This window comes from Sphingobacterium populi, assembly GCF_001586775.1.
Taxonomy (GTDB): domain Bacteria; phylum Bacteroidota; class Bacteroidia; order Sphingobacteriales; family Sphingobacteriaceae; genus Sphingobacterium; species Sphingobacterium populi.
Genome location: NZ_LQXS01000002.1, coordinates 576,713 through 692,055, shown reverse-complemented (window position 1 = coordinate 692,055; position 115,343 = coordinate 576,713). Strand labels below are relative to the sequence as shown.

Below are 115,343 nucleotides of genomic sequence, written 5' to 3'. Positions count from 1 at the left end.
TATTCGCTTGATCTTTTGCTCAACTTCTGGTGATAACACCATCTCATATCTAAGTTGATCTCTAGCTACCTCTGTGGCTAGCGGAATATTATTTCTTTTGTCAGTAGGGATACTTATGTTGCTACCTAGAATATTTTTAAGTTCACCTTTAAATGACTGGTGAGAACTAATATTTTTATCGAGTATATTTTTAAGACGTTCAGCTAATTTGGAATGTCCCTTCTTACGTTCATCATCAATAATGAACTGGGCGACTTTGACAATATCATCCTTTGGTTCTCCATCTATGGAACGGAACAATCTGATCATCAAGTCCTGGTTCATATAATAATATTTTATTGAGTGATAATTATAACAATTCTTAAATATAAACAAGCTTTATATCAACGCCAAATATACCCATAAAACCTGAGTTTCCCATTTTGTCATTTTGTAAGTCAGAATACTGTGAAATTGTATAAAAAACTAAAATTTGCGTCCGTTTATAGCAGATTTTTTCAAGAAATACTTCCCGCTGGCGTGATGTTTTCAAGGCTTTCATGATGATAAGTTCATATTTTAATTAGCATCTTTTGTAGTCCGATACCAATAGGATCGTCTAGGCTAACAAGCATTTCAACAAGTTCCTTGGTCATCTTTAAGATAAGATTTGAGTCAATGATAATTAAGTTTTATGCTATTACTTCGATCCTATAATTAGGAAATGTTCAGAAAATAAAATATTTTTAGTCAAAATCTAACCAATCTCCAATGCAAAACGAATTAGAACAAAAAGCAAGTGTAAACTTAAATATTTATGTAATCCGCTTTAAGGAAAAAGGAACCTCAGACAAAGAATTACTAAAAGTGAATGATGTGTTGGGGAATATCAGCTTTGAAAAGAAGATGCAGGAAATGATTACGTTCTTTGATACACCTTACGTTTCCGGGAACAACGAGCGAATGCTTTATATCCATCAACTTGATCCAGACTACACCAATAACACTCTTAATGGCCTATTTCGAAGGGGCGTAAGTAGCGAAGAGCGATATATAGATGAACTTCAAACTAGTGGTAGGAGCAAAAAAGCTTCTCAGATCGCAACTATTAAAACCGATCAATATACATCAACTCATTTTTTTTCTCTCTATGTCAGCCAGAATCAGACTCTTCTGGCATACTCTTCGTTGCCCAGAGCTTCAAACAGTACGGTTTTAAAGAGCTTTTCGAAGAATCGTTTCGTAAATATTTGGAACAAAAGAATCCAGATATAAGATGTTTTATAACTCAGTTATCTGTCCCAGCATTATATGACAAGATAATAGATGAGTGTATTGTGAAAAGGCTGACATTTAAACGCCATGGGTTACCTGCTGACTACGAAGACTCTTTTCTCAATATGGAAAAAGGAGAGGAATTCGAAGTCAGCCTATCTGTACAAGCTAAGAAAAATGGCTTTTCCTTTTTCAAAAATACTCTCAAGAGCTTCAAAGAGAAAGATACCACCTTAATGGAAATCTTTCCATTAGAGAATTTTGAATATCAAGATTTAAGCGCGGAGGTATTTCTGGGTGGAAAAAAGCGAGTGCTCAATATGAAAAAGCCTACAGATCTCGGCACCTATTACGATATTACCGATGATGTTGAAATTGATATCCTGACAAAGCATCCAGTGTATGATAGTATAAAATCTCAGTCACAAAATATAACGAGGCAAGAAATACTTCCTAACATAACCCTATGAAACGGTTTTTAAGATCAGTTTTTAACAGAGTCAATATCAGGCCGATAATTTCAGAGCATGTAAACTCGTTCTATGACAACAATATTCTGGTAAACGAGCATAGGAAGGTCATACCATTTACGGACATTGTTCTTTTTTTAGGTATTCCTGGATTATTTTCCGGTATTCTGATAGGCATTTTCAACATAAGCTTTGATAAGGATATTATCAATATACTCATTACTTCCTTGTCAATATTTATTGGTCTACTATTAAGCTTACTTGTTCTGCTTTTTGATCTTGGAAGGAAAGAGAATGAACAACTGCATGCGTTGCCGTCAGATCCGGTGGCCCACATAGATAAAGCGAAGAAGAAAGTTGCCCTTATCAGGGAAGTATTTTCTCAAGTGATCTTCAGTGTAGTTTTGTCTGCGGGAGCGATTTTAAGTACCATGTCAACGCAGGTCATTAAGTTTGATTCTGATATAGTTTTGCCTGAGTCAAAAATCATAGATGGTATAACTTTCGCGTATTTCTATGCTTCTCATTTTCTTTCAATATTTTTAATCTGTGAATTCATCATCACCTTACTGATGATCCTTAAACGATTTAAAATTCTTTTTGATCTTGAATTTCCATCTAGCACTGAGAGATAAGTTGTTTGTTTTAAATATTAGAATCTCTCATGGCACAATATTAATAAATAGCCCTAAGATAATTTGCTAACAAAATTAATAAGGTTCTACTAGATACATTGATACTGAAGCCTTACCCTTTTTCAAACAGTGAATAAATATAAAAACGTTCTTTACGTTTTCAAAGATTCCTTCATATATAACCACGGACTTAATCCATTTAATGATTTGTGAGGGTAATTACTGTTGTAATCAATCTGCCATTCGTAAGAAATAGCATTGACTTCTGGCAGTGATCCAAACAAGTAAGCGTCCAACACATCCTCTCTAAACGTCCGGTTTAGTCTCTCAATATAAGCATTCTGTGAGGGCTTACCAAGTTGTATATATTGTAGCTCAATGTCATTCTCATTACAAAAATTAACAAAAACCTTAGACAGAAACTCTCGCCCATTATCGGTTCTGATACGCCTAGGCTTAGGCCTAGAAAAGATTAATTCTTTCAATTTCTGAACCAACCTAACACTCGGAAGCGAATAGAAAGCTTCATTTATCAGAGACTCTCTGTTATAATCATCCATCACATTTGGTACTCGAAAACTGCGGCCGTTAGAAAATGAATCACTCATTAAATCGATTGACCAAGTCCTTTTAATTCTTTTCGGAACTATTAGCTTATCATTAATTCTAGATGGAATTCGACTTTTCCGCTTACTACGCAGCTTAAGATTGATCTCTCTGTAGACTTTTAGAACCCGTTTTCTTTTCCACACCAAACCCTCAACTCTAATTTTTCCATAATAGGTTTCATTGCCTCTAGTTGGATAGTTGCCTGCTAGATCCATGAGTTTAGCAACCACTTGCTCATCATCTTTCGCGTGGTTATAATAGTACAAACTACGGCTCATGCAGACAATTTTACAAGCTCTATGGATACTGATCCCTTACTTAGTCACTACAGACCCCACCATCTCTTTAAGTTCGCAAAGCTTTAAAGCTTTTTTCAATATTATCTTTTAGAATTCGGTTATCAAGGCTTAAATCGGCAAACATACGTCTCAGTCGTGAATTTTCTTCCTGCAGTGCCTTTAGCTCTTTTAGGTGTTGCGCGTCCATACCTCCATACTTCTGCTTCCATTGATAAATGGTTGGTGCTGACAGGCCGTGCTCCCGACAGATATCTTTAGTGGCTTTACCGGATTCGTATTCTTTAAGAATATTGACAATCTGATGCTCTGAAAATTTGCTCTTTTTCATAGTTTTTAACAAACTAAACTTAATATTGCTATTTGGTTTGAAAAACACGTAATGCTACCTAGACTTCATAACATTCGAATATATTCTCATATGGTTACTTCTATTCAAATGGTTTAATTTAAAAAAATCTTTTCATTATTAACCGATCGTATAATCTACAAACTCAAATTATTTATAAATTCTAGAGTCCCACCGAAATACATTTTTATATTTCTCCCGCTAAAAAAGTTTCTATAACGATAGCCAGCTTTTCCATAATCAATTGCACCATTAAGCTTTAAGTAATTATCTTGTGCTGTTAGATAAACTTCAATATTAACATCTTTTCTTAGCATTCTAGACATTAATTGTTTAAACTCAAAATCTGCTTGGGGTAGCGAATAACCTACGAATACTATCTTTTCTGCTTCAGATAGTTCGATCCCTGCATTCTGCCAAACTAGCTTATTTTGAATATTATTTAAATTTTTAAGAAATGTAGGAGTGATTAAATTTGTGAATAGTTTATTTGTGTAACACTTATTTAGATTATAGTTTTTTTCGCAATGTCTACAATAATACTTTTTGAAAATATATGCCCCGTTAAATCTCTGATAAAGCTTTACGTATAGTCGCGAACATTTTGGACATTGTGACCAATTGAGAGAACCATGCAATTTTAGCAATTTCACATTATATCTCCCTTTACCGATAGCATATAAACCGGGCTTGACTTTATGATCTCTTTCATCTAAAGAGCTTATGTAGCAACAATAATCTAGTACTCCCGAAAACTTATGTCCCTTGGGGATAGGGTCTTTATTTATTGTTCTATGCAAGCTGTTATCTAGGATAATATCCCAGTTTGTAGTAATTATGCTAACTCTATCTTCACTTTCATTTAGGAGCCGCGATTTACATTGGTTAATTATAAACTGTGAGAATTTTTCTAAAAGTGCTTCTTTTCCAACAGCCTTATCGATTTCATTTTTTAAGGCTAGCATTACGAGGTTGTTGAGAGTATTTCTGAGGGTGAATAGCTTATAAATATCATAATCTTTAAAAGAGCAACCCTCTACAATTGATTTATCAATTGGGGTGTAAATGTCTTCTAATGGATAATGTATTTTTTCTTCTTCTGAAACTTTTAGCGAAGTTACAATGAATTTATCGAGTTCTTCGATCCACATATTTACTTTTCTTTTCTTTAGTTTAGAATAATTTGAGTGATTCTTGAGATCGTAAATCGCTTTTAAAAGGTTTGCTTGAGAAGGCGCGCCAAACTCCATTGAAAACCCTGCTCCGAGAATATAAACCGTTTTTCCCATTTTTTTATATTACACTAATAAGTGGTTAGATTCTTAGTTATTCTGGATATTTAATTAAATGCTATGAATTACTGTACACAGTCCAAGCAATTTATATTACTTTTCACTAAGCGATACTATTATTATTCATCTGTTTATAAATCTATTCTTGCCGTTTACTCTATTTTTTAGTAGCAGAAAATTGAATTTTATCACAACAAAATTAAAGTATTATAATCCTACTAATTTTTAATATGCTTTGTCGTTATTTGGTTAGTAACATGTACTAATATATAATATATTTCTTATTGTGATGAATTTACGTGAAGAATATATTAAGAAAAATGATTGGTTTGGAGTTTTCATTCCTATTTTTGTACAAAAGCATTTGCAGCAAAAAAACAAGGTGAGCTTTTCGGTGAGTCTCTTTTTAAAAAGTTTCTTCAATCATCATTAGACATCGATTTTGTACTCGAAATATGATCCCAGCGGGATCTGCAATATTTAAAACAATTAGGAGGAGGGATTCGGGACATATGTAAATGTAATGGCTGGACTTAAGAACTTTTAGCGGAAAGATGTAATATCCACATTAGGCAATTAAAAAGAATTGGGAGCGCGAAAAAAACATAGCATATCAATTTTGACAATGATCGCTCACAAACCGCGGTCACCCCTCCATGAATTATTGAAATTCTAAACAGTTTCTTTTAATAAATATACTCTTCAAGTGTTCTTTTGAAACAGTTTCGGATATGACCCCAATGTTTTGAAATGATTTGGCAAAGTTTAATCGAACGGTAAGATTAGCCGAACGCTCCGTTAATTCGGCTGTAGATATTTTCCGGATGCCATTCCAAATCCCGTCCCCACACCATGCGCTTGCCATTTATTCCTACGCGCTGAAATCCTTGTTGCTCCAAGTAGGCAATGGCCGAAGTGCTCTCTGAGGGAACCACTACTTTCTCTTTGAAAACATAGTGCAATTCCATAAGCGCGTGTCCAGCTTTTTCATTGACCGCGTAGACTGGCCCCTCTCCAAGAAATGGTAAGTGATAACCTTCTACGATATCATTATTCACGTAGACCATGGCCTGTTCAAGGAACGGCAATAGCAGATACTCTCTATCTTCTCCAGTAATTCGTTGATCTAAATCTAAAATCTGGTTTTTGTATTCCGGCGAGTAAGATAAAATGTCGTCGTTTAACTTGTCCACAGGAGTCAGAGTTTTACCTTGTGAAAACTCTATGTACTCGCTCACCGCACGAAATCCTGCTTTTCTATAGATTGGTTCACCCATTTCGGAAGCCATGAGCGCAATAGATGGAATGTTGGCTCGCTCGGCCATATTAATAAGCTCATCCACGATTCTGCTGCCAATACCCTCACCCTGATAATCTGGTTGTACGATCACGTGAGTGATCCAGGCAGACCCCCTCAACATCACTAAATTACCCAACCCTACGATCTTCGTATCGAAAGAAGCCTTAATAGGGTGTGTATAATCGTTGTTGATATGCTGAATAAAATTGTCAGATATGGCTTCCCAACCATCCGGCTGAAGTACAGAGACTTGACTCAGGTCTTGTAATGCAATGGGCTCTAATTGTATGCTCATAAAAAATCAAACTAATGCTGGTGTTTGTACCATGAGATTACTCGAACAACAATGGATGCGAAACATGGTTTTAAAAAATAGTATTGTGTTTTTAATTTCTGCAAAATAATGAGTCTTTTGACTAAATGTTATTAAGGTTTTTGTTTTTAAACCGTGAAATAACCTCAAGAATCTATCTATAAAAAAATGCCTATGGTTCTTAAATAACCAATCATTTAAAAGCTTCCATCAATCCAAAATGATCGCTGAGCAATATAGTCTATAGTTGGAGTAAATGAGGTCAAACGCTATGATATATCCAAACTCTTCCTCATGTAGTAACTAGTTATACTGTCTTCCACATCTATTATTTCAGTAGGCTTTCCTTCTGCAACTATTTTACCACCATCTGGACCTGCGCCAGGACCGATATCAATTATCCAGTCACTTTGAGCCAATACTTCCATATCGTGCTCGATAGAGATAACAGTATTTCCAGCATCTACTAATTTATTCAGTTGCAGCAGAAGTTTCTCCACGTCTGCAGGATGTAACCCAGTGGTTGGTTCGTCTAAGACATATAAAGTATCTCGTTTACCTACTCGTTGCAATTCTGTCGAGAGTTTTAGCCGCTGTGCTTCACCTCCTGAAAGTTCGGTAGCTGGTTGACCCAGCCTCAGGTATCCCAGCCCCACTTTTCTTATGGTATCCAGCGAGCTTGACAATGTTGATATATCCGAGAAAAAATTAAAGGCCTCATCTACCGTCATTGATAGCACTTGGGCTATATTTTTGCGATTGTACTTGATATCCAAAATCTCCTGTCTGTATCTTAATCCATTACATACTGGGCAGGGAGAATAGACACTGGGTAAAAATAGCATCTCGACCATCACTGACCCCTCTCCTTTACAATTCTCGCATCTGCCGCCTGGCACGTTAAATGAAAATTGAGCTGCCGGATACTTTTTCTGTTTTGCTACCGCAGTATTAGCGAACAAAGATCGTATATGATCGAACAGACCGGTATAGGTTGCTAAGTTAGATCTTGGCGTACGTCCAATCGGTTTTTGATCTACAATGATCAATCTGCTTACCTTTCCATCGATGACCTCTAATTGTCCAGATGCACTATCTGTAGGTTCGGTGTTCAATAAATCATCTGACTCTGCCTCTGAATCATCCTTTATCGAAGAAGTACCAAGAAAATCCGACACCAACTGGGTCAGTGCATGACTTACTAAGGTGCTCTTGCCTGACCCTGAAACTCCGGTCACACTAACGAACACTCCTAATGGAAATTGAGCATTTAGACCGGTGAGGTTATTTTTTTTGATGTTAGATAATTTTATCCAACCTCTTGGTGCCCTAGTTTCCTGTTTTAAAGCTGATTCACGATATAAATACTTCCCGGTTACCGATGCTTCTACATTTCTGATGCCATCTGGTAATCCGCTATAAACGATATTGCCGCCCTGTTCACCAGCTAAAGGTCCAACGTCGACAATCCACTGCGCATGACGTATAACATCCACCTCATGCTCTACAACAAACACGGAATTGCCTGCCGACTTCAACCGATCCAACGCTCGTAAGAGAGCTTGCGTATCGGATGGATGTAGTCCTGCAGAAGGTTCATCGAGTACATAAGTAACTCCAAATAAATTGGATCTAACCTGCGTGGCTAAGCGTATGCGCTGAAGCTCTCCTGCCGATAATGTGGGTGTACTTCGCTCTAAAGTCAAATGCCCTAGCCCAAGATCTATAATGATCTCCAGTCTGGATATGACATCCTCTGCAATTCTCCTCACCACGGTATCGTCATTCCTACTTGCGGGGTTGGAATCTTCAACCTTAGTATATTTTAAAAAAATCGCATTTAACTTTTTTATAGATAGTCTAGACATTTCTACAATATCAAGACCATCAAATGTTACCGATAAAGACTCGCTTTTGAGTTTTTTACCATTACACTTAGGACATTCCGTGTTCATCATGAACGCTTCTGCCCTCTTTTTCATAGCTGCACTTGGTGAATTTTTCAATGTGTGCAGCAAATGTCTTTTCACGCTGGTAAATGTGCCAACATAATTCGGCCTCAAATTCTTTGCGATAGCTTCTTTTACCTGAAAGCGATCCATATTTCTATACACTGGAGCTTCGGGCTGATCATCTGTATATAAAATCCATCGCCTAGTTTCTTCGGGCAATTCTTTCCACGGTACATCTACATCATAGCCTAGGCTTGTTAATATCTCTCTTTGATTTTTACCATTCCAACCATTTGGCCATGCGGCGATCGCCTTCTCTCGTATAGTAAGTGAGTCGTCGGGAACCATGAGCTTTTCAGATACATCGAATATCCTACCAATACCTTGACAGTAAGGGCAAGCTCCAGCAGGATTGTTAGATGAAAATCCATCGGCATAGATTATTTGCTGTCCTTCGGGATAATCTCCGCCTCTGGAGTACAATAGCCTTAGTAGACTCGATAAGGTAGTTAAGCTTCCCACAGACGATCTAATGTTTCCACCGCCGCGATTTTGCTGTAGCGCTATGGCTGGAGGCAATCCATCAATCTGTTCCACCTGCGGTACTGCCATTTGATTGATCAGTCTTCTAGCATAAGGCGATATGGACTCTAAATACCGTCTTTGCGCTTCTGCATATAAAGTTCCGAAGGCTAGCGAAGATTTTCCAGAGCCTGATACGCCCGTAAATACAACCATTACATTTCTTGGAATTCTTATATCTATGTTTTTTAAATTATGGGTACGTGCCCCTTTTACAATAACATACTTACCAGCATCCAGTGTTTCTTTCTTCATCGAATTAGATTTCATACTATCCAGTAATAGATAGCAAATTTTAAGATCCAACAGATCTTAAAGCAGAATTAATCAATTACGTGATTAACAATATGTCCCCAAAAACTGCTCCAACACTTTAATTCATGCTGTTTAAAAGACAAACCCACCTTACAAACAGACTTTTATAAAGATTCAGGTCTATGGACAATTAAAAAATTGTAAAGGCCTATTACTATGTTAAGCCTGCTAGTAGGATCTCGGTTTCGAAGGTTATTTTTCTATTAACAAAATGGTCGTTTTTTGCGACAAAAAGAATAGATTCATCAATAGTCGATATACCATATAATGTACTGTCTCAAAATGTTGTTTCACAATTCTATGCTTCATAAATTAGTATATCAAACGTTTTTATGAAAATAGTATCTCCTATCGTAAGTATCTGAATCAAAACTTAGACTTGCAAATCGACTCAGTCAAATATGCGCGCTTTTTTTTGTGCAATAGTCAAATAGGTTGGTTCATCTGTCCTTTTCAAATCTGTCTCAAAAAACGAATAATATCAATATCCCTCTTGTCAGCGTAAATATGAATAGATTTATGTAGTTTAGACTGACTAACAATTTGTGTACATCAGTTTGTTAACTTTATGCCAAATAATGATTCAATAAAAGTATTATCACTACTTTTTGTGACAATGATAATCTTTGTCCTTCCAAGTTATTGTCTTACAAACCCCACACTTGATGTTTGCCAGGTTGTCGGAACGGTATATGATAGGCCATATAGCACCGAGTTGATACTTATCAGATCAGGTGAAGACGAAAGGTTCCCGATACAAACTATTAAGATAGCTGATGGTTCCTTCTCCTTTGAAATGGAAGCGCAAGACATTGAATGGTATGAATTAGTGTTCTCAGACGAGTTCGAGAATGGAGCTGCAAAGCCTATCTCCTTTCTCGCAGAACCAGGTGTTTTGTTGATGGAGCTGTACCCTATGAATTTCCATCGCAAAAATAAGCTTAAAGGTACGCCCTCTAATGAGGAACTGGACAGATACAACCAGGTGGTCGATGAAAAATTTCCATTTTGGAAATTGGAAGATTCAATACGCGCAACAGAAATATTAATAGATAGTTTGCGTAAGAGTACCGAGGCAGATTCTCCGGATAATGAAAGGTTTTTACTAAATAGGATAGCATATTTAGACACTTTGGAGCAAGCCTATGAGGAGATGTATTCTTATTATTTAACCCACATGTATGAGGAGGTTCAGAGTAGGAATGATTTAATAGGATTACTCAAGCTTTCCAACCTCTTTAATCTTCTGAATGGCAAGCATAGATCAGGTATAAATATCGATTTTTCGAAGCTTAAATCACTATTTGATAAGCAATACATAGTTTTATCTAATAATTACTTGTATAAAAATATGGAAACGTCCTTAATTGCTGATGAGGAAATAGCGAAAGGAGAAATGTTTATAGATTTTGAAGCGGTAGATTTCGCGGGACGAGAGCATCTTCTTTCCCAATTCATAAACGGGAAGATAACTATTGTTCACTTCTGGGGTTCTTGGTGCCTACCTTGTAGAAAAAAAGGTATTGAGCTAATTACGCTGTATAATGATTTTCGCGAAAAGGGACTATCTGTTGTCGGCGTGGCAAGAGAACGTTCATTAAGGGATGCGATCGTCGCCGCGAATAGCGACGGATACCCTTGGAGTAACCTTGTCGAATTGAATGATAAGCATCGTATTTGGAGAAAGTACAAAATGCAAAATTCTGGAGGAGATATCTTTGTATTTGATGAGGAAGGAAAAATTATTACGTACTCTATATCTGTTGATAACTTACGAGACCTATTAACCAACTATTTTGAAAACATTTAATGTTAATTGGATTTCGAAATGGTAAATATCACAGTTCTGATGTTCAGCCTTTTTGCTATCTATTTCAAAAGATGAAAGTGAATTAGTGGCGTTGAGAAATAATTTATTCATAACGCTACTGTATCTGCAGATTAAATCTAATAAATTAGACCTCCTATACACGCCAGAAGAATTTTGTCTGTCTCACAAAACGAAGTAATTTAGATGTTTTTTATTTGTAACTTATAAATTGGTAATAAAACCAAATAGATAAACTTGAAGTGTTGTGATTTATTTAATACATACTAAAAGAGGTTTGGGTGTTGAAGTATGGGGAACACAGGATGATCTACACGATTTATATGGCACCATATCCCAGTATTTTAGTAATGATAAATTTTATGATAGAAAAGGCTTTGATTCCAGAGACAAGATTATCAGCAGTTTTTCTTATGAATTAAGAAAAGCATATCAAAAAAACCGATTAACAAGGGAAGCTGGGGATTACTCGTACGAGCAGGTTACACATTATGGTTTTCAGTGCTCATGGATACATTTTATTTTCGTCATACATGCTCTCCGATACAATATGCGATTTGCGGTATGCAGTAAATATGATCTAGCTCAAATACTTAAACTGGAGTATTGGCTAGAAAGGGCAATGAGAGAATACGATGCCTCAGGATCTACTAATCTAATACCATTCATATCAAGTAATTTATCAGACGAGTGCGAACATTTTTACATGTGCATGAGGTCTGCAAATGCGGAATATTTTATGTTAAAGCCTGGTAAATCTTCATTTCGAAAGATACCTGAATTGTTACGCATAGCAGTAGCAGGAACACCGGAATATGACTATTATAGGCAACAACTTATTAAAGATAAAAATACACACTTGTGCGATATTGATGACCTCGAATTGCAAGACGATCATATTAATTACGATATAAAATGGTAGGTATGTACTTCACATGCTATATCTGGGAATTATAATTTGTTTCACAAACCAAAAATTTGATTTTCCAAACTTTTTAGTGATATTTGGTTTGAGCTTTTAGCGTAAGCTTGCCACTTGTCTTAGCAAAGCTGTATCGGCAACGCCCTATTAGAATGATTCGTAACCCAATTTCTCGTTACGGAGAGCGGTAGACAAGTGACGTTTTTCTTTGGGAGTTTGGAGGAACGATGACTCATAAAACAAATGCTAGCATTGCGCGGCACATTAAGCGTAACGCTAAGAGAATTAAAAAGGAGAAGGGAATACCCTATCACCTAGCCTTAGATTTATCTTCAATGGAATCTGGCTATTCCAATTACAAAAACTTATTAAACAATTCTGCGACACTTCCTAAACCAAAAAAAATACACCTGAGAGAGTCGGTATATTACCAAATCCCTTAACATTGCCTTATAGTATGTTGGGAAGTCCATCTGGGTCAAAAAGACCGAACGCAAAAGCGCCTATAAAAGTTCATCAGCGATTGGGCGAATTGCTGAAAGAATTGTACAGCGCAATGGAGTATAATAAAAAAGGATTACGCGCCATTTCTACTGTTAAATTTACACTCGATAATTGGATACAGTTAGAATATACTAGCAGAGAAGAATTGACAGATGAAGTTTTCTTTCAAATTTACTACGGAGATACCAACCATCCATCTGACCCTTGGCCGACCGACCGAAAGAAAAGCCAATTGAAAAGATTAGTTAAAGATGTGCGGATACTAATTCGTGAGGCCTATCATAACTGCGCTCCCATTCAGGTTCTGAACAAGAAATTAGATGTAGCGATAAAGGCTATAGAAAATTGGCCTTTAAACAGACAAGTTAAAGGACTAATGGAAGTAAAGGGCCAGATATCTCGAGGAACGCTGATTTATCTTAAGAATTATAACAGAAAGCCGGCTGTTGTACTCTCTCACGACACCATAAACAACCTCATAAGGTGTTATGGAGACAGCGGCATTTCAACAGTAGAAAGAGAGGAAATAACAGTTGCGAGAAAGCAATCAAAAGCTAAAAAATTTTGCCCGATGCGGCTAACGCTGCCTTATGGAAAATGGCATTGTGAGCAAGGTATTGAGATCCTATTTAATAGGGATTATATTCCAATCTGGATGAAAGACGTAAATGGCAAAGTGCAGCAAGTTGATCCGAATATTAAAGTAATACATATTGACGAACAAGAATTTTATTTCAGTGATAAGTCTGCACCATGGGCCGGAGATAAATCTACAGAAATTAGGTGCACCAATATCCTAAACAGCTGGAATGTTTTGCAACGAAGTTCTATTTTAATGGAAGAATTAAGAGAATTTATTACCAATGGAAATACGAAGAATTTTAAATTTCTAAATCATTAAATATAAACTTATATTTAAAAGTTGGCGAGTGGCCAATATATTATCCGCAAACCAACTTTTATTTTTTCTTACAATCCGAAAATTCAGCAAACTTCTTTAATGCCAACTATTCTATTCCAATTTTTATATCATCATTAACGGCTGAATTTTAAACAACGCCCCTACAGATATAAAGTAGATAAAGGTTAGCATAAGTCCCATAGTCTGTCTCACAAAACGAACTAAGAACTAATTATATATCAGAAGGTAATTATTTGATCGATTGAATACTATTGCTGGTCTTATCTTTGAACGAGCTACAAAACTTACACCTGAACTCTTAGCCATTAACTGTTTAAATACTATTTCATTCCATTGTGACAGACAGCTGTCACAGCTTTGAAGACCTTTGTTTTAAATCTTAAAAGCAAAGAAAATGGAAAAAATCACTATTGATCCTTGGAAGTGGGGTGAGTACACAAATTCGGCTCAGGCAGTAGAAGTAAAAAACGTAACTGGAACACTATACTGTTCAGGACAAGTGGCTATAGACCATCAGGGCCAGCCAAGCTCTGAAGACATGCGGACCCAGCTCAAGCAAACCATTGCGAATTTGGAACACCTCATCACGCAAGCAGGTTATGAGATGAAAAACATCGTTCGGTTGAATGTATACACCACATCTATTAATGAGCTCTTTTCAACCAGTATGGATATCTATAGCGAATTTCTTAAAAAGTATGAAATAAAGCAGGCTACGACGCTGGTAGAAGTGAAAGCACTATTTTCTACATTGACTATAGAACTGGAAGCGACTGTTGTAAAATAATAAATTCAATAGGCAGGTATGATGAATATTTGCCTATTGAATCAGAAATGACCTTATAAGACAAACTAGATGTTCAATTATATAAACACTTTAAACTGGGGAAGCATTGCCCTTGCGTTTATCATTTACTTCGTATTAGGCGCTTTATGGTTTACCACGATCTTCAAGAAATCCTACGAGGAAGCTTTAGGCAAAGTAGGGCAGCTCCCTGATAGGCCCAAACCAATCTTTGTTGTTGGACCGGCTATTTGTACATTTATTATCACGTTCACGACGGCTATCCTAATTAATGTCTTAGACATATCTTCGCTGTTTAGCACGATTGAATTTGCGAGCATTGTCGGTATTGGTTATTTGGTGGCCAACACCGTCAATATTGCGATAAATCCAAACATACCTAATCCGTTACACTATAGCGTAATAACAGGGTCGTACCACTTATTAGGTATTTATATCATTAGCTTTGTGTTAGTATACATGCGATAATACACTGATATGGATCCCGGAACTGGATATACACCTTCCAACCGTGCGGAGTGGAGAGAATGGTTATTAGAAAACCATCTTTCCACTTCCTCAGTATGGGTAGTTTTTTACAAAAAAGAATCTGAAAAGCACAACCTTACTTGGCAGGAATCTGTTGATGAAGCCTTGTGTTTTGGCTGGATCGATGGCCGACGAAAGGCGATCGACGAAGAAAGGTATATGCAATTTTTTTGCAAACGTAAAGCCAATAGTGCTTGGTCTAAGATTAATAAAGAAAAAGTACGAATTTTAATAAACTGTAAAATGATGTTTCAGGCTGGTCTGGATGCTGTACAGCTAGCGAAACAAAATGGATCGTGGAATTCACTGGATGATGTAGAAGCACTAGTTATTCCATCTGATCTGGAAGCAGCTATCAACAGCGAAAAATGTATGTATACCTATTACAATAGTCTAAGTAACTCTGCAAAAAAAATAATATTGCTGCGTCTTCAGAAAGCTAAGACCTCTAAAACACGCGCAAAGCGAATAGCCGAAATCGTGCGGTCACTAGGCATCAATACCTTACCGCCAAAATTAGGAAGCTAAACAAGGTAATTATGGATACACTCAAACGTTTTGATCGCATCTTGCGATTATATTTTTTACTACAATCCAGGGCGTCTGTATCTATACAAGATCTACAGCAAATTTTTGGAACTAGTAAAAGAACCATATACCGAGACATTAAGTCTTTGGAACTTGCTGGTATTCCGATATTATCCAATAACGGTTCCTTTGGTATTTTAGAAGGCTACAGAATACACGCCTCTAGATTTACAGATGAGGAAATGCTTAGCCTTCTAGTGGCCGAAAAGATGATGAAGCAACATCAAACAAATTTTATTCGGCAACAGTTTGATTCGTTATTAGTTAAGGTGAAAAGTTCTTTTCAATATCAGCAGAAAGTAGCGTTTGACGAATTAGAAGATAAGCTACATATCATGCCTGATACCAAGGCTACTTCATATTTACCAACTATCATCAATACTATTCTGGAAAGTGTTTCAGAGCGAAGTATTCTACAGATTGATTATTTAAAAGTTGGCAATATGGCGAAGCAAACTCGTGAAATGGAACCAGTAGGCATATTCTTCGAGCGTGGTTTTTGGTATGTATTAGCATTCTGTCTCACACGTTTAGCGTATCGAAACTTCAGATTGGATAGAATTAAGCGGGTAAAAATTACCGATATACCCTTCACCCGTAAACACCAGTCAATACAGATTTTACGGTCTACATTGGCCGAAGTTCCTACTGTAGATATTGTTATTGAATCCGATAAAGAATTTTCCCATTTTTTATCATTCGAGAGAGACACATACGGTTTTTATAAAGAGGAAATAACATCTGACCATGCAAGGATGTATTTTAAATGTGCGGCGCATCCTACAGCATTTGTACGTTGGTTTCTGAGGTTTATAGACATTGCAGATATCTTGGAGCCAGAGGCTCTGAATGATGAGCTTAGAGAAATTGTGCGAAATGGGTTTAAAAAATTGACATCTAGTAGATAATATGGGAATTTAGTACAACTTATAATTATCTGCGTAGCTAACGGGCTTAGCCGGGAAAAAGAAGGTATAGATACTGTGGTTCGATAGCTTGAAAGCTATTAATAACATTTACAAAAAAAGCATTCGATAGGATAAATCTATCGAACGCTTTCTCTTTAACAAACCATTAATAGTTATTGGCATTAAATTTACCGTAATCTCACCAACAATTTGTAGCTATAAATTAGAAAATTATAACATGGCGTATTAGATATTTGTCGCGCAAAACGAAGCAAAATTCGATAGTAAAGGAAAGGTTGATGGATGAACATATTTTTATTACTTTAGTCAATGACTATGTCATGTGAAGTACCTAGGTGCAATCACTTCCACCAAACTACCAAATCTCAAAATGTCTGCTAAAACATCTATAGCGCTATTAATTTTTTCCTTCGTATTCAACATAGGGTTGGCCCAAAAGAAATCTGAAATCTACATTATTGGGAATATACACGATAGTGTTCCTAATTATAATCCTCAGATTCTGTTTGAAATTATCAATAAGATAAAACCCGACATCATCCTGCATGAAGTTGATAGCGAGGGGATGAATGCTTATGAGACATCTTCTGAAAATCTAAAGGGAAATGAGATTATAGCAAGTAATCGCTATGTAGACAAAAACCACAAACTTTACGATTCCCTTTCGATTTCGAAGGAAGGAATCACTATCGTAAGGAAAAAGGAATGGTGCCTACTGACAATCTCGCGGTACAATTGATAGACAGTTTGTTTAAGTCTCACATGCTGACAACAGATGAAGCGAGCATTTATGAATCATTCCAAAGTATAACTTCAGACTTGATAAGTATTGCATCGTTGTCTCCAGAGAATTTTAATAACACTCGAACGGACAGCATAGCAGAGAAAAGACAGCACTACCAATACCATGAACTGTTCAAGATAATAATAAACAGAAAGGAATTTGCTGAAAGACATGTTGTAAAACCAGACGGAACCAATATAAGTTACAGAGATGGATTCCTATTAATGTCAAAATTTTGGGATCTTCGGAATAAAACGATGGCTGATAATATATACAAAATCAGCAAGCAATACCCTGATAAAAGGATTGTAGTTCTTACTGGATTTCTACATCGTTACTACCTAATAAAAGAATTAAACAATTTGGATAATGTCAATTTGGACATCAGATCTTTTTACCAGTAAATTGTAGTTAGATTGAGCTTGCATATATTAACGCATGGATACAGCGTAGAGTATGTGTCATTACTTAGGCTCAAAAGTGATTTTGTCTCACAAAACGAACGTATAAAGTTCTAAGTGTATAGACTAAAAACGCCTGAAGTTGGGAACTTCAGGAGTTTTTACCAAACCAATTATTAACCTACCACAGTAGTTACAAAGTTGATGCTATTTATTTCCCCCACAATATTAGTGCTTGTGGCATTCTTAATCTGTTTCCAAGAACGACTGTATATTTGTAAGTATACCTAGAATGATTCTTAAATCGACGTAAGGTGACAGAAGTATCCCCGGAGGATACTTAAATGCGCCATTGCAAGGCATGAAGACATAAATGTGAGGCTCTGCCCTACTTCCGCTTGCTTAAATGACTCGTCCTGAAATAAGTTATCCGCTTTAAGATCATCGAATGGTAAGCTTCTTCTCTTCCTGATGTGTATACTGCTTAATTAACACATCGACGGCATCCATTGAGGCAGTTGCATCAAACTGAATCGTCACTATGCGGGATTCATTGGGCATCAATGTAAAATAATTATCAGATGCTATGATGGGCAAAATACGTGCTTTACTTTTTGCGTGCGCTAGTCGCAACCTGTTTCCAAATGCAGGCTTGTTGCTCTTATTCTGCACTTGAATCTGGAATGTCCGTTGATCATCAGACTGCTTTTTATCCAACAACTTCACATCTAGCGAGACGGCTGAAATATTTTGCAAGTCAGTGTAATTATCATCATTATTAGCATTTCGCCAGTAGAAGTTTTCTGCGATCAGATTTCCATCAACAGCATGAAGCTCCAGACGGATAAATTGCAAAGCGCTATTATGCTCGTCTGTTGAAAAAGGTATTTGAAAAGCTTCTACATTGTTACTCGCCAAAACATTGATGGACGCATTTTGACTGTATGCTTCGATGATGTGACCATGGAGATCATACACTTTTACACTGGCCAATGCTCCTTCCAAAGATTTAGCAGTCGTATTGATGACTTTGACACTGTTAGTAGATGAATTCCACTGAATATGCAAAGGTTCACAAGCCATTTTTGCACCCCAATATGCTCCTGTAGCATCATGATAATAATCATAGGTCTGCCAGACAAATGACGGATATGCAGATTGACTCATCCAAATCAAAAGACCACTCGCATCATGCCACATTTTGTCGTTCCAAGCCTCGTACATACCTTTCATTACCTCAATATTCAAGAATTGCGCCTTCGCACAAAACTCCTCTAGATTATCTGATGTACCGTATTGCGTATTTACAGCCGTCTTATAAGCGATAGGATTTGCGTTAGAAGCTTCCTTCCCGAAGTAGTGTTTATTCCAAACGTTGTCATCGTCATCCTTCAATTCCTCATCCGTAGGTAATGGCCACCAGCTTTTCTTCGGAATAAATTCCCGAACACTTTCGAAAGTCGGGAAGGTCGCTGTACCAATTTCTGTGCGTAAACCATAACCTCGATCCGATCCGTAAGGATAAGGCGGCTTATTCCAAGCTAGATTGCTACCCGAGTTTTCAAAATGATCTTTTGGCGATCGATTGCCCCACCAACCGCTACCCGAAAGGCCGTCTTGATTGGAACTGGATTTATACATGCGATCATTATGATCTTCGGAAGCGACAATTGTGCGCAAATAGGCATCTAACTCGGGTTTTGGACGCGTCTCATTGGCGCCACACCAAAGTGCGATGCTGGGATGGTTTCGTAGTCTACGAATTTTATCTAGTGCATTTCTTTTAAAATCTTCATAATCTACAATATCATTGTAAGCCACGTACAGCCAGAAATCATCCCACACCATAATGCCATACTGATCACAATAATCATAGAATACATCATCCGTCACACAACCTGTCCATAAACGAATCATGTTATAATTCATATCCTTATGGAGCTGTATTTTTTGCTCGTATTCCTCATCCGAACAGCGCAGCAGATATTCGCTCATACCCCAATTTCCACCTTTCAGAAAGATCTTCTGTCCATTAATATAGAAATTCATTACAGGCCATCCGGCCGCATTGGGCACAAATTGATAGCTGTATTCACGAATGCCAAATTTGATCGTTTTCTCATCCGATATTTGACCACCCTGTTCGCAGACCAACTCACAAGTGTATAAATTAGGCTCACCGTAACCATTGGGCCACCAAAGATTTGGTTTATGCACAATTAGTTCTTCAAAATCCTTACGCTCAAAATATATGACGGAAGAATTATTTGCCGGAACCTTGATCGATTTTGTGAAGCGGATATTGCCTGGTTGGATCGTCCCCGAAACCTTCACCTCTTGCTCCTGATCCGCATCATTGCTAATCTTACTAGATACCGATAGATAGGCAATATCATTTGATTCGAGCTGCGAACGAATGTGCGGATCTTCCATCCGCACATCGCGAACGATTCGCAGATAAGCTTTGCCCGTAATACCAGCCAAACGGCCAGGTACATAAGGCATCCAATCCCAACTCGCTGCAGACAGATAAGTCGGGCTGGCGGCAACACCGAATGAACCTTCGGCATTTCTTGTCTTTTTCTGATCGGCATCAGTTATCAACACCGCAATGGCATTTGAACCATTGAGATTTAACCATTCTGTCACGTCAAATTTTGAACGAATCATATGTCCGCTAACATCACGTGTGGATGAATCCGTGCCTGATAACTTGCGCCCGTTAAAATAGAAATCGGCATATCGATTCGTATTATCGAAGTGAAGCCATACTCGCTCGCCTGACTGCAATTTCTTTGGCGTGTTGAATGTGGTGCGATACCAAAATGGTCGATTAAAGAGCGCTTCGTCTACCTGATGAATATTGTTTCCTACATTCGGATCTGGCACAAGACCAGCCGCCACATAAGCGGAAAATACAACACCTGGCACAGGTGCCTCTACCGCCTGACTAAATTTATAATTCGGCTTTGATATTTCGAATCCCGAAGCTTTTTCATCAGCTTGCGGTTTGACTTCCCAAACGATATCTGGGTTTTCATCCGTGAGTAGCCATTCCAAAGATTGTGCAGATACGGCAATTAGATTACCTATCAATATGGTAAGCAATACAAGATGTTTTTTCATCTTAATAGTTTATGTTTTTAGTTGTTGCAGCTAGCAGATCTATTCCCATGATGGGAATAGATTTAATGACCACGATTGTTAAATTTTTCTTTTAATTGTCTTTTATGATAACTTCTTTCCATTGATCTGTACGGAAAGGCACAGCAGGAAATCCAGCCCGATTTTCCAAATTGGTTACGGCATCATTGGTAAATGCGTACCGCAAAGCAATGGGTTTAGTGACCATCTTGGAAGATACTTCCACACTATTTCCGATAATCTTCGCAGTAGCATTGTGGAAGACATGATCATCTCCAGCCAATTCAAAATAAGCTGGTACCGAGCCATCATTGGTTTTGAGTCCTGCACTAAGTCCTAAAACATCGTAATTGACGATGGCCTTGCCTTTGTCAAATTGTACAAAATTAGGTTGTGGTCCGCGATAAGCTTGATTGCGATAGCCGTAAAGACGATTGAGTGCAATATCCGCTAATCGCTCGCCCAATAATCTTTTCCGTTTAGGATGCAGATCGTTCGCATCACCGACATCCATGCTGACCACCATTTCTACATTATTTAAAGCGCATAACTTTTCTTGTGCTTCTCTAAAAAATGCATCTACGCGATTCGTCTTATCCCTTCCTTCATGTCCGTAAGGAGCAATTTGAATGAAGTAAAATGGTAATTCACCCTGCCTAAAAGACGTCCTCCATGCTCGTACTAAGGATTCCATCAATAGGCTAAAATTCTCCCGTTCTTCGTGATTGCTCTCGCCCTGATACCAACAAATTCCTTTGATCTCAAAATAGCGAAGCGGGTGTATCATCGCGTTGTATAATAAATAGGGACGCGTCACTTTTTCAAAAGAAAAGCCACCGTCGATCACTTCTTTAGATCGGGAACTCGATAAGTAAGGTTCCAAATACTGTTTATCGAGTACTGGATTGTTTGCTAACTCCGATTTGGGCACATACGCTTGCGCGGCAGAAGCACCGATTCCCGAAAAGATTACACCAATAGGATAACGTAGCGAGTCAGACAAGCGGCTTGCCAAATAAAACCCTGCTGCACTAAACTTTTTGGCGATCTCGGGTGTACAAATTTCCCACGAGCCACCAAGAGAATCCAAGAGGCTATCTGAAAAATTTAGCGATGCATTGAATAAGCGAATCTCAGGACGATCTGCCTTGGCAATACCTTGGGCTGCATCCAAATCTTCATGTAAAGAGAATTGCATATTGGACTGCCCAGAACACAACCACACATCACCAATGAGTAAAGAATCCAACAGAATATGTTCTCCCCCAGATTCAACACGCAGCCAATGTGCGGCAAAAGGATCACGCTGAACGCTTGGCACATCCAGTATCGCCATAAATGCTCCTTGATCATCTGCCTGCACATCAACCTGCGTTGCCAGCCAATCTACCTTCACCGAAACCTTGGCGCCTTTCTCAGCTTCTCCCCAGACACGCATGGGTCTATTCTGCTGTACAATCATTTTGGATTGTAGCATAGAAGATAACTTAAGTGATTTAGGCGACGCATATACATCTTTGAAGAACAGTAACAATATAAACGTTGCGAAATAGGCAAAATAGGTGTATTTCATAACATCAAGGTTTCATTTCGTGAATGGTGAATGGACTAGCTTCTTTATTACGCCCGCGGTTTGTATTTGGACGATTGCTCATTTTGTATTTCAGTGTACCGCCTTCCAGAATATCTTGGATATCGATATAGTTTTTGTCAAGCGACTTACCATTGATGGATGCCGATTCTATATAAACATTAGATGCACTATTGTTTTCTGCTTCAATGACGAATTTCTTTCCGTTTTCTAAGTGAATAGTCGCTTTCTCAAATACTGGGCTACCAATATTGTATTCGGTAGTACCTGGACATACGCTATACAAGCCTAAAGCACTCAACACGTACCAAGACGACATACCGCCTTGATCTTCATCGCCTGGGAAACCTTTTGGCGTAGCGTTGTACAGTTGAGACATGATTTTGCGTACACGTTCTTGCGTCTTCCAAGGTTGTCCAGCATAATTATAGGCATAAGCGACGTGTTGTACAGGTTGATTACCATGGGCATACTGCCCCATATTCGCCAATACCATTTCGGTCATCTCATGGATTTCAAAACCATAGCTTCCAACTTTAAAGTCAGAGTGCATCGTAAAGAACGTATCTAGCTTGGTAACAAACTTTTCGGCGCCGCCCATCATATTGCCTAAAGCACCTAGATCGTGAAATACCGACCATGTATATTGCCATGAATTACCTTCGGTGAATGGGCCACCCCACTCAATCGGATCAAAGTCTGGTCTCCAACTTCCGTCGGCCAAACGACCGCGCATAAAACCAACCTCGCTATCCCATACGTGTCGGTAATTGAACATTTGTCTTTTGAAAATTTCGGCGTAGTAATCGTTTCCGATTGCTTTTGCCAATTGATAACCACAAAAATCATTGTAGGCATACTCCAGCGTCTTAGCGGTGGTTTCGTGTACCTTGCCGCCATATGGCACATACCCTTTTGTGAAATAATCTTCCCATCCTTCGCGTCCGTTGGAACCGCCAAATGGACCTTTGTTAGTTGCTTCGTGCAGATAAGCCTCCAGTGCTTTCTCAGGATCGAATGAACGAACGCCTTTCACCCAAGCATCTGTGAGTAATGAAATCGCATGATTACCCAACATCACGCCAGACATAGCTGGGTTCGACCAAGTCGGCAGCCAACCAGATTGATCGTAGGCATCCAATAAAGATTGCATATAACGCCCTTGGTATTCTCGCTGGAGAATATTGTTTAGCGGAAATTGCGCGCGAAATGTATCCCAAAAGCCATTGTCGGTATACATATATCCATCATGAACCTTCTCGTCGTATGGACTAAAATAGATAGGTTTATTGTCCTTATTTATTTCATAAATCTTACGTGAGAAAAGATTGGCACGGAATAAACAAGAGTAGAAAGTTGCTTTTTCTTCTTCTGTACCGCCCTCGATTTCGATACGACCCAGCAAGGCATTCCATACTTCGGCACCTGCCTTCCTCGTTTGTTCTAGATTTTTGTGCGAGCCAAGTTCACGTGATAGATTAAGCTCAGCTTGTTCAAGATCGATATAGGAAGAGGCTACTTTAGCATTGACTATAGCACCTTTCTTGAAGGTGAGGTACGCACCTATTTGTTCTCCTTCTATAGTTTGTTGACTGCTGTTTGGCTTTGGGTTCGCTACACTCCAAGTACCAGAAGTCGTGAAATCTTGATCAAACTCGATGACAAAATGGCTCCACATTTTGTTGGGCATAAAATAACCATTCCTGACGCGACCGATGATACGTCGTTTTTCGGGTTGTACTTCAATTTGCGCACCTTTGGTATAGCCATCTAAAACTAGGTGAGATTCTGTTTTCTTTGGAAAAGAAAAACGCATGAACGCACCGCGCTCTGTCGGCGATATCTCCGTTTGTATCCCATTATCGAATTTCACGCGATAATAATTGGGCTTACCAACTTCATTATCATGGCTAAACGCACTTGCACGATCATCTTCCAGTACTTTGAGTTGTCCAACGACTGGCATCAAGGAGAATACTGCATAATCATTCATCCAAGGGCTACATTGATGTACTTGTTGAAATCCTCGTATGGTAGAATCGGTGTACTTGTACTTCCATCCATCGCCATTTTTTCCCGTTTGTGCAGAGAAGAAGTTTTGTGCAAACGGAAGTGCAATCGTTGGATAGGTATTACCGTAGGACAATTGCGGATTCGAATACGTCCCCTGCAATGTATTCACATAAGATAATGGATCCTTCTGCTGCGCTCGGATGTTTTGTCCGGCTAAGGATAGCAAGATTAAAATATAGAAATTGACTGTTTTTAGCATATTATTCATGTTTAAGAGATTAGTATTATAAGCCGATTTGTAAACCAAGATTAATTGCCCGCTGATTAAAATAAGCATCACCGCTCGTGTTGCTCGAAATCTCTGGATCTTGTTGATACTTATTGTAGTTAGTCCATGTCAATAGATTGTAGGCACTTAGATAAAGTCGCAAACTATTGACGCCAAGAGGCAACTTTCGACCCGAAAATTGATAGCCTAGATCCACGGTTTTGAGTCGGACGTATTGTGCATCGAGCAACCAAAAATCAGATCGATAAGCGCGGGCACTATTTACGGTCGTCGGGTTTTGAGTCAACCTTGGGAATTCGGCATTTTGCGCATTTCCAGGCGTATATCTTTGCTGATGTATGGGTTGGAATTGACTTTGAAACGGTTCTATACCTGTACCAATAACGTCAAAACTATAATCAAACGATCCTTGCACCAATACATTGACACTAAACCCTTTGTAATTGGCGCCTAAGGTCAATCCTAAAACGGTACTAGGCAGATTCGGTCGTCCAATTGGTGCTTGATCCCGATCATCAATAAAACCATCACCATTAAGATCGAGGTACTTAAGATCGCCCTCTTGGATGCCGCCTTGACCAGTCGGCGATAACCCATATAGTGGTATTGGCGGCCGAGAACCAACTGGAGCGATACCATCGGGCGTATAGATTTGAGCAATATCATCGCTGCTGTAAAATCCGTCAAATAGATAGCCGAAAGGCTGATCAATGGGCTGTCCAGTACGCGCCAACCAAGGAAATGCTGGCGAAGCCTCATCTTGAAATAACACCTTATTGCGAAATACTTGAAAAACAAGATCGCTGCTAATACCGACTTGTCCGATTTGACTTCTGTAACTTACAATACCGTCAAATCCACGATTCACTGTCCGAGCCACATTAGTCGGTGCAAAACCAACACCCAAAATTCCGGGAACGGATCCGCGACGAATCAATTGATCGAAACGTGTATTGTGGAAGTAATCAACAGTCAGATTTAGCTTCTGATTGAACAGATTCAACTCCAATCCGACATTTCTTTTCCATTCCTTTTCCCAAGTCACATTCATATTCCCAAGCTCACCTTCCCTGATCGTGCCTACACCAGCTCCACCAGTTCCAAAAACGTAGCCACCGCTATTTTCATAGATCTGGTTATACAGATACCTTCCGCCGCTGGTCACATCAGACCCTACCAGACCGAAAGATGCCCTAACCTTGAGCAGGTCAACTTTTGGAAACCACTCTTGAATAAAGGATTCTTTAGAGGCTACCCAGCCAATCCCTACCGCTGGAAACCATCCGTATCGCTGATCTTTGGCAAAGCGATCGGTACCATTGTAGGCTGTATTCACATCAAGTAAGTACTTCTCTTTGTAATTGTAACCTACTTTCAAGGATGTACCGCGAAAGTTTTCAGGAACATTGGCTTGCGCAGACACACTTTGTTGATTGACTAATAACAAAGAGCTTATGCGATGATCACCAAAATCGCGGTCATAGTTGATAAATCCTTGGATATTCAAGTTGCGATAATACTGATTGGTATTGCCAAATACACCATATGGTTCTAAGACGTAACGTCCACGAGGGTCCAATTGGTACGAATCATTCACACTGTTGTAATGATAAGATGGTGGCAATCCACCGCGCGTAATGCCGCGCGCATATTCTTCGATGCCACCATACGCAATACGCGCCGTTAATACCAATCCAGGGGTGATGAAATCCAATTGTTGACGTGCTTGCAACAAGGCATTGTAATCACTGCGCTTGGTACGGTTGTATCCACCATTGGCCAGACGGGCATTGAGTGTAGGCAGCGCATCTGGATTAAATTCAGAAAACGCATACGCATAACTGCCGTTGGGATTTATAAATGGTGCTGAAAATGGTGTAATCTTGCTAAAATCATATATTTCACCAACGGCGTTGAGCGAGTTGGGTTGATTAATATCTGCAAAACGCGTACTTAAGTCAAAGCGTAACTGGAGTGTTTTCGTTGCCCGAAGATCTAGATTTGACCGAAAATTGTAGCGACGAAAAAAGTAGTTGGTGTTAACTTCGTTATACGGGTCATCAAAATCTCGTACTAGACCGCCTTGCGTAAGTGCACCGCCAGAAATAAAGTAGCGCAACGATTCAGAGCCGCCAGATAAATCTAGATTCGCATTGGTCTGCGCTGCCACATTTTTGAATATCTCTTGATACCAATTCACATCGGGATGCCCATACGGATCGCTGCCGTCTTGAAAAAGCTGTAGCTGTCTTTCCGAAAATCGCTCTGGCAGTCCATCGTTGACAAAGGCCTCATTAATCAGCTTGGCTGATTCATAAGAATTGAGGAATTGAGGCGTACGGATGGGATTTTGAATTCCCGATTCCAACCTCAAATTGATTTGTGGCTTCCCGGTGCTACCACGGCGAGTGGTGACGATCAAAACACCATTCGCGCCTTTGATACCATATATGGCGGTGGTAGAGGCATCTTTCAAAATGGTGATATTCTCGATTTCGTTCACATTTATTTGTTGCAATTGGTCGTAAGAATATTCGATATCATCGACCAAAATTAAGGGTCTATTACCGCCACTATTCAAAGAGCTAACACCACGGATAAAAAAGTCAGAGGCATCTCTACCGGGCTGACCAGACCTTTGCTGCGAAACAAATCCAGGCATTCGCCCCATCAATGTATTTTGCACATTGGCGGTCGGCACATTTCGTATTTCGGCGCCCGATACAGAACTAACCGCACCTGTATTTGTGATCTTCTTGGTGGTGCCAAATCCGACCACGATGACCTCATCCAAACCTTGATTGGAAGGTTGTAGCGTGACATCAATGTAGTCTTCACGACCAAGCACCAATTCGTAATCGGCAAAACCTATTAATTTGACGATTACCGTATTGGATTGCCCTTGAAGGCTTAGCGTAAAGCGTCCGCGTTGGTCCGAAGAGGCCATATTATTTTCTACATTCTTTTCCCGTATTGTTGCACCGGGAAGCACACCTGTAAGATCCCGCACGGTTCCTCTAATTGTGCGGTTCTGTGCGAAGGCTAGCGACCAGCTGCACAGACAGGTGTATAAGATTATTATGATGATACTATTTTTCATTTTTCAACGGATAATTGGTAAAACACACTTCTCAATTCCACCCTGGATTTTGCTCCATGTTGTTGTTCTTTAAGACCTCACTGTCTGGAATCGGATACAGGTACATAGCGGTTGTAAAACGTGGTTGAAAAACCTCCTCCTGGCTGTACGTAAATTGTCCACCATTTTCTAAAATCTGCATACCATGCAGCGGAAGATTTAACTTGTTTTCTGCGATTTTCCATCGGCGTATATCCCAATAGCGATGTTCTTCAAAGGCCAATTCGATCCGCCGTTCATTTTGAATAAGCTCTCTCATCGTTGCTTTGTTGGCACTTGTTGGTAAGCCAAAGTTTCCATCATCGCCCGCATCAACACCAGCTCTTCTACGCAAATCTTTCAATTGTGCTAGCACTTCGGAAACTGGTCCTTGTGCCTCATTTAGCGCTTCGATGTAATTCAATACGACTTCGGTATATCTGAACAAGATATAATCTCGCTGGCTCTCACTGTACTGAGCAGCTTCTTCAAAATCGCCCATCAGCTTTTTCATATAATAACTTGTACGAGTTTGTAGATCACTGCCTCCGGGACGATTCTGCCCACCAAGGTAGGTTTGCAAATTGGTGCCTAACCAGCGAGCGCCATTGTACAGAATAGTCTCGTAGAATCGTGGATCTCTTCCTACATACGGATTATTCGGATCATAGGTAGTACTTTGATCTATCGGAACGCCATTGGCCATTGGAAATGCGTCGACTAATTCTTGTGTTGGACTAGTTTGCCCTTGCCCACCGATCTGGGTTCCAAAACCAAATGGTCCATTCGTGTTTTCGATATCACGATTATTGCTCCATTGTTTAAAAAATAAAATCTCTGAATTGTATTGTTCCGTAAACACTTTCCGCACATCATCCACCAAGGCATAGGTACCTAAGTCTATGACTTCTTTTGCAGCATCAGCAGCTCTTTGCCAGCGATTGTTGTCTAATGCGGTGTATCCTGTTACTGGATTAGCGCCATCGATGTTGCCGCCATTGAACAAAGGACTTGCAGCATACAATAGTACGCGTACTTTCAGCGCCATTGCTGCTCCCTTGGTTGCGCGATGGCTGTTCCTAGAAGGATTTGGGACAGGATAATACAAAAGGCTATCACGAATAGCATCCATTTCGCTCACGATGTAGTCGACGCAATCACTATAACTATTGCGAGGCAATTCTATCTGATCGTCCAAGCTACGGGCATCATTGCCCATGAGCGGAATACCGCCGTAGCGCTTCAATAATTCAAAGTAAGCTAGTGCCCGCAGAAAACGTGCTTCGGCTTTCCAAGTCCTTTTGACTGTAAGTCCAGTAGGTAGCGCTTCGAATTTGCTATCGTTTAGAGGAACTACATCAATGTTATTAATGAAGATGGTGGCAGACCTGATATTTTCATACAATTGACCCCAAACCATATCGCTTTCAATGCGATCAAATGCGGAATATTGCCCTTGCAGGAGACGTCCAGCTGGATTATCCTCAAGATTGGACGGAATGGCGTTGTCAGTCGCGGCCTCAAGCAAATTGCCACTGATACGATTCATCGATACATCCCGTGGAAACATATCTGCATATAGTCCATTGAGATAACGACCTGCATTGATGCCCAAGGAATCGAGAGGATCAAATACGTAATCTATCGTCACGTTTTCCAATGGTTCGGCCTCGTAATCCTTTTTACAGGAGGCTGTCCCTAGTATGGCCAATGCTATTCCCCCCAATAACATAGTATATTTTATTTTATTCATCATAAAGGCTTTCATACTTATAAGTCTAGGTTCAAACCAAAATTGATAACTCTCTGTATTGGATAAGATCCGATCGCAACCTCTGGATCTTGGCCATCGAATGCTGACCAAGTAGCTAGATTCATCGCATTGGCAAATACCGTCAATCCACTCAATCGCATTTTATTCATCCATTGCGGCGAGAAGCTATAAGCAACTTGCACGTTCTTCAACCGAACGTAATTGCCACTGCGAATCCAAAAGGAAGATTCTGCATAATTGTGCGAGTTGCCAATGGTAAGCCGTGGATAAGTGGCTGTCGCAGCAGTTTCAGGTGTCCACCGATCTAGAATAGCAGGATAGGCTTGTTCAAAGCCACCAAATCCTAAAAATCCACCATAGATCGCTCTGTCGTCGAGATATAGATCCCTATTTCCGACACCTTGTATCAGTGCGCTAAAGCTTAGTCCTTTGTAAGAAAAGCCTAGGTTTAGTCCATAATAGATCAAGGGCTTGGTGGTTGATATCGCGGTACGATCAAACTGGTTGATGATGCCATCGCCGTTGAGGTCACGATAGCGGATATCTCCTGGAGACACTTCGTATCCGATGGTGGAAGCCGCTTCTTCTGCTTCTTGTTGATTTTGAATAATGCCATCGGCTATGTATCCCATGCGCACTCCAAGTGGTAGGCCAGTCATTTGTTGCCAAGGAAAACGTTGACGTTGTTCATCAAAATAGGACAACTTGGTTTGCTCAATCGTTAGATTTGGTGCTATGAAATATTGGAAATCACCTTCTCCACCTCGGTATGCCAAATTAAATTCAGCTCCTTTCACTTCCGATCTACCGATATTCTCATAAGGATAGCTTATGCCGATCAACTCGATGCTTTTGCCACGAGACTGCAATAGATCATAATATTGGTCATAGTATACATCACCAGTAAAGTCGATTTTGCCACCGAATAAACTCATATCTACACCCACATTGAGCTTATAAGCACCTTCCCATGTACGGATATTAGGCAGAAATCCATTCTCCCAAAATCCGCGTAGCTCCGAACGCGATGTACCAGCAGAGTACGCACCACTACCGATGCCACCATTGCTAGCTGTGAATGTTGCGCGGTAATCGTAATATCCAGCATTATCTACCCCGTTTCCTGTTTTGCCAAATACCCCACGGAGTTTTAAATGATTGATCCATGATGTATTGTCCTTCATGAAATCTTCTTCACTAGCGACCCAACCTAGGCCGAAAGCATAGAAAAGTCCATATTGATAACCTGGGCGATACCGATTAAAACCACTGGCATTTAAGGCCGCATGTGCCAAATACTTTTCCTTGTAATCATAAACCAATTTGGTGGTAGCGTTGGTCGCGACAGCTGGTAGATCAAAGTTGTACAATGTTCTGCGTTGATCTGCCTGTACGGTCGCTACCAAATGATTATTGGACCAAGACTTATCGTAATCAAGGGCTAGCTGGGTAAACCAAAATCTGGCGTTGAAAACCGTGTTGAAATCATTGGTCTGCGCTGATGCTGTGGCCATGATATTATACACCGTATCTCCCGCTGGAGTGATCCCCATATTATACGTCGGTTCACTGCGTTGTCGCACTATTCCGGTGAGCGATTGCACCGCAATATTGGTCATAGCACGTGCTTTGAGTCCAGATAATAAACTATTTAGATCATAATTCAGATTGATATTGGCCATGATATCTTTCATATTATCTTGGCGATAACCGGAATGCGTGGCTAGCGCAACTACATTGGTTTGAAAGTAATTGGTAGAAGCCCAACTGGCATCCGCATTGCGCACAGGGTAAGCCCCATTTGGTGTTTTCTTGACGCTTTCTAACAAATTTTGAGTGCCAATACCAGGCTCGTTACCATCTTGGATCCGACCTGTCATCTGAAGTCCTAATTTAAATTTCGGCGTGATATTGATATTGACGTTGGTATTAATCACATACCGCTTCAAGGACGAGTTTGTATTATAAGCGACGTTGGGATCTTCTTTGAATAAACCTTGTTGATCTGTATAATTTAAAGCGATCGCGTATTGGCTAACCGAATTACCACCTTTAGCTGATAGATTGTACCGCATCATGGGTGCATTGGAGCGAAATACTTCATCGTACCAATTTACATTGGGATAACGATATGGATCATTACCAGCTCGGAATGCATTAAAATCATCTACCGAATACACTGGTTGATTACCGACATTGGTCATTGCTTCATTGAGCAAATAGGCAAACTGGTAAGGTTCCAAAGGTTTTGGCCAAGGTAATGGTTCTTGCAGGGCCAATTGCGCTCTAAAATTGATATTCGTTTTGCCCATTTCTGGTCTTTTAGTCGTGACCAATAGAATTCCTCTCGAACTCCGTTGTCCCAATTCGATGGTCGATAATGCATCTTTCAACAGGGTGATGGATTCTATATTATCTGGATCTATCGAAAATATATCCCGCTGTACACCATCCACGATCACGACTGGTATTTGTCTGCGAAGTGCTATGCTGTATTCCGTATTTTCGCTAGGCACGCCTTGGCCTACCATAGGCACGTTACCACCTATTCCACTTTCATAGTTACGTGCTGTACTTGTCTGTCTAAATCCGCTATTCTGTTTGGTATAAAAACCAGGTAATCTGCCTGTCATCGCAGGCAAGTAACTATTGGCAGGCGTGGTATTTAACTGCTCATTCAGCAGTGTTGCTCTTGCGCCCACAAAAGTTTTAAGCGGAATCTCTTTATAATACCCACTTAAGGTATCTGCCTGTTCCTGATTCGCTTGTGCCTTAGCATTTTCTATTTGGAACAAACATATAATATACAGAAGCATCCCTATGTAGGATACAACCTGTTTAATGTTTGATTTCTGTCTCATAGTTTTAGGTATTAGTCACATCGAAACGTATGTGTAAATGGCTCGTCTGGACTATTAGCATAACCAACTCTAATAGCACCAGATGCATCAGTAAAAAAGTAATTCAGACGAACAATGGATTCTCCCTCTGCTAGTGCAAAATGTTGCCGCGGCCAGAACGTAATGTCAAACCGACCACGAAGACCTTCTACAAGCGTTAAACGGTTGCTCTCTTTTTGCAGGCATACCTCTTTGAATGTACCGTCAGCCAATTCGGCTGTAGCACATAAGAATATATCGTCGCCAAGCGGACCAGGTATTATTTCGCGATCAAAAGTGAGTGTCAAAATATCGTTATCCGAAGAGCGAAACGGGGTCAAAAAGGTTTGTGGTGGATTACAAAAATCTATGATATCTCCCTCGCCATCTGTCACTTCAAAACAGCTGCTAAACATGGACTTATACAAAGCACCAGGGCCACCCAAAAAGTCATTAAGACCATCCTCGCTCGATCCTACAAAATACCCTACTTTGAAGCGCATATTTTGCGAACCACTGCGAATCGAGATTTTAGCATCAATCTCGACATTATCACCATTCACAATATTGTACTGCTCGCGTGTCCAAAAAACGACCCATTCCATATCATCAATTAGATTTGGACCGATGCCGAACTTATTCATCAATGCCCCAGACCAAGGCAGGTTATTTCCTGAATTGGGTGCGCGTACGCTGCTAGGAATTTGAACGAAATCACCATTTCCAAAATCGGATGTGTAGGTAATCGTCGTGTTTCCAGCGGCCTGCCAGCTTCGTGGTAGCAATACCCCAATTACAAAACGTACATTGTTTCTTTCTTGTGCCGAGTTGACACGAGCAGTTAAAGTTGCTTCGAATACCTCCCCAGCTTCAACACTAGACGCTTGGTCTACTGAATCCAAAAACACGCAACAAACGATTAGTGTACTACATAACGCAATGATTAACCACTTGCCCATTCTGTGGGTACGCAAGCAAATTTTTCTAACTATTTTCATATCGATCTAGTTTTTTGTTAATCCGCGATTAAGGTATAGGTATAGCTATTCGTGCTACAGCCTGTATGGAAGTTTAAAGACAACTGTCTTTTGCCCTGAACGATCGGATATTCGAATAATGAACTCGCGCTATAGCCAGTGGATGACTCGTCAAATTTGATTTCAAACGGATATTGTGGATCGTCCAAGGTATAGGAACCATTGGTGGATACAATGAAAGGAATTGGTTGAGATAATTGGTATGTCCCGTCCGATTTAAAATCGACACGAAAATCATTAAAATTGAATTTCTTGGTGATATCGGCTCCATTTCTTACCGCTTTGGTAATTCGCCATATTCCAGTGATCTCCTTCGGTGTTTCAGGAATAAGCTCCTCCTGGCTCTCACACGAAAAAAATAAGCATATCAACAGTAGCACCGATACTCTTACTAAGTTTAGGTAAATTATGGTTTTCATTTTTGTAGATTAATTGGTTAGATTAAATGAAATTAGTACCCCGGATTTTGTTCGAGCTCTGGTGATTTACCGACTTCCAATAACGGAATTGGCCAGTAATACATTTCAGGTCGAAAATTATGTTTATCTACTTCTACGATCTTGTACGTAGGTACATTCTGTCTTCTGGTGACTTGCATGCCATGCATTTGCATATTCTGCGTATCGCCCATCAGCCAACGACGTACATCCCAAAATCGATGCCCCTCAAAAGCCAATTCGACACGGCGCTCCCCATGTATGATCGCTCGCATCTCCTCTTGTGACAGTCCTCTTGGAATAGTGTACGGATTCAGTCCGGCTCTACTCCGAATGGCTTCTATGGCCTGATAGACGTTTTCGTTAGGTCCGCTATATTCATTTACAGCTTCTGCGTAAGACAACAAAACCTCTGCATAACGGAGCAATGGAAAGTTTCTCGTACCGCCATGAATGAAATTGGCGGCATGTTCTGGATTTAGCATCTTGTTGGTATAGTAACCTGTTGGCGTACCAGAATAAATAGCATCCTGACTAGAAGGTGAACCATCGGCATTCAGATAAATATTCACTGGCACAATCGCACCTTGATTGTTGGCTATTTCGGTTTGATCTTTTATGAAACTATAGGCGAGTCGAGGATCGCGACCAGCATAAGGATTTTGCGGATCGTAACCACTATTTGGATCATCGATTGGCAAACCATTGGCCATGCCAAATGCATCCACCGTTTCTTGATACGGAAATCCTCCTTTGGCAGCACCACGCGAAGGTGGTTGCCAAATTTCCTCAAGCTCCTTATTCGTAGGTTGCATCCGAGCAATAATGTATTCTGTATTTTCTCGCAGGGTGAAGATCGTGTAGAATGACCTTCCTGGCGAGCTGTTATCTGCCGTATATAGATTATAGGTAGACGATGCGATGATCCGCTCCGCCGCTTCTGCCGCTAATCGCCAACGCTCCAAATCTGCAGTAGAATATCCTAGCAATGGATTGACGTTCGATCGGTTGTACAATGGACTGGCGGCATAAAGCAATGCACGCATCTTGAGCGCATCGCAGGTCCCCCCGCCTGCACGCCCGTACTCGCCTCTAATCTGTCTGTATGGTAACTGGGTGCGAACAGCATCGCACTCACTCACAATGTAATTAATGCACTCTTCGAAACTCGCTCTCTCTGCTGGAATGTAATCTGTAAAAGTATAGATCGTATCACCCACAAGTGGCACACCGCCATAGTGTTTCACCAGAATGAAGTAATACCAAGCTCGCAGGAAACGGGCTTCAGCTATCATAATAGATTTCTGATAATCAGCAATCGGTGCTTTCGCAATATTGGCAAGCAATTGATTTACTTTACGAATATTCGCATAGGGAATTGTCCAAGCATCAGTAGCAATACTAGCAGCCGTGATTGTACCCGACGAAAATAGTACCGATGTGGTCACATTGATCGAGCGCTGCGGTCGCGACTCATCACTCGCAGCATCCAAACCTCCGTTTCCAAATCTATTGGGATGTTCAGAAAATCCAATTTCTCGATAAATATCATTGAGAAATTGAACGGTATACAAACTATCTGAAAACACCATATCCTTATCCAGATCGGATGTGACCGTTTGGTCTAAAAAACCTTGCTTGCTACACGAATAGAATATAAGCGTAGCCATGCTTACTAAAGTAAGCCATAAAATGGGTTTCATAATTGCAGTGTTTAATGGTTAACTTTTATTTTTATTAGCTTCTCATATTGGTATATTTCTCGTAACGTTATTCTATAGGCAGTACTATTCATATATATCTTTGGGCTTGTCGGACATCTGCAATACCAATTCGCCGCCAGCCAATAGATCATCATGCGTAATGGTCATTTGACGAAGCGGCTTTCCATTTAAAACAGCAGAGCTGATGTAGGTATTATCTGCATCATGATTCTTCGCGATGATTCGAAATTCACGCGTTGATCCATCAAGGCTACCGACTTGCATTTGGATTTTTTCGAATATGGGACTCGTGATTTCGTAAGTGCCATCCGCTGGTGCTATGGGATGCAAGCCACTAGCTGCCAATACGTACCACGCCGACATCTGGCCAACGTCTTCATTGCCAACCAACCCTTCCTCGACAGCATTTCGATAGGCCTGACGGCAGATTAATTTACTCCATTTTTGGGTTAGCGATGGTTTGCCCAATTTGTTGAACATAAACGGCACATGATGTACAGGCTCATTTGCATGATTATAATAATCGTTCCAGCTGAAATTAATGGGTGTTTGTTCGAAGAAATGATTTAGATCGTTAATCATACTATCCTTTCCACCCAATAGCGCAGCAAGTCCATTCACATCATGTGGTACAAACCAACCTTGCTGGTACGGGTTGCTCTCGATCGTGCCATACCAATGCGCCTCACGCCCATTCGTAGGCCAAGGAAGAAACGTCCCATTTTTATCTTTAGGTCGAAACCATTTCTTCTCCGGATCAAAAATAGTTTTGTATGCTTGTGCCCGTTGCAGACTTTGAGCCGCAGCATCGTGCTTACCCAATTGTTTTTCGAGCATAGCCAAACACCATTCACTGTAAGCATATTCTAACGTCAGTGAAATACCCAACTTACCAGGGCTAAACATTTGCTCACCATTTCCAAACGTATTGACGGAGCCTACGGCTAACTCATATGCCTTGTTTACATCATAATCTCGGATATTTTTGGCATAAGCTTCTGCCAAAACATTTACGGCTGGGTTTCCGATCATACAACCCGAATAGGCATTCATAATCTCCCAGCGTTCAAAATAGTTTAATTGCTTTTCGCCGGCTAGATCAATAAGCGAATGCAAAACATCATTGACCACACGCGGATTGATGATGGTTTGTAGAGGAAACTGGCTACGAAACACATCCCATCCGCTAAAAATAGTACGACGCGTATGCGATCCTTCAGCAGTGCGAATTTGTCCATTTCCAGTAGGATATCGCCCATCTACGTCTTGCAACGTTCTTGGATCGATCATGGTACGATACAAGGCCGTGTAAAAGATGGTCTTTTCTTCATCTGTGCCACCACTAACTTTCATTTTGTCGAGCGCTGTCGCCCACAATCCTCTTGCTCTTTGATGCACGGCATCCATATCCCAATCTGCTATCTCTGATTTAAGATTGTGCATGGCACCATTTTCATCTACGAAAGATATGCCCACTTTCATCAAGACTTGCTCGTCGGCCTGCGTATCAAAACTGGTATAAAAACCCAAATGCTTGCCTTGTGCTTGTGTACGACCAGGTTCTACGGTAGCATTAGCAATCCAATCTTGATAATAATTGGCTTGTACATTTTCTCGATTTCGTTTTGCCGTATCTGGAATATGAGCTTCCCACACGCCCACACCTGTCAGCGGTTTGCTAAATTCCGCATAGAAATAAACCGTGTAGTCAGACTGTCCTTCGCCATCGCCCCATCCGCCACCTTCGGGCGTGCATTTCATCCAGCCAGAAATATGATGCTCATCGAGCACTTGAATCTTCTGTTCGGTAGATGTGCCACCCACACGACGTGCTAGGTCGATTTGTATACGCGATTCCTGATGTTGCGGAAAAGTAAATCGCATCATACCGCTGTGCGGTGCTGCTGCCAGCTCTACCCCAATATTGTAGTCTGAAAGATGTACTTCGTACCAGCCTGCCGAGGCCTTTTCAGATTTTTTATCGTAACGACTGCGGTATCCAGCACGGCCATTTTCTTTGCCAGCTTGCGGCTGCAATGGTCCTGTGGTCGGCATGACTAGAAAGTTGCCCAAATCACCAAACCAGCCCACTCCGCTCATTTGCGTCATCGCAAAACCTTCTATTGTTTGATGTTCGTAACTATATCCCGAACCATTATCACCGCCGGTAATCGTATTGGGACTGAGCTGCACCATACCGAATGGTGTGGTCGCCCCCGGAATGGTCTTCCCAAGACCATGATAAATTCCGGCGGCGCCAACACTCGTGCTACTTCCGATGAAGGGATTGATATAATCTATTGGAGCATCTTGCTTACAAGATTTTCCGATCAATAGTATCCCAGCTAAAAAAATATATGTGATGGATTTCATGGATCGCTTCAGTGATTTATTGAATAGCCGTTAGTGTAACACGTATCTTTTTTGGACGGTTTAAGGTGTAAAGCTGCTTCCGGATTGCCGCCATATTTTTTTCCAAAACCTTTCTAGATGCTGGGTTTCGCACGGCTTTATAATCCTCCGTTTTAGACTTCAGCCAGACATTATCTTGATTGGCCATCACGGTGTCTAGTGCTTTTTGTGAGTCGTCTAGCAATAGTCCCTTCTCTTTAAGAAAATTGTAATTTACCCAGGTGTAATTCCGAAACTTGCGTTCTAGATCGCGGTATTCTCCCATGATGTGGATCAGCTGCTCCGCTTGTTTGTACTGTGAGGTATTGGTCAAGCTCGCCAAATTTATTCCTTCGGCTAGCTGCGCTGATGAAAATCGACCGATCAGGTTGTTATCCAAACGTAGTTCATAATCGCTAGCGCCATCTAAGCCCATTACTTTTATACTTTCTTGATTCATTTCTTCCATAAATGGAATGACTTCGAGCGCTTCTGCTTGCGTTTGCCAGTTTTGCCAAACCCTTGGCACAGTATCGATTGGGAATGGTAATGCAGCGGCTAGGTAATCGTAGGATACCGAGTTTGACGAAGCCTTTAGAGAAGAAACGCGCGCATTTTGTGTTTCTGTAATTTTAGACTGCTGCGCATCGATATGCACTACAGATACTGGTTTTCCAGCCATTCCCTGCGCTTTGAGAAATAGATATGCCATCGCAAAATGACCAGCGCTTCCAGGGTGGATTCTATCTGGACCAGTCAGTGTAAATTCTGGGTTTTTAGCTTGTTCTCGTACGGTAATGGTAGTCATTTGCCCCATTAGATCGACGAAATCCCATGTATTACGCTCCGCTGTTTCTTGTTGAAACGAAGCCATCGCTTCCATTGTGGCCGCTTTGCCTGGGAAATAATTGTCATTATTTTTTACGGTCTCATCGTACAATGAGGAACTCATGATGATCTTACGCAGACGAGGATGCTGCTTCAGCGTTGCTACTATCTTCTGAAAATAAGCAAGTGAGGTATCTACTGCGATTTTGCGTGTTTCTGCTGTTTTTGTCCGATCGCCATATTCGTAGTATTTACTATCATTCATACCAAACGTAACCACTAAAGCAGTTGGCTTCTTGCCAAGAATATCGACTGCAAGACGATCGTTTATATTTTTCGCGACATCACCACCAATCCCGCCATTGAGTACGGTGATCTCTTGATTGGGGAATCGTGTAATATAATATAGCCACAAATCATTGTGGTATAAGCCTGCTTCGGTAATACTATTTCCTGCAAATACAATGCGATCTCCTTTCTTGAAAGGCTTGATTGCTTGCGCAAAAGTATTTTGAGCAAAAAAAATGAGGAAAGCAATGAAAATTAATGGTTTCATAGATGATCTTATTTTAGTTTAATTCTGACATTTTGGAATCCAAACTTTGGAATATGGAGCGATATGCTAGATCGCTTCGAATCGATGGCAATGGGTTGAATAACCGTCTGATCCAGTTCTTCTAATACAACCTTTTCGATATCAAGCCATAGATGCGCTGTCAATGGCGTTGTAGTACCAGAGGAGTTGTAAACGCGCATAACCAAATCATAGTTGTCGATACGCAATGCGCTCAACACATAACCCGGTTGCTCAAATCGAATAAGTGGTTTTGGTAATCGTGTTTTATCATGTTTATCAAGAAATGAGTTATCTAATTTTACGTATAAAGGATTTTCACGACGGTCGTTTTCAGCCCACACATTTCCTTCATACCAATTTCCATCATGAGGATATACTTGATATTCCATGGTAGTTGGTCCGTCTACCGTATAATCCATGCCCCACAATCCCTTTCCGACATATTGCACCGTCAACCCAAGCGGATGATCCGCACCATGCGCATAGCTCGTGGTGTGATCGGTGAATAGTGCTAAGCCTTTTTTTGAATCACCATCGGTCACATCAACCCAATTCAGCACGATGTTATTTTTAATACTATCCCAGCTATCAAAAAAGGTATTCTCTAGGCGACTTTCGGTGACGTCAAAAGGCGCATCTTTCGCAATATTTTGATTTTTGAGATTAGTCGGAAAGAGTAATTGGAGTTTATATTTGTTGTTGTAAAAGGCTTTATCGCGATCGGCTAATTTCATCTCCTTGTTATCGTATTTGCCAATCGAGGGTTGGCCTGCCCAATCAATTTGTAAGCTTGCTTTGTAGCCCGGTAAATCTTTTGCAATTAGGATTTCTTGGGTAAATGTATGCTTATCTACCTTTCCCGTAATCCTGATTTTGCCTTGTAAGCTACCTAACTCAACAACCTCCACCTTAGCGCTATTTTCAGTACTTGATCTAAATTCGCCTTGATCATAAAAGAATCCTTTCAATTGATTCCATCCCCCGTCTGCACCTTCAGGAATGAGCTCGGTGCTGTTACTTTTAAAACTGGTAATTACACCTCCTCGCTGAAGATCAATCATAAATGCTTGATGCGGCATCACCACTCGGACTGTGGATCCAAGATGCTCAATTCGAGCGACCTTCTTTTGTGATTTACGACTAGGTTTCAAGCGAAAGCTAGCTTCGGAAAGTGCAGCAACACGCGCTTCAAATAGTAGTTTGGTGACTTTTGAGTTCGCTTCCCATTGCGTCAAAACGGGTTTACCATTTCGATCTACAACTACTTGATTCGTGTCGATAAGTTGTGTATTGGGGAATGTTATTTCGGCGATATCTGTGCGATCATAGGCTTGTAGATTCTGTACGATCAATGTTGATTTTGGATCGAAAGAAACATTTGAATTGGACTCGATCGCATCTGCTATAGCGTTGGTTTCGTTGGTCCATTGCGTTACTTTACCAGCCCAGGTCAAACTATCTACCCTATTGTAAGGCACGATCCAGCAATCGTGATGCTGTGCCAGCATGAGTGGTTGCCATGCTCGTCTAAAATCGTCTGTAGGATAGCTACGCCTTCCTTTCAAATGATCGAATGCGGCAGATTTCTCCGTATAAACCATGCGATTTTCTGCTTGACGCACTTGCTGCGCAATGCGCTGCAACACTTGTGCGCCCCATACCAAGCTGACTTGCAAATCTTCCTGACTGAATCGCCATTGCTCGCTGGACTTGCTTCCTGCTGCTTTGATGGTCTTAAAATAATTGCTCCAAGTGGTATATTCCGTAGGTTTATATTCACCATCATTCTTGCCTAACCACGGACCATTGTCCCATCCGGCATCCTGAAGACACATGCCCAAAGGATGACGAATGCCATCGTTCAGCGCAGCATGGATAAAATCATTTTTGTTAAAATATCCAGTAGTTTCCCAAGTAGAACCTTCTTTAAGCGTTTCGATACCATACCTTGGCACTGTCAAAATAGATGATCCATCTGGCCCAACCCAATCCAGCAATTCGCCACCATGAGCGAGAACATATCCACCCCAACATGTATTGGGACTTTTTAGCGAAGCGTATTGAAAGCCAAAAGAACGTAAAATGCCAGGCAAAGCACTCGTAAAACAAGGTTCTTCCGAGGAATAAGTCTCTAATGATAAATTAGGAAAATGCTTATCAAGCAATGCTATGCCATATTCGAACTGGCGAATAATACTTTCGCCTGATATGTTGTAGAGATAGGGCTGCCCGTACGTAGGGTTGACAAATTCGACCCGACTATTCTCGGATTGATCAGCAATCATTTTTTTAAGACGCTGATAACCTTTCGGATCTACTTCCCTAGCCCAATCCCATGTTTCTGGTTCGATTTCCAAATTGATCCTCCAATGTGGATGCTTTTCCAATTGGTCTGCCACGAAACTGGTATAGGCTTTCGGATAATGTCCCCACTTGCCACCGTGGTATCCATCGATAAAGTAAGCCGTCTGAGCGGAGGTTCGGACAAACGGTAGCATCATGACAAGGAAAATTAGTATATAGCGATACATATCCATGGATGTTATTGCAATTAGAATTTTAATATGATGTATAAGCGAAAGACCTTGTGGCCCTCATCTATAACTGGTTGTTACAAATGTAGAGAAGGATGTTTATCGATTCGCCTATTGGAATCGTCGAAGTAAGTTTTTTATTACACATTTTAATTACAACAATTTAATTATCAATACATTAAAAATGTTAATCATATTTGATTTGGTAAACTTTCTGAGGAAAATTTGAGCACTTCGATCATGCTATTTGGCTAAAGAGCACAAAATATTGTTTGCAAATCCGAATCATTAAAATGCTTTCCCTTATTATTTATCCTGCTTTTTACTTACCTTTCAACATAGACCTGTTGTAAACCATTTAATTGTTGTTCGTGAAACGAATATTGCTAACCAAGACACTTATTTTGCTATTCTTTTTGCCGTTTTTTGTTCGAGCAAAGGATCCAACTATAGATTCGCTGTTACGAGTTTTAGATCAATCTATTAAAGAACGTAATGTTTATACAAAGCGCAAAGAAGGTCAGATAGATAGCCTTAAAATATTGATTTCTAAAACCCTCCCCGCTCTAGAGCGTATACGATTGCAGGATAACCTTATATCCGCCTATCAATCCTTCAAATGTGATTCGGCATTGGTGTATATACAAAAGAATATTGAATTAGCTACTTCAATCAATAATCAGCACTCCTTGCTAGAAAGTAAATTGAAATCTGCCTTCGTATTAGCAATGTCGGGTCTATTCACACAAAGTCGTGATATATTAGATTCAATAACTTACAGCAGTCTGCCCACGCATTTAAAAATATTTTACTGTTGGAGCATTATACGCTATAATGAAAATCTGATCAAATACACGGCAAATGAAGAATACACTAAATTTTGTAAAGAAGAGAATTACCGCTATCGAGATACACTGATCCACCTACTCGGTGAGGGATCGGATATGTATAAGAAAGAAAAGTCTTTCCAATTATTGGCAAAAGGTGCATTTGCAGAGGCCGCAGAAATTCAATCGCAATTGTTTGCAAACGAGAAACCCAACACGCATGGCTATGCGATGTCTGCTATGGGACTTTCTATTGTATACGAGGAGCTCGGCAATAACCGACTCAAAGAATATTACCTCTTACTGGCAGCCATTACGGACGTAAAATTGGCTGTAAAAGAGAATGAAGCATTGCTTAAATTGGCTATTTATCTGCAAGAACACGGTGATACAGATCGTGCGTATACGTATATCAACGCCGCATTAGAAGACGCCAATTTTTTCAATTCTCGCTTTAGAAATGCTGTAATAGCTAGATCGCAACCACTAATACAGGCTACCTATCTTCATAAGATTGCACAACAGAGTAAAAATCTACGACAATTTGCGCTGGGTTTAAGCGTCTTGGTACTAGGGCTTATTCTCACCTTATACTTTTTGTACAAACAGATCATAAAAGTATCTGAAGCTCGGAAACACCTCAAAATCGTCAACGAGCAATTGAGGCTTGTCAATATTCATTTGGACGAAGCTAACCTAATTCGTGAGCGATACCTTGGTCATTATATCAATCAATGCGGTGTTTATCTGGATAAGCTAGATGAGTTTAGAAAAAGTGTGCAGCGGAAAATTAAGGCAGGACAAATTGAAGATTTGCAACGAATTAATATATCTAGTCGTGCACAACAGCGCGATGCGGAAGAATTGTATGCCAGCTTCGACAAGACCTTTTTCCAAATGTATCCTAATTTTCTAAAGGAATTTAACACCATGCTTCGTGAAGGCGAACAATATGATCTCGAAAAAAATCAGCTCAACACGGAGTTAAGAATCTTTGCGCTAATGCGACTCGGAATTTCGGACGTGAATCAAATTGCGCTGTTCTTGAAGTATTCTATCCAAACTATTTATAACTACAAAAGTAAAGTGAAGAATAAAGCATTGCCAAAGATCGAACATTTTGAAGATAAGGTGAAGCAAATAGGAGTTTTTAACAGAGCAAATATTTAAAGCAAAGTATCATAAATATTTAGCCACCATTCTGACATGCATGTGATTGATCATTATAAAAATTTTACAGGAAAGGAATATTTGGCTACTGGCTCAGTTGTACTGGAAAATCAAATAGCTACCAACCTAGTAATACTTTGAAAATATTCTATGTGACGTAGAAAAGGTTGTAGGTGGATTGTATTAGGTAAATTATGATAAAGTCAAATCTTATTAGATGCCGAATTAAAGGTGGATTCTTGTATCAATATTATAATCTATATCTAGAGAACTAATCAATTTAGACTGATAGCCGTATATGTGACATCAAATGATGCTTGTAAAGGTTGACTAGCCTAAGAGTCATCAATGTCACACCATTAACATTCTCAAACTACATCAACAACATTGCCTTCAGTACTCCTTACATTATCTGGTAGGCATCTTATACCATTCCAAACCACATCGTCTAAGATAGTATTTATAATATTATCAATTTATTCTATATTTACGCAGGATCTTAGAATTGAAAATCATTTTAATTAGGTGCATTTTTCGGTGCGTGGTTTTAATAGTAAACCATAAATTACTAGATATAAAAAAGTTGTAGTTAGGTTTAAAATCCCTCACTCTCCGTAATTAAGCACTACATAGCATACAATTCAAATTCAGAATTGCCACCTTTGAGCATACTTTCCAAACCTTTAGTCATCAATACTTGTATGTAGGCTTACAAAAAAGGTTCGTTTAAGAGGTTTTTGATCTTAAACCAACAGAATTGGTACTGGAGTTTATCACTAAATCTGATAGTGTTGAATGATATTTTTTTGCAAAAACACACCACAAATATTTTTTTTGACTCTTATCCCTCTACTTAAGCCAGTTTACTACACCTTCCCACCCGCTGATCAAGTAGATGATCAACATTATAGCTAAAATAAAAATTGCGATTGCAAGTTGTGCTTTTCTACTATCATTCCCGTTGTGATAGGAATCAATCGGTGATTTTATTACTATATTCTCTTTACCCGACTCGGGTTGTACTAACTTCTCTGGTTGTTCAACGATTTTATCAATTTTGCTATTTCCATTGTGTAGAATATTATCTGGAGGAGTAAAATTCGATAATTTTAAAGAGTTAGAGGCGTTTATAGTTTCCAAATATTGTTCTAATGCATATTCATCTGCATAAAATACCTCCCTTGCCTTACTACCTTCAAACGACCCAACTATTCCCGCACCTTCTAATTGATCCATTATTCTCCCAGCTCGGTTATATCCAAGTTTTAATTTGCGCTGTATCAACGAAGTTGAACCTTGCTGGTGCATCACGATTAATCTAGCTGATTCTTCAAAGAGCGGATCACGATCGTAAATATCAAAATCACTAAAGAAAATTGCTTCCTCGACATTTGTTATAGGCAATAGATAGGCATTAGGATAGCCTCTCTGGGAGCCTACGAAATCACAGACGTTCTGTATAACATCATAGTCTACGAAAGGCTGTTTAACCGTAAGAAGTCTATCTCCCTGTTCAAAAATTAGTTCACCAGGCGGATTTAACTTTTCTGCTCCTACCCGATCCAATATTTTTCGCGATTCATTTTGAGACATCAAACGCATCGCTAACCGAACACTAAAATTCGCTCTAAGTTGGGGAGTAATGCTTCGAGACATGATCTGACTTGTAGCGGCAATAAAATATATCCCAGTATACAAGTTCCTTTGCGTCAAACTAATCAATGAGCTTGTTACGTCTCCATCTAGGAATGTTTGCATGTCATCCATTATCAATACGATATTAGATAAAAATCGATGCCCATCGGCAGGATTAAGTTTTCTATGGATGAATAAGTTATTATAATCCTTAATCGTTTTTACGCCTGCCGTAGTAAATAAATCCAATCTCTGGTCACACTCAATTAATAGAGCATTTATAGTCTTAGCTACCTGACCACTCTCGGCTATAGCCGGTTCTGCACCGGGTAACTTAGACAAGAAGTGTCTTTCAATCTTAGCAATAGAATTATAATCAACGGATTTACTACGACAAATTATAAACTTCAATTCCGCTGGATGAAAAACATACAGCCAGCTGATTATCTGATTATATATGAACTGCGTTTTTCCAGATGCTATTGTCCCTGCTAGTAGTAAATTTGGATGATGGTAAAGATCTCGTACAATAATTGACGGCGCAGTTCCTAACAACAATGGCAGCTCAAAATTACGGTAACTAGTCTTGACATTAGAGAGCCATAGACGCTGTGATTCTGGCAACAATTCTAATGTTGGATGCCGATAAGATGACAAATCTAATTGTGGGTCATAAGTTCCATACTTTTCTACTAAGTCTTCGGAAGAATCATTGTTATTCATTAGTTAATAATTAATAAACATCTTTATTTACAACGTAGTAATAGCAAGTGTTTAGTATCTTGATTGCTATTTGGGTAAAAATATGTTCATACAACATATGGCAACTAGAATTTTTTCTAGCTGTTACTAATTGGTTATGATTACAATTACCGAGAGTAAATTACGACATTTTTATGCTATTCAAGAAAGTTTTGTGTGATCGACTAGCTCAGTCGATTACGATTGCAAAGAGGTACATATTCTTCATTATAATATGGATTAAATTCGTAGATTTATAAAATAGCATTTGCAGCTAAAAAACAAGGTGAGCTTTTCGGTGAGTCACTTTTCTAAAAAGGGCTTCATGGCATCTTAAATCGCGATTTTGCACTCAAAATATGATCCCAGCGGGATTATAGACTTTTATATCATATCGCCAAATTATACACCAGTATATACCAGGTTAAACATAGGCCTTAAACTAAATTAAGACCTATGTTTCATAGAGCACAAGCTATTTACGATTACCATTAGTTGTACTATAGATGAATATAAACCATCCTCCAAGCGCAACGGAATATCCGATCCAAGGATTTACCATACTTAGAGCGGCAAAAAGGCCAATAGTGGAGATAATCGAAGTTAAAACAAGTCTTAAAAACGTCTTCATAGTTTAGTAATTTGAAATAACACATTTTTATCTGTACAGGCTTTCATTTGTTTAGCTTCGACTTTTTTTAGTTCAGATATTACACGTCTTTGCACATCATCTACTATACTCCAATCCTTCGAAATGTAAATATCTGTCGTTTGGTTAGCGTTGTCTACATGGTTCAGAGCTAGCGCAACGTCGTCTTTACTCATCCTACATTTATTTCTGGCAATATTGGCAAACGAATGTCGGGCCCAGTACATCGTAACTTCAGGTAGACCTGTTATTTCTTTTAATTGTTCCATACCCTTACATAAAGCCCAGTTAAAGCCATCAATTCTAGAATAGCGATTGGTAATTTTACCAATATACTTGATCAATAAAGGCTTCGCTTCATCTACTAATTTTACACTTATAAAGGCATTGTCTTTTCGTTTACCTTTCGTTTTTGATCGATAGTAATCTACTCGACCATTAACAATGTTATCTGCACATAAGTTGTATATATCTACGGCATTCATTCCGCATAAGTAAAAAGAAAGCATATACATATCTTTGGCGAGTTCAGCCCTGCTCTCGCCTTTAGTAACACAATGTTTAATTTTTAAAACCTGGCCAATTGTGTGATTTCTTTTTTTTGTTAATGGTGCCGAACCAATTTTATACTTTTTGAAAGGATAATGTTTTATGCGATAGATTCCCAAATCTTCATTATTATAAAGATCTCGAGCAGCATTGAACAACGTACGCAGATCACGCATGTGATTATGTAGTCCACTATTTGAGAGACCTTTATTCTTTGTTACAACTGTGGTTCCATTCTGATTAAAACGAGTAATCATCCTTTCCGAGCGTAAGTACTTTTCATAGCTCGCAAGCATATTAGAATGCACCTCCTTTATCGAAATGGCTTCCCTTTTAAAATAATCAGTCAAGCTATTTCTAACGACTCTAAAGTTATTGGCTGATCCTACTCTACCACTCTGTTTTAGACTTTCAATATGAGAAGAACAAAACTTTAAAAAGTCGATATCCTCATTTTGATTTAGTAAGTAATCTCTCAATGCTTCTGCGGTAAAGAAATCTAACCGATCATCCAGTTCACTAATCAGCTTTCTATACTCTCTTAACTGGGATTCAACTTTATCGGCGACGAAGGGATCCTTGATTTTGAAGTCGCTCGTTAGTTGCTTTTTAACTAAAAAGTGCGAAGTATCTAAATACTTTCTAACTCTTTTGTGTTGTACACAGATTTTAACATTAAAAGTTCCATCTGCTTTTTTGTGGTGACCAAACACCTTGGCGCTAACTGTTGCCATAATTTTTACAATTGCCACGCAAACGCTGTAACACATTTGTAACACATTTACGTGAAGTTCAACAAAAAACTATGTAAATCACACCAATCGGAGAACTCCAATTAGCGCAGGGTACAAGCTCCTAAAGTACCCTGAGAAACAAAAAAAGCCGTTTTCCGTGCAGAAAAACGACTTTTTAGATTTGTGCGCCCACCTGGGCTCGAACCAGGGACCAAAAGATTATGAGTCTTCTACTCTAACCGACTGAGCTATAGGCGCGGTTATTTATATTGTCAGAAACGATGCATGAATAGCTGTTTTGACGATGCAATTATCGATATTTGTAGCGACAAATCAAAATCTACAGATGCAAAATATTAAAAATATCATACTCGATTACGGCAACGTGATTTTCTCAATCGATTTTATCTTAGCGCAACAAGCTTTTAGCCAACTAGGTGTACAAAATGTTGAGGAAGTATTTGCTCACAAACAGCAAAATGAAATTTTTGACCAGTTTGACAAAGGATTGATTAGTCCAGCACAATTTCGTGATGGCATCCGAACATTGGCCAATGCTCCTCACTTGTCGGATGAAGACATTGATCAAGCGTGGAATGCCTTACTCATTGGTGTTCCCGCAGGGAAGCATGAATTGCTACAGCAATTAAATAGCAAATACCGTCTATTCTTACTTAGCAACAACAACGAGATCCATTACGCCTACTGCATGCAGCACATACAAGATGTGTATGGTGTAGAAAGCAATGCAGTATTCTTCGAAAAAACATACTATTCACATCAGATGGGTATGCGGAAGCCAGACCGCGAAATATTTGATTACGTGCTGAACGATGCAAAGATCACTGCTGAAGAAACACTATTTATTGATGACAGTCCGCAACATTTGGCAACCGCCAAATTACTTGGCATACGCACCGCCCTATGCAGTGCTGAAGAGCCGTTAGAAAAAATCGTAGCTGACTGGCAGTTGTAGGCGTTGCTTATTTATTTTCAGAATAAAGCTTTCATATATCCATGAATTAAAGTACCTTTGCACACCAAGAATTCCACAACGAAAGGAGGTATATAAAAAGCTATGATTATTGTAAATGTAAAAGAAGGAGAATCGTTAGATAGAGCATTGAAACGTTTCAAGAAGAAATTCGAGAAAACTGGCGTTTTGAGAGAGTTACGTTCACGTCAGGCTTACGAGAAAAAATCTATTACTCGTCGTACCCAAGTGAAGAAAGCGATCTATAAAGAATCCTTACAGTTAGACAACGCGTAAGTAACGTATTCTTACTACATAAATAATAAGGCGACCTTTTGGGGTCGCCTTATTATTTATGTATAGGTGCTATTCCTAAAGCATACGCTCCATTTTATCAAAATCTTCTGCGATCGCATTATCGGAATGATACGTAGCCAAAGAAACCAAAACATTGACCAATAATGCCGCAAAAAATCCTGGAATAATCTCGTAAACTTCCTTATAATTATGCGGCATATAAACCCACAAAAGCACCACAATACCGCCCGTCAACATTCCACTTAGGGCTCCCCATCGCGTAGATTTGCGCCACAACAATGACAATAACACAACCGGACCAAATGCTGCTCCAAAACCTGCCCAAGCATTACCCACTAGATTCAAAATACTATCCTGCGGATTTAAGGAAAGTAAAATTGCAATAAGCGCGACCAACAGCACCGACATGCGACTCACAATCAGCATACGCGATGCAGAAGCTTTCTTATGGAGCAAGGCCTTATAGATATCCTCCGTCATCGAACTCGCCGTCACGAGCAGTTGCGACGAAATTGTACTCATCACTGCCGCTAAAATAGCCGACAACAGGAAACCGCCAATCAGCGGGTGAAACATGATGCGAGATAAATAAATAAAGATCGTCTCCGCCATCTCCTTCGATGCATCAAACTGCGACATCATCGCCACATCATTTTTAGTAAGGTAAGCAATCCCGAACAAACCGACTAACATGGCACCGCCAACGGTAAAGATCATCCAGCTAATACCAATGTTGCGTGCTTTCTTTAGCTGGCTCACTTTATCAATCGCCATAAAGCGAACCAAAATATGCGGTTGGCCAAAATAACCAAAACCCCAAGCCAATAACGACACGATGCCGACCGTAGTCGTCCCTTTAAAAAGATCCAGATAATCCGGATTTTTCTGCCGAATGATGGAAAACGTCTCTCCCAGCCCACCGAGTTCAATGATCATGACAACGGGCAGAATAACCAACGCCAACACCATAATCGCGCCTTGCACAAAATCTGTTAAACTGACTGCCAAAAAACCGCCTAAGAAAGTATAGGCAACCACCACGGCGCTAGTAACCATCAGACCTGTCGTATAATCCATATTGAATGCGGACTCAAACAAGCGCCCGCCAGATACCATTCCTGCAGAAGTGTATAACGTAAAGAATATCAAAATGAGCACACTGGCGGTAATTTTCAATAACTGTGATTTATCCCGAAATCGATTTTCAAAATATACGGGCAAGGTAATGGCATTATTGGCCACTTCGGTGTAGGCACGCAGGCGTGGCGCTACTAATACATAGTTCATAAATGCGCCAAAGGTCAATCCGATTGCAATCCATGAGGCTGACAATCCCGATAAATACATAGCGCCAGGAAGCCCCATAAGTAGCCAGCCACTCATATCCGAAGCACCAGCCGATAATGCCGTAACAGCAGCACCAAGACTGCGTCCTCCTAACAAAAATTCTTCGGTATTGGCAGTAGATTTTTTATAAGAATAAAAACCAATCAGGAGCATCAAGACCATGTAAAGGCCAATGGAGATACCTTCGTATATATTCATAATTTAGCAGTAAATTAAACCTGAAGATAGGGAAATTTTCGAAAAAAGAAAAGCATCAGGATAATCCTGATGCTTTTCTTTACAAAGTAATATATACTTATTTTAATCGCAATTAATTACTCCGCATGAAGCCAAGCTTTCTTCGACAGTAATTCTTCTTCCGACTCTACTACATCTTCATCTTCCACACAGCAGTCTACCGGACATACTGCAGCACATTGTGGTTCATCATGAAAACCTACACATTCCGTACATTTGTCTGACACGATGTAATAAACTTCATTTGACACTGCATCTTGAGACTCATTTGCGTCCAATGTAACTCCGTCACCAAAATCAATGATACCTTCTAATGCTGTACCTTCCGAAAATTTCCAAGTTACTCCTGCATCGTAGATAGCATTATTAGGGCATTCTGGCTCACATGCACCACAGTTTATACACTCGTCTGTTATTTTAATTGCCATTTATATCCTCTCAATAATTTTTTTAAACTAGTTTTGCACTTCAAAGTTAAACAATCCTACATTTAATATCTACAAATATTATAGATTATTATTCATAGGATTTACAACTGCCTGCAAAGATAGAGCAAAATTCGGTGATATTTGTTCTAAATAATTTAAAGAAAATAGCATTTTGACAAAGAATCAACGTATAGCAGCATTCGCACAATTAGGTGATTTCCTGCGTGCAAACAATCAAAGTTTAGCCGATCTCTTAGCTCGTATCGAAGTTAAAAACCCTTGGTATACGACCGAAAACGTATATCTGCAGCTGCATGCAATCGCACAAAATCTTACCTCCAAACAGCTAAGCAACTGGACGGAGACACTTCCTGATAACTCTTCGGACAAAACCGTCGCGCTGGTATTAGCGGGCAATATACCACTAGTAGGTTTTCATGATATTTTGAGCGTATTAATAAGCGGTTTTAAGGTGCAAATCAAGCCTTCGTCGGATGATGCGGGGTTGACGACTTGGATTTTGCAACAGCTCGTAGAAATAGAACCTCAATTTGCCGCTAAAATTGAAATCGTTGAGCGTTTAGGAGCACATGATCTTATCATCGCGACCGGAAGCAACAATTCTGCTCGCTATTTTGAGTATTATTTCGGCAAAAAACCACATATCATCCGCAAAAATAGAAACTCTGTCGCTATTCTGGATGGCAGTGAAACGCCCGAACAAATAGCGCAACTAGGCCATGATATTTTCGATTATTTCGGCTTAGGTTGTCGTTCGGTATCAAAAATTTATATACCAGAAAATTACGATATCGCACAGTTTTACGAAGGTATTGCTGATTTCCAATCGGTAAGCCAACATCACAAATATGGCAATAATTACGACTATAATAAGTCTATTTTCTTAATCAATGGCGATGTGCATTTCGACAATGGTTTTCTATTGCTTAAAGAAGACAAAAACTGGGCTTCTCCCCTCGCCGTCGTGCATTTTGAGCGTTATGCTACATTGGCCGATGTGGCCAATGATCTGGATGCGGCACAAGATCAAATCCAATGCGTGGTCACCAATGCACAGATCTCATCCAATGTACCGCTATTTACATTTGGCGAGAGCCAATGTCCAGCGTTGGATGATTATGCAGATGGCGTAGATATTTTAGCATTCCTAGAACAACATAGATAGTGTAGTAATTAGTGGTTCTCCGTCTAAAGAATTGTTAATTTTCCGAGCAATTCGGGCGCTTATCATGAAAAAACTATACATTTGATAATTGAACTTTACAATTGGCAACTAAAGTTTGCATTTGATCGGTAAGATGTATTTAATAAAAGTAAAAGGTGTCGCAAAAATTCCGGATTACGTACAATTGCGTGATGAAGCTTTCACCCTATTGGCCTACTTTCGAGTAGACCGACCAGACAAGTCGCTGGACAAAATAGGTTTAGGTGACAAATTGGATTACATTATGCAGATCGCCCAAGAAATTCCTTTCGGTCAGATTGTCAAACTTGATTTATAATTTTTTATGGCAGAACATTCCGTTATCAGACTCAAAAATATTGATATCTATCAGCAGAAACACCTCGTATTGGCTAATGTCAACCTCAGCATTCAATCGGGTGAGTTTATTTATCTGATCGGACAATCCGGTTCCGGAAAGAGTAGTCTTTTAAAAATTATCTATGGCGACCTATACATCGCTACAGGTGAGGGTATGATTGCTGGATTCGACCTGAAAAAACTACATGACAATGATGTTCCTTATCTGCGACGCAAGTTAGGCATCGTTTTCCAGGATTTTCACTTGCTAAATGATCGTACTGTAGAGAAGAATTTAGAATTCGCCCTCAAAGCTACTGGATGGAAAGATCGCGGATTGATCGAAAACCGTATGGTCGATGTATTAGAAAAAGTGGGCCTACGCTCCAAATTGAAGAAAATGCCGCACGAGCTTTCTGGTGGTGAGCAGCAGCGTGTGGTGATTGCCCGTGCTTTGCTTAATGATCCCGAAATCATTTTGGCAGATGAGCCAACCGGAAATTTAGATCCGGCTACCTCCGAGGAGATCATCCTATTATTGCGCGATATTGCTGCATCCGGAACTGCTGTATTAATGGCTACGCACGATTATCAAATCATTCGTAATATGCCGGCTCGTATCTTACGCACCGCAGATGGTGCGTTGCACGATAATGTCACTATTTAACATCAGTTTTTAACTGACACAATTACACAAATCAGACAAATTGTATGTCGATCCGCTTGAAAACTGACAGCCTGTCGGCGAATAGCGTATTGGCAAATAAATTGAACATCCCTCAGGACAATTAGGGATTGTTTTATAGTATATCAACATGGTAAACGAACACGAACATAATCAAGAAGAAGAGAGCTTGGAGCAAGAGCAACTTGACACCAACGAGGAAAATAATGAGCAAGAGCCAGCAGCAACCGATGAAGAATCGGATATCGCTGTAAAATTGGAAGAAGCGCAGGATAAATACGCGCGTTTACTTGCCGAATTTGAGAACTATAAAAAAAGAACCTCTCGTGAGAAGATAGAAATCATACAATCTGCTGGCAAAGAGGTCATAGGTAAATTGTTACCCGTTTTGGACGATCTGGATCGCGCATTGCTGTCAATGGCTGCCGCACAAGATGTACAAACGGTAAAAGAAGGCGTAGAATTGGTCAATACCAAATTCAAGAAACTGTTGGAACAACAAGGCTTGAAAGAAATGGATGTTGTAGGACAGGCATTTGATTCTGAATTTCAGGAAGCCATCACAGCAATCCCCGCGCCGACAGACGATATGAAAAATAAGGTAATCGACGTGGTAGAAAAAGGTTACTTATTGAATGATAAAGTAATCCGATTCGCCAAAGTGGTGATTGGTCAATAGAAATAGAAAAAGATGTCAAAAAGAGATTACTACGATATATTAGGTGTTTCCAAAAGTGCAGATGCCGCAGAGATCAAATCTTCCTACCGGAAGCTAGCAATCAAGTATCACCCGGATAAGAATCCGGATGATCCGCAAGCTGAGGAACAATTTAAGGAGGCGGCGGAAGCTTACGAAGTACTCAGTAACCCAGAAAAGCGCAGACGCTACGATCAGTTTGGTCATGCTGGCAACAGTGCTGCTGGCGGATTCGGCGGCGGTGGCGGCATGAACATGGATGATATTTTCAGCCAATTTGGAGATATCTTCGGTGGCGGCGGCGGCGGCAATCCGTTCGAAGGATTTTTCGGCGGCGGTGGCTCGCGCGGCGGCGGTCGTCGTGTACAACGGGGCTCTAATCTACGGGTAAAAATAAAACTTACGCTAGAAGAAGTCGCTCAAGGCGTAGAGAAAAAAATCAAAGTAAACAAGCAAGTTGCTTGTCAAACCTGTGATGGTACGGGTGCTAAAGATAAAAGCTCGTATCATACCTGTAGCACTTGTAATGGATCTGGTTCGGTAAGGCGCGTAACAAATACGATTCTTGGACAGATGCAAACCACCAGTACCTGTCCGACATGTAATGGCGAAGGTATTGAGATTACGGCCAAATGTACCACTTGTAAAGGCGAAGGTTTATCGCGCAGCGATGAAAATATCACGATCAACATTCCGGCAGGTGTAAGTGAGGGCATGCAATTATCAATGAGTGGTAAAGGTAATGCTGCGCCACGTGGCGGTGTACCAGGAGATCTAATTATCCTTGTGGAAGAGATTCCGCACGAATCCCTGAAACGTGATGGAATCAATGTAATCTATGATTTATACATCAATTTTGCCGATGCAGCGTTGGGTACAAGCGTTGAAATTCCGACGATTGATGGTAAAGCCAAAATTAAAATAGATCCAGGAACTCAAGGTGGTAAGATTTTGCGACTAAAAGGCAAAGGATTGCCGGAAGTAAATTCATATCATAAAGGTGACCAATTGGTATACGTCAACGTGTGGACTCCAAAAGCAGTATCAAAAGAGGAACGTGATGTATTAGAAAAATTGAAAGATTCCAATAATTTTAAACCGCAACCGGGCAAAAATGAGAAATCATTCTTTGAGCGGATTAAAGAGTATTTTGAATAATAGAAAAGCTTCTCATCCAACTTTGGGTGAGATGATTACCATATAGCATACGAAGAGGTTGGCTGAGTAAGGCAGCCTCTTCGTGTTTTATAACTTTTCTACCAAAAAAGTGAATACAAGTGTAGCAATAATGGAACACTAACCGTATACTAGGTATTGAAAAACAATTAGTATAATAAAAGACTAACGTAAAATCTACATGAAAAAATTAGTGAATCTAAGAAATGCTTGTGCTGTAGCACTTAGCGTTGTGCTGTTTGGCAGTTGTATGAAAAATGATAACATTCCTCAAGAGCCGCAACCATATGCGAGTATCGTTTTTTTCAACGCATATCCTTATTCTACTGGAGTAACTTTGAGTTAGATGGACAGACGATACAACAATATAATAATCGTAACTCTTTAATTTATGGTGATTATATTGGGCTTCCTACAACAAAATTTGGCGATCAAAAGTTGGTTTATCTTGCGGCAAACAATACGATTCTGAATGAATCTACCATAAAATTGGAGGAGAATGGCACTTATTCTTCGTTCCTATACGGAAATGAAGAAGCGAAGAAAACAATTCTTCTTAGAGATTCGGCTTCGACTTCGACAGATTCACGCCCAAAAATTCGTTTTGTGAATCTTGGAGAGAATGTTGGAAATGTTGATCTCTTCCTCGCTGGTGAGCGTGTTAACGAATTAAGTAACCGTGCAACAGAAACACAACAATCGACATCTTTAGCTCAACGTTTTATTTCAAGTCCTAGAGAAGCTTCTGGTGCGCAAATCGTAATTAAAGATAGCGAGGGTGTAGAAATCGTCAAAACGCAAGACCCTTATAACTTTGCCTCCAATCGTTATTACACCATAGTACTACATGGTGACAAGTTGTCTACTGGCGATTCTACTGAAGCAAAAGCTAGGGCACCAAAAATCACTGTCTATTTTTATTAATTATAGTTTTATCGTCGGAAAAAATTATTAGCATCAACCCATTTAACTAGAATTAGTTACACAATAAGTTGATTAGTTAATTTTAATAAAATAGAGAAGTCTCTATCCATATGGATAGAGACTTCTTTGTTTTCCAAAAACTTATAACCTATGGATTAAGAGCCTTATTTTATGTTTCTGTGAATTTTGATAGAATGGTGTCTTGTATTCATAACGATTAAACAGTATGATTTTAAGAAATAATTTATTATTAAAAACAAATAATGTAGCGTAAAGAAATTTAAATTCGTTATGTGGGTATAATATTTAAAATAGACTAACGTAAAAATCCACAATGAAACAATTAACGAATCTGAAGAAAGTTTTAGTATTGATGATTAGCATCATCACGTTGGCAAGTTGCTCGGATATTGAGCCTACGCCACGAGCACCTGCAGCTCGCCTCGCTTTGCACAATGCGTACTCACCTATCCCTACTATCCAGCCACGCGTGAATGATCTAGCAGCAGCAGCGATTCCTTACGGGAGAGCAGACGGCTATTATGAATTCACTAATATTACTAACCAGACTTTGACATTTATCAATCAAGGTACAAATCAAGTTTTGGTGGATAGAGTGCCATTACGCATTGAACTGGAAGGAGAATATACTGGTGTTATTTATGGAAATGCCATACCTGGCAAATTTATTTTACTCAAAGACACTGTTATACAAAACGCATCCACGAACCCACGTATACGTTTTCTAAATGTAGCAGAAGGCGTACAAGCTGTAGATTTGTTTATTGGAACGGATAGAATCGAAAGCTTGAGCAATCGTAGCCAAGAAGATCAATCCAATAGCAGACTGAGCGAACGATTCATCTTAAGTACAAGGCCAGCCGGAGCCACAGATATTACTGTCAGAGATCAGCAAGGCAATGTCATTGCTACTTTACCATCTTACAACTTTGGTGCAGCACGGTACTATACCATCATGCTTTTAGGAGATAGCGCTTTTAATGAACAAAGCCCTACTGCCGAAGACCGACTTAAAGCATTAAGAATAAACACATTTGCACATTAAGAATAAGTTTAGGACTGGTGGTTTTTGTATCTTCGAGTTACAAAAACCACTTATCTTTTCCTCTTTCCCATATTTCTGCTGCCCCCAAAAAAACGGGTAATAGCTAATTACTACCAAATTTCCCCAATCTATCCCAATAATAGCTACAATTAACCTCTTTTGACAGATTCATCAATGAAATGAAGCAAAAGTTAGTGTCTTACTGACACATTTGCAGGCAACCAACCAAATGTACTATTGCAGGGAGATAGCCAATAAATACGGCATTTTGCAATTATTGAATTTTGTGGAAATACACAAAAATTTAAAAAAATCACCAATTTTCCCTCGTTTTGCACGGATATTGCTCCATTTTAGGTGAAAAAGTGGAGAAAATCTTCATTTTCATAATTTTTAAAATCAAAATTACATATCTATGAAGGTACTCGTAATTGGAGGGGGGAATATGGGCTTCACGTACGCGGAAGCTATTGCAAAATCAACTATTTTAAAAGCGAACGACTTGATGATTTTGGATAAATCTGAAGAGCGCGTTGCTGAATTATCCACCAACCCACTGTTGGATGGCTATACCGAATTGAGTGCATGCTTACCTGCAGCAGACGTGATATTTATCGCCGTAAAACCAAATCACGCTCAGGGCTTGATGGAGCAGATGCGCCCTTTTGTAAACGAGGAGCAGGTTTTCGTATCGATCATGGCTGGCGTGACGATCAAGGTTATTCAAGAAGGACTTGGCATGAGCAAAGTGATCCGCGCTATGCCGAATCTACCAGCACAAGTTGGGTTAGGAATGACCTCTTTTACAGCGTCTAAAGAAGTGTCGCGATTAGAGCGTTCTACCATCAAGCAATTACTGGATACGACCGGACGCTCAATCTATCTAGACACCGAGAATGATATCGATGCATCGACAGGAATCTCAGGATCTGGCCCAGCCTATATCTTTTACTTCATGCAATCGATGATGGAAGCTGCACAACAAATGGGTTTTTCTGGAAGAGAAGCGCGCACGTTGGTTTATCAAACATTTGCAGGAGCGGTAGAACTTTTTGGCTCTTCTGACTTAGATCCAAATGCTTGGATGGCCAAAGTAGCATCCAAAGGCGGAACGACACAAGCTGCCTTGGACTCGATGGAAGATAATAACGTGAAAGAACAAATTAAAGAAGCCGCTTATGCTGCATTCAACCGAGCGGTAGAACTTGGAAAAGAATTCAATCATGCATAATAACACAGAGAAAGAATCTAAACCTATTAAACGTGTAGTGATCAAAGTGGGTACTCACGTTATAACAAATAAAGACAATCGCATCGTAGAAAAGGTGCTTCAAAAGTTAGTAGATCAGATTGCTTACCTGCACGAGCAAGATATAATGACCGTTCTAGTATCATCTGGCTCCGTAATAGCGGGAAAAGAAGTAATGCGTCATCAACTCAAAACGGATGATAAAATTATTCGCCGCCAGGTATTTTCCGCTATAGGCCAGCCGCGCATGATGCGCCATTACTATACTTTATTCCGTTCTTATGGAATTCGCTGCGCACAGGTATTAGCTACCAAAAGAGATTTTGACGCTGGTCCGCATCGCGAGAATATGATTAACTGCTATGAAGGATTACTTCAGGAAGGTGTCGTACCGATTGCCAACGAAGATGATGCTGTTTCACTATCCATGTCTACCTTTACAGACAACGACGAATTGGCTAGTTTGGTAGCAGAACTAATCAAGGCTGATATGCTGATTTTGCTTACCGATGCAGACGGCTTCTTTAGCGGACATCCGGAAGATCCTGATAGTGAATTGCTCAGCCACATCAGTGCGGACGAACCCGTAGAGCAATTTGTGCAAGAAAGTACAAAAGGCGAAGCGCAGGGCCGTGGTGGCATGAAATCCAAATTAAATATCGCCAAAAAAACCGCAAATCTGGGGATTACAACCTATATTGCAAATGGCAAACGACCGAATGTCGTACTCGATATTGTGAATGGTGTAGATGTAGGTACGAAATTTACCGTATAGCCAGTCCGCAACCTATTCATTAAACCAAAAAAAGAAAAATAACATGAAACGTTTACATACAGACATTAAAAATCAGGTGTTGACGTCAATGATCAACATATTGGACAGTAGCCGCAGCGATATTTTGGCTGCAAACGCTGAAGACATTGCTAATTTTGAGGGCAAAGATCAAGCACTCTATGATCGATTGCTGGTAAATGATAAGAAGATCGACGAAATGATTCGTGCCGTCCGGGAAGTAGCCGGACAGGAAGATCCGGTCGGTAAGACCATTTCTGACCTCACTTTAGAAAATGGTTTACATATTGTCAATCAGACTGCGCCATTCGGCACGATCATGATCATCTACGAATCAAGGCCAGATGTAACTATCGAAGCTGCCGTATTGGCTTTCAAAGCCAACAATCGGATATTGTTAAAAGGTGGTAAAGAAGCTATTCATACCAATCAGGCATTGGTGCGTTGCTGGCACAAGGCGCTGGCAGAGCACGATCTACAGGAAGATTGGATTCAATTATTGACTCTTAATCGGGAAGATACACAAGAATTTTTGCGCAACCCACCGCAACGCTTAGATCTTATTGTACCGCGGGGAGGCGAACGCCTGATCGCTTTTGTGAAAGAGCACGCGCGCTGCGCGGTCTTGATCAGTGGCCGTGGTAATAATTTTGCCTACATTGCTGAAGATGCAGATTGGGAAATGGCACTCAAAGTAGTTGTTCATTCCAAAATTGATAAAATCAGTGCATGCAATGCCTTAGATAAAATTTTGATTAATCCGGCTTTGCCGAATTTTGAAGAAAGAGTACAAGAATTGGGCAAGCATTTTGCGCAGGAATCAGTTGAAATTTTAGCTGATGAATCGCTCCGCAATTATTTCGCTTCGGCTCAGGCGCTTTCTGACGAGGCCTGGCATGAAGAGTTTCTTGCGAAGAAGATTGCCATCGGCACCGCGCATGAATTGGCTGCTGCCGTCCAAAAAATAAACGATTGCAGTGGTGGTCATTCGGCCATTATTTTCACCAAAGCTACCGAGAAAGCGCAAGCTTTTATGGAGCAAGTTGATTGCGCTGCAGTATATCACAATGCGTCGACAAGATTCACCGATGGTGGACAAATGGGTGTTGGTGCTGAGTTGGCCATAAGTACCGATAAATTGCATCATCGTGGACCGCTTGGTTTGGAGCAATTAGTGACCAATAAATATTACGTATTTGGCGAAGGACAAATTCGCGAATAGTTCGCATATTGGTAAATTTCACCAAGCATGTTTATCACAAACACAAAAGGCATCCTAATTGGATGCCTTTTGTGTTTGTGCCCCCCACCAAGCGTCGAGGAGTTCTTGATTTTCTTCGACCCATTCCCGGGCGGTTTCCTTTTCGTTTTTGCTAGCTTCCATGCGTGTTAGCAATTCTGAGAGCACGTCTTCCTCAAAGAAAGCATGCTGAAAATAACGATATACTTCTGGATAATCTCTTTCAAAATCATCACGTACAAATGTTTCTATATGTTCGGTATCGCCATAGATCTTCTTCGGGTCTTCGAGAAACTTCACATCGTATCGACCAAAGAGCCAATGCGGTTGCCACGCTGTTACGACGATCCAGCGCTCCTCGTCGATCGCCTTTTGCAGTTCCGAAGCCATCGCAATCATGGAAGAATTTAATTGTCGATAATCCAGATCGTATGCCAGCAGCACGCTATCGGTATATGTTGCCATTCCAGACCCGCGCTCGATACCCACGATTCTACCGCCAAATTTTTCCTTATTCGCGTTGAGCTCTTCAATGGAATTAATATCTACATATTTGGGCACCACCAATCCTAGGCGCGCGCTTCGTAATTGATACCAGCACTCCTAATATGATCAAAAGGTGCAACCTTGTCGCCGTGCGTGGTAGGCAACCATACATTCATAAAAACATCGGTATCGCCATTGTCCATGGATGCTAACAACAAATTGGGCGCGGCTTTGTGTGTGACGACTAGATAGCCTTTCTGCGAAAGAAATTCTTTGGTAACCATCGTCATGGCATTTCCTTCGGCCCAACCTTCTACCATACCCATACTGATACGTTTACCTATTCTTCCGCCACAGCTTCCGGATACAAGAAAGAGTACGAGAAAAAAGAATATACTATATATTATACGTTTCATTTAACACTAATTTTATTACCGAAGCCTTGCGTGATGCGATCCAGAACGATAGCTAGGATGACAACGGATAAGCCACTTTCAAAACCTAAACCAATATCGAGATTATTGATTCCTTCTAATACCTTCTCTCCTAGTCCGCCAGCTGCGATCATACCAGCAATCACCACCATAGATAGCGATAACAATATTGTCTGATTCACGCCCGTCAAGATCGTCTTCAATGCCAACGGTAGCTCGACTTTGAACAAAATCTGTTTTTGTGTGGCACCTAATGAGCGCGCAGCCTCCAACACATCAGCCGGTACTTGCTGGATGCCCAAAGCAGTTAATCGCACTGCTGGCGGCATAGCAAATATAATGGTGGCAAATGCGCCAGGAAGTTTTCCGATACTGAAAAACAACACCGCCGGAATCAAGTAAACGAATGCCGGCATAGTTTGCATCAAATCGAGCAATGGTCGAATCACGCGATGTGCCGTCATATTCTTGGCCGACCATATGCCTAATGGGATAGCGATGATTAAGGCGATTATCGTCGATGATATAATCAAAGCCAAAGTTTGCATCGTTTCTTCCCAAAATCCCATTAAATAAATAAGTGCTAAACCAAGTAAGGTAAACACGGCCACTCCACGGCTCGCGTAGCGCCATGCTGCGTAAGTAAATATAGCTATGGTGATGAAAAATGGCACACTGACCAACACCCATTCGATGCTTTCGATCCCAGCGTTGCCAGAAGTTTTTATAAAATCAAATAACGGTCGCAGATTAGCCATCAACCATTTGACCGCGATGGCAATGTATTGTCCTATATCTATTGTTTTTTCCATGTTTTATTGGTGGTTGGCGTTTTCTTTCAATTCTGTTATCTCTTGCTCGTTGAAGCGTGTGGCTTCAATCACGACCGAGTTTTGGGACACGATACCTAGCAATACACCACTATCTTTATCAGTGACGGCAATAGGCGAGCGTGTCGCAGTGATCAAAGGCAACATTTCTTCCACAGTCACTTCTGTAGTGACAGTCGGCACGTCTTTCTTTAGAATACTGGCTACAGTCGGCTCTTTTCGTTTCGCACATAATACAGCATCATTTACCCATACAAATCCTAAAAAAGTCTGATTATCATCGACCACGGGTAACACATCTAATCCTGTACTTCGCATTTTTCGCAACGTCCCTTCGGGTCCATCTTTCCCAAAGCGTACTGTCGTCGGTTTGCGATGCATCAGGGAGCCCGCTGTAATGATGGTCTTGCGATCTACTTTTTCTACAAAGGCTTCGACATACGGCGTAGCCGGATTGGTTAGTATTTCTTCGGCAGTACCAATCTGCTCAATTATGCCATCTTTCATGATCACAATACGATCGCCCAGCTTAATGGCTTCATCGAGATCATGTGTGACAAATATGACGGTTTTACGAAGTTTGTTTTGTAAGCTGATTAATTCATCTTGCATCTCGGTTTTGATTAATGGATCAAGTGCGGAGAAAGCCTCATCCATTAACAGTACCTCTGGATCATTGGTAAGTGCGCGCGCCAAGCCAACACGCTGCTGCATACCACCGGACAGCTGCGCCGGAGATTGTTGCTCAAAACCTTGCAAGCCGACGGTGTCAATCGCTTGCTGAGCTTTCTTCGTTCTTACGTCTAGCTCTTCGCCTCTTATCTCTAAGCCAAATGCCACATTGTCTAGTACGCTACGATGTGGTAGCAACCCGAATTTTTGGAATACCATGCTCATTTCGGTACGGCGCACGTCCAATAGTTCTTGATGATTCTTTCGGGTCACATCATTTCCATTGACATAGATATTTCCACCTGTGGGCTCTATTAGTCGATTTAGACAACGTAGTAAGGTCGATTTTCCACTACCGGATAATCCCATGATAACAAAAAATTCTCCTTCGTAAATCTCAAAATTTGCCTTATTGATACCTACAGTGCATTGGGTTTTTACTAGGATTTCCTTTTTGGTATGGCCTTCATTTAACATTTTCAGCGCATTATCTTTATGCTTTCCGAAAATCAATACTAAATCTTCGACCTTAATTTTAATGGGTCTTTCTTCTTTCATAATCATCTATAAATTGAAAATAGCCGATGGGCTTATTATTAATTGGACGGACCGATAGGGTTTCCGCAAAATTCCAAAATTCATTAACGATTTTGTCGTAATGGAACAGGAATAAAAGTCGTCGTGCTATTGGGAAGTTAACGATACTGTGTCGCCACGCACGGAGGAATCTTCAAAGAGTTGTTGCGCGACGTTTTTCTGATTTTATAAAATAAGCAATAGTTGATATTGTATATTTTGTGTTTCCTCATTGATACAAAGATACAAAAAATAAAAAACGTCCTTTTGGAACGTTTTCACAATCAAATACGCTTATTTTTTCGACCATACCAGATCATAAATCCGGTAACGGGCAAGGATGCGCATATCAAACTCACTAAAAAGGCAATAATCTTCGTCGGCAGGTTAAAGATAGAACCAACATGAATATCATAGTTCGCACCAACCATTCGCTCACCTAAGTTCTTGTCTTTATAATCATGTGTATGCAACAATTCAGCAGAATGTTCGTCAAATATCAGCTGGCTCATCTTGTGGTAGGAATACGAGAGATGTTTGACGTATACCTCAAAATTAGGGTGTTCGTGCTCATCCAAATGCTCATCTCCCAAATCTAAGGCAAAGCCATAACTTTCTGGATAAAGTCGTTTTACTTGATTGGCAATCGAATCTAAAGTATATTCAGTACGTAAAGCTGCTGGCGCCGTAGTCGTGATGTGCGAATGATCGGGATACACCGTCTCCCCACCAGAAAACACCACATAAACAAATGCTTGTATGACAAAAAAACAATAGAATAAGCCTGTAACCGAAAAGATCAGCGCGAAAATAGACCCATAAAATCCCAGAATACTATGCAGATCGTAGTTCTTACGCTTGGATTTTGTTTTTTTCTTCCAAACAAATTGAAAACGTTGCTTTCTACCTGCTTTATTGCGTGGCCACCATAGTACAATACCTGAAATGAGCATAAACACGAATAAACATACAGGTATGCCGACTACATATTTACCCCAATCGGATTGTAGCAGAAAACTAAAATGGATCATCTTGACGATGTTAAAGAAACCCATCTTCTCGTCGTACACGCGAAGCACTTCTCCCGAGTAGGGATTTACATAGATAAGTTTATAGATTACCACTTCATCAAAGTAATGCCATGCATCGGGATTTCGCTCGTAGTAATAATATTGGTAAGACATCGCCGGATCAATTGGCACATTTACCCAATGTAGCGGATATTCTTCCGGCACAGCTTTTTCAACCTGCTTAGCCAATACAGAAATCGGAATTAATTCTTTCGAATCACTATTTGGTTCGTGATGGTACAGTACATCTTTACGGGTGAGATTTTCAAACTCATCTTTAAAAACATACAAAGCACCTGTGATCGAAATGATGACCACAGGTATGCCCACGGCAAGGCCAAACCACAAGTGTAATTTGCCAAACCAATGTTTTAAAAACGATTTATTCTTCTTTTTTGTAACCGGCATCTCTCCTACTATTTTGATAAATCTACGATATGGCTATGCTAAAAGCGGTACGTCACATTACCGATGATATTTCTTGATGGCTGCGCATTGGCAGTACTGTACCCAATCCAGTATTGTTCATTCGCCAGATTATCCATTCGTACTCCAAAACGGAATTGCTTGTAGTCGTAATAGGCATTTGCGTTCAAAACCGTATATTTTGGCAACTCGAATACATCCGTAGTGGTGTTAAAAATCGGAATGGCACCTACATGATTGCCACCAAAGCCAAATGCCAATCCCTTCAGCGTACCATCTAAGAAGTTGTAGTTTGCATAGAAGTTTGCTTGCCACGGTGCCGCTCCTGTCGTTGGGCGTCTGCCCGAAATACTCGCGTCCGAAGTTTCGGTGATGCGCGAATCATTATAGCTCACACCGCCAATGACGGTAAAGCCTTTCACGAGATAGGCATTCACTTCTAATTCTACGCCTCTACTAATACGTTCGCCCAATTGATTTTGCACAAAATTAAAGGTACCTGGAATAGAAATACCGGTAGATTGTATCGAGTTTTGAACGGTGATATCATAATAACTCAAAGAAGCATTCACACGGCCATTTAGCAAATCTGCCTTGAAACCGCCTTCCCATTGATTCGCGGTTTCGGGTTTTGACAATGCGACCGCGCCCGATACGTCGGTGAAAAAGTAACCGTTGGAGGTGAAACTGTTTTGGTAATTACCAAAAACAGAAAATTTGTCTTTCACGATCTCGTAGACGGCGCCGAATTTTGGCGACCAGCCAGATTGTTTGTAAGGTTCGGTAGGTGTATTATAGGAATTGCCCCCTAAAAAATGATTTGTCTCGTAACGCAAAGCTGCCATCACATTTAAACCAGGCAAAACGGTCAGCACATTAGACGCGTAAAAGCTATAGGTATCCTTATCATCGATCAATGGAAATGTAGCTGCATCATAGCTTCCTTGATCTTTTAAGTTCTGGTAATAAGCATCCACTAAATTAGCATCAAATGTAGAATAATTGCCCCCTACAAATGGTACGAACTGAATAGTTGAAGCAGAAAGAAACATCTGGCGATTATTGGTTCGCATGTAGTCGCCACCGACAACCAATCTATTGCGCATGGCACCAACCTGTCCGTCAAAATTAAAATTCTGTTGGATCTGAAAGATATCCTGATGGCTATTAATTGTAGACTGATCTGCTTGATGTAACCCAACCGAACCAGTATTCTCAAAAAGGTTCATTCGGCCGACATAGAAAAATGGGTTGCGACCATCCGACTTGTTGTACGCTTTGTTTATAGCAGTTGTAGATAGGATACGCTCAGAGATTTGATAATGTGCAGTGGCAAATAAATTACTTGTACGACCAGTATTGTATAATCCATCACCAATATAAGATTCTCTGTATTGCATGCCCGTATCATCTACTAATTCGCGCATATTGCGGTAGCCAAGCTGGGATGGCGGAAACCAAAAGAATACATTTTGCTCGCCGATCGCCTTATTCTCAAAATGCTCATACTCTAAGTTGATATCCAAACGATCATTTACACGCCATGTAAAACTTGGTGCCAATATGAAGAATTGGTTTTTGGCATCAGCCTTTTGAAAGGTTCCGGTGTTTGTATAAGCGGTGTTTAAGCGAAACAATAGCGAATTATCGTTATTCAGCGGCGTATTTATATCTGCTTGTGCACGATAATGATTGAAGCTACCTCCAAATATGGCAACTTGACCGCCAAATTCTTCATATGGTTTCTTCGTGACACGATTGATCACACCTCCATATGAAGTTGGTCCAGTACCGAATAAAGTTGCAGATGGACCTTTAAGTACTTCGATCTTCTCTACGTTAATGGCATCCATCATCGAAGTAACTGGAGCTACATACCCATCACGCAAAGAGTTATTGGTGACGAAGCCACGCAGATTCACATACGCTCCACCGTCACCACCACGATTGGTTGCATTCCACATTTTCTGCAAGCCAACGACATTTCTAAAACCATCATCTACTGTAGTAATCTGTTGGTTCTCTAGTGCTACGCGGTCAATAGAAGAAAACACTTGCGAGTTCTCAATTGCCTTAAGGGGCATACGATTGACGGTTGGAGAGTTTTTCTTAACATATCCCTCAATAATAACATCTTCCACTTTGCGGCTGATGCTGGTATCGCGCATTCTGGTAGGGTATTTTGCAGATTGTGCAACAAGTGCTTGTGTTGCCAATACGAATGTAATAATCGATAAACAAAGCTTCATATGGTAAATTTTGTCAGCAAATATATCTTTATTTTTAATAAGTCTAAATAGTTTTTGTGTTTTTTATTATTGAATTTGCGTGGATCGGCACAAAAAAAGGGCTCCCGTAATCGGAAGCCCTAAGCACAATTTTAAGAACAAACAATGCTATTGTGGATAGCCCGGATTTTGATCCAAATTAGGATTTAGAACTCGTTGTCTATTTGGAATCGGGAACAAAGTCTTATTGATATCAGATGGTTGGTGATCCCACCATGTATTGGTGTGGAACACACCGAAACGAATTAGATCTTGACGACGGTATCCCTCAAAGATAAACTCGCGACCGCGCTCAGCAAGCAACTCATTCAGCGTTAATGTTGCAGTTGTATACAAGTTCGCTGCACGATCTGCTTCGGCATATGCACGAGATTTAGACGCATTGATTAGATCTACCGCCTCTTGGTTGGCAGCACCACCAGCGCGACGCATAATTGCTTCAGCTTTGGCAAAATAAACCCACGTCAACCGGTACACATTCCAGTCTGTACTGTTATAGCTTGGATGCTCTAAGTGCCCTAATTTGTATTTATTAAAACGCACACCACTATTCCCCTCTCCTGTCGTCATATTAGAAGGCAACAACTCTGGGTCAGTGCCATTTGCCTCCGCTTGTAAGTTTAGTCGAATATTGTCAACAAATACAATCGGAAGTCCCTGATATTCATCGGACGCTCCGAGAACTGGTTGTGTAGGATCAGAAAATTTCATCTGAGGGCCAATTAGTAACCATTCTTGCTTACGCAAATCAGCATCTTGGAAAGTGGTGTAAACACCTGGAATAACAACACATCCATTATTTCCATTACGACCACCACCGGTGATATCACGTTGGTTGAAGTAGAAGAAGTCACCAGTCCACTGCGGTTGCGTATTTGAGCGTTGGAATTCGTAAGCTATCGACATGATTACCTCTTTCGAAAGATGGTTTTCTGGTCTAAACGCATCGGTAATATTCGCGTCAAGAGCCATAGTTCCATTTTGCGCACCACCTGCACCATTAATCAATTGGTTCGCGGCTGCAATACAGTCATCCCAGCGAGCTGTACCTGTCCACACTTCTGCGTTCAAGTATAATTCAACCAACATCGCATAACCTGCTGCACGAGATACACGGCCAGTCATCGCGGTAGAAAGCACAGGAACATTGTTGATGTTTTCTAAGATTTCTTTTTCAATAAAATTGAATACTTCCGTGCGAGAAGCCGTAGCAGGATTGATAGGAATACCTACTTGTGTTACGATAGGCACATTACCCCACAGATCCATAATTTTTAGATAATGGAAAGCGCGGAACAATTTCAATTCACCGATATAGGCGGCCTTTTCTTCTTCAGAAATACCCATAGCTGACGCTTCGCGACGCTCTAAGTTCTCAATCGGGTCAGTACAGAGACCCATCCCCCAAAACATCAGACGCCATGCGTCCCGAACTGTATCTTCGTCAGGCGTCCAAGTATGACCGTGAAGACGAATCCAGTTTCCACCATCTAGCCCGTGTCTACCTTTTTGTGGCCAAGCCAATTGATCAGCAGAATATTCACTTAAACGCCACCAACCATTTTGTCCTGGGGTAGCCCAAGCGTTAGCATGCGTATAAGGACGGAGAACTGCCGATAGCGTCTCCATTTTATTGTTATAATAATTATCGGTAATCAGCTGATCGTATACCGTTTCTTCAAGATCTGTACATGCACTCATGGTAGATAAAGCGGTAACCATCCCCATTGCATATACCCATTTTTTCAGTTCTTTTCTCATAATAATGTGATGTTAAAGCAAAAACACTTACTGCTTAGAATCCAATGTTTAAACCAAATAAGAATGATCTCGTATTTGGAAATATACCTCTGTTATCAATACCTGGATCGAGGCCTGTATCTTTAATAAAATCTGGATCATTACCCGTATATTTAGTAAACAACGCTAAGTTGGTTCCAGTAGCATACACGCGAAGATTACGAATACGCTCATTGTTCAACTTAAATGTGTAGCCCAAAGTGACTTCATCTAGTTTGAAATGTGAACCTCTTTCTAAGTAATAATCAGAATATACATAGCCACCATTTTGTTCCGCATGACGATCAAATGCATCATTTAGTACGTTTCCTGGTAGTGTTACACGGTTACCGTAGGACATCTGTAAGGTATTCAAGATATCGTAATCGAAGCGACCGCGGAAAAATGCTCTCAAATCGAAATTCTTATAGGCTACGACTGAGTTAAAGGAAAGGTAATATTTAGGTAATGCATTACCAAGAATAGCCAAATCAGTATTCGCCATATCGACGGTACTTTGATTCAATTGCGCCTGAGGAACAACTTCACCTGCTTTGTTGAAGAATAACCAGTTACCAGTTTCATCAAAACCTGCAAAACGTTTGCCATAGAAATCGCCTATTCTAGAGCCTTCGAAAGTACGAATAGCGTCACCTAGTGCACCAAAGCCACCGATGTTTCCAAAAGTTCTTGAATCTGCTTTATAGGTATCGTTAGAGAACGAAGTTAAGCGGTTTCTATTACTACTACCAATAATATCAACAGACCATGTTACTTCTTGCGTGCGTACCGGGACAAGATTTAAGGTAAGTTCGATACCCTTAGATGAGATTGTTCCTACGTTAGTAAAGATATTATCCAAAATCAATGATGGTTGCTGGGATGTATATGATCCTAAAAGATCTCTCGTATCACGACGATACACATCGATAGCACCACCTACGCGTCCTTCTAACAATGAAAAGTCAACACCAATATTGGTCTCTACCTTCGTTTCCCAGCGTAGGTTTGGATTTGGGTTTCTATTTGGACCGTACGTCTGGCGCCAAACATTATCTGGGTAGATATAATTATTACCCGTACCTAGCGTCACTAAGGACATATAGTTGGCAATATCCTGATTTCCTGTCACACCATAACTTGCACGTAATTTCAAGTCATTCACCCAAGAAACCTCTTGCATGAAATCTTCTTGAGAAATATTCCAAGCGGCACCTAAAGCACCAAAGTTACCCCATTTGTTATTGCGACCAAAGCGCGTAGAACCATCTCTACGGTATGTTCCTTGGAAGCTATATTTGCCATCGTAAGAATAGATTAAACGACCTAGGAAACCAATAACTTTATTGTCGTTCTTATAACTTCCCATAGAAGCAAAGCCCTGAGTTAAAGCGTTACCTGCGTTTAAATTATTTTCCTGAAACACATCATTTTGAAATCCCAAGTTTCTTGCATCAAATCCCTGATTCACATCATAACGATAACTGTAACCAGCTACGGCATTTACCGAATGTACGTCATTGATCATGCGGTTGAAGGAGATCGTCGGTTCAAAGGCATATCTATACTCTAAACGAGAAGATTGGTAAGCATTACCTAACAGACCACGATCATTCTTGAACGAAGGTTCTGATGCAAGGCTTGCGTAAGCACCATCATTCCATCCGTTACGTTGCACTGATCCAAAAACATTAAATTTCAAATCTTGCATAATCTCGTAGCCAACAGTACCAGAGATGGTGGTAGTTTGTTGTTGACGTCTGTTAGTCTGCTCATACAAACGAGCAACCTCATTAGTACTCGTTTGGTCATAAAACCAACTGCCATCTTCATTACGAATTGGCAATGTAGGATTACGTGAGTAAGCCCATAACCAAGGACCGCCAGCACGCAAATCATTAGCATTAGTACTACCACCACCTAGCAAATTAAATTCACCAAAGTTGGTCGCAAAGTCCACTTGCGTTGTCAATTTGTTATCTAAGCCTCTGCCGTTGAAGTTGGCGCGCACACCATATTCTTGACGACCGTTTTCTTTTGCAATACTTTGTAAATCTCTAAAGTAAGTACTTGCACGAAAACTGTTGTTTTCTCCACCTCCAGATATAGCCAACGTATGATACTGGCTTACATTATTTCTACGCACCAATTGTTCTATGGCGTCAACATTTGCACCAAAATCTTGGCTTTCAGGAATAATTCCTTCTGCAATTTTTTGACGGTATTCTGCCGCATTCATAAAGTCAGGCTCACGCTGCAATATGTCTTTACTCACATAAGTAGCATAATCAAACCTAGTTTTTCCAGGAACACCTTTTTTGGTAGTTACCAAGATAACACCTCCATTAGCTTGTGTACCATAAATCGCAGCAGCAGAACCGTCTTTTAATACAGTCATCGACTCAATATCTTCTTGCTGTAATAGATCAAGATTACCACCTGGTATACCGTCAATAACGATTAGTGGTGAATTAGTTCCTGCAATTGATGTAGCTCCACGAAGCTGTATACCTACTCCAGTATTTGGGTTTCCACCACTTCGAGAGATTTGCAAACCGGCAACTTTACCTTGCAATAAATCCATCGCATTACGTGCGGCACTTTGGCGAAAATCCTCAGCCTTCACCGTTGTAGATGCAGCTGTGATTTCACTTTTACGAGCTGTACCGTAGCCAACAACGACAACTTCGTCCATACTTCTATTGTCCGTACGCAATACTACTTGCAGACGAGATGAGGATCCTACTCGTACCTCCTGCGGTTGAAAAGCAATGTAGCTAAATTGCAAAACATCATTAGTCGATGCTTGTATGGTGAAATTACCATTATCATCGGTCACAGCTGTTGTATTACCTCCTTTTACACGTACTGTAACACCTACCAGAGGAGCTTGGTCGGTAGCACTACTAACGACACCGCTGATCGCACGTGTCTGTGCAAAGACAGATGATATACCTGTAGTAAATAACATGAGCAGCGTCAAAAACGCGCTTACCAGTAGCCTCGAGCGCATTCGACTCTGGCTACGCAATAAATTGTGTAGTTTATTCATTATTGATGTGATTGGTTTAATTAGGTCGGAAAAACTTGAAAAAACAATCAAGTTGCAAATTCCAATAAAATGTTAAAACGTTTTAGTTGGTGTAGATTTAATTCATAGGCAGCAAATAGTTTAGGTCGATAACAAATTCGTATTAGTTAGGGTAAATTTAAAGTATAATAGGAGATCAACTTGTGAACAAATTCCCAATACATTGTTAATGAAATGTTAATTGTGCCAGATTACGCTATTTTAGCAAATAGAGTAGCGATCCGACACGGTAACCGTACGGAGGATTCATTTAACTATATAATTCAGAGTCGAATTTTTAAGCTAATGGTAGTGTAAACCAAAAAGTGGATCCACGGCCTTCTTCGCTATACAAACCAATCGTGCCGCCATGCCGCTCAATGATATCTTTACAGATATACAGCCCTAGTCCCAAGCCTGAGTAATTGTTGGATTCTTCGGCCCTAAAAAACCTGTCAAAAACAAAATCTTGCTTATCCGCCGGTATTCCGATACCAAAGTCTTTTACCGATAAGTATACTTTTTGCTGGGACTGTTTTACAAGTTGTACAACAATATCCTTTGAGTCAGGCGAATACTTAATAGCATTTGATAAAAAGTTGTTAATGACCTGCTCGATACGATACTGATCGGCTGTGACCATGATCTCCGTCGTAGAATCTACGTCGATAGCCAACGAATGATCTTCCGCCTGTAGACTACTCACCAAATCTGCAAGTACTTCGGCAATATTAAATTCACTATAATTCAGCTGTAGCTTACCAGCATGAATTTTGGTAACATCAAGCAGATCGTTAATTAAGAAGGTGAGCTTATCGGTTTGCTTCAAACTCCTACCCACAAACTCCTCTATAGTTGACTTCGATTTATCTGTATTGATGTAGCGCATGGCAATTTGGAGCATCCCTTTTAAGCTGGTCAGTGGTGTCTTCAATTCATGACTAGCAATGCTCATGAATTCATCTTTGCGGCGCATAAGATCTTTAGTCGCTAGCTGCGCTTTCACAAGTTCGGTTACTTCAAAACCAAAAAACGCGACCCCATCAATCTCTTCTTTCTCGTTAAAGACTGGTGTGAAGAGATAATCTAACCAAGCTTTGCCTATTTCATTACCTTGCTTGTCATACTTAGCGATTGGAAGTGCTTTACCAGAAAGCGCGACTCCCTCCTGTTGTATCTGTGCGTCTGCCTGATACAATTTTTGATCAACGGCTGTAGCGTGTGCTTCGCGCGTGCTCAAGCCTTGGAAAGGCAGATCTGCATAAAACTGATTAAACGCCGTATTGGTATACTCGTATGTCAGCTTCTTACCGCGCCGTATGGATATCAACGCCGGTACATGCGCGAATAGCTCATAAAACTCCTTCTGCTGTCGCAACACAAAATCTTTTAGCTCCTGTTTGTCGGATTCTGCCTCTTTAAGTCGCGTAACATCGATGACCGAGCCGACCATTCGATACGGTACACCATTAGAATCTAATTGTATGCTTCCTCGATCAAGAACTTCGACGTAGTTCCCATCTGCTTTTGCAAACCGATATTCTGCTGACCAGTTTTCTTCTTGTTCATTTATCGCCTTGTGCACGCTATCTTTTACTCGCTGTCGATCTTCCGGATGAATCTGTTCATACCAAAATCCTGTACTTTCTGTATGGTCTTCTCGCTCAAATCCAAACATTTTATCAAAGTTTTGATTTCGCCAGATAACATTATTCACCAAATCCCAATCCCAGATAGTATCGTTGGTCGCCATGGATACGAGATTGAAGCGATTTTCGCTCTCAGCAAGACTTGATGTACGCTCTCTAACTCGGTTTTCGAGCTGGTTATTCAGTTCTTTGAGCGATTCACGTGTATGTACTAGTTCATTGAAGTTCTTCTTAAGACTTTGTTCATTCTTTTTGCGCTCGGTGACATCGGTGTATGTTACAGCCAACATATCATTCATTTTGGAAGCTGTCACGATATACCAATTTTGATTATTGAGCTGTACTTCAGTTTCCAAATGATCGTCACTAGCATAAATTCCTTTAAACCTATCCAACAGATTGTTGTCCATCAGGTCAGATAGTTGATTTTTTAGCTTCAATCCTGACAGTGAATCTTCCTTCCGATTAGATATAGCGATGGCTGTTTTGTTGGCTGCCAAGCATTCAAAATCTATTATATGTTTGGCGCTGGATCGAATAGGTTTATAAATAAGAATTGCGCTAAGACTCGCGCTGAATACGGCGGCTATGATATTATTCTGCTCATTTAACGTCGTGATATCAATGAATGTAATAACGACTCCATCTTTCTTGCCATCTATTTTGGTATAAGGCATTATGCGCATCAGACAGGTTCTGCTATTACGAAGCTCGATTTCTTTTTCGGTTATGAAATTCGATTGCGTCAACGAATCATTGATATCTTGTAAGAAATGATCGTATTTGATATTATTGGAAATATGACTGATCGGGCGACCTATATCGGCTTCGATGAGGTTGACCATTTCTACCGCTGCGGGGTTGAATTTGCGAATATGCCCGTTTCTATCCAGAAAAATCTGGCCAATATCAACGCTTTTAAAATAATTGTTTAAATCGTCATTAAGCTCAATGAGTTCGGTGATTTTTTGCTGGTGCTCTGCGTTCAACGTATGCAACTCCTCGTTTAGAGATTGCAATTCTTCATTGCCGGATTGCAGTTCTTCATTGGCCGAAATCAACTCTTCGTTGCTCGATTGCAATTCTTCGTTGGTGGTCTCCATTTCCTCCACGGCGATCTGCAAATTAGATCGGGTTTCGCTGAGTTCGTTTTCCAATTCCATCACATAACCCGTCTGCTGCTCACTGGCATCTATTGGCACGATGTATTGCGGCGCCACGAGATCCGCTTCAATTTCTTTAAATACGATCAATGTATAGGGTTGTGCAACCTCATCACTTGGCGGACACACATCGATATTCACATAGACATCTTCGTTGCCTCTGCGTAAACGGGTTCTTTTTATTGATTCGGTTTTGTTCTCTTTCCATACCGACCGAATGGTGTTACTCAGCATAAAAGATAGTTCTTTATGCACCATCTTCAATAAATTGACCTCAAACTTTTTGTCGGGCAGCGCCAGAAAGCGACGGTAATCTCCTACTGTATCACGCACTTCAAAATTGCGATCGATAAAAACGCCCACGTAGCCATATTGTGCTACAAGAAATCGCTGAAATTGCTCTTCGGCCGACACTTTGATCTTTTGCCTTATCGGCATGGAAAAACGACCAGAATTGTCGGTACGGCCACCAGAAGGAAAATCGTTTGGTCGAGGAATGATTCCGCTTTTGCGATAGATTTTCCACTTGCCGCTAATTTCTGTAACACCATCTTTGATGGGAGCAATAGTCTCACTCGGACCTAGAAAAAGAAAACCGGCGGTATTAAGCGAGTAGTGAAAAGTTGTAAGTATCTTTTGCTGTAATATGCTGTTCATATAGATCAACATATTTCGGCAACATATCAGATCGTTCTTGATAAAAGGCGGACTTTTAATAACGTTGTGTTTTGCAAATACGATCTGCTTACGAATGTGCGGAACAACCGATATGCGTTGGCCATCGTGGATAAAATAATCTTCGAGTATGACGTCGGGTATAAATTTTATAAACGACTCGGGATAGCTATTCTTTGAAGCAATATCCAGACTGGCATCGTCAATATCGGAGGCGAAAATTTTTACTTCGATATGTTTATCGATCGTTTGCAGGTATTGATCAATCAAAATAGCTATCGAATATACTTCCTCACCCGTGCTACAGGCGCACACCCATATTTTGACTGTATCGCCATCGTCTTTACGTGCAACGAGTTCGGGAATGACCTTGCTTTTGATTATTTTAAAGGCAGCCTCGTCTCGAAAAAAGCGTGTCACTCCGATTAGGAAATCTTTGCTTAACAAAGATATTTCTTGCTTATTCTCTAATAGATACTCGACGTATTCTTTGGTCAGCTCGATATTTAACTCTTTCATCCGACGTCCAATTCGCCGAAAGATGGTAGGTGTCTTATAGAGCGAGAAATCGTGCCCGGTGCGCTGGTAAATTAAGTCAAAAATCTTATCCAGACTTTGTACGTCGATGCCGCCATTTTCTACTTCTCGGATGGGTGCCGACGTGATGTGCGCTGTAATTTTGTCGTACATTTCGGAGGTGGGCACTACAAAATCTACAGCGCCTGAAGCAATAGCATTTACTGGCATACTATCGAATTTGGCCGTATCCGGTTGCTGCGCGATGACTAAGCCACCATTTTCTTTGATCGCTTCAATCCCTTTGGTACCATCTTGCCCAGTGCCCGACAATACTATTGCGATTGCTCGCTCTGCTTTGTCTTTTGCCAGACTTAAAAAGAAATTGTCAATGGCATTATTCGGTACTTTTTCACCTTTCTTTTCCAGATGCAATCGTCCTGCCCTAATACTAATCAATTTGTCGTTGGGAATAACATACACATAAGCCGGTTCTACAAGCTTTCCTTCGGTCGCCTCGACGACTTTCATATGCGTATGCTTAGAGACTAGCTCGACCAAAAGGCTTTTGTAATCTGATGAAAGATGCTGAATCAGCACATAGGCGACATCAATATCGGAGGGAATACGATCAAAAAGGTCATGAATTGCTTCCAAACCGCCTGCGGATGCGCCGATCGCAACAACATAAGTGGACAAAGTCTGTGGTGTATTTGCCATGAAAGTAGCGCCGTTATGATTTAAATTCTAAAAGAAAGCTGCGGATAGTAGTTGCGATCTGAATTTCTTGCTCGTGCCAAGGTTGCGCCAATTGATTTACCGTTTCCAACCAGATTTTAAACGAATGTCTTGGATGATAGGTTACTCCATTATCTTCAAAATTGATCGCTTGATTTGGATTACCACCCCACTCGATCGTTTGGACAACTTCTGGACGAAAGCAGACTAAATATTCGGGCGCGTGGGCCGAAATAGGAATCACCAACATGCCGCTAGCTATCTCGCTAAATCGAGCTGCCTCCTGTATTACTCCAGCAACATGCTGTGTGCTGTAAACTTTCCGTATATCTTTGGCTTGCAGCCAAAGAAGGAGATTATCTAAAAAATTATGATCAGGTACTTGCCCATCGGTGTATTGCTTGCCTGCACTAAATAGCACTGCACCTGTAGACTTAAACAATTTTAATAATGAGGTGTCGGACTTCTGCCCAAAGAGACCTTTGGTGATCGATCCTGTGCTATAGATCGCATCAACAATAGCGTTGCGGCCGGCTTGTAGTTGGGAGATAAAATGATATTCATCTGCATTGATAACGGATGAAATTTTGTTAGAAATCACGTTAGACAACAGACCAAAATTAGCACTTTCATCAAAGGTAAGATGATATGCTGAGGCATGATTACACGAAATTAGCCCCCAAAGAACACCATTATGAACGACTCGAATAGACATGGATCCGATCATCTTCATGTTTTTCATATATTCACGATGCACCTCTGCCACACCACGAAGATGACAGGAAGAAAGATCGGTAAACGTACTAGTTAATGGATTGATCACGGGGAAAAGACGCGCCGGTGTATAGGTACGATCGGGTATTAGTCGAAGTGGATTTTTTAGGTAAAGATCACGTGCTTGCTTTGGCACATCCGATGCGGGAAAAGTGACCCCAAGATAGTTTTCCAATCCATTGCTCTTTTGTTCTGAGATCACGGTACCATTCCATTCTTCATCGAACTTATACATCATTACGCCATCAATGTCTAGCATTTCCTTCAGCTTAGACACGATCAGGTCACACAGCTCTGCAAGATTGTTCACACCTTCCATTGCTGTTACGAGATTTTTGATATCTTGCACTCCTGCCGATAGGTGCTTATGGGGCGATTGCTCTTGTAGCTCGATGATAAAATAAGCTTCTTTCTCGTGCACTAAAGCAAAATAGGTCTTCGATGCGATCTCAATTGTATACGTATCGTTCTTGCCCACATGTGTGCTCACATCACCTTTGATCTGCTCTTCCGAAAGGCCACACAATTCACAAAAATTCATCCCAATAATATCTTGGTGATTGATATTCAGTTGCTCCATCGTATTGGCACTAGTTTGCACGATGGTACAATTTTCCTTATCAATGACCACAATCGCCCCATGGGGTTGAATGGTGTTGATGTGATGTATAGGCAAGGCTCCACAAAAATCGGAGTCAAAATTTTTATTATGCATTTAGTGTGAAACGCTAAAATTTTCAAATGTACAGCAAGTTAAGAAAATATTGTTACATGTGCATTTATCTCTAATCTTAGAGTAGTATATTCATCGCGTCACAGTCCTTTTTAATCTTTTATTATCTTTGGTCGATATCTTAGCCTTTGGCCAGCATTGAATACTGGCTATCATCCGGACCGAGAAATAACAGCTATAATATCGCTCCTGCGAGGCAATGTTAAACATATATATATGCAAAAGCAGCATTTTTTAGCGTTAGATGGATTACGCGGTGTAGCCGCCATCGCGATCGTTATTTTTCATTTCATGGAATGGATATTTCCACAATTTGAAGATAATGTGATTGGCCATGGCTTTCTTGCCGTGGATTTCTTCTTCTGTCTGTCAGGATTTGTGATGGGCTATGCCTACGATGATCGACTAGAGAGTATGAGCTTGGGTAAGTTTTTTAGCTTGCGGCTCATTCGCTTGCAGCCTTTAGTTGTTATTGGATCAATTTTGGGTTTGGTTGGTTTGCTCTGGTCGCCCTATAGCGTAGCCGATGCAAAAAGTATCCCGCAGTATATACAGCTTTTTATCTGTTCGGTATTGCTTATCCCCTTGCCAGTACTGGAGGAAAAAGCCTTTAATCTTTTCAGCCTAAATGCACCGGCATGGTCATTATTTTGGGAATATGTTGCTAATATCTTTTACGCTCTTGTACTAGTACGTATTAGCGCAAAACATTTATATCTGCTGGCTGGTGTGGCCGCAATTGCTTTGGTTTATGCTAGTTATTCTTATGGTAACCTTGCTGGCGGCTGGAGTATAGACAATTGGGAAGTGGGCGGTATTCGTCTTGCTTACTCATTCTGTGCGGGATTACTTATTTACCGTCGAAATTGGATTATCACCAATCGCTTCGGATACCTCACTCCCGCAATATTATTGAGTATAGCTTTGTTGATGCCGTTCACCGTTGCTAATTGGTTGATTGAGTCATGCATTGTGCTTTTTCTTTTTCCTATTATCGTAGCTTTGGGAGCAGGTACAAGGATGCCGAAAGGCGTGCAGCCACTGGGCGCTTTTCTAGGCGCTATTTCATATCCACTTTACATGACGCATTATGCCGCTATTTGGATTTTTGGCGACTATTTGCAGAGTGATGTATTCGACTCAACACTCCTACCCTATATCGTAATAGGCGGCAGCATTTGTTTGATTCTTTTTGCATACGTTATCATGAAATTAGTAGACATTCCGATCAGGAAATACCTAACAAAACGCTATCTGCGTATCACTTAAAACACCTTGGTTAGCTTAAGTTCGCACATAGTTTTTACCTTTGTAGCATGAAAAAAATGTTCCATAGTGTGGTAGAACTGTTGCCGTCGATGATCGAAGCCTTTCAGAATCATTCGATGTGCGACTTATTAGAAGAAGGCGACATCATCTCCTTTATGCCTATCGAAAACACTTCTACGGCACAAGACTTTGTAGCGCAGACGAATAAGTTATTGGCAGATTACTTTGACGTGCACGACGAACTATGCTATGCCGACGACAGCTATCTGGACGGCGAAGATAATCCCATTTTCTTCTGGAAGGATTACCTCAGCTGCTTCTACACGTTTAAGTTAGTAGAAGAAGAGGTACCATTCGACAAGAATTTGGCAGGCACACGTTTTGGATTATTTGAAATAGTTGATATCGCTTATATAAATGATGTTAATAAACGTTTCAAACAGAGGAGAATTAATGGCATACGACTAGAATATAAAGTAAAATCTACTCCTTTGGATAGAAACAAGCATTGGAACCGGACCTACGACAAGGAGTTTTAAAAACATTCTTTTCCCGTAGTAATTCTCCTTCTCAATTTTTATGTCTTGGCATTTGAAAACGCCAATTACACGATGATTTTAGCAATTGGCATCATAAACCAATGACACGATATGAGATGATTTTTCACCACACAAAAGAGGCCTTTTAAAAAAGGCCTCTTTTGTGTGGTGAAATGGTTACACTATAAGCGAACTACTGCATGTGACGATCACATTAAACTTTGCTACCTAGTGTACAAATAAGAATTAACTTACTAATTACATGGAACGATTCGTCTTCCATATCCATTACCCGTCATATACGTTACTCCTTCTACACTTTGTGTAGCAATAACTGTATTATCAGAATTTCTATTCCACGTGATACTGTTAAATTGATTGCCATTGGTTAAGCGCAGAGGCTCCAAATTACCGCCGCTCGATGACTTGCTTCCTAATAGGGAAATATCGCCCGACGCACTAATGATCACACGCAAAATAGGGTTTGAAGCATTGCCATTCATGTTGTAGATTTCTGAAATGCCTTCACTTCCCCACACCGTTCCATCAGCAAACTCAACATTCCGAGACAAATCGGCAACCCCAGTTTGAAATTGTAGCTCCTGTACCGCGAGTAATGTATTATTGATCTCCAGATTAAAAGAGTTATCTAGTCGATGTATATCAAACGTGAAACCATAGTCCGCAGCAGGCGCTGTAAAAGTTTGAGAATTACCATCTGCGAGATCAAATGTAGCCCCACCGGATACCACCTCCGTACAAGGACTTTGCAACTTCATGACTAAATTGTAACGTGTGCCTGGCGTGATTTTTAAATTATTGATTACGACATCGGCTTTCGTAATATTATTCGCAGTCAACGTACCAACATTAAATTCTGCGGTCGTCGTGCTCGGCGATATTAATAATGTTGGACTGGATGTAATACTACGAACTCCACCTCCTAGGCTTGGGAAAACAACTTCTGCGCCATTAGAAGCGGCAGATCCATATGTAACAACACCATCAGAAAAAGTAATACTACCATCTTGCCGAACAGGACGAATCGTTGGGTTATCAACTGCGGTTATATTTCCGGCTGTACTTTGATCTAATTCGATTCTAGTCGTGATTTGACTGTATTGATGTTTAAGTGTTAAATCCAATGTGTTTTCACCGTACACTAATTCAACATCCTTTCTGAAATACAATAAAGGACCGGCAATATTATTTAGCCTAGCGGTACTAAGATTCGCTTTGTCACTAGGATTTGGCAACGCTGTTGTACCGTTTACAGAATAAGCTATAAACGTATAAGATTTCCCTGCATCTAGATTGAAACCCTCTACGGAACTTTCTTTACCCACCTGATAATCTTTTTCTTCTACGAAAGCTCCAGAACCGTCGTATACTAATACTCTATAACGTACATCTTGACCAAGTGGTGTTAATACTGTAGCAGCACGGTTACGACTTGATCCAGTAGCACTATTACGCATATCACTTGATCGCTCTTTGGAAAGCGTCGCTACAAAATTCATATCATCACCAAAAGGAACAATTTGAGTTTGTACATCATCTTCTACCTCTGAAACGGTCACTGATCGAGCGGAAGAGGCATTCCCATCATCATCATTCTCTTCTTGATCTTCGGCGCCCAAAAGACGAATAGAAACGGTAGCTTCACCGTTACTTGGTTGTTCTTTTTCCTGCTTTACACAGGCCGCAAGCAGCAATATACTACTTAAAACTATTGCAAATGTATTTTTTAATTTCATCTGAAGAGTATATCTAGTTACCAAACAATTGTACGTGTATCCGTCGGATCTTCGTCCCACTCTTCCATTACGCGCTGATCGGTGGTAATAGGACTAACTGTTGCGGATCCTGCTGCGATGGAATGCTCGATTTCAAGATAATTTACTGTAATAGATAGTGCCTGATAAGGCCGCTTACTTGGGTAATCCATTGTATAGTTTTTCTAGTTGAGATGATTTCGCCTACAACTTAACGCTAGGTATTAAACGCTAAATTTGCGGCAAAACTACGTATAAGTACGCTATAAACCAACATGATAACGATTTAATTTCGACAATAGTAGATAACTACCTATCATACTGATAGTTAATTTTTATACACAATATTTCCCTAATTAGAGGATAATTTATTTTTTTATAGAAATCATACCAACAATTTGCTATTTGGCAAATAATATATTGTCCAGATCAATATTGTATGTAAATTAGAATCAATGTATATGAATAATCAACTGTATAGCAGCAACTAGAGCTGACGTACGTATTTGTTATTCAATTATATAACCAATTAACAGGCCTGGTTTCAAATCAACTAATTGAGAGTATATTTTTTAATATGTCTTTTTGCACCTGTTATTTTGGTCTATGATCCTGCAGTTTGAACTAGAAAATTAATATTGATATTATGCGAATTGTTGCCAACCCAAAAATTATTGGTGCTATGATAAAAGCGCTGGACACCAATCTCTTTTGCATGAGAATCAGATTTGCATGCGAAGTTTCTTACTCCATTCTAGAGGACGATTCGTACATCGAAATCAAGCCACGCAAAGGACAACATCTTAATCCTGATGAGTTAGTATGGTTGGGGTTTTTTGCTAAAGATGAATTACAAAGTAATGGTATTCATATTAAAAGCACTTATTAGCAGGACGATTCGCTCACATTACCCATATTCACTCCATTGCCAAATTTAAGGTGATAAATACCGCATTTAGATTATGCTAAAACAGTCTACATAGCGTATCTTTGCTTCAAACAGAATAGTTTTACATGGTTCAAGATATCAAAATCAGCAAAAACGCTTTTGTGCTGGATGATCACCAACTTTTTGCTGATTCCTTTACACTGCTATTGGAACGCTACCTGCAATTTGAAAACATACAATCTTTTTCAAAAGCAGAAGATTTGATTACTTGCATGACTGCTTTCGGCACAAAAAAAGTATTCGTGTTTCTGGATTATTACCTATACCATGAAAATGGGCTGCAGGTATGTTCGGAAATCAAACGTCTTAACAAAAAAGCCTATATCATTTTTACCACCAGTGCGATTTCCACCGGTGTTCTGCACAATCTTATCTCAGCAAAACCCCACGGCATACTGAGCAAATCAAGTGATATCCCGACTATGATTCAATTGATAAATGAAGTTGCCAACGGAAATATTGTAGTTGATGAAAATTTGAAATCGATTTTAGAAACATTCGAACAAACGCCTACGTTTACTCCAAGAGAGCTTCAACTGCTAAAGCATTTTTCGCTTGGCAGTAGTATTTCTGACGTTGCAGAGCAAATGTTTCTAAGTAAGCATACCATAGTTGCACACAGACGCAAGATGATGGCCAAAGCCAACTGCAAATCTATCGGACAATTGATACGATTTGCTCACGATAATGATTTGATTTAGCAGCGCACTACATTATTTCTTTTCAGGTTGCTTTTCCTCTTCACTGGTCATCTCCAAATCAAACCAGAATTGAGCGCCAACACCCGGCTCGGATTTTAGATTCAGGTGTGTGTTATTCGCATTCAAATAGAGAATACATAATGACAAACCGATTCCTGTAGCTTTTTCACCCCAAGTGCCAATAACTCCTTTTTGCGAAAGCTCTGTTAGCTTTCGATCTATTTTCGTATCAAACCCAACACCCGTATCCCGTATCATAATGCGCACTTTATTTTCATCCACTTTTTGTGCACTTACATAGATATAATCATCTGCGCCACAGAATTTCAATGCATTGTTAAGGAGATTATTAATGGTAATTCTGATCATTTGCTTATCAGCTCTTACAAACGTGGTATCGGCAGGAGATTCGATTTCGATCTGTATACGTTTCTTTTGAGCTCTTCGACGATACAGCGCCACTGTCTCGGTGATAACGCTAGCAATATTAAAAGCTTCAGAGGTAGATCGAAGACCGTCACGTTGCCCGACAATCCATGTAAGCATCTCATCAAGAAATTTTTTGAGCGTTGCCATTTCCATTCGGGCTTTCTGCAACATATTTTTAGTTTCCTTTTCAGAAAGAAAACCGTCTTCAAACATCTTTAGAAGCGATACAATACTGGCTACAGGCGCACGTAAATCGTGTGCTACGACAGAAATCAAATGCTGTTTGAAACGATAACCTTCATCTAGCTGCATATTTTGTCGCTCGACCTGATCTAACACGATCCGCAACTCTTTGTTGTGAGATTTCTTCTTTCGGATTATAATATAAAGCAGAAAAGTTTTCGAAATGACTGCTAAAGAAAATATCCCTATTATCATCAGCGTGCTTTTGCGACTTTCCGACTCCTGATGCGCTAAAGCTTCCGCTTGCTTTGCTGTAAATTCTGCCTTGAGACGTTCTGTTTCCAAAAGTCCAAGAGCTGAAGATTCCTTGTACAAGGCGCTTTCAGAGTCGCGCGCAGCCTTATTAAACTGAAGCGCACGTTTTAAATCGCCCCTCTCTTCATAAATTGCTGCCAACCTGTTTGAGGCACTCAACACATGTTTTAGATCATTTTCGCGCCGGGCTAAATTGTAAGAAATTCGCGCATATTTCTCAATACTATCCAATTTACCCTGATTATCAAAATACGCCATTAAATCGCTTACATACGTCAAACTATCGGTCAACGCTGCCTTCGGCTTTATATTTTCATTTTGAGATTGAGCAGCAACTTTTGATATAAACAGGGTGAGGCCCAAACTGAGTAGGAGTACATGTATTGTACGATTACTAAATATCATTATCTAATGTTTTTATAGGTATTTCGATCTTGCTCGTTATTCTTGCCTGATAGAACCTTGCGATTATAAAGGTAGCACTTAACGATTTTTTTGTTAATGTAAATTAACCCCGTAAATATACGTGTTTTACCTTTACAATTGCACGACGAAATTTAATTGATAGAGGTAAAATTTACTATCAAACAAAGTATGAGGTCGGTTAATATTGTAAACATAATCTGGACATAAATCATTTTTGAATAAATGGAAGCACTATCACTAATTAAGCTATATTACGATAATAGATGTAAAAACGACAATAAATCTGCGCTTTTAATTGCTCAATGCTATTAAACCAAGGCTATTTGTCTTACAGATTTTGGGCGCTATGCCGTTTTGTTTCTACAAATCAGTATTTCATCATCAAGGGATAATAATTACTTTCGGATTCTCTTCGTAATGAAGTGTTAGCTTTTTCTGCTCCGCATTCGTGTATTCATTCGTGTGTAGTATTTGTGATAATGGTAGAAATATAAATTAATTGCCTACACGTAGTGGATCGTTAGCATATTTCGTAGGCAGTCCTTATCTTTAAAAAGATATGATTAGTTATAGTACCGCAGCACTTCTTTTCCCGGCAATCAGTTTGATCATGCTTGCCTATACAAATCGTTTTCTTGCTTTAGCAGCTTTGGTAAGATCACTGCATGCCAAATACCTAGAACATCGTCAAGGCGGCGTGCTAAAAGGCCAAATCGGCAACTTGCGTTTTCGCTTGAAGCTACTTCGTCATATGCAAGGCATGGGTGTTTTAAGTTTCATAGCCTGCATTATCTGCGTATATGGTATTTATCTCGAAAGCGTTATTCTCACAGAAATTACTTTTGCCTTAAGTCTCTTATTTTTCACGATCTCGTTAGTGCTCTCTTTTATTGAAATCCAATTTAGTAATAGAGCGCTAGAATTGGAGCTGAGCGATATGGAAGAGCAAGGAGAAAAATCCTTCGTGAAGTATTTTAAGAAAAGATTCGATCATCGTAAAAAAGAGCTATAATCCCGCAACATCCCGATAAACAGCGTACAAAAGTAGGTATTATCATTTCGCTCTTGATTTGACATCAAAACGACAAAATTTAGATGTTATAACACATATTTTTCGTATATTTACGCTGAAAATAGAATGGTGATAGCATAGCTTTCAAGCTTATCACTTTAATCAAGATGCTTATGAAAAAATTAGGTTTTTTATCATTTGGACACTGGGCCAATCATCCGGCTTATCAGGCACGTACGGCTAGTGATACGCTATTGCAATCTATTGATTTGGCTGTCGCAGCCGAAGAATTGGGATTGGATGGCGCATATTTTAGAGTTCATCATTTTGCGAAGCAACTTGCCTCTCCATTTCCATTGTTGGCAGCTGTTGGCGCTAAAACAAGCCGTATCGAAATTGGCACGGGCGTGATCGACATGCGCTACGAAAACCCATTATACATGGTAGAGGATGCAGGTGCCGCAGATTTGATATCCGAAGGACGACTGCAATTGGGCATTAGTAGAGGTTCGCCAGAGCAAGTGATTGATGGCTGGCGTTATTTCGGCCATGAGCTAAAAGATGGCGAGACCGATGCTGATATGGGCAGACGAAAAGCGTTGGAATTTTTGGAAAAATTAAACGGTCGTGGTTTTGCCGAGCCAAATCCTAATCCTATGTTTCCAAATCCACCGGGATTGCTCCGATTAGAGCCGCACGCTCCAGGATTGCGCGACCGCATTTGGTGGGGCGCAGCTTCTAATGCAACTGCTATATGGGCAGCCGAGCAAGGGATGCACTTGCAAAGCTCCACCTTAAAATACGATGAAAACGGCAAACCATTCCACATACAGCAGGCCGAACAGATACGTTTGTATCGAGAAGCTTGGAAAAAAGCCGGTCATGCAGGTGAGCCACGGGTATCGGTCAGTCGTTCTATTTTTGCGATCACCAATGATCAAGATCGTTTGTACTTTGGCCATGAAAACGACAGAGGCGACAAAATCGGAATGATCGAGGCCGACAAACGTGCTATTTTTGGAAGGAGTTATGCAGCAGAACCAGATGAATTAATAAAAGAATTGGCAAAAGATGAAGCCATACAGGAGGCTGATACTTTACTACTCACTATTCCAAATACCTTAGGAGTAGATTATAATGTACATGTTTTATCCAGCATTTTGCAGGACGTAGCGCCCGGATTGGGTTGGCGATAAGTACGGCAGACAATTTTTAAATGCCACAAAGCCAGATCATATTGTATGGTCTGGCTTTGTGTATATATCGCTAAGATCAGTATTAGCGAAATAAAAGCAACGCAATCAATAAAGTTACGATCACATTAAAAGTTTGCGCTATCAAAAATGCATATAAAGGTTTTTTGTTGTTGTGCTGAAACAAATCCTTAAAATTGGTCTCCAAACCAATGGAGGTGAACGCTAATACAAACCATAGTCCTTGCAAACTTTTCAGACTATCTTTCACCGCATCAATCTGTACTTGTGGTACTAAGAATGAGAATAGCAATGACGCTGCCACAAAACCTACTACAAATTTGGGAAAGCGCTCCCAAATCACTTTTAATGTCGGCTTTTCACGTTTAGTTTCATCATCTACCGACTTTGCATAGGTCCAGTACACGCTGATACAAAATGCAGCGATACCGAGTAATACATTTTGCGAGAACTTCACAATTGTACTGATTTTCAGCGCCTCTTCACCGACTAATGAACCTGATGCTACTACCGCGCCTGTAGTATCAATACTACCGCCCAACCACGCACCTGTTACTTCTTGCGAAAGCCCCATCCAATCGGCCATATACGGCATGAAAATCATCATGGGTATCGCGGTGATCAATACCAGAGAAATCACATAAGATAGTTTCTTACTATCTCCTTGTATAGCTCCCGATGTAGCTATTGCCGCAGAAACACCGCAAATGGATACGGCACTGGAAAGCATGAGCGACATCTCTTTATCTATCTTCAACTTCTTACAAATCCAAAACGCGAAGTACCAAACTGAAATAACGACTACCAAGGCCTGTATCAATCCTAGCGATCCTGCTTTCAGGATATCTCTAAATATAACAGTGGTACCAAGTAATACGAGCCCAATCTTAACATAAAGCTCTGTATTGAGCGATGCTCTGAACCAATCTGGCAAACGAAAAAGGTTACTAATGGCTAGGCCGATACCCAGACTAAAGATAACTGCTTCCAAATTATATTCCTGCACCCACATATTTCCTGATATTGCTAGTGCAATCAGGGTGAGAAAAAACACGATTGGAAATACAACAAGAAGCGGGCGCAGAGATTTTTTCAGTAAGATTGCACCTAAAATTGCAATTCCAAACGTAATCAGGAATTGCATCAATATTTTGTAGAGATTTGGCAAAGCGAGCACTTTTGCCATCAATTCTTGTGATGAAACCCATCCAAAACTTGGTTTTGGAACAATGATGCCCGCCAAAGCCAGCATAATGATTCCCATACCTAAAATAACGACTACCCAATCTTCAGATAGTTTACTTAATCGTAACATGTATTGATTTTAATTAGTTATTTGGCTAGTAGCCAATCCTGCAAATATAGGCCTAATGGGTTACTTCTCCTATTTCCTCCAAAGACTTCCCTTTGGTTTCGGGAATAAAAAGTATAAAAACAAAAGATAGCACAACCATCACAGCATAAAATAGAAAAATATAATACGCTCCATCTGATATTTGCTCCACGATAACAGGAAACAAGCCCGATACAATGGCAGCAAACAACCAATGTGTGGTACTACCAAGAGATGTACCCTGCGAACGTACTTCATTAGGAAAAATCTCCGAGATGAACACCCAGATCACCGCTCCTTGTGATAGCGCAAAAGCAGCAATAAAGCCAACGATATACCACAGCAGATAAGGAGTGCCGCCATCCTTCAAGCCAAATGCAGCACATAGTAAAAATATAAACATGCCTAGCGCTCCGGTCAGCAACAACTTTTTGCGGCCAAATTTGTCTATTATACTCATTCCTAGAAGCGTAAACACGAGGTTTGTACCGCCAATAAATATGGGTTGCAGGTATGCGGTTTCACCTTCAAATCCTGCCATCTCGAAGATACGAGGCGCATAGTATAAGATGGCATTGATTCCCACCATCTGATTGAAAAAAGCAAGTAACACTGCCATCACTATCGGCTTGGTATAAGCTTTTTGAAAAAGATTAACCTGCGCTGCTTTCTTTTCTATAATCGCATCGCTGGGCACTTGCCCAATTTTATTAAACAATGGCAAAGCTTCTTCCCTACCACGATGCAACAGTACCCAACGCGGACTTTCGGGCACCGCCAGTATTAACACACAAAACAAGACTGATGGTACGGCCATAATGCCGAGCATATATCGCCATGCATCTTCACCGATTCCTGAAAAGAAATAATTGGTGAGGTATGCGACAAAAATACCAGACACCACCATAATTTGAAACAAACCTGTGAGCTTACCTCGATCCTTTGCAGGCGCAATTTCAGAAATATAAACCGGACCAGCTACAGAGCTGATACCAACCGCCAGACCGCCTAAAAGGCGAAAAAACAAAAATACGGACCAAATTGGAGCTATAGCACAACCAATTGCAGAAAGCAAATACAGGATAGCGACAAATGTTAACGTAGGTTTGCGGCCATACTTTTCAGCCGTTCTGCCTGCAATGATAGCACCGATGATCGTTCCGATTAAAGACATGGCGACCGTCAATCCATGCCAAAAGGAATCAAGCGCCCAAAGTTGCTGTATGATTCGTTCTGCTCCTGAAATGACGGCAGTCTCAAATCCAAAAAGAAAACCGCCTAGCGAAGCGACAAGTGAAAATTTCCATACATTTTTCATAGGTTTCGTGACTTTAATCGGCAATTACATCTATTCAGAAAATCTGCGGAAGATGCTTTTAGGTTTACATTTCTAATATCGCTAATTAAAGTACGTTTATTTTACGAAATGCGCGAACGATGAGATAAAATGATACAAATTTGGCGCAAAAATACAATTTATAGAAGCTATGAATCGGCCAGAAAGCGGGCAAACCATTGGCCCGAGTCTTTAATTATACGGCGCTGCGACTCGAAATCTACGTGAACCAAACCAAATCTAGGGTGATAACCCTCGGCCCACTCAAAATTATCCAAGAAAGTCCACACGAAATAACCTCGGACATCCACACCCTCTTGCTTAGCGCGATGCATGTGTGTGATGGCTTCCTGCAAATATGCTGTACGTTCGGTATCATTTACGGTATTACGCGTTACCTCATCGGGAAAAGAAGCTCCATTTTCCGTCACCATTAGCGGTGGCATATTTTCATATGTGCTATATTTTTTCAGGATATGATAAAGCGATTCAGGATACACCTCCCAATTCATCGTAGTTGTAGGCACTTGGCGATCTTGCGCCGTGACCAATTTAGCTCGTAGGTAGGGAATAAAATAGGAATGCGCCACAATCTCACGCGTATAGTTTTGCACACCAACAAAATCCATATCAAACTTAAGATCTTGCTCATCGCCTGCTCGCATATATTTTTCGATCTTACGAAGCGTCTTGATTTCTTCTGTGGGATAGCCAAGTCCTAGCAATGGTTCTACAAACAGACGATTGAGCAAGGCATCCGCTCGTTTGGCAGCCTGCACATCGCGATCTTTAGTGCTCAGAGGTTCTATATGTGAAGTCGAGAATGTCGTGCCTACAATACTATCAGGTTGCAGGGATTTAATAATTCGTGCGCCAAGTGCCTGCGACAATGCTGCATGATGTGTTGCTGATAGAAAAGAACTCAATCCTCGGCGACCTGGCGCATGGATTCCTAGAAAGTAGCCTGCTCCGGTGAATACCATTGGTTCATTCAATACCATCCAGTGCTTCACCCGATCTCCGAAATTTCGTACACAGCACGATACAAATTCTCCAAACCATTCCAATACATCGCGATTTGTCCATCCACCCTTTATCTCTAGGCTCGACGGGAGATCCCAATGATATAGAGTGATCCAAGGTGTAATTCCCAATTCCAACATATGATCAATCAATCGATTGTAATAATCAATGCCCGCTTGGTTTACTTCTCCCCTGCCTACCGGAAATATACGACTCCACGAAATCGAAAATCGGTGATGACGGATGTTCATATCGCTCATTAACTGCAGATCATCGGCATAGCGATGGTAAAAATCGCAGGCTACGTCTCCATTTGCACCATGCGCTATTTTTCCAGATTTTCGCACGAAGTCATCCCATATTGAAAATCCTTTTCCGTCGTGCAAATATCCTCCTTCGATCTGATAAGCCGCCGTAGAGACACCCCAGATGAAATCGTTGCCGAATGGTACTTTGCTCAATCCCATGAAAGCAATTTACTAATCTTCAAATAACCAACTTCTAATGTATCTTCTTCTGCAAATTCGCTGTCAGCTGTGATCTTGAGAGAATATTTTGTCTTAAAACTCGGACTCAGAAGATCAGTAACCTCGTAAATATCATCTACGTCAATCCCATATTTATCGTCGATGTGCGACGAGGTATGATGTTTCCAAAAAGTGGAAGATTTTGCTACTTGAGTAGCTTCCGCCAAATTGCTAGCTACGACTATTTGCTTATAATGGTATTCTTCCATATCCTGCGGCTTATATCCGCCAAGGTTCACGAAGTAAAGCTTCTGATCGCTTTCGTAGGCGAAGTCATTTTTTAAAACTACTTCAACACTAAAGCCACCCACATGGGAGATTTTGCGCCAGGAGTCAATATGCATTTTACCAACCAGTTCCGGCCAAAATAGCTCCATCTGTGGCACCAAATCCTTAAGTGAATCGCCAACACCAAAAAAGACGTCATGTTGTTCGGTGTGTCTACCATCAGGCTTGCCACCTATCACTATCATAAATAATTCCATGTGGTTGTGTTTTCGCTTTTCTACGATCAATAGTTATGCCCAAGTTCCTATCGGCATCATTTGCTAATTAATGTCGATAGGAACTATATAGCGATCCAAATGTAATCATATCACATTAAAGAAAAATTAAATTAAAAAAATCCCCTATACTATACTTAGGCTTTTTTACCACGCCCGATCTTCATCAACGGGGGCGTAAGAAATGACGCTATTCCTACGACCATCACCAAACCGCCTGCTATCACAAACGCGGGTGCTACGCCTACTTTTTCGGCGATCAAGCCTGTGAATAATAGGCCTATGATACTAGGCAATATTGCTATACTAAAATATAAAGAAAATACACGGCCTAGCATCTGCGGCATCACTTCCTCCTGTATGGTAGTCATAAATGCTGCAGAAAAGACGGACATCGCGATACCCGACAAGGTGGTGACGACTACAAAAGCTATAAACCACGAAGGTGGAATGGCACCACATAAAAGAAATGCAAACCCAAGTACGATATGCATTGCATTAACTAGGATTATTTTAGGCGTTGTGATTCTCAAAACACTTAACACAGATCCACCGACCAGCATACCTATACCCCATACCACCTCAATTAAGCTGATCTCCCATTTGCCACCGCCATAATAACCCGTCGTAAGTAACGGAAACATAATTGCTGCCGGCATCACGAAAAAAGTAACCAACATGGCATAAAAAAATAGAAAACTGAGACCTTTATTGCGATAAATCGCTCCGAAACCTTCTTTTAACTCCGTAAAAACGGTATTAACAGAACCTTGGTTTGTTACTTTCAGGTGCGGTATTTTTACAAAAAGTAAGGAAGAAATCGCTAGTACGGCTCCAATAATATCTAAGTACAACACATCAGCAATTGCAAAGTAGGTGATAGCCAAAGTGCCCAATGCTGGACCAGCAATCGTACTAATCGATTGCAACATTTGGTTGATACCAGATACGCGAAGCAGTTCTTTCTCTGGTACGATTAAAGGAGCAATAGCCTGCATCGCTGGTGATTGAAAAGCGTTGCCAACAGATCGGCAAGCCAGCAGAGCATAAATCCAAAACAAATCGACCCGCTCATTGCGCAGCAAAAAAGTCATTGCAAAGGCGCAAACTGCAATAAAACCATCGGAATACATCATCACTTTCTTGCGATCCCAGCGATCAATAAATACACCAGCAAACGGCCCAATCAGCGCCTGCGGCAATAGACCAGCAATACCAGCAAAAGCCAACACTTCGGCAGACTGATGTTCCAGACTCAACCAAATAATGACTGCAAAATGAACGGCATAACTCGTAATCATGGAGAAAAATTGCCCAGTCCAAATAAATAGGTACGTCCTATACCATTTTTGATTTTCCATAAAATAAATACTAAGAAACAACAATAAATTATACACGCTGTCTTCGGCAAGACAGCCAGATAATCAGACGATTCGACTGATTACTTAGTGACCACTGGCAGCCAAGGTTTGGCCACCATTGTTGTATAGATGGAGATGCTCATGGCATAAAGATATAAATTCTTCTCAGATTATCACCAAAAATAAAAACGAGACTATCTCGTGAGACAGTCTCGTTTTTATTTTGGTAAAAACTGCTAAAAGCAGTTTTAAAATTATGCTTGAATAGAAGGTACGCCAACTAATTCATTCGTATCTGCTTCGTAATCGATGCCATCTACTTGGAAACCAAACAAACCGAAGAATTCTTCACGGTATCCTTTGATATCAGAGATTTCTTCTAAGTTTTCTGTAGAGATTTGTTGCCACAAGGCAGCTACTTCTTCTTGTACATCAGCACGCATTTCCCAATCGTCTACGCGAATACGTCCTTTTTCGTCTAACGCTGGTGCATGTCCGCTGTACAATTGTGTTGCAAATAAACGTTGCATTTGCTCTACTGTACCTTCGTGAATGCCTTTTTCTTTCATCACTTTGTACAACAACGAAATATACAAAGGTACGACAGGAATAGCCGAGCTAGACTGCGTCACCAACGCTTTGTTGACAGACACGTAAGATACGCCTTTCAAATCAGCAAGCAATTCATTCAAGGCAGGAACTGTGGCCTCTAAGTTATCTTTTGCACGACCGATTGTACCATTACGGTAAATTGGGTAAGTCAGCTCAGGGCCTATATATGAATAAGCAACCGTTTTCACTCCTTCTGCTAAAACACCAGCAGCTTTTAGATCTTCGATCCAGAATTGCCAATCTTCACCACCCATTACCGCTACGGTGTTCTCGATATCCTCTTCATTCTCAATAGGATTGATCGTAATATCAGAAACCACACCGCTATGGAAATCTACCGTTTTATCGGTAAATGGTTGACCAATTGGTTTCAACACAGAACCATGTGCCACACCTGTTTTTGGATGTGTACGACGTGGAGATGCTAACGAATAGACCACAAGATCTACCTGTCCTAAATCTTCCTTAATCAATTCGATGGTTTGCTTTTTCACCTCATCAGAAAAGGCGTCACCATTGATACTTTTTGCATATAATCCAGCTGCTGTAGCTTCTTTTTCGAATGCGGCTGAATTGTACCATCCAGCGGTCCCCGGTTTGCCAGCTGCCGCGGGTTTTTCAAAGAAAACACCGATTGTGGCTGCGCCTGAACCAAACGCTGCCGTGATACGAGATGAAAGTCCGAAGCCGGTCGATGCACCGATCACCAATACTTTTTTAGGACCATTTTCAATGGTTCCTTTGGACTGAACATAATCAATTTGATTTTTCACGTTCTGAGCAGTGCCATCAGGATGGGTGGTCAGACAGATAAATCCTCGTACGCGTGGTTGAATAATCATATGAAAAGGGTTGTTAAACTAAATCTGTTTTTAAATTAAGGTGCAAAATAAGTAATTATTCCACAGAATCCCATTAGAGAGGACACTCTTTTGAGAATTTTACTACCACTATCGTATCCAAATGCTTGGAGCACAGTTCAACAATAAGGCTTTAGCGCTATGCGCATATTTTCTATCTTTACTGTTATGAATTGGGAAGTTTGGAAAAATGACTTTAAGCGATATCTGCTTTTGGAGCGTGGACTTTCCAGCAATTCCATTGATGCATACCTCTTAGATGTCTCAAAGTTCGAAGCATACGCTATAGATAGGCAAATCGCACTACACAGCATCACTCCCTTAGACATTCAACAGTTTTTAGGTCACGTAAATCAACAAGATATTGCGGCTACTTCGCAAGCTAGGTTGCTCTCTGCATTAAAGTCTTTTTTTACTTTTTTAGAAATTGAATATGATATGCGGAATAATCCGGCTATACTGATCGAAGCACCACGACTCATGCGCAAATTGCCCGATGTACTTAGCATCGATGAAATTAATCGTTTGATCGATAGCATTGATTTATCCCTACCCGAAGGAATGCGTAACAAAGCAATACTGGAAGTGCTGTACGGCTGTGGGTTACGTGTTTCCGAATTGGTCTCGTTGAAAATTTCGAACCTATTCTTAACCGACGAGTTTATAAAAGTAGAAGGTAAAGGCAGCAAAGAACGCCTCATTCCCATTGGTAAACAAGCCATTAAATACCTTAATTTTTACTTGCAAGAGAATAGATCAATTGCACCGATCAAAGCAGGTCAGGAAGACATGGTTTTTTTGAACAGACGCGGGGCAGCCCTATCTCGAGTGATGATTTTTCTAATGATAAAAAAACAAGCGATGCAAGCAGGTATTACCAAACAGATCAGTCCGCATACATTTCGACATAGCTTTGCAACACATCTTGTCGAGGGTGGTGCCGATCTACGTGCGGTTCAGGATATGTTGGGACATGAAAGCATCAGCACCACCGAAATATATACCCATTTGGATAATGCATATCTTCATACCGTCATCACAGAATTTCACCCAAGATCTAAAAAATATATCGTTTCAAGAAAATAAAGCTTGCAACTTCATTGCATTTAAAGTACCTTTGTGCCGTGACGAAGAAAAGTAAATACTTTAAGTTTGTTGGGATGCTATCATGTATTGCACTATGGATATTTTCCATAGGTGTTGGCACGCTGCATCACCACTTACCTGAAGATTTGCAAAATGCTCATGATCAACATGAAACGCACCATCGTACCAACCATGATAATGCAGATCACTGCCATCATACCCATCACGATGAATCTAATCAAGAGTGTGGCATATGCTTTCTGATTCATCACAATAATCCGGTAGTTATATCCTACCAATCAATCAGCTTTGCGGTACTCGCTCCGTTTGCAATTCCTACTTTAGCAACTCCGTATTTGTTGTCCTTTCTAGATGACAGCGATTCCAGAGCTTTATCGCTTCGCGGCCCACCATTGGCTTAAATAGTATTTCGTACACCTCGTATCCTCAATTTTATTTTTTTTCAATTTTATAGATCGAACACATGTTTCGTTATCTGTGGATGTTAGCATTGCTACTACACTTCGGTTTAGATGCAAATGCACAAACGTCTTGTTTATTCACTATTTCTGGTACTGCTGTCGATGTAGAAGCAAAGCCCTTGGCGGGTGTAGCTGTTCGCAACGCAACCAACAGTAGTATAACCTATACCGATCGGTATGGCAATTTTAGGCTTAAGAAACAATGTGCTGGTAGGCAACTTCTCACGTTCAGTCTTTTAGGTTATGACACGCAGGAGAAGACGCTCAGCTTGCCAACGTCCGAATCTTTGCATATCACGATGAAAATCAGCATAGTGCACGTACAAGACGTTACCATAACAGGGATACAATCTGAACATATCACGAGCAGCAAGCACCATCTATCAGCAGATACCAGACAAGAGCTTCGAGCGAAGCCATTGGCAGAGATGCTCAGCCAAATTGCGGGTGTTACGCAATTAAATACAGGATCGACCATTTCCAAACCCGTCATAAATGGTTTGCATAGTAACCGTGTTTTGGTACTCAATCATGGCGTGAGACAGGAAGGACAACAGTGGGGCGCCGAACACGCACCTGAGATTGATCCCTTTACTGCAGATCGCTTGGAGGTAATAAAAGGTGCGGAAGGCGTGCGCTATGGTGCAGATGCTCTGGGTGGCGTAGTAATAAGCGCAGCAAATCCTATTGATCCAAGCAAAATTACTGGTCGTGTTGATCTCTTAGGACAGTCAAATGGTCGTGGTGGTGTGGGAAATGTTAGATTGGAAGGCGGTATCACATCGCTTCCCAACTTGGCATGGCGCATACAAGCATCAACAAAGAAAATTGGAAATCTAAAGACCGCGGAATATATTTTAGGAAACACAGGTGCCCAAGAGCTAAACCTTTCTGGTTTGTTGCAGTACCAAACGGGAATCATGATTTGGAGTTTTTCTACAGTCACTTCGGCACTAATTTGGGTGTTTTTTATGGTGCACATGTGAGTACGCTAGATGATATTCTGGCCAACATCGAACGCGGCAGACCATCAACAACGTATAATTTCACCTACGATATTGAGTCGCCCCGCCAACGAGTAGATCACGATCTATCTAAAATCAAATGGGGTTACGATCTAACTGGAAATACTAAGATAGAGACACAGTTTGCTTTTCAACGCAATCGACGCAAAGAATACGACCTAAGACGCGTACTCTCCGACGACACCCCAATGGCAGATATGAACCTCATGACACAAACATTGGACATCGCCATAAAATCAGGTCATCATCGTATTGGTATCGCTGGTATGTTACAGGTGAATAATAATGTGCCAGGCACTGGAACTACTCCCATTATTCCCAACTTCGAAAATCACAATTTAGGAATTTATGCCATCACACAACAACATTGGGGTAAATTTCATGGAGAAATTGGTGCAAGATACGACTACCGCTATTTTGACGTAGCCGGGTTTCGATATGATTATAGTAGCATCGATGAAAATGGCGTCGTAAGACAATACTTGCTAACGGATAATCGTCATTTTCACAATTGGAGCGGCTCGGCTGGTTTGGCATATCATGCTTCGTCTGCATGGACTTTGAAAACTAATCTGGGCTTAGCATGGCGGGCGCCATCGGCCAATGAATTGTACAGTGATGGGCTACATCATGGCAGTGGTACCTACGAAGTCGGCGATCCAAACTTGGCTTCGGAGCGCGGATATAAATGGGTGAACTCTATCTCGTTTAAAAGGGAACGAATTTCGATCACTACCGATCTATATGCACAATATATTCGAGATTACATTTACGCCATGCCCAATCCCGATTCAGTTCGGCAGACGATACGAGGCACATTTCCAGTATTTAATTATCGCCAGCAAGATGCTTTCTTCTATGGTGTTGATTTGCAATTGGATTGGGAGTTTGGCGCGGCGTGGTCTTACGCATTAAAAGGTGCGCTGGTACGCGCCAGAGATCTGGATAATAACACTTATTTTCCATTCATTCCAGCAGACAGAATAACGCAAAGTATCAAATGGCAATATGGTGAAAAACCGGAAGATTATTTCCGATTGGCACATGTATTTGTTGACCGACAACATAGATTTGATCCAGCCACCGACTACACCAGCCCGCCTCCATCTTATCATCTATTTAATGCTTATGCCAGCAGGCGATTTACAATTTATAAACAGGATATACAGGCAAATCTGGGCATTGAAAATTTATTCAATGTGCTTTACAGGGATTACATGGACCGCATGCGCTACTTTTCGCACCAGATGGGCAGAAATATAACTCTAGGTTTCACATTTCAATTTTAAAACAACAGTATTATGAACAAAAAATGGATTTTTCTTTTGACCGCAGTAGCTACGCTAGCTTTTCAATCTTGTCAAAAAGATGACCCTGTTCCCGAAGTGATCAGGAAGAAGTAGGTACGGCAACGTTAATCTTCACCGAAGTACATCGTGAAGCGCACGATGATCATTTTCATTACGAAGACTTTCCTGGTGCACATGTCGACACTATTCATTTCACTCCAGCACCTAACGGACAATTGCTACCTCCTGTAGGCGCACACTTTCATTTAGACAAAGGTAAAACATATCGTGTATCGCTGCAAACTACTGATTTTGCGGGCAGAAGATCTGAACAAACTTTTGTAACTCGTGACGATATACATCAGGTTTTCTTTACTGCAAATCCGGCCTCCGAGATCAATACTTTTTCATACGTTTATGCGGATAGGAATGCAGCAGGTCAAAACGTCAATGTCGGCGTTACAGGCTACATGACCATTTTGGATACGTCACGCACTTTTATTATGCGTTATGTAATGCGCCATCTAAATCCTGGTGTAAAGGCCAATATCACGGCAGCAGATTGGAACAATCCTAATTTTTTGAATTTTGCAGGAGCTACCGATCTAGACTTGAGCTTCGAAATGCATTTCGTAGATGGTGGCGGTCACGGCCATTAACAAGCAGTGCATTCATTATCAAAAGGTTGCTTTTTTAGCAACCTTTTTTTTAGTAATAAGTCCAGAAAAATAGTATTTTTGCCGCAATGCCTGCGTAGTTCAATGGATAGAATATCAGATTCCGGTTCTGACGATGTGGGTTCGAATCTCGCCGCGGGCACCCAAAAAAAGCGCTTTACAGATGTAAGCGCTTTTTTACGTTGTGTAAAGACCGTATTCACCATTTCGATATTGAAATCTTATTAATGGTAGTTAATCGTTCGGGAGATTGGTCGTATCGGTTGAAGTTGTATCTAAATTAATGACTTCTTCCGTAGATTGATTGATATTATACCGCTGTTGGTCGGCAGGTTCTACCGGTGTTAATTCATTATCGACATCGTCTGCGCGCTCTTGCGAAGAATGACATGACATAAAACTAAATGCGCTTATTCCCAAGATGGTGTATATTAGCTTTCTCATAGTATTATTTTTTTGATTCCTATTTTTAGAACAGTCCAAGTCGTAGAATTGTTTACCCTAAGATTACCTATCTTCGCATAGTTCAATTCCGCTAGCTCAAATATATCTTACATGATACACACCCTTTTGATCATTTTGATTGCATTGGCCATCATTAATATACTCATTATGCTCTTCAAGAAATCGGATGACAATTCCGTTGTCCAATGGCGACATTTGGAGCAGAGTTTGCAGCGCTTAGATCATCAACTCGAGCGGATGGACAAATCCATTCGTGATGATTTGCATCGGCATCGCAACGAGAATAGCACGCTGGCACAGGGCTCTCGTGAGGAATTATCACAAAATTTTCGGGCGCTAGAAAAAAGTGCGCAGGAACAAGCGCAGGCCTTACATACCTTTTTGGGACAACGTTTTGAAGGTTTGACTAAGCAACAATATGAGATCAACAAGACGTCTAATGAGCACCTGAAAGACATCAAAATAAATATAGAAAACCATCTAAAAACATTACGCGAAGACAATAACCGCCAGTTGGAACAAATGCGGCATACCGTCGATGAAAAATTGCAGTCTACGCTGGAAAAAAGACTTGGCGAATCCTTTAAGCTGGTAAGCGAACGACTGGAGCTCGTACACCGTGGTTTGGGCGAAATGCAAAGCTTAGCTACTGGCGTCGGCGACCTGAAGAAAGTGCTCTCTAATGTAAAAACGCGTGGTATTTTAGGCGAATATCAGCTCGCTAATATTTTAGAACAATTGCTCACTAATGAGCAATACGCACAAAATGTAGCGACAAAGAAAGGATCGCAGGCTCACGTAGAATTTGCCATTAAACTACCGGGCAAAGACAGTGACGAAACCGTATGGATGCCAGTAGATTCGAAATTTCCAATGGAAAATTATCAGGCTTTGTTAGATGCCTACGAATTGGGTGAGAAAACCCAAATCGACTTGCAGCAAAAAATTTTGATGCGCAATGTAGAAGCTTTCGCAAAAGATATTAGCGATAAATACATTGATCCTCCGCATACTACTGATTTTGCGATCATGTTTTTGCCTGTAGAGAGCCTTTATGCAGAAATTTTGCGCCACCCTGGATTGTTTGAAACATTGCAACGCAAATATAGAATAACCATAACTGGCCCCACCACCCTATCGGCACTGTTAAACAGTTTACAGATGGGCTTCCGCACACTCGCTGTACAGAAACGTAGTAGTGAGGTATGGAAAATACTAGAAGCCGTCAAAACGGAGTTCAAGAAGTTTTCTGATCAATTGGACAAAGTCGACAAGCAATTGAGCTCCGCATCCAAATCGTTGCACGATTTGCGCCTTACCCGCACCAACATGATGAGCCGAAAGCTACGCGATGTAGGCACACTTGACACGCAAGAATCGAACGAATTGTTGGATCTACCAGTTAGTGAGGACGAGTAGATACTATTCTACCTACTGGATACAACATATGCGTGTCTTCATAGTAGATTGATTTTTTGTAAATCCAATCTAACTGTGCTCTACCATTTTTGGCGAAGGCAGGTTCATTCGCTTTCTTACGCTCCAGCTCTTGTTTCCAAGCCGGATTGGCATCCAACAAACGCTGAGCTTCTTCCTCAAATATATAAGGAGAAAAATATTCTTTTTGACTAAGGATACCATCAAAAAAATTCCAGCGAAAAAAAGAATCATGTGCTTGCGGCTCCAGCGTTTCGATCAGATACCGGTTAGCCTCTTGGTCCATTTCTATCCACCAATCTCCTGCGTAAAACTGCCGCTCCATCACGACTGGCTTAATCTCCACATCCTCATGCATATAATGCCCTTCATAAGGTGACGTAGCTGTTTTTACGGCTGTGATATAATACATTTCCAGACGAATCATCGTATCCTGTTTTAGTGGATGAAGTTGCACACCATTCGCTTGCAGCCTTTCGATGACGCGATCATAAGCCTGCGGTATCACGTACGCTATTGGCTTCTGCACTTCGTTGGCAACTCGGTAATGTTTCCAATGTGGTATTTGCATCGTTTTGGGCTGTGCACGATCATAATACAAACGATTGTGTCCGCTAATTGCACTCTTCTTTTGCTCCGCTTGGTAACCCAGAAAAGTGATCGAATCCACGCGTGTCGTGTCCAAAGCCCATGTAATAGGAAAAATCTGCTGCGTTTTTGCAGATTGCTTGACCTGATTACGAGTGAACAACAAATCTTCCCTTTCTTGCACCATAACATTCACTAAATGCTGCAATAAGGTATACGTAGATAATACACGCTCTTCATATGATTTCCACATGTGGGTCTCGGGCATAAAGCCAATGGTATGATGTAGCGCGGCGTAGCCGGACGAATAACGAGGAGTTTCCAGAAAATCCACCAACCCTGATTCTGGCGTTGCACCAACTGTATTTACATAAGGTATCATCGGGTATCCCGAAGTTTGCATGCGTTGATAGAGCGCTTTTGTAAATCGTTCTTCCATTAGCGCAGCTAATGGTGGGGCAATCTTGTCCTTTTGCGTAGCAATTAAGGTCATGATATATTGATAATCAGCACCATTACTAGCGTGCGTGTCAAAGAACATATCTGGATCCCATGCGCTGAACAATCGCTGAAATAACAAGGAATTTCTCGTATCGGCCTTGATAAAATCCCGATTCAGGTCATAATTTTGGCGGCTGCCTCGAAAACCATACGTCACCGGACCATTCTGATTAACTCGCGAAACTCCTCTATTAAGCATGCCAGCAACATTATATACTGGAATGAGACAAATAACCACATCGTCAGGTAATGTATTGCGCTGCAAAATATCTCTCGAAAATAGCATTCCGACGTCAATACCTTCGGGTTCTCCCGGATGAATTCCATTATTCACTAACAAAATAGCTTTACCTTTTGCTTTAATACTTTCAGGATCGAAGTCCTTATCCTTCGACATAACGAATAGATGGAGTGGTTTGCCAACATCTGTAATACCTACCTCAAGCAGTTTGCATTCTGGATATTGCTTATCCAATGCTGTGTAAAATTGCAATAACTCCTCGTACGTAGCAGTTGTATTTCGCTTAGCATCGAGCTCAAGCGATGTACTCTGCGCATGAGCATTGGTACAAAAGCAGCAGAAAATGAACAATAAAGATGAGAAGTACTGGAGGAAAGACGACATATCGAAATGCATTTTATTCAAATATACATAAAGAAGTTATTCACTATAACAGCCCTTCGTCCCTAAAACTATAATAAGCTTGATCCGTGAAGATGATATGGTCATTTACTCGAATATCCATCAATACGGCTGCATCGGCAATCCGCTTAGTAAGTTGCTTATCTGCAAGACTCGGAGAAAGTGTGCCAGAGGGATGGTTATGTATCAAAATCATCGAATGCGCATTGGCCTGAAGTGCATATTTTAAGATAATACGAATATCAACCGGTGCAAAATCATTACCTCCACGACTAATGAGTTGCTTATCTATCAATTTACAGCCCGTGTTTAAGTATAAAACCCAGAACTCCTCATGCGGCAAGTCTTGCAATCGCTCTCTGAAAAAATTAAAAACTCGCTTACTACTATTAAGCACTGACGAAGGCATTTCAAGAGTATCTTTGCGGCGACGCCCAATTTCTAAAGCAGCTATGATAGTAATCGCTTTTGCTTGACCAATTCCGTGATAACGACAAAGATCTGCTACGTCCAACTTGGATAATAAAGACAAATTGTTTTCCACGCCCGAAAGTACACGTCTGCAAAGCTCCACGGCACTTTCCTGAGGCGATCCTGAGCCGATCAGAATCGCTAATAATTCTGCATTAGATAGTGCGCGCCGACCTTGCTCTATTAATTTTTCTCTGGGCCGATCTGACTCCGCCCATTCGTGTATCGCCAACTTCATTACCACAAAACTTTTATTATATTAATTATCTTTTAAAGATAAATTATTTTCTAAAAATAACAGTAATGATTAGCCTTAATCTTCTCATTTTCTCCTTATCATCAGAAAACGTATCTTTGTCAAATAGCAATTTTAGATATGAGTAAAGCAATAATTAAAACCGAAAAAGGTGATATGACCGTGCAGTTCTACACAGAAGATGCACCTAAGACCGTGGAAAACTTCATTAAACTAGCTAAATCAGGTTATTATAATGGATTAACTTTCCACCGTGTGATTCCTGATTTTGTAATCCAAGGCGGTTGCCCTAATACACGCGAAGGCGCCACAGGAATGCCCGGTACTGGCGGTCCAGGATACCATATTGATTGTGAATTGACTGGTGAAAACCAATATCATGATCGTGGTGTATTGTCTATGGCGCATGCAGGTAGGAATACGGGTGGATCACAATTTTTCGTATGTCACAGCCGTACTAACACTGCTCACTTAGATCGTAACCATACTTGTTTCGGTAAAGTGATTGAAAATGTTGATGTTGTAGATGATATCCGTCAAGGTGATCGCATTTTGAGTATCGACGTAATCGAAGACTAGTAATCTATTCATAAATACGCACAACAAAAAGATATGAATTTAAGAGGATTAGTTTCTGTAACAGGTAAGCCGGGATTATTTAAGTTAATCGGTCAAAACAAAGGTGGTTTCATCTTAGAGAGCTTAGATGCAGCGAAGGTAAAATCAGTCATCAACCTTTCGAATACGAAGATGGCAACTTTGGAAGATATCACGATCTATGGCGAAGAAGAAGAAATCCGGTTATTAGAGATTTTTGAAACTTTGAAAAATAGCGATATTGAAGTGCCTGCTGTGAAAGCCGATGGCAATACGCTTCGTGAATTTTTCAGAGAAGTGGCTCCAGGTCACGATGAGAGCCGTGTATACAGCTCCGATATTAAGAAAGTTATTACGTGGTACACGATCATCAAAGAACTTCCTTTGTTTGATGAAGAATCTCCAGAACCCCTTGGCGAAGAGCAAGCTTAAAACTGAAGCGGGTTTCATCCTGACTTAGCAGTTACACAAAAGGCCGGATTTACATGATGTAAATCCGGCCTTTTTTTTCTCGATTGCTTTATAAGCAACACTATTACTATTCTGCTTTATCAGCCTGTTTTTGTCGAATAATGTTTAATGCCGCACCCGCTTTAAACCAACCAATTTGTTGTGCATTGTACGAATGGTTTACTTCAATCTCATCCGAAGTACCATCCTCGTGGTGCAATACTAAAGTCAACGATTTATTTGGAGCAAAATCTGTTAAACCGATAATATCAATCGTATCATTTTCCAATACTTTATCATAATCATCCTTATCAGCAAACGTTAGTGCTAACATGCCTTGCTTTTTTAGATTAGTTTCATGGATACGAGCAAAAGATTTTACTAAAACCGCACGCACGCCCAAATGCCGAGGCTCCATTGCCGCATGCTCGCGCGATGATCCTTCTCCATAGTTCTCATCTCCTACTACGATTGATCCAATTCCTTGTGCTTTATAATCACGCTGTGTAGCTGGCACAGCGCCGTATTCGCCAGTCAGCTGGTTTTTCACGGTATCGGTTTCGTCATTGAAGAAGTTGACTGCACCAATCAACAGATTGTTGGAAATATTATCCAAATGACCGCGATATTTTAACCATGGGCCGGCCATAGAAATATGATCGGTCGTACATTTTCCTTTTGCTTTGATCAGGAGTTTTAGCCCCTTCAAATCTGTACCTTCCCACGCAGCAAATGGCTCGAGCAATTGCAAACGATCTGACGTTGGCGATACATCCACACTAACGTCAGAACCATCCTTCGCTGGAGCCTGATAGCCCGCATCTTCCACGGCAAATCCTTTTGATGGCAACTCGTCTCCTGTAGGCGGATCTAATTTGACCTGCTCTCCATTTCGGTTCGTTAAGGTATCAGTAACAGGATTAAAGCCTAAATCGCCGGAGATCGCAATCGCAGCAACCATCTCTGGTGATGTTACGAATGCATAGGTGTTTGGATTACCATCGGCACGTTTAGCAAAGTTACGGTTGAAGGAATGTACGATCGTATTTTTCTCGCGCTTATCCGCGCCTGCGCGATCCCACATCCCGATGCATGGCCCACAAGCGTTCGTAAACAACGTAGCATTGAGATCGGTGAATGTTTTCAGCAAACCATCACGATCGGCGGTGTAGCGCACTTGCTCAGATCCTGGATTAATTCCAAATTCCGCCTTAGTCACTAATCCTTTATCGATTGCTTGTTTAGCTATAGAAGCCGCTCGGGACAAATCTTCATAAGAGGAGTTCGTACAGGAGCCGATCAATCCCCATTCTACCTTAGTAGGCCAACCATTTTTATCCGCCTCATCTCGCATGCGAGATATCGGCGTGTACAAATCTGGTGTGAAAGGGCCATTCAATGAAGGCTCAAGGTCAGAAAGATTGATTTCAATCAATTGATCAAAATAGGTATCGGGATCTGCATACACTTCATCATCTCCAGTAAGGTGTTCTTTAATTTTATTAGCTGCATCGGCAACATCAGCACGGTCTGTTGCGCGCAAATAGCGCTCCATCGATTCGTCATATCCGAATGTCGACGTGGTGGCACCGATCTCAGCACCCATATTACAGATGGTTCCTTTACCAGTACACGAAAGGGATTTGGCACCTTCTCCGAAATACTCTACAATAGCACCTGTACCACCTTTCACCGTCAGGATTCCTGCGACTTTCAAAATCACATCTTTAGCGGTTGCCCAACCAGATAATTTACCGGTTAGTTTAACACCAATTAGCTTTGGAAATTTCAACTCCCAAGGCAAACCGGCCATAACATCACACGCATCTGCACCTCCGACACCAATGGCTACCATACCGAGTCCGCCAGCGTTGACCGTGTGCGAATCTGTACCAATCATCATACCGCCTGGAAACGCATAGTTTTCCAATACAACCTGATGAATAATACCAGCACCGGGCTTCCAGAAGCCAATACCATATTTATTGGATACAGAGCTCAAGAAATTAAACACTTCGGAGCTTTCTTCCTTAGCACGCGTCAGATCCTGCTGCGCGCCATCTCTTGCTTGGATGAGGTGATCACAATGAACCGTAGAGGGCACAGCTACCTTTGGTCTGCCAGCCTGCATAAATTGCAACAAAGCCATTTGAGCGGTAGCATCCTGCATCGCCACGCGATCTGGTGCAAAATCCACGTACGATTGTCCTCTTTCGTATGCTTCTTGTGCATTACCATTCCACAAGTGGGTATAAAGAATCTTTTCTGCTAAAGTCAAGGGGCGGCCAACCACTTTACGGGCAGCGTTTACACGCTCCTCATAAAGGCTGTACACCTTCTCAATCATATTGATATCAAAAGCCATATTATTTTAATTTATCTCTTCTCAATTGTCTAATAATAGTTCAAAACTATTACAGATTACCCTACCAATTGTTTTTCAAGTGGTGTAAATTTTGTCAGGTTTATACCTTCAACTGCGACTTTATATTCCTCAATGGTCGGTATTCTGCCCAAGATAGATGACAAGACTACTACCGGAGTAGATGCTAGTAAAGATTCACCTTTCTTACGCTCCGAATCTTCTACAACGCGACCTTGGAAAAGTCTTGTAGAGGTGGCCATCACGGTATCTCCTTTTGCTGCTTTCTCCTGATTACCCATACACAGGTTACAACCTGGTCGCTCTAGATACATGATATTCTCATATTCTGTACGTGCGGTATTTTTAGGCATCAAATCGCTGAATTCAAAACCCGAATAACGTTGTAGTATTTCCCAATCTCCTTCTGACTCCAGTTCGTCAATGATGTTGTAGGTTGGCGCTGCCACTACCAGTGGTGCGTTAAAAGCTACCTTACCTTGCTGCGCTTCTAAGTTCTTGAGCATTTGAGCCACGATCTTCAAATCGCCTTTATGTACCATACATGATCCTACGAAGCCCAAATCCACTTTTTTGGCACCTTCATAATACGACAGGTCGCGAATAGTATCGTGAGTATATCGTTTAGATACATCTTTATTAGTCACATCTGGATCTGCAATCATTGGTTCATTGATCACATCCAAGTCAATGACTACTTCTGCATAATATTTAGCATTCTCATCAGGTGTCAAAGCAGGGATGGCGCCAGATTTAATTTCGGCGATACGTTTATCCGCTTTGTTGATCAAGCCTTGTAGTACTTGATTTTTGTTATCCATACCTTTTTCGATCATGATTTGAATGCGGCTTTTGGCAATCTCCAATGACTCGATTAAGGTGTCGTCTTGCGAAATACAGATAGATGCTTTTGCTTTCATCTCCGCTGTCCAGTCCGTGAATGTAAAGGCTTGATCGGCCAACAATGTACCTATGTGCACCTCAATGATCCGACCTTGGAAAACATTTTCTCCACCGAACTGCTGCAACATTTGTGATTGTGTAGCATGCACTACATCACGAAAATCCATATGCTCTTGCATGCTACCTTTGAAAGTGACTTTCACAGATTCTGGAATTGGCATAGAAGCTTCACCTGTGGCTAAAGCTAAAGCAACAGTTCCGGAGTCAGCACCAAATGCTACACCTTTGGACATCCTAGTGTGTGAGTCACCACCGATGATGATGGCCCATTCATCGATGGTAATATCATTTAGTACTTTGTGGATTACGTCTGTCATTGCATGATACTGATCTTTAGGATCACGAGCGGTAATCAATCCAAAGCCATTCATGAATTTCATCAATTTTGGAATGTTGGCTTGTGCCTTTTTATCCCAAACAGATGCCGTATGACAGCCTGATTGATAAGCGCCATCTACAACTGGTGAAATAACAGTGGCAGCCATAGCTTCCAATTCTTGTGCGGTCATCAATCCGGTTGTATCTTGCGATCCGACAATATTCACTTGGACACGAACATCTGAACCGGCATGCAATATCTTCCCTGGCGTAACCCCTACTGCGTTCTTATTAAAGATCTTCTCTACAGCCGTCAATCCCTGTCCGTCTACAGAAACTTCTTTTGAAGGAGCAAATACCAATGGCGTTTCGATATCTAACAATTGTGCCGCAAAAGTTTGGATTTTCTTACCAAATACGATGGCATAAGAACCGCCAGCTTTGATAAACTCCATTTTCTGTGGCGTCAACGCTTTAGAGATATCAATAAGCTCTCTTTCGCCTTGATATAATTTTTTTGTCTTAGTATTGATAGTCAACTCTGTGCCAGTAGCCACCGAATAAACTTCTTCTAGGATTGGCTCATTTTTTTCATTGCGCAATACATTGCCCACTGCATCTACTTTCTTCACCCAATTCTTTAAATCGATACCTATACCACCTGTCACATCCACAGTTGTCAAGAAAATAGGTGAAATACCATTTGTACCGCCGACAATTGGCGCAATATTTACAAAAGGTACGTAAGGGCTAGCTTGCTTTCCAGTCCACAACGCCACGTTGTTCACGCCAGACATGCGTGAAGATCCTACACCCATTGTACCTTTCTCTGCAATCAGCATCACACTTCTATCAGGATGCTGCATCTGCAAGTCCTGAATCTGCTGTTGCGCTTCTGGAGTTATCATACACTTACCATGCAACTCACGATCAGAACGCGAATGCGCTTGATTACCTGGAGAAAGCAAATCGGTCGATATATCTCCTTCACCTGCAATAAAGGTTACAATCTTGATTTCTTCTGGAACCTCTGGAAGTTTAGTAAAAAATTCTGCCTTCGCATAACTTTCTACAATTTCTCTAGCGATCGGATTTCCGCTGTGAAAGGCATCTTTCAAACGATCGGTATCTGCTTCGTAAAGGAAAACCTGTGTTTTTAGTACCTCGGCCGCTTGTGTGGCAATCGCTTGATTAGCACCTAAAGCAAGATCCAAAAGCACAGCTATGGATGGCCCACCTTTCATGTGCGACAGCAACTCAAATGCATAAGTAGGTGTAATCTCCGCCACCGCTTCTTGTTCTAGAATAATCTCTTTCAAGAATTGCGCCTTTACACCTGCAGCACTAGTAGTACCCGGTAAGGTATTGTATATAAATAACTTTAGTGACTCTGCTCTGTGCTCGTGCTGGTTATCCTTAATTTGTTCGATAATTGCACTCAGCAACTCATCGCTATCGATTGGTTTAGGATGTAGCCCTTGATGCTTTCTACCTTCTACTTCCTGTATATATTCGTTGTAAATATTCATATCAAATCTTAATATTTTCGCTGATGGCGGATCTGTGACAGGCGATCAGCCCCAATTTTTATTTTAATAACCTTTGCTTCAAAACAAATAGAACACCATATCCTATTTACCTAAACCTAACATATTCAATAGTATACAAAAAATTTTGATTAAAAAGAAATACATTGCATACTACACCGCACCGACTGGAATTACCTTTCATTCATAAATTGGAAGAATCACCTTTTCATTTACACTGCATTGAAGATGATAGCCAGGGCACGAAAATCATCATTCTTTGGCAACTTTCTCACGATTTCTTACCTATTCGTAGCGAAAAAATAACGCCGTAACTCTATAGGCAAAAATACTAAATAACCAGCTTTTATACGAAAATAACCCTAATAGGTGGTAAATTTGGAAATATTCTAAATTAACACTTAAACAATTAACTCACAGATTGTTACAATGAATAGTGCGAAACTTGATTTATAAGAATAATTTAGATAGTTCGCAGATCGGAATCAGCTAATTTAAGCGCTTCAATGGTATCGATCGGATTAGCTGAATTGAACACAAAACTACCAGCCACTAAGACATCAGCCCCTGCCTCTATCAATGCTGTAGCATTGCTTAAACTGACTCCACCATCGATTTCAATCAATAAGCTATCATTCACTCCCGTCGCCAGCTGCCGCAATTCACGAATTTTTGTATACGTATGTTCGATAAACTGCTGACCGCCAAAACCTGGATTAACCGACATAATAAGTACCATATCTACATCAGCGATCATGTCTTTAAGCAAATGTACGGGCGTGTGAGGATTAAGCGCTACTCCCGCCAAGCACCCTAATTCTTTGATCGCTGCAATACTACGATGCAGATGCGTACACGCTTCAAAATGTACAGTTATATTTGCCGCTCCAGCCTCCTTGAACTCGGCAAAATACCGATCCGGCTGCTCTATCATCAAATGCACATCCAAAGGTTTAGTGGCGTATTGGTGTATTGCTTTCATCACCGGAAAACCGAAAGATATATTGGGCACAAACACACCGTCCATAATATCGATATGAAACCAGTCGGCCTTACTTTGATTGACCATATCTACATCTCGTTGAAGATGGGCAAAATCTGCTGCGAGCATTGAAGGCGCGATGAGGTGCGGTGTAATCATGTTCATGGTGGTTTTTGAATAAAATCAAAGATACAAGGTTCTGTATCAAATCGCAACGACAAATAGGAAACCCCAAATGGACTCGTAAAATATTGTTTGATAATATTTTAGGTTTTACAACTTATTACTCTTATCTTTGCACCGCCTTAGGCAATATAGCCTATTGTATAATTTATTTCATGAACCCATTTTTAGAATTGGGAATCCGTCATGAGATTGTTAATGCAGTCACCGAGTTAGGTTTCGAAAAACCTTCTCCTATCCAGGAACAAGCCATTCCTGTTTTATTGACTGGCAACAACGATTTTGTCGGATTAGCCCAAACCGGCACAGGGAAGACAGCAGCATTCGGTCTCCCTCTATTAGAACAAATCGATCCTTCACAAAAGCATCCACAAGCCTTAGTACTTTGCCCGACACGTGAATTGTGTTTGCAAATCTCTAGAGATTTGGAAAAATTCGCAAAATACATCGACGGTGTGAGCGTGGTTGCTGTATATGGAGGTGCGAACATTAGTGATCAATTGCGCCAAATCAGACGTGGTGTACAGATCGTAGTCGCTACTCCAGGACGTATGCTGGATATCATCGGCCGTAAAGCTGTTGATTTTTCACAGGTAAATTACGTTGTATTGGACGAAGCAGACGAGATGCTTAACATGGGATTTCAGGAGGATATCAATAATATTCTTTCAGAAACTCCAGACACAAAAAAAACTTGGTTATTTTCTGCCACGATGCCTAAAGAGGTTCGTCGTATTGCGCAGAAATACATGACCGATCCATTTGAATTGACCGTAGGAACTAAAAATACGGGAAATGCAAACATCGAACACCAGTACTTCTTGATCAGAGCTAGAGACAAATACGCTGCTTTCAAACGCATCGTTGACTCGTACCCTCAGATCTTCGGAATCGTATTCTGTCGTACTAAGATCGAAACACAAGAGATCGCAGAAGCGTTGATGAAAGATGGTTACAATGCAGATTCATTGCACGGTGATTTATCGCAGCAGCAACGTGACCGCGTGATGAAACGTTACCGTGACCGTAGCCTTCAGTTGCTTATTGCAACGGACGTAGCTGCTCGTGGTATCGATGTAAACGATGTAACTCACGTAATCAACTATTCGTTGCCAGATGAGGTAGAGAACTATACACACCGTTCTGGTCGTACAGCTCGTGCCGGAAAAACAGGTATTTCGATTTCGTTGGTAAATGTGAAAGAGTTGAGCAAAATTCGTCATATCGAAAAAATCATTGGTAAACCTTTCGAAAAGAAAAATGTGCCAACTGGTTCAGAAGTATGTGAGAAACAGCTTTTCAAAATCGTTGACAAAATCAATAATGTAACGGTCAATCAAGACGAGATCGCACCATTTTTACCTGCGATCATGGATAACTTCCAAGATTTGAGTAAAGAAGAGATCATCGCACGTTTTGCTTCTTTAGAATTCAACAAGTTCTTAGATTATTACCGCAATGCGCCAGATCTTAACGTAGACGCGCGCGATATTCGCTCGGATCGTGGTGAACGTGGAGATCGTCGTGAAGGCCGTAGCAGAGAAGGTTCTAAAGGATATACTCGTTTGTTTATCAACCTAGGATCGGTAGATGATTTCTCTCGTGGTGATATGTTGGGTTACATCTGTAACAATACACGTATCTCTGGTAAGAATATCGGTAAAATCGACTTGAAAGGCGTATTTACCTTCTTCGAGGTGCAAGACGCTGAAGTGGAAAAGGTAATCCAAGGATTCCAGAATGTAGACTTCAACGGTCGTGGTGTACGCATCGAAGTTTCAGGTGAAGGCGGTGGTGGCGGCGAACGTCGTGGCCGCAGCGGTGGCGGAGATCGTCCTCGTGGTGGCCGTCCAAGTGGCGGACGCTCTTACCGTTCTGACGATAGCAGAGGCGGTGGATTCAAAGACTTTTCTGGAAAACGCAGATCTTCTTCTTCGTCTTCTAGAAGCAAGTTCTAAATCTTAGCTTTATAATACACTAAAAGGGATCAATAGTATACTACTGTTGATCCCTTTGTTTTTTGCATATTATTCTTTTTTTAACGCTTTCATTGCTACTAAGGAGCACACACACCCATCAAACCCTATTACCTTTCATTAGCTTGCATCCAAAGGACGGAATGTCACCTTCTTCATATCTGGTAAGAAATAAGCTATAATTCCTAATAAAGGCAAATAAGAACAAACTTGGTAAATGAAGTTGATGGATGTATGATCTGCCCACCAGCCCAGAACAGCAGATCCTAATCCGCCCATACCAAAAGCAAAACCATAAAATAAGCCTGAAACCATGCCCAATTTGCGTGGCAACAACTCTTGCGCGAAAACGAGTATAGCCGCAAAAGCGGAGGAAAGAATAAGTCCGATTATAACGATGAGTATGCCCGTCCAAAATAGGTCTACGTAGGGCAATAGTAATGTAAATGGCGCACAACCCAACACCGAGAACCAAATAATGTATTTGCGACCCACGTAATCACCCAACATTCCTCCCAGAAGAGAACCGACCGCGACCGCAATTAAGAAATAAAACAGATACACTTGCGCTTGTACTTCGGTCAAACCAAAACGTTGAATCGTATAGAACTGAAAATAACTCGTAATACTAGCGGTGTAGAAGTATTTTGAAAAGATGAGTACTAATAAGATGACGACAGACCAATTGATCTTTGCCGGAGATAAATCGGGCAGTAAGATCGCTTTCTTAGGGCGAGATTGCACCAAACGCAGATGTCGGCTGTACCAACGGCCAATATAACCCAAAATGACTTGTGAAATTATCGCGATCAGGGCAAACCAAAGAATATACAATTGACCATTCGGAATGACGATCCAAGCTATCAACAACGGCGCTAAAGCAGCGCCCGTATTTCCACCGATCTGAAACATGGCTTGCGCAAAACTTCTTCGGCCTCCGGCCGACATGTAGGCTACGCGTGCCGATTCGGGATGAAAGATCGAAGAGCCAATCCCGACTAAAATTACAGAAATCAAAATCCACTCGTAATTGGCTGCGTAGGCTAAAGAGACCATCCCCGCCGTAGAAAACAACATGCCGATTACTTGTGAATAGGGTTTAGGATGCTTATCGGTATAAGCGCCAACTACAGGCTGAAAAATGGAAGCTGATAATTGAAAACACAGCGTGATGACACCAATCTGTGCCATACTCAGATCGTACTGCGCTTCTAGACGTGGATAAATTGCCGGAATAACGGATTGCAATAAATCGTTGAACAAATGCGCAACACATACTGCCAGCAAGAGCGCATAAGTTGGCTTCTGTAGATTATTCGAAGCGAAAATAGAGGGCATAAAGCAAATATGTTAGCGAAGAAAAATCTTAATTTTTGTAGTTAATCAATTCGGTGTATAACACTTCACCCGAACTCGGCCTTGGTGCTTGCTTTAGTACGACTTCTCCATCTTTAACAATGATGTAATACGGAATACCAAATGCCTTACGCCCTTGATAAATTTGGGAAAATTTCGCTTGAATATCCTTGTACAGCGATTTGTTTGCACGCATGTGATAGCCAGATAAATCACGTTGTTGAATAAATTCCTGCCATTTTTGGTGATCCTTATCTTGATCCATCGATAGGTATAGCAGATCAATGTCATGCTTGGCAGCTACATCATGCAAAGCATCTTTATAGGCAAATTCGGCAATGCATGGTCCGCACCACGTAGCCCAAAGGTCAATATACACTGTGCGGCCTGAAAATTTGGCCAGTACTTGATCAAAAGTATTAAGCTTTTCATATTCTTCTACAAACACTGCCTTAGAAGATTGTTGCGTACTATGTATGGCCGATTGACCTGCACCCCATAAAGGCAACATGCACAATAAAACATAG

At 40.7% G+C, this 115,343-nt stretch carries 88 protein-coding genes, 2 tRNA genes and 1 pseudogene (2 of these 91 running past the window's edge); 40 read left to right on the top strand and 51 right to left on the bottom strand.

Going from position 1 to position 115,343, the window contains the following annotated elements; translation table 11 throughout:
• On the bottom strand, positions 1-324 hold the beginning of the coding sequence (locus A0125_RS07255; protein ID WP_066754045.1) for an AAA family ATPase. It extends 675 nt beyond the left edge of the window; only the first 324 of its 999 coding nucleotides appear in the window; its start codon is at positions 322-324; its stop codon lies off the left edge, out of view.
• Between the two features lie 37 nt (positions 325-361).
• Complete coding sequence (locus A0125_RS15830; protein WP_197464814.1) at positions 362-541, bottom strand: hypothetical protein; 180 nt, start codon at positions 539-541, stop codon at positions 362-364.
• 209 nt (positions 542-750) lie between these two features.
• Here A0125_RS15830 and A0125_RS07250 point away from each other — a divergent pair, with 209 nt between their 5' ends.
• From A0125_RS07250 to A0125_RS07240, 3 genes are all read left to right on the top strand, one after another.
• The gene (locus A0125_RS07250) at positions 751-1,254 is read left to right on the top strand and encodes a hypothetical protein (protein ID WP_066754042.1); all 504 of its coding nucleotides are present in this window, start codon (positions 751-753) and stop codon (positions 1,252-1,254) included.
• A 62-nt stretch (positions 1,255-1,316) separates the two neighbouring features.
• Positions 1,317-1,724, top strand: a complete 408-nt coding sequence (locus A0125_RS16105) for a hypothetical protein (RefSeq protein WP_231863160.1) — start codon at positions 1,317-1,319, stop codon at positions 1,722-1,724.
• Positions 1,721-2,359 carry a hypothetical protein gene (locus A0125_RS07240; protein WP_066754038.1) on the top strand — a complete coding sequence of 213 codons (639 nt, stop codon included), beginning with the start codon at positions 1,721-1,723 and terminating at the stop codon, positions 2,357-2,359. Before A0125_RS16105 ends, A0125_RS07240 begins: the two co-directional genes overlap by 4 nt.
• 152 nt (positions 2,360-2,511) lie before the next feature.
• Here A0125_RS07240 and A0125_RS07235 read toward each other — a convergent pair whose 3' ends face one another.
• The 5 genes from A0125_RS07235 to A0125_RS07215 form a co-directional block, all read right to left on the bottom strand.
• A complete protein-coding gene (locus A0125_RS07235) occupies positions 2,512-3,246 on the bottom strand; it encodes an integrase core domain-containing protein (RefSeq protein ID WP_066754037.1) in 735 nt (244 codons plus the stop codon).
• Between the two features lie 67 nt (positions 3,247-3,313).
• Positions 3,314-3,595, bottom strand: a complete 282-nt coding sequence (locus A0125_RS07230) for a transposase (RefSeq protein WP_066754031.1) — start codon at positions 3,593-3,595, stop codon at positions 3,314-3,316.
• A 155-nt stretch (positions 3,596-3,750) separates the two neighbouring features.
• Positions 3,751-4,902, bottom strand: coding sequence for a hypothetical protein (locus tag A0125_RS07225; protein ID WP_066754029.1), 1,152 nt, complete (start codon positions 4,900-4,902; stop codon positions 3,751-3,753).
• A 785-nt stretch (positions 4,903-5,687) separates the two neighbouring features.
• Positions 5,688-6,500, bottom strand: coding sequence for a GNAT family N-acetyltransferase (locus tag A0125_RS07220; RefSeq protein ID WP_066754027.1), 813 nt, complete (start codon positions 6,498-6,500; stop codon positions 5,688-5,690).
• A 287-nt stretch (positions 6,501-6,787) separates the two neighbouring features.
• Entirely contained in the window at positions 6,788-9,322 is a 2,535-nt protein-coding gene (locus A0125_RS07215; protein WP_066754025.1) for an excinuclease ABC subunit UvrA, read from the bottom strand.
• Positions 9,323-9,983: 661 nt separating this feature from the next.
• On the opposite strand from A0125_RS07215, the gene A0125_RS07210 reads away from it, so the two are divergent.
• From A0125_RS07210 to A0125_RS16100, 8 genes are all read left to right on the top strand, one after another.
• Positions 9,984-11,177, top strand: a complete 1,194-nt coding sequence (locus A0125_RS07210; RefSeq protein WP_197464813.1) for a TlpA disulfide reductase family protein — start codon at positions 9,984-9,986, stop codon at positions 11,175-11,177.
• A 265-nt stretch (positions 11,178-11,442) separates the two neighbouring features.
• Positions 11,443-12,117, top strand: a complete 675-nt coding sequence (locus A0125_RS07205) for a DUF6904 family protein (RefSeq protein ID WP_066754021.1) — start codon at positions 11,443-11,445, stop codon at positions 12,115-12,117.
• A gap of 457 nt (positions 12,118-12,574) precedes the next feature.
• Positions 12,575-13,522 carry a DUF5623 domain-containing protein gene (locus A0125_RS07200; protein WP_066754019.1) on the top strand — a complete coding sequence of 316 codons (948 nt, stop codon included), beginning with the start codon at positions 12,575-12,577 and terminating at the stop codon, positions 13,520-13,522.
• A 415-nt stretch (positions 13,523-13,937) separates the two neighbouring features.
• A complete protein-coding gene (locus A0125_RS07195; RefSeq protein WP_066754018.1) occupies positions 13,938-14,330 on the top strand; it encodes a RidA family protein in 393 nt (130 codons plus the stop codon).
• A gap of 69 nt (positions 14,331-14,399) precedes the next feature.
• Positions 14,400-14,816, top strand: coding sequence for a DUF1761 domain-containing protein (locus A0125_RS07190; protein ID WP_066754017.1), 417 nt, complete (start codon positions 14,400-14,402; stop codon positions 14,814-14,816).
• A gap of 9 nt (positions 14,817-14,825) precedes the next feature.
• The gene (locus tag A0125_RS07185; RefSeq protein WP_066754016.1) at positions 14,826-15,404 is read left to right on the top strand and encodes a YdeI/OmpD-associated family protein; all 579 of its coding nucleotides are present in this window, start codon (positions 14,826-14,828) and stop codon (positions 15,402-15,404) included.
• A gap of 11 nt (positions 15,405-15,415) precedes the next feature.
• Positions 15,416-16,372, top strand: a complete 957-nt coding sequence (locus tag A0125_RS07180) for a helix-turn-helix transcriptional regulator (protein WP_066754014.1) — start codon at positions 15,416-15,418, stop codon at positions 16,370-16,372.
• A 343-nt stretch (positions 16,373-16,715) separates the two neighbouring features.
• Entirely contained in the window at positions 16,716-17,132 is a 417-nt protein-coding gene (locus A0125_RS16100; RefSeq protein WP_231863159.1) for a hypothetical protein, read from the top strand.
• 887 nt (positions 17,133-18,019) lie between these two features.
• Here A0125_RS16100 and A0125_RS07170 read toward each other — a convergent pair.
• The 12 genes from A0125_RS07170 to A0125_RS07115 all read right to left on the bottom strand — a co-directional run bounded on the left by A0125_RS07170 (position 18,020) and on the right by A0125_RS07115 (position 41,881).
• A complete protein-coding gene (locus A0125_RS07170; RefSeq protein WP_066754012.1) occupies positions 18,020-20,704 on the bottom strand; it encodes a glycoside hydrolase family 2 protein in 2,685 nt (894 codons plus the stop codon).
• A gap of 91 nt (positions 20,705-20,795) precedes the next feature.
• Complete coding sequence (locus tag A0125_RS07165) at positions 20,796-22,295, bottom strand: sialate O-acetylesterase (RefSeq protein WP_066754010.1); 1,500 nt, start codon at positions 22,293-22,295, stop codon at positions 20,796-20,798.
• A gap of 4 nt (positions 22,296-22,299) precedes the next feature.
• Complete coding sequence (locus tag A0125_RS07160; protein ID WP_156472455.1) at positions 22,300-24,585, bottom strand: GH92 family glycosyl hydrolase; 2,286 nt, start codon at positions 24,583-24,585, stop codon at positions 22,300-22,302.
• Positions 24,586-24,610: 25 nt separating this feature from the next.
• Positions 24,611-27,715: a SusC/RagA family TonB-linked outer membrane protein gene (locus A0125_RS07155; RefSeq protein ID WP_066754008.1), complete on the bottom strand. Its 3,105-nt coding sequence runs from the start codon at positions 27,713-27,715 to the stop codon at positions 24,611-24,613.
• A gap of 31 nt (positions 27,716-27,746) precedes the next feature.
• Positions 27,747-29,489, bottom strand: coding sequence for a RagB/SusD family nutrient uptake outer membrane protein (locus A0125_RS07150; protein ID WP_231863158.1), 1,743 nt, complete (start codon positions 29,487-29,489; stop codon positions 27,747-27,749).
• Positions 29,490-29,503: 14 nt separating this feature from the next.
• Entirely contained in the window at positions 29,504-32,368 is a 2,865-nt protein-coding gene (locus A0125_RS07145; protein ID WP_066754006.1) for a SusC/RagA family TonB-linked outer membrane protein, read from the bottom strand.
• 11 nt (positions 32,369-32,379) lie between these two features.
• Positions 32,380-33,294 carry a DUF4961 domain-containing protein gene (locus A0125_RS07140; RefSeq protein ID WP_197464812.1) on the bottom strand — a complete coding sequence of 305 codons (915 nt, stop codon included), beginning with the start codon at positions 33,292-33,294 and terminating at the stop codon, positions 32,380-32,382.
• A 107-nt stretch (positions 33,295-33,401) separates the two neighbouring features.
• Positions 33,402-33,842 (bottom strand): DUF5004 domain-containing protein, encoded by a 441-nt coding sequence (locus A0125_RS07135; protein ID WP_066754004.1) that lies wholly within the window; start codon positions 33,840-33,842, stop codon positions 33,402-33,404.
• A gap of 32 nt (positions 33,843-33,874) precedes the next feature.
• The gene (locus tag A0125_RS07130) at positions 33,875-35,563 is read right to left on the bottom strand and encodes a RagB/SusD family nutrient uptake outer membrane protein (protein WP_066754002.1); all 1,689 of its coding nucleotides are present in this window, start codon (positions 35,561-35,563) and stop codon (positions 33,875-33,877) included.
• 84 nt (positions 35,564-35,647) lie between these two features.
• Positions 35,648-37,957, bottom strand: a complete 2,310-nt coding sequence (locus A0125_RS07125; RefSeq protein WP_066754000.1) for a GH92 family glycosyl hydrolase — start codon at positions 37,955-37,957, stop codon at positions 35,648-35,650.
• Positions 37,958-37,973: 16 nt separating this feature from the next.
• A complete protein-coding gene (locus tag A0125_RS07120; RefSeq protein ID WP_066753998.1) occupies positions 37,974-39,359 on the bottom strand; it encodes an SGNH/GDSL hydrolase family protein in 1,386 nt (461 codons plus the stop codon).
• A gap of 8 nt (positions 39,360-39,367) precedes the next feature.
• Complete coding sequence (locus A0125_RS07115; RefSeq protein WP_197464811.1) at positions 39,368-41,881, bottom strand: glycoside hydrolase family 38 C-terminal domain-containing protein; 2,514 nt, start codon at positions 41,879-41,881, stop codon at positions 39,368-39,370.
• 404 nt (positions 41,882-42,285) lie between these two features.
• Between A0125_RS07115 and A0125_RS07110 the strand changes: the two genes are divergently transcribed.
• On the top strand, positions 42,286-43,911 hold the full coding sequence (locus A0125_RS07110) for a DUF6377 domain-containing protein (RefSeq protein WP_197464810.1): 1,626 nt from the start codon (positions 42,286-42,288) through the stop codon (positions 43,909-43,911).
• An 849-nt stretch (positions 43,912-44,760) separates the two neighbouring features.
• Here the strand turns inward: A0125_RS07110 and A0125_RS07105 are convergent.
• From A0125_RS07105 to A0125_RS07095, 3 genes are all read right to left on the bottom strand, one after another.
• Positions 44,761-46,269, bottom strand: a complete 1,509-nt coding sequence (locus A0125_RS07105; RefSeq protein ID WP_066753985.1) for a DNA translocase FtsK — start codon at positions 46,267-46,269, stop codon at positions 44,761-44,763.
• Positions 46,270-46,914: 645 nt separating this feature from the next.
• Positions 46,915-48,219, bottom strand: a complete 1,305-nt coding sequence (locus tag A0125_RS07100; protein ID WP_066754294.1) for a site-specific integrase — start codon at positions 48,217-48,219, stop codon at positions 46,915-46,917.
• Positions 48,220-48,403: 184 nt separating this feature from the next.
• Positions 48,404-48,477: transfer RNA gene (locus A0125_RS07095), tRNA-Ile, on the bottom strand.
• An 88-nt stretch (positions 48,478-48,565) separates the two neighbouring features.
• Here A0125_RS07095 and A0125_RS07090 point away from each other — a divergent pair.
• Both A0125_RS07090 and rpsU read left to right on the top strand, forming a co-directional pair.
• Complete coding sequence (locus tag A0125_RS07090; RefSeq protein ID WP_197464809.1) at positions 48,566-49,195, top strand: HAD family hydrolase; 630 nt, start codon at positions 48,566-48,568, stop codon at positions 49,193-49,195.
• 102 nt (positions 49,196-49,297) lie between these two features.
• Complete coding sequence (gene rpsU / locus A0125_RS07085; protein WP_066753982.1) at positions 49,298-49,489, top strand: 30S ribosomal protein S21; 192 nt, start codon at positions 49,298-49,300, stop codon at positions 49,487-49,489.
• A 75-nt stretch (positions 49,490-49,564) separates the two neighbouring features.
• Here the strand turns inward: rpsU and putP are convergent, their stop codons facing one another.
• Together putP and A0125_RS07075 are read right to left on the bottom strand one after the other, a co-directional pair.
• Complete coding sequence (gene putP, locus A0125_RS07080) at positions 49,565-51,055, bottom strand: sodium/proline symporter PutP (protein ID WP_066753980.1); 1,491 nt, start codon at positions 51,053-51,055, stop codon at positions 49,565-49,567.
• A gap of 116 nt (positions 51,056-51,171) precedes the next feature.
• Complete coding sequence (locus A0125_RS07075) at positions 51,172-51,522, bottom strand: 4Fe-4S dicluster domain-containing protein (RefSeq protein WP_066753979.1); 351 nt, start codon at positions 51,520-51,522, stop codon at positions 51,172-51,174.
• Between the two features lie 172 nt (positions 51,523-51,694).
• Between A0125_RS07075 and A0125_RS07070 the strand changes: the two genes are divergently transcribed.
• From A0125_RS07070 to A0125_RS07025, 10 genes and pseudogenes are all read left to right on the top strand, one after another.
• Positions 51,695-52,708, top strand: coding sequence for an acyl-CoA reductase (locus A0125_RS07070; protein ID WP_066753977.1), 1,014 nt, complete (start codon positions 51,695-51,697; stop codon positions 52,706-52,708).
• A gap of 133 nt (positions 52,709-52,841) precedes the next feature.
• Entirely contained in the window at positions 52,842-53,045 is a 204-nt protein-coding gene (locus tag A0125_RS07065) for a fructose-6-phosphate aldolase (protein WP_066753972.1), read from the top strand.
• Positions 53,046-53,051: 6 nt separating this feature from the next.
• Positions 53,052-53,732 (top strand): cell division ATP-binding protein FtsE, encoded by a 681-nt coding sequence (locus A0125_RS07060; RefSeq protein ID WP_066753970.1) that lies wholly within the window; start codon positions 53,052-53,054, stop codon positions 53,730-53,732.
• Between the two features lie 148 nt (positions 53,733-53,880).
• Complete coding sequence (locus A0125_RS07055; RefSeq protein WP_066753969.1) at positions 53,881-54,429, top strand: nucleotide exchange factor GrpE; 549 nt, start codon at positions 53,881-53,883, stop codon at positions 54,427-54,429.
• Between the two features lie 12 nt (positions 54,430-54,441).
• Entirely contained in the window at positions 54,442-55,605 is a 1,164-nt protein-coding gene (gene dnaJ / locus A0125_RS07050; RefSeq protein ID WP_066753967.1) for a molecular chaperone DnaJ, read from the top strand.
• 303 nt (positions 55,606-55,908) lie between these two features.
• Positions 55,909-56,547, top strand: coding sequence for a DUF4397 domain-containing protein (locus A0125_RS07045; protein ID WP_156472454.1), 639 nt, complete (start codon positions 55,909-55,911; stop codon positions 56,545-56,547).
• A gap of 334 nt (positions 56,548-56,881) precedes the next feature.
• Positions 56,882-57,613: a DUF4397 domain-containing protein gene (locus A0125_RS07040; protein WP_066753962.1), complete on the top strand. Its 732-nt coding sequence runs from the start codon at positions 56,882-56,884 to the stop codon at positions 57,611-57,613.
• Positions 57,614-58,028: 415 nt separating this feature from the next.
• Positions 58,029-58,844: a pyrroline-5-carboxylate reductase gene (proC, locus tag A0125_RS07035; RefSeq protein ID WP_066753960.1), complete on the top strand. Its 816-nt coding sequence runs from the start codon at positions 58,029-58,031 to the stop codon at positions 58,842-58,844.
• Complete coding sequence (gene proB / locus A0125_RS07030) at positions 58,837-59,637, top strand: glutamate 5-kinase (protein WP_066753958.1); 801 nt, start codon at positions 58,837-58,839, stop codon at positions 59,635-59,637. The genes proC and proB overlap by 8 nt, the downstream gene beginning before the upstream one ends.
• A gap of 37 nt (positions 59,638-59,674) precedes the next feature.
• A pseudogene (locus A0125_RS07025) lies at positions 59,675-60,877 on the top strand (glutamate-5-semialdehyde dehydrogenase); the annotation flags it as partial.
• Between the two features lie 54 nt (positions 60,878-60,931).
• On the opposite strand, the gene A0125_RS15580 reads toward A0125_RS07025, so the two are convergent.
• The 10 genes from A0125_RS15580 to A0125_RS06975 form a co-directional block, all read right to left on the bottom strand.
• Complete coding sequence (locus A0125_RS15580; RefSeq protein WP_197464808.1) at positions 60,932-61,456, bottom strand: glycine betaine ABC transporter substrate-binding protein; 525 nt, start codon at positions 61,454-61,456, stop codon at positions 60,932-60,934.
• A gap of 8 nt (positions 61,457-61,464) precedes the next feature.
• Entirely contained in the window at positions 61,465-61,797 is a 333-nt protein-coding gene (locus tag A0125_RS16370) for a glycine betaine ABC transporter substrate-binding protein (protein WP_066753952.1), read from the bottom strand.
• A complete protein-coding gene (locus tag A0125_RS07010) occupies positions 61,794-62,627 on the bottom strand; it encodes an ABC transporter permease (protein WP_066753950.1) in 834 nt (277 codons plus the stop codon). Before A0125_RS07010 ends, A0125_RS16370 begins: the two co-directional genes overlap by 4 nt.
• A 3-nt stretch (positions 62,628-62,630) precedes the next feature.
• Complete coding sequence (locus tag A0125_RS07005) at positions 62,631-63,875, bottom strand: quaternary amine ABC transporter ATP-binding protein (RefSeq protein ID WP_066754289.1); 1,245 nt, start codon at positions 63,873-63,875, stop codon at positions 62,631-62,633.
• Positions 63,876-64,177: 302 nt separating this feature from the next.
• The gene (locus A0125_RS07000) at positions 64,178-65,371 is read right to left on the bottom strand and encodes a PepSY-associated TM helix domain-containing protein (RefSeq protein ID WP_066753948.1); all 1,194 of its coding nucleotides are present in this window, start codon (positions 65,369-65,371) and stop codon (positions 64,178-64,180) included.
• Between the two features lie 38 nt (positions 65,372-65,409).
• On the bottom strand, positions 65,410-67,638 hold the full coding sequence (locus A0125_RS06995; RefSeq protein ID WP_066753946.1) for a TonB-dependent siderophore receptor: 2,229 nt from the start codon (positions 67,636-67,638) through the stop codon (positions 65,410-65,412).
• Positions 67,639-67,785: 147 nt separating this feature from the next.
• A complete protein-coding gene (locus A0125_RS06990; RefSeq protein WP_066753943.1) occupies positions 67,786-69,438 on the bottom strand; it encodes a RagB/SusD family nutrient uptake outer membrane protein in 1,653 nt (550 codons plus the stop codon).
• Positions 69,439-69,472: 34 nt separating this feature from the next.
• The gene (locus tag A0125_RS06985; protein ID WP_231863157.1) at positions 69,473-72,508 is read right to left on the bottom strand and encodes a SusC/RagA family TonB-linked outer membrane protein; all 3,036 of its coding nucleotides are present in this window, start codon (positions 72,506-72,508) and stop codon (positions 69,473-69,475) included.
• Positions 72,509-72,824: 316 nt separating this feature from the next.
• Positions 72,825-77,249, bottom strand: coding sequence for a chemotaxis protein CheB (locus A0125_RS06980; protein WP_066753939.1), 4,425 nt, complete (start codon positions 77,247-77,249; stop codon positions 72,825-72,827).
• Between the two features lie 13 nt (positions 77,250-77,262).
• Positions 77,263-78,756 carry a GAF domain-containing protein gene (locus A0125_RS06975; protein WP_066753937.1) on the bottom strand — a complete coding sequence of 498 codons (1,494 nt, stop codon included), beginning with the start codon at positions 78,754-78,756 and terminating at the stop codon, positions 77,263-77,265.
• Positions 78,757-78,990: 234 nt separating this feature from the next.
• Here A0125_RS06975 and A0125_RS06970 point away from each other — a divergent pair, with 234 nt between their 5' ends.
• Positions 78,991-80,043 (top strand): acyltransferase family protein, encoded by a 1,053-nt coding sequence (locus A0125_RS06970; protein ID WP_066753935.1) that lies wholly within the window; start codon positions 78,991-78,993, stop codon positions 80,041-80,043.
• A gap of 47 nt (positions 80,044-80,090) precedes the next feature.
• Positions 80,091-80,582: a hypothetical protein gene (locus tag A0125_RS06965; protein ID WP_066753933.1), complete on the top strand. Its 492-nt coding sequence runs from the start codon at positions 80,091-80,093 to the stop codon at positions 80,580-80,582.
• Between the two features lie 254 nt (positions 80,583-80,836).
• Here the strand turns inward: A0125_RS06965 and A0125_RS06960 are convergent, their stop codons facing one another.
• A complete protein-coding gene (locus A0125_RS06960) occupies positions 80,837-82,339 on the bottom strand; it encodes a fimbrillin family protein (protein ID WP_066753931.1) in 1,503 nt (500 codons plus the stop codon).
• A gap of 17 nt (positions 82,340-82,356) precedes the next feature.
• On the bottom strand, positions 82,357-82,530 hold the full coding sequence (locus tag A0125_RS15570) for a hypothetical protein (RefSeq protein WP_156472453.1): 174 nt from the start codon (positions 82,528-82,530) through the stop codon (positions 82,357-82,359).
• Between the two features lie 542 nt (positions 82,531-83,072).
• Here A0125_RS15570 and A0125_RS06955 point away from each other — a divergent pair.
• Both A0125_RS06955 and A0125_RS06950 read left to right on the top strand, forming a co-directional pair.
• Positions 83,073-83,246 carry a hypothetical protein gene (locus tag A0125_RS06955; protein WP_156472452.1) on the top strand — a complete coding sequence of 58 codons (174 nt, stop codon included), beginning with the start codon at positions 83,073-83,075 and terminating at the stop codon, positions 83,244-83,246.
• A 125-nt stretch (positions 83,247-83,371) separates the two neighbouring features.
• The gene (locus A0125_RS06950; RefSeq protein WP_066753928.1) at positions 83,372-84,007 is read left to right on the top strand and encodes a response regulator transcription factor; all 636 of its coding nucleotides are present in this window, start codon (positions 83,372-83,374) and stop codon (positions 84,005-84,007) included.
• A 12-nt stretch (positions 84,008-84,019) separates the two neighbouring features.
• On the opposite strand, the gene A0125_RS06945 is transcribed toward A0125_RS06950, so the two are convergent.
• The gene (locus A0125_RS06945; RefSeq protein ID WP_082784937.1) at positions 84,020-85,339 is read right to left on the bottom strand and encodes a sensor histidine kinase; all 1,320 of its coding nucleotides are present in this window, start codon (positions 85,337-85,339) and stop codon (positions 84,020-84,022) included.
• A gap of 580 nt (positions 85,340-85,919) precedes the next feature.
• On the opposite strand from A0125_RS06945, the gene A0125_RS06940 reads away from it, so the two are divergent.
• Together A0125_RS06940 and A0125_RS06935 are read left to right on the top strand one after the other, a co-directional pair.
• Positions 85,920-86,372, top strand: a complete 453-nt coding sequence (locus tag A0125_RS06940; protein WP_066753924.1) for a DUF2721 domain-containing protein — start codon at positions 85,920-85,922, stop codon at positions 86,370-86,372.
• A gap of 173 nt (positions 86,373-86,545) precedes the next feature.
• Entirely contained in the window at positions 86,546-87,568 is a 1,023-nt protein-coding gene (locus tag A0125_RS06935; protein WP_066753922.1) for an LLM class flavin-dependent oxidoreductase, read from the top strand.
• Between the two features lie 82 nt (positions 87,569-87,650).
• Here A0125_RS06935 and A0125_RS06930 read toward each other — a convergent pair whose 3' ends face one another.
• The 6 genes from A0125_RS06930 to fabV form a co-directional block, all read right to left on the bottom strand.
• Entirely contained in the window at positions 87,651-88,901 is a 1,251-nt protein-coding gene (locus tag A0125_RS06930; protein WP_066753920.1) for a YeiH family protein, read from the bottom strand.
• A gap of 52 nt (positions 88,902-88,953) precedes the next feature.
• On the bottom strand, positions 88,954-90,237 hold the full coding sequence (locus tag A0125_RS06925; RefSeq protein WP_066753918.1) for a sugar porter family MFS transporter: 1,284 nt from the start codon (positions 90,235-90,237) through the stop codon (positions 88,954-88,956).
• A 167-nt stretch (positions 90,238-90,404) separates the two neighbouring features.
• On the bottom strand, positions 90,405-91,745 hold the full coding sequence (locus A0125_RS06920; protein WP_066753916.1) for a GH1 family beta-glucosidase: 1,341 nt from the start codon (positions 91,743-91,745) through the stop codon (positions 90,405-90,407).
• Complete coding sequence (locus A0125_RS06915) at positions 91,736-92,290, bottom strand: DUF1543 domain-containing protein (RefSeq protein ID WP_066753914.1); 555 nt, start codon at positions 92,288-92,290, stop codon at positions 91,736-91,738. The genes A0125_RS06920 and A0125_RS06915 overlap by 10 nt, the downstream gene beginning before the upstream one ends.
• Positions 92,291-92,445: 155 nt before the next feature.
• The gene (locus tag A0125_RS06910; protein ID WP_066753913.1) at positions 92,446-93,669 is read right to left on the bottom strand and encodes an MFS transporter; all 1,224 of its coding nucleotides are present in this window, start codon (positions 93,667-93,669) and stop codon (positions 92,446-92,448) included.
• 254 nt (positions 93,670-93,923) lie between these two features.
• Complete coding sequence (gene fabV, locus A0125_RS06905) at positions 93,924-95,123, bottom strand: enoyl-ACP reductase FabV (RefSeq protein ID WP_066753911.1); 1,200 nt, start codon at positions 95,121-95,123, stop codon at positions 93,924-93,926.
• 186 nt (positions 95,124-95,309) lie between these two features.
• Between fabV and xerD the strand changes: the two genes are divergently transcribed.
• The 6 genes from xerD to A0125_RS06885 all read left to right on the top strand — a co-directional run bounded on the left by xerD (position 95,310) and on the right by A0125_RS06885 (position 99,842).
• Entirely contained in the window at positions 95,310-96,227 is a 918-nt protein-coding gene (xerD, locus tag A0125_RS06900; protein WP_066754287.1) for a site-specific tyrosine recombinase XerD, read from the top strand.
• A gap of 38 nt (positions 96,228-96,265) precedes the next feature.
• Positions 96,266-96,649, top strand: coding sequence for a DUF2946 family protein (locus tag A0125_RS15565; protein WP_156472451.1), 384 nt, complete (start codon positions 96,266-96,268; stop codon positions 96,647-96,649).
• 62 nt (positions 96,650-96,711) lie between these two features.
• Complete coding sequence (locus A0125_RS16095) at positions 96,712-97,695, top strand: TonB-dependent receptor plug domain-containing protein (RefSeq protein WP_231863156.1); 984 nt, start codon at positions 96,712-96,714, stop codon at positions 97,693-97,695.
• Positions 97,635-99,023, top strand: coding sequence for a TonB-dependent receptor domain-containing protein (locus A0125_RS16090; protein WP_410528182.1), 1,389 nt, complete (start codon positions 97,635-97,637; stop codon positions 99,021-99,023). Before A0125_RS16095 ends, A0125_RS16090 begins: the two co-directional genes overlap by 61 nt.
• Before the next feature lie 236 nt (positions 99,024-99,259).
• Positions 99,260-99,682: a hypothetical protein gene (locus A0125_RS06890; RefSeq protein WP_231863154.1), complete on the top strand. Its 423-nt coding sequence runs from the start codon at positions 99,260-99,262 to the stop codon at positions 99,680-99,682.
• An 88-nt stretch (positions 99,683-99,770) separates the two neighbouring features.
• A tRNA-Arg gene (locus A0125_RS06885) sits at positions 99,771-99,842 on the top strand.
• 92 nt (positions 99,843-99,934) lie between these two features.
• Here A0125_RS06885 and A0125_RS15560 read toward each other — a convergent pair.
• On the bottom strand, positions 99,935-100,144 hold the full coding sequence (locus A0125_RS15560) for a hypothetical protein (protein ID WP_156472450.1): 210 nt from the start codon (positions 100,142-100,144) through the stop codon (positions 99,935-99,937).
• Positions 100,145-100,255: 111 nt separating this feature from the next.
• On the opposite strand from A0125_RS15560, the gene rmuC reads away from it, so the two are divergent.
• Positions 100,256-101,584 carry a DNA recombination protein RmuC gene (gene rmuC, locus A0125_RS06880; protein WP_066753910.1) on the top strand — a complete coding sequence of 443 codons (1,329 nt, stop codon included), beginning with the start codon at positions 100,256-100,258 and terminating at the stop codon, positions 101,582-101,584.
• Here rmuC and A0125_RS06875 read toward each other — a convergent pair.
• Together A0125_RS06875 and radC are read right to left on the bottom strand one after the other, a co-directional pair.
• Positions 101,568-103,316, bottom strand: a complete 1,749-nt coding sequence (locus tag A0125_RS06875; RefSeq protein WP_156472449.1) for a M14 family metallopeptidase — start codon at positions 103,314-103,316, stop codon at positions 101,568-101,570. The two genes, rmuC and A0125_RS06875, sit on opposite strands and share 17 nt — an antisense overlap.
• A gap of 43 nt (positions 103,317-103,359) precedes the next feature.
• Complete coding sequence (radC, locus tag A0125_RS06870) at positions 103,360-104,043, bottom strand: RadC family protein (protein WP_066753908.1); 684 nt, start codon at positions 104,041-104,043, stop codon at positions 103,360-103,362.
• Positions 104,044-104,181: 138 nt separating this feature from the next.
• On the opposite strand from radC, the gene A0125_RS06865 reads away from it, so the two are divergent.
• Both A0125_RS06865 and A0125_RS06860 read left to right on the top strand, forming a co-directional pair.
• Positions 104,182-104,640 (top strand): peptidylprolyl isomerase, encoded by a 459-nt coding sequence (locus A0125_RS06865; protein WP_066753907.1) that lies wholly within the window; start codon positions 104,182-104,184, stop codon positions 104,638-104,640.
• A 33-nt stretch (positions 104,641-104,673) separates the two neighbouring features.
• Positions 104,674-105,090: a DUF5606 family protein gene (locus A0125_RS06860; protein WP_066753905.1), complete on the top strand. Its 417-nt coding sequence runs from the start codon at positions 104,674-104,676 to the stop codon at positions 105,088-105,090.
• A gap of 106 nt (positions 105,091-105,196) precedes the next feature.
• On the opposite strand, the gene A0125_RS06855 is transcribed toward A0125_RS06860, so the two are convergent.
• From A0125_RS06855 to rpe, 3 genes are all read right to left on the bottom strand, one after another.
• Complete coding sequence (locus tag A0125_RS06855; RefSeq protein WP_066753903.1) at positions 105,197-107,473, bottom strand: aconitate hydratase; 2,277 nt, start codon at positions 107,471-107,473, stop codon at positions 105,197-105,199.
• Between the two features lie 56 nt (positions 107,474-107,529).
• Positions 107,530-110,301, bottom strand: coding sequence for a bifunctional aconitate hydratase 2/2-methylisocitrate dehydratase (locus A0125_RS06850; protein WP_066753901.1), 2,772 nt, complete (start codon positions 110,299-110,301; stop codon positions 107,530-107,532).
• Between the two features lie 481 nt (positions 110,302-110,782).
• Positions 110,783-111,466 (bottom strand): ribulose-phosphate 3-epimerase, encoded by a 684-nt coding sequence (rpe, locus tag A0125_RS06845; RefSeq protein WP_231863153.1) that lies wholly within the window; start codon positions 111,464-111,466, stop codon positions 110,783-110,785.
• Positions 111,467-111,639: 173 nt separating this feature from the next.
• Between rpe and A0125_RS06840 the strand changes: the two genes are divergently transcribed.
• Complete coding sequence (locus tag A0125_RS06840; RefSeq protein WP_066753899.1) at positions 111,640-113,442, top strand: DEAD/DEAH box helicase; 1,803 nt, start codon at positions 111,640-111,642, stop codon at positions 113,440-113,442.
• Between the two features lie 138 nt (positions 113,443-113,580).
• Here the strand turns inward: A0125_RS06840 and A0125_RS06835 are convergent, their stop codons facing one another.
• Entirely contained in the window at positions 113,581-114,798 is a 1,218-nt protein-coding gene (locus A0125_RS06835) for an MFS transporter (protein WP_066753897.1), read from the bottom strand.
• Between the two features lie 28 nt (positions 114,799-114,826).
• Positions 114,827-115,343, bottom strand: the 3' portion of a protein-coding gene (locus A0125_RS06830; RefSeq protein WP_082784935.1) for a TlpA family protein disulfide reductase. It continues 11 nt past the right edge of the window; only the last 517 of its 528 coding nucleotides appear in the window; its start codon lies beyond the right edge, outside the window; it ends in the stop codon at positions 114,827-114,829.

What these genes read in the sequence shown, in the direction of transcription:
- A0125_RS15830 (WP_197464814.1), bottom strand. Translation starts at nt 541, where the DNA reads ATGAAAGCCTTGAAAACATCACGCCAGCGGGAAGTATTTCTTGAAAAA.
- A0125_RS07250 (WP_066754042.1), top strand. Translation starts at nt 751, where the DNA reads ATGCAAAACGAATTAGAACAAAAAGCAAGTGTAAACTTAAATATTTAT.
- A0125_RS07240 (WP_066754038.1), top strand. Translation starts at nt 1,721, where the DNA reads ATGAAACGGTTTTTAAGATCAGTTTTTAACAGAGTCAATATCAGGCCG.
- A0125_RS07235 (WP_066754037.1), bottom strand. Translation starts at nt 3,246, where the DNA reads ATGAGCCGTAGTTTGTACTATTATAACCACGCGAAAGATGATGAGCAA.
- A0125_RS07230 (WP_066754031.1), bottom strand. Translation starts at nt 3,595, where the DNA reads ATGAAAAAGAGCAAATTTTCAGAGCATCAGATTGTCAATATTCTTAAA.
- A0125_RS07225 (WP_066754029.1), bottom strand. Translation starts at nt 4,902, where the DNA reads ATGGGAAAAACGGTTTATATTCTCGGAGCAGGGTTTTCAATGGAGTTT.
- A0125_RS07220 (WP_066754027.1), bottom strand. Translation starts at nt 6,500, where the DNA reads ATGAGCATACAATTAGAGCCCATTGCATTACAAGACCTGAGTCAAGTC.
- A0125_RS07215 (WP_066754025.1), bottom strand. Translation starts at nt 9,322, where the DNA reads ATGAAATCTAATTCGATGAAGAAAGAAACACTGGATGCTGGTAAGTAT.
- A0125_RS07210 (WP_197464813.1), top strand. Translation starts at nt 9,984, where the DNA reads ATGATAATCTTTGTCCTTCCAAGTTATTGTCTTACAAACCCCACACTT.
- A0125_RS07200 (WP_066754019.1), top strand. Translation starts at nt 12,575, where the DNA reads ATGTTGGGAAGTCCATCTGGGTCAAAAAGACCGAACGCAAAAGCGCCT.
- A0125_RS07195 (WP_066754018.1), top strand. Translation starts at nt 13,938, where the DNA reads ATGGAAAAAATCACTATTGATCCTTGGAAGTGGGGTGAGTACACAAAT.
- A0125_RS07190 (WP_066754017.1), top strand. Translation starts at nt 14,400, where the DNA reads ATGTTCAATTATATAAACACTTTAAACTGGGGAAGCATTGCCCTTGCG.
- A0125_RS07185 (WP_066754016.1), top strand. Translation starts at nt 14,826, where the DNA reads ATGGATCCCGGAACTGGATATACACCTTCCAACCGTGCGGAGTGGAGA.
- A0125_RS07180 (WP_066754014.1), top strand. Translation starts at nt 15,416, where the DNA reads ATGGATACACTCAAACGTTTTGATCGCATCTTGCGATTATATTTTTTA.
- A0125_RS07170 (WP_066754012.1), bottom strand. Translation starts at nt 20,704, where the DNA reads ATGAAAAAACATCTTGTATTGCTTACCATATTGATAGGTAATCTAATT.
- A0125_RS07165 (WP_066754010.1), bottom strand. Translation starts at nt 22,295, where the DNA reads ATGAAATACACCTATTTTGCCTATTTCGCAACGTTTATATTGTTACTG.
- A0125_RS07160 (WP_156472455.1), bottom strand. Translation starts at nt 24,585, where the DNA reads ATGCTAAAAACAGTCAATTTCTATATTTTAATCTTGCTATCCTTAGCC.
- A0125_RS07155 (WP_066754008.1), bottom strand. Translation starts at nt 27,715, where the DNA reads ATGAAAAATAGTATCATCATAATAATCTTATACACCTGTCTGTGCAGC.
- A0125_RS07150 (WP_231863158.1), bottom strand. Translation starts at nt 29,489, where the DNA reads ATGATGAATAAAATAAAATATACTATGTTATTGGGGGGAATAGCATTG.
- A0125_RS07145 (WP_066754006.1), bottom strand. Translation starts at nt 32,368, where the DNA reads ATGAGACAGAAATCAAACATTAAACAGGTTGTATCCTACATAGGGATG.
- A0125_RS07135 (WP_066754004.1), bottom strand. Translation starts at nt 33,842, where the DNA reads ATGAAAACCATAATTTACCTAAACTTAGTAAGAGTATCGGTGCTACTG.
- A0125_RS07130 (WP_066754002.1), bottom strand. Translation starts at nt 35,563, where the DNA reads ATGAAACCCATTTTATGGCTTACTTTAGTAAGCATGGCTACGCTTATA.
- A0125_RS07125 (WP_066754000.1), bottom strand. Translation starts at nt 37,957, where the DNA reads ATGAAATCCATCACATATATTTTTTTAGCTGGGATACTATTGATCGGA.
- A0125_RS07120 (WP_066753998.1), bottom strand. Translation starts at nt 39,359, where the DNA reads ATGAAACCATTAATTTTCATTGCTTTCCTCATTTTTTTTGCTCAAAAT.
- A0125_RS07115 (WP_197464811.1), bottom strand. Translation starts at nt 41,881, where the DNA reads ATGATGCTACCGTTTGTCCGAACCTCCGCTCAGACGGCTTACTTTATC.
- A0125_RS07105 (WP_066753985.1), bottom strand. Translation starts at nt 46,269, where the DNA reads ATGAATAACAATGATTCTTCCGAAGACTTAGTAGAAAAGTATGGAACT.
- A0125_RS07100 (WP_066754294.1), bottom strand. Translation starts at nt 48,219, where the DNA reads ATGGCAACAGTTAGCGCCAAGGTGTTTGGTCACCACAAAAAAGCAGAT.
- A0125_RS07090 (WP_197464809.1), top strand. Translation starts at nt 48,566, where the DNA reads ATGCAAAATATTAAAAATATCATACTCGATTACGGCAACGTGATTTTC.
- rpsU (WP_066753982.1), top strand. Translation starts at nt 49,298, where the DNA reads ATGATTATTGTAAATGTAAAAGAAGGAGAATCGTTAGATAGAGCATTG.
- putP (WP_066753980.1), bottom strand. Translation starts at nt 51,055, where the DNA reads ATGAATATATACGAAGGTATCTCCATTGGCCTTTACATGGTCTTGATG.
- A0125_RS07075 (WP_066753979.1), bottom strand. Translation starts at nt 51,522, where the DNA reads ATGGCAATTAAAATAACAGACGAGTGTATAAACTGTGGTGCATGTGAG.
- A0125_RS07065 (WP_066753972.1), top strand. Translation starts at nt 52,842, where the DNA reads ATGTATTTAATAAAAGTAAAAGGTGTCGCAAAAATTCCGGATTACGTA.
- A0125_RS07060 (WP_066753970.1), top strand. Translation starts at nt 53,052, where the DNA reads ATGGCAGAACATTCCGTTATCAGACTCAAAAATATTGATATCTATCAG.
- A0125_RS07055 (WP_066753969.1), top strand. Translation starts at nt 53,881, where the DNA reads ATGGTAAACGAACACGAACATAATCAAGAAGAAGAGAGCTTGGAGCAA.
- dnaJ (WP_066753967.1), top strand. Translation starts at nt 54,442, where the DNA reads ATGTCAAAAAGAGATTACTACGATATATTAGGTGTTTCCAAAAGTGCA.
- A0125_RS07040 (WP_066753962.1), top strand. Translation starts at nt 56,882, where the DNA reads ATGAAACAATTAACGAATCTGAAGAAAGTTTTAGTATTGATGATTAGC.
- proC (WP_066753960.1), top strand. Translation starts at nt 58,029, where the DNA reads ATGAAGGTACTCGTAATTGGAGGGGGGAATATGGGCTTCACGTACGCG.
- proB (WP_066753958.1), top strand. Translation starts at nt 58,837, where the DNA reads ATGCATAATAACACAGAGAAAGAATCTAAACCTATTAAACGTGTAGTG.
- A0125_RS16370 (WP_066753952.1), bottom strand. Translation starts at nt 61,797, where the DNA reads ATGAAACGTATAATATATAGTATATTCTTTTTTCTCGTACTCTTTCTT.
- A0125_RS07010 (WP_066753950.1), bottom strand. Translation starts at nt 62,627, where the DNA reads ATGGAAAAAACAATAGATATAGGACAATACATTGCCATCGCGGTCAAA.
- A0125_RS07005 (WP_066754289.1), bottom strand. Translation starts at nt 63,875, where the DNA reads ATGAAAGAAGAAAGACCCATTAAAATTAAGGTCGAAGATTTAGTATTG.
- A0125_RS07000 (WP_066753948.1), bottom strand. Translation starts at nt 65,371, where the DNA reads ATGCCGGTTACAAAAAAGAAGAATAAATCGTTTTTAAAACATTGGTTT.
- A0125_RS06995 (WP_066753946.1), bottom strand. Translation starts at nt 67,638, where the DNA reads ATGAAGCTTTGTTTATCGATTATTACATTCGTATTGGCAACACAAGCA.
- A0125_RS06990 (WP_066753943.1), bottom strand. Translation starts at nt 69,438, where the DNA reads ATGAGAAAAGAACTGAAAAAATGGGTATATGCAATGGGGATGGTTACC.
- A0125_RS06985 (WP_231863157.1), bottom strand. Translation starts at nt 72,508, where the DNA reads ATGAATAAACTACACAATTTATTGCGTAGCCAGAGTCGAATGCGCTCG.
- A0125_RS06980 (WP_066753939.1), bottom strand. Translation starts at nt 77,249, where the DNA reads ATGGCAAATACACCACAGACTTTGTCCACTTATGTTGTTGCGATCGGC.
- A0125_RS06975 (WP_066753937.1), bottom strand. Translation starts at nt 78,756, where the DNA reads ATGCATAATAAAAATTTTGACTCCGATTTTTGTGGAGCCTTGCCTATA.
- A0125_RS06970 (WP_066753935.1), top strand. Translation starts at nt 78,991, where the DNA reads ATGCAAAAGCAGCATTTTTTAGCGTTAGATGGATTACGCGGTGTAGCC.
- A0125_RS06965 (WP_066753933.1), top strand. Translation starts at nt 80,091, where the DNA reads ATGAAAAAAATGTTCCATAGTGTGGTAGAACTGTTGCCGTCGATGATC.
- A0125_RS06960 (WP_066753931.1), bottom strand. Translation starts at nt 82,339, where the DNA reads ATGAAATTAAAAAATACATTTGCAATAGTTTTAAGTAGTATATTGCTG.
- A0125_RS15570 (WP_156472453.1), bottom strand. Translation starts at nt 82,530, where the DNA reads ATGGATTACCCAAGTAAGCGGCCTTATCAGGCACTATCTATTACAGTA.
- A0125_RS06955 (WP_156472452.1), top strand. Translation starts at nt 83,073, where the DNA reads ATGAGAATCAGATTTGCATGCGAAGTTTCTTACTCCATTCTAGAGGAC.
- A0125_RS06950 (WP_066753928.1), top strand. Translation starts at nt 83,372, where the DNA reads ATGGTTCAAGATATCAAAATCAGCAAAAACGCTTTTGTGCTGGATGAT.
- A0125_RS06945 (WP_082784937.1), bottom strand. Translation starts at nt 85,339, where the DNA reads ATGATATTTAGTAATCGTACAATACATGTACTCCTACTCAGTTTGGGC.
- A0125_RS06940 (WP_066753924.1), top strand. Translation starts at nt 85,920, where the DNA reads ATGATTAGTTATAGTACCGCAGCACTTCTTTTCCCGGCAATCAGTTTG.
- A0125_RS06935 (WP_066753922.1), top strand. Translation starts at nt 86,546, where the DNA reads ATGAAAAAATTAGGTTTTTTATCATTTGGACACTGGGCCAATCATCCG.
- A0125_RS06930 (WP_066753920.1), bottom strand. Translation starts at nt 88,901, where the DNA reads ATGTTACGATTAAGTAAACTATCTGAAGATTGGGTAGTCGTTATTTTA.
- A0125_RS06925 (WP_066753918.1), bottom strand. Translation starts at nt 90,237, where the DNA reads ATGAAAAATGTATGGAAATTTTCACTTGTCGCTTCGCTAGGCGGTTTT.
- A0125_RS06920 (WP_066753916.1), bottom strand. Translation starts at nt 91,745, where the DNA reads ATGGGATTGAGCAAAGTACCATTCGGCAACGATTTCATCTGGGGTGTC.
- A0125_RS06915 (WP_066753914.1), bottom strand. Translation starts at nt 92,290, where the DNA reads ATGGAATTATTTATGATAGTGATAGGTGGCAAGCCTGATGGTAGACAC.
- A0125_RS06910 (WP_066753913.1), bottom strand. Translation starts at nt 93,669, where the DNA reads ATGGAAAATCAAAAATGGTATAGGACGTACCTATTTATTTGGACTGGG.
- fabV (WP_066753911.1), bottom strand. Translation starts at nt 95,123, where the DNA reads ATGATTATTCAACCACGCGTACGAGGATTTATCTGTCTGACCACCCAT.
- xerD (WP_066754287.1), top strand. Translation starts at nt 95,310, where the DNA reads ATGAATTGGGAAGTTTGGAAAAATGACTTTAAGCGATATCTGCTTTTG.
- A0125_RS16095 (WP_231863156.1), top strand. Translation starts at nt 96,712, where the DNA reads ATGTTTCGTTATCTGTGGATGTTAGCATTGCTACTACACTTCGGTTTA.
- A0125_RS15560 (WP_156472450.1), bottom strand. Translation starts at nt 100,144, where the DNA reads ATGAGAAAGCTAATATACACCATCTTGGGAATAAGCGCATTTAGTTTT.
- rmuC (WP_066753910.1), top strand. Translation starts at nt 100,256, where the DNA reads ATGATACACACCCTTTTGATCATTTTGATTGCATTGGCCATCATTAAT.
- A0125_RS06875 (WP_156472449.1), bottom strand. Translation starts at nt 103,316, where the DNA reads ATGTCGTCTTTCCTCCAGTACTTCTCATCTTTATTGTTCATTTTCTGC.
- radC (WP_066753908.1), bottom strand. Translation starts at nt 104,043, where the DNA reads ATGAAGTTGGCGATACACGAATGGGCGGAGTCAGATCGGCCCAGAGAA.
- A0125_RS06865 (WP_066753907.1), top strand. Translation starts at nt 104,182, where the DNA reads ATGAGTAAAGCAATAATTAAAACCGAAAAAGGTGATATGACCGTGCAG.
- A0125_RS06860 (WP_066753905.1), top strand. Translation starts at nt 104,674, where the DNA reads ATGAATTTAAGAGGATTAGTTTCTGTAACAGGTAAGCCGGGATTATTT.
- A0125_RS06855 (WP_066753903.1), bottom strand. Translation starts at nt 107,473, where the DNA reads ATGGCTTTTGATATCAATATGATTGAGAAGGTGTACAGCCTTTATGAG.
- A0125_RS06850 (WP_066753901.1), bottom strand. Translation starts at nt 110,301, where the DNA reads ATGAATATTTACAACGAATATATACAGGAAGTAGAAGGTAGAAAGCAT.
- rpe (WP_231863153.1), bottom strand. Translation starts at nt 111,466, where the DNA reads ATGAACATGATTACACCGCACCTCATCGCGCCTTCAATGCTCGCAGCA.
- A0125_RS06840 (WP_066753899.1), top strand. Translation starts at nt 111,640, where the DNA reads ATGAACCCATTTTTAGAATTGGGAATCCGTCATGAGATTGTTAATGCA.
- A0125_RS06835 (WP_066753897.1), bottom strand. Translation starts at nt 114,798, where the DNA reads ATGCCCTCTATTTTCGCTTCGAATAATCTACAGAAGCCAACTTATGCG.